This is a genomic window from Micromonospora sp. LOL_023 (assembly GCF_048060115.1).
Lineage (GTDB): Bacteria > Actinomycetota > Actinomycetes > Mycobacteriales > Micromonosporaceae > Micromonospora_E.
The window spans coordinates 1-114,683 of the sequence record NZ_JBHMIM010000011.1; the positions used below are offsets into that span (position 1 = coordinate 1).

Here is a 114,683-nt window from a genome sequence, read left to right on the forward strand (position 1 = left end):
TACACGGCGTACCGGCTGGAGACGCTTCAACGGTACGACGTGTCATACGAGCAGGATGAGTTCACTCGGTTCTTGGCGGGCGAGAGCCGCGGCGAGTTTCCCGGGATCGCTACCTGGTGCGACACCGTGCGGGCAGCGGTGTCTGCCGGCAAGCGGATGCACCGCGTCCATGTTGTCACCGAGCCACTGTCCGACTACGTCCGGTTCGAATGCGGCTGGGCCTACGAACACACGGTCGAGGCGGGCGAGGACGTCCGCCTCATCGTGGTCTCCGGCAACAGCTGGCCGGCAGCGCTGCCGCACTACGACTACTGGCTGTTCGACTCCTCGCAGCTCGTAGCGATGTACTACGACGAGCAAGTACGGTTCGTCTCCGGCGAGCTGATCAGCGATCCGGCCAACATCTGGCGTGATGCCGCCGTCTCGGCGTCGGTGCCACACCGGACCTACGCAGCCCGCCTCCAACCCAGCTCCCCATAGACCCGCAGCTCGCTGCGGTTACCCGGACTGGGCAGACGAGCCTGCCCAGTCCGGGGCTGGCCGAGCCTTCGGGACCCGCTGCCGGGTGTCGGGTCAGTGGTGGTGCTTGGCCAGCTCGACGAACGAGCGCCAGGCGGACGGGCCGAAGGTCAGCATCGGGCCGCTGCGGTCCTTGGTGTCCCTGCCAAGCACCCGGCCGGGCAGGTTGTCGGCCACCTCGACGCAGGAGCCGGCTTCGGAGTAGGTGCTGGTGCGCCAACTGGGTGCACTGCTCACTGGATCATCCTCTCGGCCGATCGGTGCCAACCCGAGCTGGCCACGCCTCCGGATCAGCCATCGACGGTTCTCCTGGACCCAACGACCGACATCCGACTTCAGCCACACGGAACCCGTCGCGAGACGGGTGTCAGGCTTCGAACTTGCCGGTCTTGATGTCCTGGACGAAGGCGGTCCACTGGGCAGGGGTGAACGACAGGACCGGCCCGGCCTGGTCCTTGCTGTCGCGCACCTGGGCAGCCGGGTCGGCGTACCGGGCCTCTACGCAGGCACCGTTGCCGCCGCTGCGGCTGCTCGTGCGCCACTGGTTGTCGAGGGCCTTCATGATGTCTCCCTATCCCGGAGCTTCTTGATCATTTCGGTCGATGCTGTGGGTGACAGGGCAGATGCTCGCAGGTTGCTGAACACCCTGGCGCACCTCTGCACATCGTCACCCTCAGCGTAGAGGTCTCCGGTCAGCCCTTCGATGTAGACCACTCCTGGTCCCTCGTCGAAGCTGAGGATGTGGAAGCTCGACAGCATCGAGGCGTATGCGCCCTCTCGGAACGGGATGACCTGAATGACCACGTTCCAACGCTTCTGGGCTTCGAGCAGCGCTGCCAGCTGATTGGTCATGATCTCCGGCCCGCCGATCTGGCGGTGCAGCACTGCTTCGTCGATGACCGCGACCAGGCGAAGTTTCTCCTCGGTGAGCAGCTTCTGTCGCTCCATCCGGACCGCGACCCGTTCCTCGATGGCCTGCGGCGTGGGCTGCGATGCGTCGGCGGCGGTGATCGCACGGGTGTAGTCGACGGTCTGGAGCAGACCGGGCACCACGAGTGTCTCGAAGTTCTGGATCGTCGACGCGGCGGACTCCAGCCCGATGTACTGCCGGTACGAGTTCGGCAGGTCTCCGTACTTCGCCCACCAGCCGCGCTGCTTCCCTGTCCGCGCCATCGACAGCAGCGTCTCGCGCAGTTCGGTGTCGGTAATGCCGTACAGGTCCAGTAGGGCGTTCAGCGCCGGACCCTTCAGCCCGACCCTGCCCTGCTCGATCCGACGCAGGGTGCTCGCTGAGACTTCGATGGTGTCAGCTGCCTTCTCGGTGGTCACGTTGGCTTGCTCGCGTACCCGGCGGAGCTGCACGCCGAGCTGGAACCGCACGAAGGTCGGGCTCGTCATGCCCACATTGTGCTCCTGACACCTCCTCTTAGGCCATCCACACCCCGGGGGTATCAGATGGTGCTTTGGCATTGACGGAGCTAATCTGCGCGCGCAAAATGGCTCCATGAGCCATACCACGCAGATGCGAGGGGGCGAACATGTCTCAGCACGTCACCTACGAGGCGTACGTAGTCGCAGTAGCGATGACCCTGGCCAGGCGGCACCGGCCAGCGTGGTCCTGGAGCCGGTGGCGACAGGTTTGCCGGTGCGGGTCGGTCCTGCCCTGCCAGGCAAGACATCGGATCCCGATCAACCGGGGGCACTGGCCGGAGGAGATCCGGTGAGCACACACACTCCGATCCGTCCCCACTGGATGTGCGCCAGCTGCGGGTTCCCGTGGCCCTGCGACGCACGCCGCCAGGAACTCCTTGCCGAGTACGCCGACGCGCCGGTGTCGCTGTCGGTCTACATGGCCACCTGCCTGATCAACGCCATGACCGACCTGCCGCTTCACAGGTCCGGATACCTGTACTGGCGGTTCATGGGGTGGTGGCGCTGATGCTGGCTCTGACTGGGCCGCGCACTCCGCGCTGCGGCCACGCGGATCAGACACAAACAGAGAGGTTGTGCCGATGATGGAACTCGGAGCGGTATTCGGGGCGGCGCTGCTCGGCTTCTGCGCCGGGCTGTGGTCGTTCAAGGTCAAGTCACGGTGGTGTCCGGAGTGCGGGCGTCCGACGTGGCCGATGCAACAACGTGGTGAATAGCCGGCTCATCGCAACACCGGAGCCGAAGCCGGGGGACGTGGTTGGACTGGCGCTCCGACCGGTCGACCGCGTCCAAGCGGCTGCGACGACTGCAACGCGATTGGCGGCAACAGCAGCAGTCGACGGAACCTCACCGCCGACTCGACGGCAACCGGGGACACCACTGGTCGGCCGAGGCCACCACGACGCTCCCGACGATGCGCCCCCTGATGACGTACGGGCAGTCAGTCGGCTACCGAGTCCTCCTGCACGGCCAGACGTGACCGGCCGGCCAGAAGGCCAAGCCGAAGCCGCCAAGATCAGTTGATGTAAATACGGACGACACGCCGGGAGAAGACCGTATTCACATCAACTGATCATGGGATCGGCGTCAGCTGCCCGGCCGGAGCGCCGGAGCGCCGGTAAACGACGCGGCGGTCAGGTGGCCGGTGCGTCGAGTGGGGTGAGCCGGCCGAGGAAGTCGCCGAACGACCAGCCCATGCTGGTGGTGACCACCTGCCGCTCCCGCCAGGCGATCGCATCCGGCGTACCCGGGCCGGCCAGCACATCCTTCGGCAGGAAGCCGACGCTGCCCGGTTGGGGATCCGCCAGCCGCACCAGCAGCAGACCCTCCATCGGCATCGCGATCACCAGGAAGTCCGTCGACAACTTTCCGACCCGCCATTCCCGCTCCGCGGCCAGCAGGTCGAACGCCGGATACTCCGGATGCACCCCCAACAGCGGACGCCCCGGGAACAGCGTGAACGGTGCGCCCGGCACCCACTGCGGCTCCACCGGCTGCATGCCGTTCGTCTGGGACAGCCACTGCCGGTAGTCCCCCGGCAGCGGGCGGCCCAACGCCTGCTCCAGCGCCTGCAACTGCGCCTCGTCGAGCTGACCGAACGGCTGTAGCTGCGCCGGCCGCCAGCCCGTCACCGCCGTCGACTCGTCCACCACCGGCGGCGCCTCACCCGGTGCCAGCCGCCGCACCGTGACCCGCCACCGACCGGCGTTCTCGAAGTGCGCCCCGGCGAAGTACCAGTTCTCGGCACCGATCGGAAAGGTCTCGCCCAGCCGCAACAGGTGCGTCGTCGAATCGGCAGATCCGGGAAAAGCCACCACAACCTGCGCGGTTACCGGCCGACGCGGGTTCGCCCCCCCTGCACCGAGGCTGAACGTGCCCATGTTCACCTGCGTGTTGTTCCGGACCACCAGTACATCGGGGTGCGACGGCACGATTCTGCCCCTTCCCGTCGAGAAATCAGCCACCGAGCATCTCATGCAGCATCGGCTCGGCCGGCAACTCGAAGCCCAACTCGCTGCGGGCCACCTGCTCCGCCTCCGCCCGGCTCACCGGCCAGCGTCCCACGCCGACAGCAGGTGACGGGACCGTGCCGACCCCGAGCACCGCAGAACTGTCACCCCAGGCTATCGAGCGTGGCCCGTCCGGTCCCACCTCGACGGCCAGCAACTGGACCAGCTCACCGGCCGTACCCCGATCCGCGTAGTAGACGAAGTACACGCCGCCCCGGTCGATCACCGTACGGCCCGGCCCTGCAACGGCCGACGTACTGGCCGCCACGCCCGCCGACGCGCCGACGCGGGTTACCGCAGGCACCGGCACCGGCACACGGTCCAGATGGGCATAGCCGTCACTCATCAGGTCGAGAAACGCCCGCACCGGCATTGGCTGCGGATGGCCATGATTCCACGGGTTGCGCAGCCATACGTGCCCATCCTGGGCCGCCACCACCTCGTACGCGTGTCCGGCATACAGGCCGTACGGCGGCGTTCCGTTCGGCAGATGCTGGTAGCGGTGCGGCGGCAAGGTGCTGGCGATCACCGGATTGCCCTGTGCCAGCAGCCGGGTCAGCGTCGCCTCGACCGTAGGCTCGCTGCCGGGGTCGGTGGGGAGCCGGCCGGTGCGGGCCGGCTCGCCGGTGAGCTGGGTCAGCAGCTCCGCCCACAGGTCGGGGGTGCTGCCGGGGTCCATCCGGGCATAGCCACGGGGTGCGGCCCGGTGCGGGTCGGGCTGCCCCTGCCAGCTCTGCCACTGCTGCTGCCAGCGGACCTGCCGGGACTCGGTCCAGGTCCGGTCGACCGCCGCCAGCGCCTTCTCCAGCATGCTCGCCCAGGCCGCTCCCATTTGCGACTGGTCAGCGTAGGCGGCCTGCCCCGGCATCATGGCGTGCACCGGGACGTCCGGGGTCACGGTGATCCGCAACCGTCGGCCGGTCGCAGTGGTGTGGCCGCCGGGGAGGCTGCTCTCGTGCAGCAGAACGTCCACGGTGCCGTCCGGGTTCGGCTGCAACAGCGCACCGATCGTCTGCGGGCTGTGCCCGGCGGCCGCGCCGATCGAGGCGAGCATGCCGCAGTCGCCAAGTGTTCCCTGCGCAACCTGCTCCCGGCTGGGCAGCCCATTCCACAGCGGCGCTGCGGTGCCCGAGTTCAGATCCACCGGGCGGCCGTACTCCGGTGCCGCCTCCCCGGAACCGGAATCCGGCTCGGGCAGGGTGGGGCGGTCGGCGTACCCGTGGATCTCGGTCGGACCGACGACGGACGGTGCCGCTTCCAGAGCAGACTCAGCCGATGCGGGCTCGACCGGCGCGCTCGGTGCCAGGTTGAGGATCGACCGGGTGAGCGCGTCCGAGACCAGCACCATCGTGCGGGTCTGCGCCAGGTAGTGGAAGCTGTGGCTGCCGAGCAGCTGTGTGATCGCCGGGCTCGACCCGTACGTCGCGGTGATCGTCGCATGTGCCCGGCGGACGTCCTCGGCGAGCAACGCCCGGCGGCCGGCGTCAGTCGCCAGGTCGAAACCAGGGTGTACGCCGCCCACCTCGACCTGCGGTGAGTCCGCCAGGATGTACGGGCCGATGTCGACCTGGCCGGTCAGGTCGACGTACACGCCGTCGCGGGCGACCCGGGCGGCCAGCGCCGGATCGGCGGCCTGCAGCTGGGCGATCTGGTCGGCGCGTAGCCCGATCACCTGGCCGGCGGAGGCCGGCAACGTCGGCAGGCTCCGCTGGCCGTGTTCGGCGTCGACCGCCAACTGCTGCAGGTGCTCGGCGAGCTGCGGCGCGAACGGCACGTGCCCGTCGTGGACGAGGCGGTCCCAGTAGTCGCGCTGCTGGGCCCGCTGCGGCTCGGTCAGTGTCGCCGGATCGGCGCCGAGGATCGCCAGCACCGTCTGCGGGTCGAGTGCCGGGGTGGTCAGCCGCAGCAGCAGGTTCGCCAGGTCCGACGGCAGCGCCGCCCACCGGCCGTACGACTCGGGGGTGCCGGCGGTGAGGCCGAGCTGGTCGGCCAGTACGCCGATCTCGGCGCGCAGCGCCAGCCGAGTCCCCGGGTCGGCGGCGGTGTAGTGGCCCGCCAGCTCCCGAATCCGGGTCAGCCGAGGGTCGGCCGATGCCTCCCCGGTAGGGGTCGGTGGCGTCGATACGCTGCGGTCATGTCCGACGCCAGCGACGCCCGGCCCGCCGTCAGCGACGCCCTGTACGCCGCCATCCTCGCCGACCCCGACGACCTGGGCCTGCGGCTGCGCTACGCCGACGCCGTCGAGCCCACCGACCCCGACCACGCCGAGCTCATCCGGCTGCAGATCGAGCCGGTGAACGCTCCTCGGCTGATCCGGCTGGAACGCCGGGTGGGTCCGCGCATCGCCGCCCCGGTCGCCGGTTTCGTCGCCGCCTGGCGGGTCAACCTCGGCTTCGTCGACTCGGTGACGATGAGCGGCAGCGCCTTCGTCGAGCATGGCGAACGTGTCCTGAGCCGGGCTCCCGTACGCCATCTGGTCCTGACCGACGTCGCCGGTCACCTCCCGGCGATCGCGGCCAGCGGTCTGCTCGACCGGCTCGTCGGATTGGACCTCGGGCACAACCCGATCGGCGACGACGGGCTGTCCGTGCTGCTCGGGGCCGCTGCGCTGCCCCGCCTGCGGTGGCTCGGACTGGCGGGTTGCGGCATCGGCCCGGTCGGGGCCGAACGGCTCGCCGCTACCAGCGCCCTGCCGAATCTGCGCTATGTCGACTTCCGCGACAATCTGGTCGCGGTCACCGCCTTCCCCGTCGGCGAGGACATCGACGGATCGCCCGTCCACGTCGAGCTGCCCGAGTTCGGCAGAAGCCTCGTCGACCGCTACGGTCCGCTGCCCTGGCTGAGCCTGGACTGGGGGGAGCGTTGGCTCGGCGTCGGGTACGACGAAGTGTGACGCGGCGCGGTTGGCCTCGGCGATGCGCTGGGCGTGGAATCGGATGCTCGGCAGGATCCCTGCGGAGTCGGCCGGCAGCGCGGCCGCTTGGCGGCCCAGCGCCCGGTTGACCTCGTCCGCTCCGGCTGTCACCCGCTGCAGGGCGCTGCGGCTGACACTGGCCGCGCCGAGGACCCGCAGGTTGCCGGAGCTGTCTTGCAAGCCGACGATGTCGTCGGGAACGCCGGGCACGGCCTGGGGTCCGGTGAGCCCGCTCAACTCGACCGAGGAGACGAGACTGCCCACGCCACCCGGGTATTCGGGGGCCTGGCCGATGGAGAGGACCACCCGGTCGTACTCCTGCCGGGTGCCGTCGCTGAAGTCGACCAGGAACGATCCGTCCACGGTGTGCCGGGCGGACACGATCTCGCGCAGCGACTGGCTGATCCGGCCGTCGGTGGCGGCCACGTCGTACGCACCCACGTCGGGCAGGGTGTTGCGGCGGTTGTAGCCGCCGGAGAAGCTGCGCTGAAATTGCAGCTCGGTGTCCCGGGCCGGGTCGCCGGTGCGGTCGGCCGGCGGCAGCCCGACCGCGCGGGCCGACCAGTCGATCGTCGCCGCCGGTGACGCGGCGGCCTGCTCGATGTCCCAGGCCCCGGAGGCACCCGCGCCGAACACCAGCACCCGGTCACCCGGCTGGTACGCGTCGGCGATGTTCTGCCCACCGAAGTCTACGTGCGGCCGCTCCGGCCGAGGTTCGCTGAACCGGCCGTCGGCGTCGAACCCGAGCCGCGGCGCGACATCGCCGGGCAGTGCCGCCGGGTCCACGGCCCGCCCGTCCGGTGCGTACACCTGGCCGGTCGCCGGGTCGACCGCGTAGCCGCTGGCCGGATCCGCCAGCAGCGGATCGGTGAGCCGGCCGGCGGTGTCGGCCAGCAACGGCGAGTCATTCTCCGTGCCGCCGAGCACCGCACGGACCTGGGCGGGCAGCGCTGCCGGGTCGACGATTGCGCCGGTCGGGTCCCGGAACACCGGCACCGGACCGGACCGGTCGACCCGGTAGCCAGTCGCCGGGTCGACGTACCGGCCGGTTGTCGACGCCGGCGCGGCCGGCACCCTCGCCGGGCCCGGACCGGCGGCGATGTCCACGGTGGCCGTGTAGAAGCCGCGGTCGCCGATGGTCACCTGGTAGTTCGCGCCAGCCGGCCATTCGGTGGCGTCGCCAGCGTCCGTCGGGCGGGGGGTGATCGCGGTCGCGGTGCCCTGGTAGCTGGGCATCCCGGTGTACGCGCGGGCCGCCCCGACCGCCGCCGCGAAGTCACTGGAGAGCGCGAACTGGGTTCCTTCGTCGGCCAGGTCCGCCGGCTGGAACGGCAACCCGGGAATCTCCAGCTCACTCGGCACCTGCCCCATCAGCAGCTGCTGCCGGTCCGCCCACGGGTCGTGGCCCTGCGACACCGCCAGCACCGGCGGCAACCCGATCCCGGTGTCCGGCGGCGCGTCGAGGGTGGCGAAGTCGGCGGTCGCCGCCCAGCCGCCACCGATGACCAGCCGGTCGAAGACATGCCGCGGGTCGGCGTCGAGTGCCGCGTCCACCCGGTCGGTCAACGCCAGGTCAGCCTGGTCGCGCAGCGCCGTCGCCTGCGCAGCCCAGCCGCGGGCCGCCGCCCGTACATCGGCCTGCACCACCCGGATCTGGTCGGCCAGACCGGGTGCGTCCCGGGCGACGGCGAGCAGTCCGGCCAGGTCCGCGAAGGCCGGCCCCAACTGGGTACGGATGGCGGCGAACCGGGCGTCGGTGGCGGCCAGCCCGACCAGCGGTACGTTCGGCACCAGGCTGTGCACCCGATGCCCCGGGTACGGCTCCAGCAGTCCACTGGAGATCAGCAGACCGACCGCGTCAGCGCGCAACCGGGCCACTTCGGCCGGGTCGGCGTGCCGGCCGGTGCCCGCCTGTGCCAGCTGATCGGCGACGGTACGCAGCTCGGCCAGCCGACCCAGGTCCCGCGCGGTCAGGTGCCGCTGCCCGTCGCCTTGCGGCCGGGCACCTTCGGCGAGTGCGGTCGTCGCGTCGGTACGCAGCCCGTCGGCGCGTTCCTGGGCAATCGCGTCGACTTCAGCGAGCGCGGCGGCGACCGCCCGCCGGACATGGTCGGCGGACGCCTGCTCGGACACCCGTACGGTGGCACCGTCGGCGTGCAGCGCGATGGTGGCGACCGGGGCGATGGTCACCCCGGGTGGCAGCGGACCGATGGTGACGGCGACAGTGACCGGCCCGGTTGCGGTGTCCAGGGTGACGATCCCGGTTTCCGGGTCGGCGACAGCGCCGTCGGGCAGCAGCCCGGATTCGAGCGCGTCGCGTACCGCCGCCGCGACGGCGACCGGGTCGGCGTCGTGCAACGCGCCACCGAACGTGGTGCCGGCGGCCGCGCTGTACAGGTCCGCCCTGGCGGCTAGCGGCCCGGCTCCGTCGGGTCCTTCCGGTCCGTCGGGTCCGTCGGGTCCGTCGGGTCCGGCGGCGTGCTCGGGTCGGTGGGCTCCGTCGGCGGCCACACCTGGCGGCCGGTTATCCGGCCCGACTGCCGCGCCGTCGCGTACTCCTGCATGATCACCATTGGCGGCATGCTCCGGTGCGCGGTCACCACCCCGTTGTGGTCGATCACCCAGTTCCCCTTGCCCAGGCCCATCCCCCGGGTCCGTTCCGTCTCGGAGAGGATCTCCCTCGCCACCCAGCCGAACTCGAACTCGTGCAGCGCCATCCGATTCGGCGTCCCGACCAGCCGCTGGATCAGCTCCTGCGCTTCGTCCCGAGTCACTGCGGATCCCCCCACCTGCCGCTGCCGGCGCGTCCATCGACCACAGCGTGTGCGTGGCCGCCAGGTACCCGGCAGGCGGCTGCGACGCCGTCCCGCCGTACTGCGGATCCCACCACACCGGCCCGTCGGCACCGTACGGGTAGACGATCAAGAAGGCGTGCGAGCCGGCGGCCCGGACGTTTCCGGCTGCGTCGAGGTTGAGCTGGCCGGCGTGCTGATCGAAGCTGAGCCAGTCGGCGACGACCAGGGCGGCGCTGCCCGGACCGGCCGCCGCCACCCGCTCCTGCAACTGTGCGTACTGCTCGGCGACCGCCGCCGCCCGGTCCGCCGGTGCCCCCGGCAGCTCCGTCGCCGGGCCGACCCATTCGCCGCCGAGCCACTCCTCGGCTCGGCCCACCCCGTCGGACTCGCCGGTCAGCCGATCAATGGAGCCGTCCGGCAACACATCCGACCACCTCGGCAACGACACCATCGGCCGACCAAGGAAACTCGACAAACCCGCCAACGAACAATCCATACAATTGTTACCCCGACCAGACCGCGCCGGACCACCATCATTCACCAACCCACCAAACGGATGCGACGACGGATCCGCACCCACCACAAAACCATCACCCGACCACAACACCGACTCAAGATCCGCCTGAAAACCCACATCCTCCAACGGCGCCAGATTCAACGGACCAACCGGACGCGACCCCGACAACCCACCGCCACCAACAACAGCAGACCCAACTACTCCGGATCCGACTCCGTCACCGGCCACACCTGCCGACCCGAAATCCGACCCAGGCGACGCTCCGTCGAGTAGCGGCCGATCGTCACCGGTACGGGCAGACTCCCGTGCACCGTCACCGTCCCGTCCCGGTCGATGATGTAGCTCCCCAGGCCGATCTGCATCCCCGTGCCGCGCTGCTGTGGACTCAGCGTCTCCTGCGCCAGCCAGCCGAACTCGAACTCGTGCAGCGCCATCGGATTCGGCGTGCCGACCAGCCGTTGGATCAGTTCCTGCGCTTCGTCCCGGGTCACTGCTGGTCCCTCCACCTGCCACTGTCGGCGCGTCCATCGACCACAACGTGTGGGTGCCGGCGACGAGGTGCGCCGGCGGGGTCGACCACGTCTGGCCGTCCTGCGGATCCCACCACACCGGCCCGTCCGCACCGTACGGGTACACGATCAGGAACGCGTGCGAGCCGTCAGCCAGGGCGTTGCCGTCGGCGTCGAGCTGCAGTCGCCCGGTCGACTCGTCCACGCTCAGCCAGTCGGCGACCACCAGCGCGGCGCTGCCCGGACCGGCCGCCGCCACACGCTCCTGCAGTTGTGCGTACTGCCGGGCGACCGCCACCGACCGCTTCTGCGGCGACCCGGGCATGTTCGCCGGCGGCGCGACCCATTCGCCGCCGAGCCACTCCTCGGCCCGGTCGACGCCAGCCACCTCGCCGGTCTGTCGGTCGATGGAGCCGTCCGGCAACACATCCGACCACCTCGGCAACGACACCATCGGCCGACCAAGGAAACTCGACAAACCCGCCAACGAACAATCCATACAATTGTTACCCCGACCAGACCGCGCCGGACCACCATCATTCACCAACCCACCAAACGGATGCGACGACGGATCCGCACCCACCACAAAACCATCACCCGACCACAACACCGACTCAAGATCCGCCTGAAAACCCACATCCTCCAGCGGCGCCAAATTCAACGGACCAACCGGACGCGAGCCGGCCAGCGGCGCATCGCCGCCCGCCACGGGTACGGCCCGGTCGGCTACTCCGGTGGCGGGCCCGGCTCCGGCCACACCTGCCGACCCGAGATCCGGCCCTGCCGACGCTCCGCCGCGTACTCCTCGACCACCACCGTCGCCGGCAGGCTCGGCTGGGCGGTCACCACGCCCGTCAGGTCCACGATGAAGCTCCCCTGACCCATGTGCATCCCGGCTTGCCGTTCCTGGGTCGACAACTCCTCCCGGACCAGCCAGCCGAACTCGAACGGATACATCTCGATCGGGTTCCTGCTGCCCAGCAGTCTGCTGATCAGTGCTCTGGCCTCGTCCGCGGTCATCGACGACCCCTCCCTGCTCCGGCAATGTCGACGACTCACCTGCGGCATTCGCCGACGCCAGGGTTGTTGACCCGGTGTCGCGGCCCTCACCGGACACCGGCCGGGTGCCGGTCAGGTCGGGCTGGCCTCCTGGCAGATCCGGGTCAACTCCGTCTCGCTCGGCAACGGGACCGTCGTGAAGTGATGCGTCACCGACTCCGCCGTCATCCTGTCGACCCCGCGGAAGTTGTTGCGTTCCTGGTTGACGAACAACACCGCGATGGCCACGTCCGGTTGGCAACTCCACTTGGCCGTCGGACGGTCCCAGATCACCGCTTTGGTCGGACCCGGGTCGTTCGCCAGCGCGATCACGTTCGCTGGGTTGTCCGACGGTCGCGTCGGGTGGTACAGCAGATAGTACTGGAACATCATGTCTGCCATTGCCGTCCATCCAGGAGTCCGGCCCAAGTCCAGGCACGTCAGTGTAGTCGAGTCCGCGGAAGGCAAGTACATCGCCGAAAGTACGTTGCGTTGCCGAGAGCCACTCACCGTACCGCTGCCGAACAGTGTTGCCTGATCCTGATGAGGTACTCGAATCGACCCTGTCCAGCCATCGTGCGAGCCCGTTGAACCGTGCCTCGCCGAAGCGATCAGCGAGAACGTCGAGGCCGCCTGGCAACTCGGCTGTCAACCCAGCCGACCTGTTCAGAGCGAGGATATCAAGGAAGGCATGCACGCGATCAACCGGATGCGAGTCGCCGTCCCGCAACACCTCATAGAATTCGTGCGTATGCTTGCCCACTCTCCAACTTGCCTCAGTTGGAAACTGAATTTCGTACAACCGTCCTTCGGGAGAACGGAGAGTGGCATTCAGGCCGAAAAACCGGTTGCCGGGGTGCCAGAAGATCTTTCCTGACACCACTAGGTGATGCACCTCTTGGAGCCCGTTGAGGATTTGATCCACGGTGGACCCGTAGGCTGGCCCACCGGGACTGCGCACCGAAAAACGTACGACGTCGTTGATAGCGGCCAGCGCTCCGGCCACGTCATCGCCAACTGGGCGGTATTCCGTCACGAATTTTCGGGCCAGTGACTCCGGTTCCTTGACTCGGTTTTCTGCCCCAAGCAGAGCGGGCGAGTCGGCACCGGAAGTTCCGGGCTGTGCCCGCATCCTGGAAATGACTTGTTCTACGGCTCCCTGGATTGCCAACGCGGCGGCCTGCGCAGCCGCTACTCCCCGATACAACTCCTGCTTCTCGGTCTCGGACAGCCTGTCGAGGTACTCCGTCGTTTCTGTGGCAGCGTCGGCTAGATGCTCGCCCTCTGCTGGCAGATCCGGGTCAGCTCCGCCTCGCTCGGCAGCGGCACCGTCGTGAAGTGATGCGTCACCGACTCCGCCGTCGCCCGGTCCACTGCCCGTACGCTGTGGCGCTCCGGGTCGGCGTACAGGATCGACGCCGCCACGTCCGGTCGGAAGCCCCACCTCGACGTCGGACGGTCCCAGATCACCGCCTGGGTCGGCCCGGCGCCGGCCGCCACCGCTATCACGTTGACCGGCGGCTGGGTCTGGTCGTCCGTCCGATACAGCAGGTGGTAGCGGAAAATCAGGGTTGGCATCTGTGCTTCCTATCGCATCGGGATCGAATCCGGGCAGGTCGGATAGGTCCAATCCTCGCGCAGCCAGCTCCTGCCGGAAGCTGCGACTCGGGTCGGCGGCCAGCCAGTCGACGTAGTCCTGTCGCAGGCCGGCCTGGTCCTGCTTGCCGATCCACTTGGCGAAGCTGGTGCCCTTCGGCGGGCCGTACCGCTCGGTCAGTGCCGGCATGCCACCAGGCATCCGGCCGGCGATGTCGTGCGCCTTGTTGACCGCGAGGATGTCGAGGAGAGCGTGCATCCGGTCGGCCGGGGTCGCCGCCGGGTCCCGCATCACCTCGTACGGCCCGTGGGTCTGCTTGCCGATCGCCCAGCTGGTGGCGGTGGGGAACTGCACCTCGAACGTGCGGCCCGTCGGTGAGACGAGGGTGCAGTTCAGCCCGAAGAACCGGTTGCCGGAGTGCCAGAAGCTCTTCACGTCGGTGACCTGGTGGCCGCTGGCGACCAGGGCGTCGAGCATGCCGGTCACCGCCGGCCCGTACGCGTCGGTCTCCGGTGCCCGTACGGAGAACCGCACCGTGTCGTTGGTTTCGGCCAGCGCCTCCGGGAGGGTGTACCCCTTCGGCTCGAACTCGGTGCTGAACTTGCGGGCCAGCGACTCGGCGCCCTTGACCCGGTATTCGCTGCCCAACGGCGTCAGGGCAGCTGCGCCGGCCAGCCCGAGGTCGGCGTTGAGCTGGTCGCCGATCGTCTCCAGCTCGGCCAGGATGGCGTCGGCGTCGACCTGGGCGGCCTGCAACTCGGCGAGCAGCGCGGCCCGGTCCGACTCGGTAAACGCGTCCAGGTACGCCGGCCCGGAATCGGTCGGCCCAGTCGGATCGACCGGACCGGCAGGCTCGGCGGGTCGGGTGGCGGTGTCCGGGCTGGCCGGCACCGGATTGCCGGCGGCGTCCAGGACGATCGACCAGACGCCGTCGACCTCGCTGTCGTAGATGGGCGCGGTGTCGGAGACGGTACGGCTCTGCGCGTCGATCCAGATGATCCGGCCGTTGTGGTTGACCGCGTTCCAGGTGTGCGCTCCGCCACCGACCGCCGCGGTCCAGCTCGTGATGATCAACGCGGCGGAGCCGTGGCCGGCCCGCAGCAGCTGGTCGGCGACCGCCTCCAGCCCGGCTGGCCCCCGCCCGTTGGGCTCGAAGCCTGCGCCCAACCACTGCTCCTGTCGCCGGGTACTGCCCGGCTCGGCGGGCACCGACGCGTCGACCGACGCCGCCACCTGCGGGTCGCCGTACCAGGTGGCGAGGACGGACAGGCCGACGTCGGCGCAGTTGGTGGCGCGGCCCGGGTTCGCCGGGCCACCGTCGTTGACCAGCTCCGGCCACCGGCCATCGCGCGGGTCCGGGTGTACTTCCGGACGGCCGTCCGATCCGATCGGTACGGCGTCGGTCAGCGCCTGCTGATCGGCGGGATCAGGCGGGATCAGGCCCTGCCCGTCGCCGGTGGGTCTGGTGTCCGGCAGTGGTCGCCCGTCGCCCAGCGCACCGGATTCGGGGGGTGCGACCGGGCCGGGCAGCCGATCGGTGTCCACCACCGGGGTGACGCCGAGTTTGTCGAGCATCGGCCCACACGAACGGCACGGCGGCCGGTAGTCGCCGCGCTCGTACACCACGTCGATGTCGAGCGCCCGGCGGAACTGGTGGGTCACGATCCGCGCCCCGGCCAGCTCCGATCGGGCGTACGTCTCGAAGTCACCGGGAGCGCCGGAGTCCCGCCACTGCTGCTCCAACTGGTAGAGCACGTCGGAGACCAGGGCGACCTCGGCGCAGTGGCCATGCCCGCTACCGGTGCGGCTGACTTCCTGCGCCACCTGCGCCAGCACGGTGTCGACCAGCGGATGCGGGGTCGGCCTGGTCGCCGGGTCGGTGCTCTGGTCGGCGGTCATGCTGGTGTGGGTGGTGAGCTGCCCGCTGCTGGTCATCAGCGCGCCGACCACCCCGGGCCGCTTGCCCATCGAGATGCGCTCGCCGGGCGTGATCTGCTGCTGCTGTCGGGTGACGGCGTCCTGTACGGCGTCGACCAGTGCACGGGACGCGGCGATGAGCGCCTGGTCGGCGTCGGGCCCGGTGGGGTCGCCGTCGAACCCGACCGGCGCCAGCTGCCAGCTGTGTGTTCCGGTCCCGGTGCGTCCGGCCGATCGTTGCAGGGTGTCCGGGTCGACCTGGCTGCCGGCCCCCGGCTGGCCCGGCGTGGACTGGCCCGGCGTGGACTGGCCCGGCGTGGACTGGCCCGGCGTCGAGTTCGCCGGTCGGCCTGGTTCGCCGCTGCTTGTTGCTGGCGGCGCGGCGGGTGGCGGGCCGAGTGAGATGGAGCCGGCGGACGGCCCGGACAGCGTTCCCGGCGGTCGGGCCGGTGTCGTCGCTGATGTGTTGGCCGGTGCTGCGGCGGGCGTGGTGGCTCGTGCTGCGGCGGGCGTGGTGCTGCCGCTCGGCTGGGTACCGCTGATCGAGGCTTGCGCCCCGGTCGAGGCGGTGGCCCCGGTCGACGCGGTACCCGCAGGTGCGGTCGCTGACGATGCGGTCGCAGCCGGCGGCGTTGTCGCTGGCGCTGGGGCGGTGGCTGGCGAGGCAGCGGGGGTCGCCGCCGGGCCGACGGTGGTCGCCGCCGCAGGTTGACCGGTCGCGGCCGGGCCGGGTGCCGCGACAACGGTCTCCGGCTGCGCTGTCCCGGGTCGGGTGTCCTGGCTGGCGGAATCCAGCACCGGTGGACTCGGGGCAGGGCTGTCGACACCTGGATCGGCAGCCGGGGCGTCGACCACCGGGGCGGTAACCGCCATGCCGGCCGGGGCGGGATCGGCTGGGGCGGCATCGGCTGGGGCGGCATCTGCGACCACCGGTGGCGGCCCGGCAGGGTCCGCTGGCGCGTCGACGCCCGGTACCACGTCTGCCACGGTCGGCCCGGGAACGGCCGGTGGGGCCGACGCCGAGTCGTTGGGGTCGCCTGCCACCACCGCATCCGACCGGGTGACCGGCGGCGCGACGGCGGTGGCCGAGTCCGGCGGCGCGGCTGCCAGGGAGATGGAGCCCGCTCCGGTGTCCGGCACCGCCGTGGGTGGCGGTGCGGCGGACGTCGCCGGTGCTGACGTGGCCGGGTCGCCATGGGTGGTGGTAGTCCCGTTGGCGGCCGTTCCGGTGGCGCCGTCGGTGTCCGCACCGGTGCCGGTGGTGCTGACGTCTGTGTCGAGCGCGCTCAGATCGATCCCACCGGCATCGACGCTGGGTAGCGCCGCGGTGCCGGCGAGATCCGCCCCGTTCGGCAGTGTGCCGGTCGGCGGCGCGACCCCGCCCAGCCGGTTCGCCAGGTTGGCGGCCGCTGCACCGGTGGAGGATGCCGCCATCGTCGCGCCGCCGCGCCCGGCGCCGCTGGTGAACCCGCCGAGCACGCCCGCCCAGCCGGGGTTGGACCACTGCTGGGCGACGGCCAGGTTGGCGGCGACGCTGGCCGCTGGCGAGACGACGGCGTTCTGCATGCCGGCGGCCACGGACCGCCCGCCCCAGCGGACCACCCCACCGCCGCGGAAGTTCAGCGCTGGTGGGCGGAACGACACCGGAACCCGAGGGGCGATCGTGTTACGCAGCAGCCGGTTGCCGCCGAAGCCGAGCATCCCGCCGAAGGCCCCGCCGACGCCGGAGGTCAGCGTCCGCTGGCCGTCCCACTCACGTCGGTTGCCCTGTGCCATCTGGAACGCCTGCGCACCGACGTCGATGATCAGTTCTTCGCCGATCTCCTCGGCCAACTCGATGCCGAGCTGGGTGCCGAGCCGCCGAACCCCGATTCGCTGTACCTGGGTGGTGGCCAGCCGCGCCGAGCTGCGCAACGCGACCCGCATCCCGGCCCGGGTGACCATCTGCCGGCCGAGTTGCGCAAGTAGCCGGCGGAAGGCGACCATCACCGCTTGCCGGCCAGCGGCGAGAATGCCGGGGATCGCACCGGCCGACACGCCGCCGAGCCAGGCCATCAGCAGCGCCACGAAGACCGCGATCACGGTGATGCCGACCGCGATCAGGATGGTCAGTTTGGCGTACTCGATCTCGGTCGCGGCGGCGTCGCAGCCGCTGGCGAACGCGTCGGTCGCTTCCTGCAGCACCGGCAGCCCGGTGTTCGGGCCGATGCCCACCTGCCGCCAGAAGTTCGCGAACTCGCCGCCGGCGTCGCCGCCCCAGCTCTCGATGATCCGCAGCGCCGCCGGATCGGCGTCGGCGAGGGCAGTCCGGACGGCCTCGCCGAGTTCGCGCCAGGCGCTGGCGAGCTCGCGCATCTGGTCCTCGTCGCCGACAGGCCAGGCCTCACCGGCGCTGGCCCAGGTGATCGCGTCCCAGACCCACCCGTACTCCCCGAACCACTCCCTGGGGTTGATGATCGCCACGCCGTGGGTCCTCCGAGCGCCGCCGGGCCAGCAGGGTTACTTGCCGCCGAAGCTGCTGGAGACATCGTCGTCGTCGGCGACGGTGCCGTCGACGGAGGAGACGATCCGCACCCCGACGTCGGAGACCGCCTCGACGAGTTCGTCGCCGGCGTCGAGGGTCACCTTCGCCGGTGCCTCGTCGCCACCTTCCAGGTAGTGCTCGTTGAAGGCCCGACCGGCCTCGTCGTCCCCCCAGGGTCTGCCGTCGTTCATCGCGCGGATCGTGCCGGTGATCCGGTTCCAGTCACCGGCGAGCTTCTCGGCTGCGGCCCCCAGCGCGCTGCCCGCCGGGCGGGCAGCATCCGGGTTGAGGAAGGTCTGCTGCGGATCGGTCATTTGCGGTCTCCTCCCGGCAGGTCGACGTCGAGCTGGCGGAACAGTCCGTCCAGGTCGAAGTCCATGTGCGCCTGGAACTGCGCGTCGGGCACGAGTGGCCGGCAGATCCGCTCCACCTCGGCCATCGCCTGGTCGGTGGCGACCCGGATCGTCTCGGTGATGGTGGTGGACAGTTTCGACGCGTTCGGCTGCCGGTAGACGCGCGGATCGAGCTCCACCTTGGTCACCTGCCCGCGCGGGCCGACGGTGACGGTGACGAGCCCGTCGTCCGAGGTCACGGTGGCGGACACGGCACGTAGTTGCTGCTGTAGCTCACCGACCCCGGAACGCATCCGGTCGAACTGCGCCATCAACTCGTCGGCTCGGGCTCGCAGGCCCTGCAGGTCCATGGTGCCCTCCCCGTCACCGCGCCAGCCGGGCACCAGGGCACCGCCCCGGCGAGGCATGTCCTGACGATACTGAATGTGTGCCAACCACACGAGACCTGTCGCCGGCTCGGCCGCTCGGTAGGATTCCACCACCACTGGGGACGTCGGGAGGTCAGCAGATGCGGTCTGCGTCCTGGTCGGCCCGGCTGGTGACGATCGCCGCGGCGGCCGTGCTGCCCGCTGTGGTGGTGGCGTCGCCGGGCTGGGCGGCACCTGGCAGCTGCCGCAGCCCGGCCGAACCCGGCCAGGTCGTCTCGCAGCTGTCGTGGCATCAGCGGTGGCTGGCGCCGGAGCGGATCTGGCCGGTCACCGACGGATCCGGGGTGCGGGTCGCGGTCATCGACTCGGGAGTCGACGACGACCACCCACAGCTGTCGGCGCGGGTGACCGACGGCACCGACGTCCTCGGCCTCGAAGACGACGGCAATGTGGACTGCGCCTCGCACGGAACTGCGGTGGCCGGTGTCATCGCCGCCACCGCACGTGACGGAGTCGGCTTCCACGGCATCGCGCCCGGCGTGACGATCGTGCCGATCCGGGTCGTCGAGCAGCTCCAGGCACAGGACGGCGGTGCCACCTCGGCGGGCGACCGGCTCGCCGAGGCGATCGACTTCGCGATCGCCGCTGACGCCGACGTGATCAACATGTCGGTGACGATGTACGACCCGGACGAGGCGGTACGGGCGGCGGTCGAGCGGGCCAGGAACGCCGACGTGGTCCTGGTGGCGGCCGCCGGCAACGAACACCAACGCGGCGAGCGTCCTGATCCCACGCCGTATCCGGCGGCCTTCGACGGGGTGATCGGCGTCGGTGCGATCGACGAGTACGGCATCCGGTTGCCGGATTCGCAGGTCGGCGAGTACGTCGACCTGGTGGCGCCGGGCGGTGCGGTAATCGTGGCGTCCCGGGTCTCCGGGCACCGGGTGGTCAGCGGCACGAGCTACGCGACGCCGGTGGTGAGCGCGGCTGCGGCGCTGCTGCGTGCCGCTGAGCCGCAACTCTCCGCCGCCGAGGTGGCCCGCCGGTTGATCGCCACCGCCGATCCGGCCGCCGGTGGCCGGTCGAGCGGATACGGCCAGGGGGTGGTGAACCCGTACCGGGCGGTGACGGAGGCGTTGTCCGATGGCGAGCCGGTGGCGGCGCAGGCGTTGCCGGCGCTGGTGACCGATCCGGTGTTGGCGGCGCGGACGGCCAGGTGGCAGCGGCTCGGGCGGGTCGCGGTCGGGGCGGTGGCCGGCATGGCGCTGGTCGCGGCGGCCATCGCGGCGACGATGGTGGCCGTGCCGCGTGGTCGACGGCGGCGCTGGCGGCCGACCCGCTCGACCGACGGCACCGGCACCTACTCGGGCACGACGTCGGGTGACACATCGACCTGGGCGGATCCGCAGGAGACCTACTTCGTGGTGCCCGGGCCGGCGCGGCGGTGACCGCAGCCGGCGGTGGATCGACACAGTGACGGCCCGGCGCGGCGGTGACCGCGACCGCTGCCCGATGGCCGGTCGCGGTCACCTGCCGGATCGTTCACCCCTGGATCACTCGAACTTGGCGCGGTTGGCGGCCTCCCGGGCCTGCATCCGCAGGGCGGCTTCCCGCAGGGCACCCTCGATCCGGGTGAGCAGGCCTTTGAGGTCGTCGGCGGCCGACTCCCACTCGGCCTGCCGCGCCAGGTACGCGGTCTGTGCGGAGCCTTCCCAGCTCGCGACCAGCGGCTGAATTCCGGTCTTGAGACCATCGAGCTCGCTCATCATGTTCTTGGCCGCTGAGCCACAGTTGTCGGCGGCGCCATTCAACGCGGCGAAGTCGTAACGAATATCCATCTTGTTTCCCCCGGTCAGAGCTTGAGCGCCGCGGTGATCTGGCCAGCGGTGGCCCCCGCCGAATCCATCTCCGACTTGATCTCCTCGTCGCTGACTTCGTAATCCTTACCGGCCGAGCCGACCGCTTCGGCAATCGACCGCAGCGCCAGGTTCAACCGCGCCATGTCCTCGTCGAACGACTGGCGCACCTGCTGGAACGAGCCGGCACCGATGCCCTTCCACTGGTCGTAGAGGGGCGCGAGTTGATCCATCAGCCGGTTCAGGTTTCCGGTCAGTCGATCCGCGACGGCATCGACGTCCTTCTCGGTCTGAACCATCAGTCCGGTATTGGTGTTCATCCCGGTCATGGCGGCTTGTCACCCCGTCCTCTGTTGCGATGCCCACATCCGTGGACGGCCGCATGGCGCGCGTAGCCGCACCATCTGTCAATGAAACGGTAGATGCTCCTGTCCAGTGGCGCCAGAGCATGCCGGCAAACCGACTCTCCCCCGACAACCACCCGATGATCCACAGTAGTTGCTCAGGCCGGTGACCTGGCGGCCGCCGGATCCAGGGCCGGGCCACTCGGTAGCCGTACCACCAGACTCGCGGGCAGCCGCACCGGCTCCACCTGCTGGTAGCCGAGCATCGCGGCGACGGCCCGGTCCGCGAGCGGATAGCGGATCCCCAGGTCGGTGACCAGGTTCAGGGTGCCGGCCGGGGCATCCGGGCTGGGCATCGACTCGACCAGCGCACCGTAGCCCGGCTCGATGACCACCTGGTCGGCCAGGGGGACCCCGTCGGCGGTGCGCGCCGGGGTGACGATCGCTTCGGTGACCGGATCCGTGCGCGCGTCCAGCAGCACCTGCGGCTCGTGACTGCCGGGCTGGTAGCCGGCGCACACGCTCTGCTGGCCGTCGACGAGCCGGACGATCTCCGGCCGCTGCTCCGGGGCCTGCACGCGGCCCTGCTGCGGCGTTTCCGCGCGGGGGGCACCGACCACGGTGGCGGCGTCGACCGGCAGCGCCTGTGGACGGTCGCCGTCGTACGCGGCCCGCGTGCGGGGATCAGCCATCAGCACCTCGGTCTGCAACGCGGTCAGCGCGACCAGGTGGTCCCGTTCCGCCAGGTAGTACTGCCGCGCGCCGGCCTGGTTCTCGACGACGTAGATCCGGCCGGTCACCGCGTCGGGCAGCGCGCTCGACGGCCCACCGCGGCCGGCGACGCCGCGGGTGCCGATCGTTTCGCCGGCCGGCAGCGCGTTGAGCCAGGCACCGCCGACCAGCACCACCGGCTCGGCGCGCAATGTCAGTCCTTCCAGGACAATTTCTTCGTCGACGAGCTCGTGCCGCTGGTCGCGCCAGACGAGGTGCAGCCGGTCGGTGTCGGCATCGCGGACCAGCAGGGCACCGTCGCCGGCAGCCCGGCCACCGACCGGCGGTCGGCCCACCGTCAGCACCGTCGTGCTGACCAGCGCCCCGGACTGGTCCCGGACCGCATGGGAGCACAATGTCCAGGCGCCGTCGAGGATCCGCTTCGCCTCGGGCAGGGCGTCCGGGGCATCCGGGATGCCGATCCGCCCGGCCCGGGCCGTGCCCACCAGCGAGTTGCGGGACACGCTGGTGATCGGCACGAAGGCTTCCATCGCGAGCAACGCCGACGAGTAGTTGACCACCGGGTGGAGTTGGCCGTCGCGGTAGACGTACCGGGCGCCGGTCTCCTTCTCCAGAATCACTGATTTGCCGTTGCGCCAACCGGTCGAACCACCGGGGACGACGAAGCCGAACACCCCGACGGCGGCGAGGCAGAGCACCGCGACCATGATCCCGCCGAGTCCGGCACCGCCGAGCCGCCGAAACGGGGCTACCGCCGGATCCGGGTCGCCGGCCAGCAACGCGGACGTCATCCGCTGCACGAAGAACTGGTACGACTGGACCTGGTCGCGCCGCGACGGCATGTCCGGCAACCTCCTACCTGCCCGGTGCCGCGTGACTACCCCGCGCGGCGTGCTGCCTACCATAGGCAACGGCCGCGACAACGTACCGTGTGGTCCGGCCCCGACACCCGGAAGGATCATCGATGATCGGCCGCGACGAGGCCCGCACGCTGGCTGAGGGTTGGGCCGCCGCCCACGGCGGCGGCCCGGACCCGCAGATCGGCCTGCACGAGTTCGATCAGGGGTACGTCGCATGGCTGGTCCCGTCCGACCCGGGTGCGGATTCCGCTGCCGCCGGACCGCCGGGCAGCAGCGGAACACCACGCATCGTGATCGACCGGGAATCCGGCGAGGTCAGCGAATGGCCGCCGCTGCCGGTCCCGGTCGTCGCCCAGCGGTACGCGACGGAGCGGGCCGCCGACCGCCGGTTCCCACCGGACGTACGGCATGTCCTGGAGACCGCAGGCTGGTTCCCCGGCCGGGACGTCAGCGCCATGGTCGACAACTGGTCGACGCGCTGGGCCGACGAACTCTCCGGCCTGGTCATGTCGGCGGCCGCGCGGGCCGCCCTGGTGGAATTCGGCGGCCTGACGTTTCCGCAGTTCGGCGCGGACGGCACCGCCGACGCCGGCTTCCCCACCTTCATCCACCCGGTACGCAGCGGTCTGGTCACCGAAGAGGCCCGGGTGTTCATCGACGAGCACGACCACCAGGTCTTCCCGTTCGGCGGCAACTCCGACGGCCCGTCCGAGTTGGTGGTCGACGCCGAGGGCCGGTTCGTCATGCTGCACTGGGCGGGATACCGATTCATCGACGCCGGCGTCGATGAAACGCTGATCCGACTCATCCGGGGCGGGCCGTTCCCGCCGCTGCGCCCCGACAAGTGGTGACCTCGCACAGGTAGGTCACCACGGCAACCGGGATCGACAGCCTCAGCCGTTGATGGCCCGCATGAACCCGTACAGCCCCAGCACCGAGCAGGCCACCGGCACCACCGCCAACTGCAGCACGACGTCCAGCCCGTCGCCGAGCCGGGCCAGCCGGGGCGACGGCGGGCGTCGGCTGTAGACCATGCCGGCCGCGACGACCGACGCGGCCACCAGCAGCAGCACCGGCAGCATCGCCAGCCGGGAGCCGACGGCCAGATCCCCGGCACCGACCAACGTCAACAGGGCCACCCCGGCCAGCCCTACCACCAGCAGCGGCAGCCGGTGCCGAACCGTCGGCACCAGCCGGGCCCGGAGCAGGAAGCCGCCGGTTACCACGGCGACCAGCAGCAACGCACCGACCGACCCCGCGAAGGTGAGCAGTGTCGACCCGGCCGCCGCCGTCACCGCAGTGCCGAACATCAGCCCGGTCAGTACCTCGTCGGCACGCGCAGTCGCCTGGTAGATCACCGTCCGGTCCGGTTGCGGTTCGTCGCGGACCAGATCCTCCGGCGTGCGCGGCAGCGCCGGCATCGGTAGCTTGCCGGCCCGCACCGCGAGCAGCGGCAACGCCGGCAGCAACAGGGTCACGAGGCTCACCACCACGGCGGCGGCCTGCGGCGCGTCCAGCGATCCGAGTGCCAGCAGCGCGCCGAACGCACCGCTGACCCCGACGACGTTCGCCGCAACGAAGATCCGGCTGGCGTCGCCGACGCCCAACATGCCCAGCATGCCGGCGAGGGCCAACGCCGCGCAGCCGACCAGCACATGCGGTGCACCGAAGCTGGTGATCGGCTCCCCGGCGGCCAGCAGCAGAGCGCCGCCGGCGAACGCGTACGGCAGGGCCACGGCCGCCAGCACCGCACCGGCCAACGAGTCCGCCATCGCCCGCGACAACACCACGCCCACCGCGACCAGTACGGCGGCCGTCCCCAGCAGCGCCACGCCGACGAGCAGTCCGGCACCGGTCGCGGTCACCACCGCCACCAGGGCGAGCAGCAGCAGGGCGGCGGCCGCCAGCAGACCGGTCGACCGGGTCGCAGCGGGCGTCCACGGCAGACCTCGCCGCCGGGCGCCGGCCGCCACCGCCTCCATCAGATCGTCGTAGGCGAGTTCCGGCCACTCGGTACGGCGCGGCGACAGGTGCAGCGTCTCGCCGTCGCGGACCTGCTGCGCGGCCAGCGTACGGGTCAGATCCAGGGTCGATCCGTCGGTACGGCGCAGCGACCAGCCGCCGCCGGCCATCCCGTCGGACGGGTTCTCCTCGGCGTGCCGCAGCACTGCGGGGAGCAGGCCGACGATCGGCAGGTGCTCCGGCAGAGCCAGGTCGATCCGCCGAGACGGCGCCACGACAGCGATCCGGGCAAGTCCGGTGCCGGCCTGGGTGACCACTGGTGACTCCTCTTGGCACTCTCCCCATGGCGGCAGCCTGGGGCTGTCCTGACTCGAGAAGGCTACCTACCATGTGCCCGTGCCATCGGCGCCGGTCGCATCGTGGAAGTCCGGGCGTCACGACGACGGGGAGGACGTTTACGTGGGAACGGTGGTGATACGGCGACCGGTACGCCAGCCTGAGCCCGAGTACCCGTCCGGTGAGGTCCTGCTGGACGCGCCGCCCGAGGTCCCGGCACCGACCGGCCGGTCCTGGGGGCAGCTGATGATGCTGCTGCCGATGCTGGCCGGCTCGGTCGCGATGGCGCTGATGTTCGCCGGTCGGGGCGGTTCGACGCTCAGCTACGTCGCCGGCGGGCTGTTCGGGCTCTCCGCGCTCGGCATGCTCGCCGCGCAACTGGGCAACCAGGCCGGCGGGCCGAGCAAACAGGAGATGGCCCAGCGCCGCCGGGAATACCTGGCGCACCTGGCCCGGCAGCGCCGCCGCGTCCTCAGGACGGTCCGCCAGCAGCAGCAGGCCGCGTTCTACCGGCATCCGGATCCGCCGGCGCTGTGGTCGCTGCCGGTCGGGCCGCGGCTGTGGGAGCGCCGCCGGGGAGACCCCGACTTCGCCACCGTACGGGTGGGACTGGGCCGGCAGGAACTGGCGACGCCGCTGGTCCCGCCGCCACCGACGTCGCTGGAGAAGCTGGAGCCGATGTGCGCGCTGGCGCTGCGTCGGTTCCTGATCACCTATGCCACCGTGCCGGACATGCCCGTCGACATGGCTTTGCGCGGCTTCGCCCGGGTACACCTGCGCGGCGACGTCGACCGGGCCCGGGCCCTGGTACGGGCGGTGATCGCGCAGGCCACCGCCTTCCACGCCCCGGACGACCTGCTGCTGGCCGTGTGTGTCGCCCCGGCCCGCCGCGAGCAGTGGGAGTGGACCAAGTGGTTGCCGCACGCCCTGCACCCGACCAGGACCGACGCGGCGGGTGCGGTGCGGCTGGTCTCCCCCACGGTCACCGGGCTCGAGGCGATGCTCGACGACGTCCTGGCCAACCGGCCCCGCTTCAACCTTTCCGGCGGCGCCTCGGCGGCGTCCGGGCCGCATCTGCTGGTGGTCATCGACGGCGGCGACCCGGCCGGGTCCGACCATCTGATGACCGACGGTGGCGTGGAGGGAGTCACCATCGTCGACCTGTCCGAGCCCCCGCCACGGGTGCTGGACCGGGCCCGACTGGTGCTCGACGTCGACACTGAGGGTGCGATGACCAGCGTCACCCTGGACGGCCCGGCGGACATCGGCGTGGCGGACAGCTGCACGATCGCCGAGGCCGAGTCGCTGGCGATGCAGCTGGCGCCGCTGCGGCTGTCCGCGACGTCGCGCGGCGAGCAGCCGCTCAACGTCGAGCAGGACCTGGCCGACCTGCTCGACCTCGGTGATCCGGCTGAGTTCGACGTCGAACGCGGCTGGGTGCCCCGGCCGAACCGGGACCGGCTGCGGGTACCGCTCGGGCTGACTCCGGACGGCACGCCGGTCGAGCTCGACCTGAAGGAGTCCGCACAGGACGGCATGGGTCCGCACGGCCTGCTGATCGGCGCCACCGGTTCGGGCAAGTCCGAACTGCTGCGTACGTTGGTGCTGGCCCTGGCCGCCACGCACTCGTCGGAGACGTTGAACTTCGTCCTGATCGACTTCAAGGGTGGCGCGACGTTCACCCGGCTGGACAAGTTGCCGCACACCAGTGCGGTGATCACCAACCTCTCCGACGAGCTTCCGCTGGTCGACCGGATGACCGACGCGATCAACGGCGAGCTGGTACGCCGCCAGGAACTGCTGCGGTCCGCCGGCAACTACGCGTCGCAGCGCGACTACGAGAAGGCACGGGCAGCCGGGGCGGCGCTCGACCCGATGCCCGCGCTGCTGATCATCTGTGACGAGTTCTCCGAACTGCTCACCGCGAAACCCGACTTCATCGACATGTTCGTCCAGATCGGACGGGTCGGTCGGTCGTTGAGCGTGCACCTGCTGCTCGCCTCGCAACGACTCGAAGAGGGCCGGCTACGCGGCCTGGACACCCACCTGTCGTACCGGATCGGCCTACGGACCTTCTCCGCGATGGAGAGCCGGGTGGTGCTCGGCGCCACCGACGCGTACGAACTGCCCCGCTCCCCCGGCCACGGCTACCTGCGCTTCGGCACCGAGCCGCTGGTGCGTTTCCGGGCCGCGTACGTCTCCGGCACCTACCGCAGCAAGACCGCCGAGGCGGTCGCCGCCGGCGACGGCGACGACCGGGTCCAGGAATACACCAACCAGTACGTGGCCCCACGCCTGCCGACCGGCCCACGGCAAGCCGCGCCGGAGCCGACCGACGCGGTCGGCGAGAGTCTGCTCGACATCCTGGTCAGCCGGCTCGCCGGCCGGGGCAGGCCAGCCCATCAGGTGTGGCTGCCGCCGCTGGGCGACCCGATGACCCTCGACCAGATGCTGTCCCCACTGACCGCCGACCCGGAACGCGGCATCACCGCCGCGAACCCCGCGCTGCAGGGCGAGCTACGGGCCGCCGTCGGTGTCATCGACAGACCGTTCGAGCAGCGGCGCGACGTGCTCTGGCTGGAACTGGCCGGATCCACCGGGCACACCGTGATCATCGGCGGCCCACAGAGCGGCAAGAGCACCCTGCTCCGTACGGTCGTGTCGGCGCTGACGCTCACCCACACGCCGCGCGAAGTGCAGATCTACTGCCTCGACCTGGGCAGCGGCGCCCTTGCCTCGCTGCGCGACCTACCGCACGTCGGCGGCGTCGCCACCCGGCTCGACGCCGGCCAGGTCCGCCGTACCATCGCCGAACTGCGGCTGCTGATGGTGCAGCGGGAACGCCGGTTCGCCGAACGCGGCATCGACTCGATGGCCACCTACCGGCGGGAACGCCGCCACGGCGGGCACACCGACGACCCGTTCGGCGACGTTTTCCTGGTGATCGACGGCTGGGCCACCGTCCGGGGCGAATTCGAGGACCTGGAGCCGGCGATCAACGACATCGCCAACCGTGGGCTGTCGTTCGGCATCCACCTGATGATCACCGCCGGCCGCTGGATGGACCTGCGCCCGGCCGTACGCGATGTCTTCGGCACCCGGCTGGAGCTGCGCCTCGCCGACGCCACCGACTCCAACCTGGACCGACGCGCCGCGATGAACGTGCCGGAGAAGTCACCCGGTCGGGGCATCACCCCCGATGGGATGCAGTTCCTCGCCGCGCTGCCCCGCGCCGACGGCGAGTCGGACACCGAGACCCTCGCCGACGGCAGTCGGCGGTTCGTCACCGACGTCGCCGCAGCCTGGCAGGGGCCGGGAGCACCACCGATCCGGCTGCTGCCGGCAGTGGTCCCGTACGAGAGCATCCCGGACACCGGGCGGTCCGGCGTACCGATCGGCATCGCCGAGATCGACCTGCAGCCGGTACACCTCGACCTCGGTGCCGACCCGCACTTCATCCTGTTCGGCGACGGCGAGTCCGGCAAGAGCACCTTCCTGCGGGCCCTCGCCCGAGGCATCGTCGACCGCACCGACCTCACCCAGGCCCGGCTGATCGTCGTCGACTACCGGCGCAGCCTGCTCGGCGACGTCGAGACCGAGCATCTGATCGGCTACGGCTCCTCGGCGCAGGTCACCGAAGGCCTCCTCGTCGAAGTGGTCAACGTGATGCGTGACCGGCTACCCCCGGCCGACGTGACACCCGAGCAGTTGCGCGCCCGTAGCTGGTGGAAGGGCCCCGACCTGTACATCCTGGTCGACGACTACGACCTGGTCGCCGGGGGCGGCACCAACCCGCTGCTGCCGCTGCTGGAGTTCCTGCCGCAGGCCCGCGACATCGGGCTGCACCTGGTCGTCGCCCGCCGCAGCGGCGGTGCCAGCCGGGCCCTCTACGAACCGATCCTGATGCGGCTGCGCGAGCTCGGCACCCCTGGCCTGGTCATGTCGGGCAACCGCGACGAAGGAGTCCTACTCGGCAACGTCCGACCCGGACCGCTGCCGCCCGGCCGGGGTTGGCTGGTCACCCGCCGCGAAGGCACCCGATTGGTCCAGTTGTTACATCTACCGTCGCGAACGTGACGGGCGGTTCACATCGGTTGCGCCAACGCGATAGTTTTATCGTGGCTGATGTACGCGGGGAGGACGCATGGCCGACGACTGGCTCGCCAACGAGATCATCGAAGTCGACATCGAGAAACTCGACGACTTCGCCACCTACGTGATGGACGAGTTGCGGCTCAACTTCCAGCCGAGTCTGGAGAGCGGGATCAACCACATGTTGACCATCCCGGTCCCGTTCGGCGGCTCCGGCCTTTCCGAGGGCCGGTACTTCCAGGGGCGGCACGACGAGAACCGCCAGGCCGCTGCCCAGTTGCTCGGCGAAGTAGCGAAGGGCCTCGCCTCGCTTTCGGTGGCCGCGAAGTCGATCTCCGCCGAATACCTCAACGGCGACGCGCTCACTGAAGCGGACAACAAGACGATCCACGAAGCCTTAATGGCTGTGGATGGCCAGGAAACACTCAGCGGGCTATGGCAGGACCCCGGCAACGACGTCGAGGATCCGAGTCTCGCCGTCGAGCCGGAGGGCTCCTCCCCGTACGCGCCCGGGGTCGCCGACACCGGGCTGTCGCTCTACGAGGCCGAAACGGTCGGTGAGGGCGCGGGCGCGTACGACATCGACGGTGATCGTGAGGACATGCACGACGAAAAGCTCGACAGTCCCACAGCTGAGCACTGAGGCACCGCGAGCAGGGCAGCGAGGAGCGGTGATGTCCGAAGACTACTTTGGCTGGCGTCCGATGTCGGTTCCGTATCCGTACGGCAACAGCGACTACGTCACCGTCGACTACTCGGATCCCAACCAGCGCTACGAGCCCACCGTATGGAGCAAGGACACCACCAACATCGAGACGATGTGGGGCTGGATCCAGAACGAGAGCGACGAGCGGGTGCTGGCCGTCGCCGAGATGTGGCGCCGGATCAACGTGCTCCTGGAAAGCACCCGCGGCAACCTCCAGCGGTACGCGACCGCGCTGGCCGCCAAGTGGCAGTCACCGGCCGGTGAGTACTTCATGCAGCGGGTGGGTGCCACGCTCTTCTCGCTCGACGAGTGGCGGGAGGCCGCAGACAGCAACTACCGCGGCCTGGAGCAGTTGGCCTCGACGATCAAGACGGCACAGCAGAACTTCAGACCGCTGTGGGAGCAGTACCTCGTCGAGGCCGCGAACCCGGACGATGGCCTGCAGTGGTCCGACACCTACGACTGGATCCCCGGACTGACCGGCCGGACCCGGCAGGACGTCATGGACGACTACTTCGAGCGGGCCCGGGACATCATCAAGCCGCTCGCCGACACGTACATCGACGTCTACATCAGCCACATCACCCGCGGCACCATGTTCAAGGGCCCAACCGACGCGGCGATTAATCACCCGCAGGACATCCCCACGCCCAGCCCATTCGGGGCGCCGCCGGGAGCGCCGCCTGGTGGCGGCCCCGGGGCACCGCCCGGCGGGCCACGACCCGGCCTCCCCGGCGTGCCGGGTCCCGACGCGCCGGCACCGCCACTTCCCGTCAACGGCCAACCGCCGCCCCGGGTGCCGGACGGGTTGAACCTGGCCGGCGGGGCGGTCACCGCACCGGCTCCGCCGCCGGGTTCCGTCGTGCCGCCGGGCGTCGGTCCGGCACCGGGCCCACCGCCAGCGGTCGTGCCGCCGGGCGCGGGGCCGATCGGACCACGACCGGGCAACCCGGGCACGGCTCGGCCGAACCTGCCGCCGACGCCGGGCGGCAACCGCCCGACCGCAGCTACCCGGCCGCCGGGTCCACCCCGGCCGGCGTTGCCGGGAGCCGGCGCACCGCCGCCGGCGAAGGGCCCGGCCACGCGCGGGGCAGCACCGAAGCCGCCGACGTTGCCCGGCAGCACCAGCCCGACCGGGAGCGGTGCCCGGCCACAAGCTCCGGGCAGCCGGCCACCGCTCGGCCGGGGCACCCCGCCCGACGGCCCGCAGTTGCCGGGCAACACGTCGGGTCGCCCGGCCCGGCAAGCGGGCGGTGCCGGGCGGCCGGCAGCGCCGCCGCCGAGCCTGGGCGGGCAGCGCCCGGCCGCGAAGTCGACGGCCAGCGGCCCACGGCTACCGGGCCCGACCACGCCGGGCGCTACCAGCCGGAGCGCCCCGGTCAAGCCGCAACTACCTGGCCGGGCCGGGCCGGCCAAACCTGGTGGCACCACCGGCAAGGGGCCGGCGCCGACGCTGGGCGGTCAGCGTGGGCAGGCCCCGGCCGGCGGTGGTGCCCGGCAGCACCGCAAGTCCGACGACCAGCAGCAGGGCTGGGCGTACGGCGATGGCGACGGCGAGCTGTGGGAAACCGAGTCGATGGCCGCAGGCACGATCGACACGCCCGTCGAGAAGCCCCCAACGGAGCAGGGCCGAAGCATCGGCCAGCAATGAGCGGTGATACACCCAGCTGGCATGGCACCGGGCGAAGTGTCACCGGGCGTATCATTTGGTCACCCGGCACCACGCTGAGTGACTCTCAAGTCGAGGGGACGACACCGCGATGCGCTCTACTCAGCGTCTGACGGCCCTGGTGGCCGCGATCGCCGTCGGCGGCCTCGGGGCGGTGGCGCTGCCCGGCCCGGCCCACGCCGACGACATCCGGGACCGGTCCTGGCATGTCGGGGCGCTACGGCTGGCCGAGGTGCACCAGATCACCCAGGGCGAGGGGGTCACCGTCGCGGTCGTCGACACCGGAGTCGACGCCAGCCACCCCGACCTGCGGGACAACGTCCTGCCCGGTGCGGATATGTACGACCGCAACAGCAGCGGCCACATCGACCGGCGCAACCACGGCACCGGGATAGCGTCGCTGATCGCCGGCCACGGCCACGGCCCCGATCGCAGTGACGGGGTGCTCGGGGTCGCTCCGAAGGCGAAAATCCTGCCGGTCGCCATCACCAGCCCGAATACCCCCATCATCCCGCCCCGATCGATCGGGACCGGGATCGACTGGGCGGTCGCCAACGGTGCCGACATCATCAACGTCTCGCTCACCGGCTCGTCGGACCCGGCGCTCGAACGGGCCGTGAAGAACGCCCACCAGCGCGGGGTCATCGTCGTCGCGGGCATCGGCAACCGCAGGGACATCCTGATCGGCCAGCCGGCCCGCAGCGATTGGACCATCGCGGTGACCGGCAGCGGCCGCGAACTCGGTGTCGGGCCGGAGTCGATCCGAGCCGAGCAGACGCATCTCGCCGCGCCCGGGGAGGACATCACGCAGGCAGCCGTAGGCGGGGGCTACTACTCCGTCGACGGCGCGAGTTCCGCGACCGCATTGGTGTCGGGGGCGTTTGCGCTGCTCAAGGCCAGGTATCCGGATGAGGACCAGGGTCAGCTGTTCGATCGGATGGTCGGCACCGCGATCGACGCCGGGCCGCCAGGCAAGGATCTGGACTTCGGCTGGGGCATTCTGGACATCCACGCGGCCCTCACCACCGAGCCGGACGACCGGACCAGCCCTCGGCCGACGAAGTCGCCGGACCCGGTCGCCTACCTGCCGCCCGAGCCGGGGTACTCGTTCGGCATGGACGAGCTGATCGGCATGCTGATGTTCTTCGGGATCCTCGGCGTACTGATCACCGGCATCGTGCTGGCGGTCCGTTGGCTACGGCGTCGGTCGAGACGCAGGGCGGCGGCGCTCGGTGGCACCCGGGAGGGCGGGGCGACGGGAGTCGCCGGCTCCGACGCTCTCGTGCCGGCGTCCAACGGTCCGCCGCCATCAGCCGACCGAACTGGGGCCGAGCCGCCGCCGGACGCCGACGACTCGGTCTGGCGACCGCCGCCCCGATGACCACCGAACCGCAACGCCCGCCAGCGGCAGTGGTCGCCGCCGTGTGGCTGATGGTGCCGGCCGCGATCATCTGGCTGGTCGCCGGCCTGGCGTTCATCGTGGTGACCTTCCGGGCCGAGGGTGACGCCAAGTTCCTACTGTGGATCATCGCGGTGGCGATTCTCGGGCTCTGCCTGATGCTGGTCTTCATGACCCTGGCCGGCATGCGGCTCACCTGGGTAGGCGGGGAGGCCGCCCTGCGGACGCCCGCTGGGTTCACTTGCGGCGTGCTGCTGGTCCTGCTGACCGGTCTAGTGCTGTTCGGCAAGGTCGAGTACCACCACACGATGCTGCCGCCGATGGCCGTCGGCGGGCTGGCCGGAGTCGCGTTGATCCTGCTCGAGACTCCGCCCGCCCGCCGCTGGCTGGCACCACGGTGACCGGCCCTCGCCGTCGGGCCCGCCCGACCCGGGTGGCCGCCCCCGTTCACTCGACCGGCGGCGGCTCTGGCTGCGCCGGCCCGTCCTGCGCCGGCAGCCAACGGCGGCGCTCCGCGTCGTAGCGGGCGAGTAGTTCGTCGCGTCCGTCCTGATGAACGATGTGCAGTCCGGCTCCGTCCGGCACGACCAGCGCGTGCTGTTGTGGACCGCCGTCGAGCCAGCTCGACGGCGTGTCCGGGCCGGGCTGCCAGCGGATCACCGGCACCCACTCGTCGCTGGACGAGAATGGTGACTGCGGGCCGAGCAGGCCCAACCGGGCGTACAGCCGTCGTGGGGTGTCTCGGCCCGGGCCGTACCAACGGTCGACCAGGCCGGCGATCCGGTCGTAGCCGTCCGACACGTACGAATGCAGGTACCGGTGCGGAATCAGCACCTGCATCCGCAACGGTGCCTCCGGATCGGGCACGGACAGATCAGACGGGCCCGGATCGGGCGGGGACAGATCAGGCCTAGCCGGATCAGGCGCGTCGCCGGTCGGGCCGCCGGTTCGCAGTTCGTCGAGCCAACCGCTGACACCGCGTACCGCCGATCCGGGCAGGCTGACCGCCATCGGGGTGCCCGGATTGACGGCGAGCTGCCAGCCCGGGTCGGGCCAGTTGGCGAACAGTTGGACACTGGTCGCGGTCGCCGCCACTGTCGCGGTGTCGCCGAGTGCACGACGCATCAACGCCGGTGAGGTGAACACCGGCACCGACGGTTGTCCTTGTTCGTCGGGAAGGCACCACCAGGGGAAATCCGGGTTGCTCAGCCGAGCTGGCTCGGGCGCGCTGTCGCCGGCCGGCGACAGCGGCACGGTGAACTCCGCCCGCAGCAGCGCGGCCATCAGCGCGTCGGCGTCCTCGGCGACGATCGCGGCACGCAGCGCCCCGGCCACCTCCACGGTGGTCCCGCAGCTCGGCAGGTCACGCAGTTCCCCGGCGGGGATGCGGGCGGCCGTCGGTGATCCCGGATCGACCGCGAGGATCCAGCTGTCGTCGGGGATGTTCGCCGCCACCTCGGCCAGTTCCACTGTGACGTACCGCACCGATTCGCCGGGCAGTGCGGTGGCGATGGCCTGCTCGGAGGTGAACGCCAGCACGTGCGTCTGGCCGTCGTGTTGCACGGTCGGCCAGGCGAACGGCGCACCGCCGGCCGCCGTTTCGGCGGACACCGGCAGCAACAGTGGTCCACCGCCGAGCGCCGCCAGCCGGCCCGGACGGTCTGCCCGGCCAGGCCGATCGGCGGCGGTCACCAGCTGCCGTCCTCGCCGACCCGCGATGGACGCAGCCCGAGCAGCAGGGTGCTGATGGCCTGCTCGATCGAGGCGCCGACGTACCAGTCGCCACCGTGGTCCAGCACGAAGACCCGCCGCCGCTCGTCGATGGCGAGGATCCCCGGGCCGGCGGCTTCCACGCCGATCGGGCTCAGCGGTACGCCGAGTACGTCACCGAGAGTGGCAAGGGTGGCGATGGTGTGCACCGCCGGTCGCGGATCGAGGTGCACCGGGCTCGGTGCGACGTCCACCCCTGGCCCGTCCGGTTCGACGCGCAGGCCGCCGAACTCGGCGTACACCTCGATCGCCGGACCGACGACGGCGTGTTGCCGTCCGCCGGGGCCGACCTGTGCGGCGATCCGCAGCGCCCAGTCCCGGCCGCGCTGATCGTCGCGGTCTGACGCCCGCCAGCCCGCCCGCGACAGCATGGCTGCCACCTCGGCAGGGAACCGCTCCTGGCCGGCGGGCCGGCTCATTCGGCCACCTCGACGCCGAACCAGTCGAGCAGCTGCCGGCAGGACCGGCACGGTGCGACGGTCCGGCCGTGCGCGGGGTCGTCCGGTTCCCGGATCAGGGTCAGCCGCAGGCGGGCTCCCCACAGGGCCGCCCTGGCCGCCGCTGGCGACAGGTCCGCAGCGGACGCATCCTGCGCGGCGTACAGCTGGTCGGAGAGCAGGACCGGCTCGGCGCACCAGCCGGCGAAGCGTTCGCGCTGCTGCACCGGGAGTTCGTGCAGCAGGCGGCGGACCAGCGGATGCAGTTCGGGAGCGAGGTCGCCGCGGACCGACGTGTGCGTGTGGACCCGGCCGCCGACGAGCAGGGCCGCCGCTGCCAACGGCAGCATGCGTACCGGCACCACGATTCTCCTTCCGGTGGGGGCGAGCAGGATCTCGAAGCTGAGCCTAGACAATCGGCGTCGATCCGGCGGGATCCCGATCGCCGGTCACGGTGGTTGGTGCGACTGAGATATCGTCGGGATTCCCTTGTCCTGCCGCGTAGGGAGCCGGAGCGATGACGCGCACCCTCTCGGTCTGCCCGGACCAGCCCGGGGCCTATCCATCGATCGGTGACGCGCTCGCCGCAGCCGATGACGACTCGGTGGTCGCGGTCGCCCCGGGCATCTACTACGAGGCGCTGTTCGTCAACGACCGTCGGATCACGGTGGTCGCCGCGCAGGGGGCGGGCACGGTGACGATCGACGCGTCGAGCGGTGCGTACCCGACGGTGTCCGTCGACGGCGGTGTCGTCGAGCTGCGCGACCTGGTGCTGCGCGCGGGCGACGCGCCCGCGGTCGCCGCTTCCCGGACCACTTTGATCATGGGCGGATGTCAGCTGCACGCAGGCTTCGGTGCCGGAGTCACGGTCGGCAGCAGGTCCAGCTTCACCTTGACCCGGTGCACGGTCACCGGTGCGCGGTACGGCCTGGTCGTCGAGGACGCCGACGGCACCGTGGACGGTTGTGAGTTCACCGACATCGGCGAGGACGGGGTCATCGTGCGGATCGGGGCCGCGCCGACGATCCGGGCCACCAGCATCACCGGTTGCGGCAACCGGGGGGTCTACGTCTACCAGTACGGTCGGCCGACACTGGAGACCTGTGAGATCTCGCGGACCGGTGGGGCCGGGGTGGCCGTGGCACACCAGAGTGCGCCGATCTTGCTGCGTTGCCGGATCCGGGACACCCGTGGCCCGGCCGTGTCGTTCGGTCGCGGCTGCCGGGGCAGCGTCGAGCATTGCAGCACCGAGAACACCGCCGAGCCGGCCATTGAGGTGGCCGACGGTGCCGAGCCGACGATCGTCACCGGAACGGCCGGGCGCAACGCGGTGTTCGGTACGGCGGCGGCGCAGACCGGTGGCGGGCAGGACACCGCCCGGGCCGACGGGTTGCTGGCCGAGCTCGACGCGATGGTCGGCCTCGAATCCGTCAAGGACGAGGTTCGGGGGCTGATCGACGAGATCCAGGTGAACGAGTGGCGGCGTGGTGCCGGGTTGCCGGTCAGCGCGGTCAGCCACCATCTGATCTTCGCGGGTGCGCCGGGCACCGGTAAGACGACGGTCGCCCGGATCTACGGCGAGCTGCTGGCCGCGTTGGGGGTGTTGCCGGGTGGCTCGTTCCGTGAGGTCTCCCGGCGGGACCTGGTCGGGCAGTACCTCGGTCATACCGCGGAGAAGACGGCGGACGTGTTCGACCGGGCCCGTGGCGGTGTGTTGTTCATCGACGAGGCGTACACGTTGTCCCGGTCGCTCGGCAGCGGCGGCGGCGACTTCGGCCAGGAGGCGATCGACACGCTGGTCAAGTTGATGGAGGATCACCGCGACGAGATCGCGGTGATCGCCGCCGGCTACACCGGTGAGATGCTGCAGTTCCTGGACGCCAACCCTGGGCTGGCTTCCCGGTTCGCCAAGACGGTGGAGTTCGGCAGCTACTCGCCGCAGCAGCTGGTCGTCATCGTCGAACGGATGGCGGCCAACGACGAGTACCTGCTGGCCGACACCGTGCCCGAGGTGTTGCTCGGCCACTTCGGGCAGATGCGTCGGGACGACAACTTCGGCAACGCCCGCGAGGCGCGCAAGCTCTTCGAAGGAGTGCGCAAGGCCCAGGCGCAGCGGCTGCGCCAGTCCGGTCAGCGGCCCAGCCTGGACGAGCTGCGGACGGTCACCGAAGCCGACGTACGTACGGCGACCGGTCGTTGAGCCATGACAGCTGACCAGCCTGCCTACCCGGATCCGGGGTGGAACGCGCCGACGGCGGCGCCGCACGGACAGCAGCAGTGGGTGCCGCAGCAGCAACGGGGCGCCGCTGTGCCGGACCCGACGGCATCCCGGCCGGTGCCGCCGTCGCCGCCGCCGGTCCTTGGCCGTACCGCTGGTTCGGCGGCTGATCAGACGGTGACCAGCCGGGCGGCGGCGGTGCCGGCGGCGGATCGTGCTGTGGTGGGTACGGCGACCGCCGCAGCCCGGGTTCCGGTTCCGGCCGTGGGCCAGTCGTCGGCGTCAGCTGGCCTCGGGGTGCCGGCGCTCGCGTCGGCCGGGGCGGCGTCCGCTGGCGCCGGCCGGATCCGGCCGCGGCGGTTGCGGCCCAGCACCGGCCCGTTCGCGCTGGGGCAGTTGATCTTCTGGCAGTTGGCGGTGACCGCGCTGCTGGCCGCGTACCAGCGGGGGCCGGTCACCGCGTTGGTGGCCGCGGCGGTGTTGGTGCCGTTGGTCGCGCCGAGCGTCATCCGGGTACGCGGACGCTGGCTGTATCAGTGGTTGGCGGTGTGGCTGCGCTACCGGTTGCGGTCCCGGCGGCTGCCGGTCGGCGGCGGCAACCGGGCGGCGGATCTGCTGCGTTTCGTCGAGGAGTCGGCCTCGGTGGGCACCGTCGAGGTGGGCGGGCGCTCGACGGGGACGATCAGTCACCGTGGCGGTCTCTGCGGCGTGCTGGAGCTCGATCCGGCCGACGGTTCGATGTTCGTCGGGTCCGCGCTGAGCCTGCCGTCGCCGGCGGCGTTGCTGCCGGCCGCCGACCCGGCCACGCCGCCGATGGCGGTGCAGTTGCTGGTCCAGGTGGCGGCGGCGCCGCGGGCGAGCGGTGGGCGAGGGCTGGTGGAGCGCTCCTACCGGGAGCTGACCGGCGGCGAGGTGCCCGCGCACCGGCGCGCCTGGCTGGTGGTGCAGGCGCTGCGTACCCCGGACCAGTACACCGACACCGCGTTGACCCCGGTGCTGGTGTCGGCGATGCGTCGGGTGCAGCGCCAGTTGAAGCAGGAGCGGACGCCAGCCCGGCTACTCGGGCGCGACGAGCTGCTCGCGGCGGTCGGCTATCTCGCGCAGCTGCCCAGCCAGCCCGACGGCGGCAACGTGTACGGGACCGCCAGTGACCGGGTCGCCGCGCAGGAGACCTGGCAGGCGTGGTGGAGCGGCGATGTGCCGCAGGTCTGCCGCCGGCTGCTGCGCTGGCCGGAGCTTCCCTGGCAGCTCGACGACGTGCTGAAGCAGCTGCCGATGGTCAGCTCGGTGGTGTCGGTGGCGGTCACCCGCGAGGTGGCGCATCCGACGCAGGCCGGTCCGCTGGAGGTGACGGTGTCGGCGGCGGTTCGGCTCACCGCTGCTGACGTGGCGGCGCTGGCCAGCGGCGACGAGGCGTTGACCGAAGCGGTACGGGAACGCGGCGGACGCACCGAGCGGATCGACGGCGAGCATTCCCGTGGGCTGGCGGCCACGCTGCCACTCGGAGGGTTCCTGCGTTGACCGATCCGCTGTCGACGTTGCCGGCGTCCGGGTTGCACACCGCCGGCCCGGAGGCGCTCGCCGACGTACGGTTGCGGGCCGGCGGCGATGGGCTGGTCGTCGGGCGCAACCGGCAGGGTGACCCGGTCGCGGTGCGGCTGTTCCGTCCCGAGCCGACCCGGCTGCTGCTGGTCGGCGGGGTGCGCTGTGCGCAGCTGTTCGCGTTGCGGGCGATGGCGCTCGGTGCCCACTTGTTCATCCAGTCGGCCCGCGAGCCGGACTGGCTTGGCTTTCTGCATCAGTGTGGGCTGGGCCGGGAGTCGGCGTCGTTCCTGCCACCGGGCGTCACCCCGCCCGCTCCGCAGTCGCCGGCTCATCCGCAGTTGATGGTGGTGGACACTGGGCCGTCGATGGGGCCGACGCCGGAGGCCGCAGTGCCGTGGCGGGCGACGATGGTGGTCCGCAACGACCTGGGCAGCTGGGATCTGGACACGCTGGTCCGCAGCGACCTGGTGGTGTTTCAACGGTTGACGACGGCCGAGGCCACACTGGCCGCGTCGACGCTCGGGTTCGCCGGTGCGCAGAGCTGGCTGGCCCGGATCCACCCGGAGATGGTCGGGCTGGTCAGCCAGGGTCGGCTGCAGTGGGTGATGCTGCATCCGACGTCGATGGAGTCGACGCTGCTCGGCTCGGTCGGCCGCGGCTGACGCGCCACGACCGACCGAGACCGACCGGCCACCGCATCGCCTCAGCTGGCGCGCAGCTCCGCCAGGGAGGTCGCGCCGCGCAGGAACATCAGTCCGATGGCAACGGTGGCCAGGGCTGCCAGGAGTGCGCCGCCGCCGAGCAGGGCAAGGTCGTCGATGGGCACCGGGACCGCCAAGGTCACGCCGGGGTGTTCGATGACCACGCTGTGCTCGGCCCAATCGGCAGCGGTCCGGCAGGCGTCGGCAGGCTCGCAGTAGGCCGTGTTGCGCGAGCCCGAGAAGACTTCGGTGCCGAGCGCGCGGACCATCGTCACCCCGGCGGTCATCGCGACCAGGATCGCCGGCACCAGCGGGGCGAGGGTCTGGACCAGGATGGACCGGGCGAGCACCCCGCGCGGCACGCCGGTGGCGACGAGTGCGGCGTTGGCTCGGCGTCGCTCGACGATGCTCTCGGCTACCGCGACCGCCAGGCCGGCGGCGGCGATGGCCAGCCCGAGCGCCACCGCGAGATGTACCAGGGCGACCGCGTCGAAGTAGAAGCTGTTGTCGTCGGGGTAGAAGGGTTGTCCGCTCTGCTCGGCGAGAATCCGGTTGACCTGGTCCCAACTGCCGAACATGGTCGCCAGGTATGCGCTGAATCCGGCGGTGCCGGCACCGAAGAGGACGCAGACGAGCAGCGCGGCGAAGGTTCGGGCGCCGTGCCACGGGTCGGCGATCAGTCGTCGGGCGGCGAGCAGCACGGCGGGTCGGCGGGCGAGCCGCAGCAGGACCTGACCGGTGTGGTACGAGATCCAGCCGGTGCCGGTGGCCACTCCGATCGCGGTGGCCAGCGCCGCGGCACCGGCGATGACCGCGACGCTCCAGAGCGGTGTTTCACGGTGGTTGGCCCAGTGCAGTAGCGGCTGGAACAGGAAGGTGACCGCCAGGCCGCCGATGATCAGGAGGCCGGGCCATGGTCCGGGCCGCCCGACCCGCCCTCGGCGGCCGACGCCGAGCGGGGAGATGGTCACCGAGTGCAGCATGACGGCGGCGACCCCGGCGGCCAGCGATGGAATGCCGACCACGATCAGCGCCATCGTCCAGAGCGGCGGCAGCACGTCGGTGGGCAGCCGCAGCAGACCCTGCTCGTCGGGCCGGTGCAGCAGCGACCGGCCGACCAGGTAGCTGCCCAGGCCGGCCACCGAGCCGAGCCAGCTGGCCAGCCCGGTTTCGGTGGCTGCGACGGCCCAGACCTGACCGGGGGTGCCACCGGCCAGCCGGATCGCGGCGAGTCTGCGGTTGCGCGCCGGGGCGCCGAGCCGGGTGCACTGCCCGGCAAGGGCGAGGACCGGGATGGCGAGCAGTAACAGAGCGGTCGCGACACCGGGCCGCAGCCCGGCTTCGGCGATCAGTGCCGGCCCGTACTGCGGGGACCGGTTGTTTCCGCTGCCGGCCACCGTCGGGATCGCGATGACGGTGGCGGCGGCGAGGAAGGTGAGGGTGGCGAGCAGCGCGGCGAACGCGGTGAGGACGATCCGTACGGTGTCGGTGCGGGTGCCGGCGAGGGCGAGCCGCAGCAGGGTGGCCGGGCGGATCACGGCCGGGTCGCCAGGGTAGCGGCCTGACCGAGCCCGGCTGGGTCGATTGCGCCGTCGCGCAGGGTGATCTCCCGGTCGGCGTAGCCGGCGACCCGGGGCTCGTGGGTGATCAGCACGACGGCGGTCTGTTGTTCGCGGGCGAGCCGGACCAGGTGGGTGAGGATCTGCTCGCCGGCGAGGCTGTCCAGCGCTCCGGTGGGTTCGTCGGCGAACAGCACCCGTGGCTCGGTGACCATGGCGCGGGCCATCGCGCACCGCTGCTGCTGGCCGCCGGACATCTCACCGGGAACGGTGTCGGCCTGGTCGGCGACACCGAGCCGGTCCAGCCAGCCCAGTGCCGTGGTCCGTGCTGCTCGCCGCCCCGTGCCGGCGAGTAGCAGCGGAAGCGCGACGTTCTCCGCAGCGGTCAACTCGGCGACGAGTTGGCCGAACTGGAACAGCACGCCGAACTCGGTGCGCCGTAGCACCGCGCGGGCCGACTCGGAGAGCAGGTCGACGCGTTGATCGCGGTAGAGCACCTCGCCGGTGTCCGGACGCAGGATGCCGGCGAGACAGTGCAGCAGGGTGGACTTGCCGCAGCCGCTGGGCCCGGTGATGGCGACGATCTCACCTTCGGCAAGGTCGAGGGTGACCCCGCGCAGCGCCGGGGTGGCGCCGTACGACCGGACCACACTTCGGCCCTGGAGCAGTGGGCTGTTCACTGGCGCACCTCCCGGTGCAGGTCAGCGACGCGCCCTACGGTGGTGTCGAGCCAGCGCAGGTCGGCGTCGAGATGGTTGATGGCGTAGTCGGCGGCGACGATCTCGCCGAGGGTGGCCTCGGCGGCGGTCTTCGCGCGGGTGAGCTCACGGATCCGGGCGGCGTGTGCCGCTCGTTGGGCACCCAGGTAGCGCCGGGCACGGTCCGGGTCGTCGATGAGCAGTGCGACGACCACCTTGGCCAGCAGGGCGCTGGTGACGTGCGGGGCTGGCGGTTCGATGGTGTCGAGCCAGCTGGCGAGGGCGTCGCGGCCGGCGTCGGTGAGGGCGTACGAGGTTCGGTCCGGCCCGCCGGCCCGGTCGCGCTCGGCCTCCTCGACGAGCCCGTCGCGTTGCAACCGGCCGAGAGTGGCATAGACCTGGCCGAAAGCAAGCGGCTTGGCTCGCGGCAGCCGTTGATCGTGGTCACGCTTGAGCTCGTAGCCATGCCGGGCCCCACGGGACAGCAGGCCGAGCAGCACATGGACTGTGGACACCCCGTTACTATTCACTGAGCGAATAGCTCGCGTCAAGCGCATTGGGGAAACATCGCCACCTGGGCGGTATACATCCGGTGTATACACATGAGGTACAGTCACCGGCATGTCCCTTGGTCAGACCTTCCTCGGCCTGCTGGAAGCGGCTCCCCGGCACGGCTACGACCTCAAACGCAGCTACGACGAGCGGTTCGGTCGCAGCAAGCCGCTGCACTACGGGCAGGTCTACTCGACCCTGTCCCGGCTGCTGCGCGACGGGCTGGTCGAGGTCGACGGCGTGGTGCCCGGCGACGGCCCGGAACGCAAGCGGTACGCGATCACCGATGCCGGTGTCACCGACGTCGCCCAGTGGCTGGCCCAGCCGGAAAAGCCGGACGCGTACCTGCAGAACACGCTCTACACGAAGGTGGTGCTGGCGCTGCTCACCGGCCGCCCGGCCGCCGATCTGCTGGACGTGCAGCGCGCCGAGCACCTACGGCTGATGCGGGAGTTGACCCGCCGCAAGACCGGCGGCGACCTGGCCGATCAGCTCATCTGCGACCACGCGCTGTTCCACCTGGAAGCCGACCTGCGCTGGCTGGAGCTCACCGCCGCCCGGCTCGACCAACTCGCCGAGGAGCTCCGGCCATGAGCCCGCTGCTGTACGCCGAGGACCTGCACAAGTCCTTCGGCCCCACGCCGGCGCTGGCCGGTGCGTCGATCCGGATCGAACCCGGCGAGATGGTCGCCATCATGGGTCCGTCCGGTTCCGGCAAGTCGACGCTGCTGCACTGCCTGGCCGGGATCATCCGACCCGACTCGGGGCAGGTCGGCTATCGCGACCAGGTGGTGTCCGGCATGTCCGACGTGGCGCGCAGCGCACTGCGGCGCACCGACTTCGGCTTCGTCTTCCAGTTCGGCCAGTTGGTGCCGGAGCTGACCGCCCTGGAGAACGTCGCCCTGCCGCTGCGGCTCGACCGGACCCGTCGGCGGGCCGCCGAACGACAGGCCGCCGCCTGGCTGGACCGGCTCGAAGTCGGTGACGCCGCCGGCAAACGACCCGGCGAGATGTCCGGCGGGCAGGGGCAGCGGGTCGCGATCGCCCGCGCCCTGGTCGCCGAGCCCTCGGTGATCTTCGCCGACGAGCCGACCGGCGCGCTCGACTCACTCAACGGCGAACGGGTGATGCAGCTGCTGACCACCGCCGCCCGGGACACCGGGGCAGCCATGGTGCTGGTCACCCACGAGCCACGGGTCGCCGCGTACGCCGACCGGGAGGTGGTGGTCCGCGACGGCCACACCCGCGACCTGACGGTGGCGGCCCGTTGACCGGGCGCGGAGCCGGCGCGGCCGGCCGGATCGCCCGGGCGATCCACGATCTCGGCTACGGGGCGCGACTCGCCTTCGTCGGTGGCCGCGACGGCTGGATCCGGACGCTGTCCACCGCGGTCGGCGTCGGCATCGGAGTCGCGATGCTGCTGCTCGCCGCGTCGGTGCCGGGTGCCCTCGCGGCCCGCGAGGAACGCGGCGGTGCCCGAGCTGGGGAGTACGCCCAGGACAGCACCAGTGACGCGCTGCTGAGCGCCCAATCCGACACGATCTTCCGAACCCAGGGGGTCTGGGGCCGTACCGTCGCGCCTGAAGGGCCGCAGGCACCGGTGCCGCCCGGGGTGGCAGCGCTGCCCGGCCCCGGCGAAGCGGTCGTGTCACCGGCGCTGGCCGAGCTGCTGGCCGGCCCGGACGGCGCCCTGCTGGCGCCCAGGATCGGCGAGCGGATCGTCGGCCAGATCGGCCCGGAGGGTCTGACCGGCCCCGCCGAGCTGGCCTTCTACCGGGGCAGCGACGACCTGGACCCGGAGCTGAGCAACCGGGTCACCGCGTTCGGCGGCGAGGGCTCGAACGAACCGCTCCACCCGGTCCTCACCCTGCTCGTCGTGATCATCTTCGTGGTGCTGCTGCTGCCGATCGTCGTCTTCCTCGGCGCGGCGGTCCGGTTCGGCGGTGCCGCCCGGGACCGCCGGTTGGCGGCGCTGCGGCTGGCCGGCGCCGATCACCGGATGATCGGCCGGTTCGCCGCCGGCGAGACACTCACCGGCGCGCTGCTCGGGCTGGCCGTCGGTGCCGCACTGTTCCTGATCGGCCGGCAGGTCACCCCGCTGGTGCAGGTCTCGGACCTCAGCGTCTTCGCCGCCGACGTGCGCCCGCCCGCCGTACTGGTCGCGTTGGCCGTCGTCGCCGCACCGCTGGCCGCCGTCGTGGTCGGCCTGATCGCGCTGCGCGGCGTCGTCGCCGAACCCCTCGGGGTGGTACGCCGGGCCACGCCCCGCCGCCGGCGGCCCTGGTGGCGCCTGGTGGTGCCACTGGCCGGGCTGGCTCTGCTCTATCCGCTGCTGCGCGGCGGGATCTCCAGTTTCGACGTGCTGTCCAGGTACCAGGTCGCCGCCGGGGCGGTGCTGATGCTGATCGGGGTGGTGACGCTGCTGCCGTGGCTGATCGAGACGACCGTACGCCGGATGCGCGGTGGGTCGGTCGCCTGGCAGTTGGCGGTCCGCCGGCTGCAGGTCGACAGCGCCGGCAACGCCCGGTTGGTCTCCGGGGTCGCGGTAGCGGTGGCCGGCACGATAGCGCTGCAGGGCCTGTTCACCGGCATCGAGGACGACTTCACCCGGGACACCGGCGCGGATCCGACCCGGGCCAGTCATTCCCTCTACATCGGATCACCTACCGGCGACACGGCGGACACGCTGCTGGCCCAGGTCGCCGAGGTGCCCGGGGTCGAATCGGTCCGTGGACTTCGTACCGCCGGTGTCACCGCCGGGTCGGGCGACGCCCAGGTGTGGGATCACCTGACCATCGCCGACTGCGTGGTGCTCGCCAGCCTGATCGCCGCGACCGGCTGCGTCGACGGTGACGTGTTCCTCGTCGTGCCGCCCGATACCGCCGTCCGCGCCTGGACCGCACCACCGGCGCCTGTGGCGGCGACGGCCCGGCCCGGCGACCAGCTGCAGGTCGGCGAGAACCAGTACGAGTGGACGCTCCCGCCCACCGTCCGCCCCGGCGAGTCACGCCTCGACCCATGGGGCGGCCGGCGGTACGGCCTCTTCGCCACTACAGGCACGCTCGACACCGCCGTACTCGGACCGAGCGGGATCGAGGCCTATCTGACCATCGACCCGGCCGTGCCGGACGCGGTCGAACGGGTCCGCAACATCGCGGCCACGGCCAGCGTCGACGGGCGCGTCTCCGCCCTGACGACGAACGAGCAGGCCCGGGAGTTCGTCAACATCCGGCGCGGGCTGACCGTCGGCATCGTCGTCACCCTGCTGCTGATCGGTGCCAGCCTGCTGGTCAACACGCTGGAGCAGTTGCGGGAGCGACGCCGGTTGCTCGCGATGCTGGCCGCCTTCGGCACCCCCCGGCGAATCCTCGGCTGGGCGGTGCTCTGGCAGCAACTGGTGCCGGTGCTGATCGGCACGGTCCTGGCGGTCGCCGCCGGGCTCGGCCTGGGCGCGGTACTGCTCGGCATGGTCGGGCGCAGCCTGGTGTTCGCCTGGTGGAGCGTGGCCGGCGCGACTGCGCTCGGTGCCGGGGCGGCGATCGGAGTCACCGTCGCCAGCCTGCCGGTGCTGTGGCGGCTCATGCGCGCCGACGGGCTGCGTACCGAATGAGGGGTTTCAGACCCCGGACGGGAAGGTCTCCGGCTCCCGCACGTCGACCTGCGGGGTACGCAGCGGGCGCACCCCGCGGCTGCGATCGAACCAGCAGAACGCGTCGTAGCGCTCGCCGAGCACCGTCGGCACGTAGTTGCCGCGCCGTTCCCGCTGCGGCCGGTAGACGACGCCGATCGCCCGGTGGTCCAGTTCGTCGGTGAGCAGGTGCGGTCCGTCGCCGTCGGTCGGGAAGACGAGCAACGCCTCGGCCGGGGCGGCGGCGGAGAGTTCCGCTTCCAGCGACCCCGGCCGGGCCGGCGGTACGGGCATCAGCCGCATCGGCGCGCCCCACGACTCCCCGGCGACCACGGTGCCCTGGTAGGTACCGAAGCCGACCAGCACCACCTGGTCCCGCCCGTACCGCTCCCGGGCCAGTTGCCCGATGTTGACCTCGCCCTGGTCGGCCATGTCGGTGGCCCGGGCGTCCCCGACGTGGGTGTTGTGCGCCCAGACGACAGCCTTGGCGGTCGGCCCGTAGTGCTGCAGCAGCCGGTCCAGCGTGTCGTCCATGTGCCGGTCGCGGACGTTCCAGGAGAGCCGACCACCGGCGACCAGGGCCCGGTAGTAGCGTTCCGCGCCGGCCACCACCTCGGCGTTCTGCCAGGCGTTGAAGCTGCCGCCGCCGTCGGCGGCGGCCTCGTGCCGCAGCCGGACCAGTAGCTCGATCACCTCGGCCTCGCAGCCGGCCGGCACCAGCCGCAGCGCCGAGGCGTAGTCCTGCGGGTCTTCACCGTACGGTTCGAAGCAGCGGTACGCGGCGAGCGCCGCCGGCACCTGATCGGGTCGGTGTTCCCGCAGGTGGACGAGGATCTCCCGGAGTGACTCCCACAGTGAGTAGACGTCGAGGCCGTGGAAGCCGACCCGGGCGGACCCGCCGACCTGGTCGTTGTGTCGGCGCAGCCAACGGCAGAAGTCGGCGACCTCGTCGTTGGCCCACATCCAGGTCGGCCAACGTTCGAAGGTGGTCAGCGCGTCGCGCGGGTCCGACGGCGCGTCGGGTCGCCCCCGGACGCTGCGGTCGACCCGGTCGCAGTCGGGCCAGTCCCCTTCGACGGCGACGAACGAAAAGCCGTGTTCGCTGACCAGCCGGCGGGTGATCGCGGCCCGCCAGCCGTAGAACTCATGGGTGCCGTGGCTGGCCTCGCCGAGCATCACCACCCGCGCGTCGCCGACCCGCTCGATCAGCGGGTCGAGGTCGTCGGCGCCGGTCAGCGGTTGCGCCAGCGCGGCGATGTCAGCGGCATGTCCGACCACCAGGCGCGGGTACCCGGCGGGTACCGGGACAAACCGAGGCTGCTGCGGTTCGACACCGCTGTGGCGGGTGATACTGGCGGGTTCGGGATAGGCTGCCTGAGCATGGAGGAGCAATCGCCCCCGGCTGAGCCGGGCCGCAGCGGTACGGCGCGCAGTAGCAGTGGCTCGCGCGGCGGTGGTTCACGGGCTGGCGCACCCAGGGCCAAGCCCACCCCGCCGGCGGCCATCGCCCCGGTGCTGTTCCAGCCGCCGGCGGTCGGGCCGGATCAGCCGGTTGCCGGGCCACCCGCGAAAATGGCCGAACCACCGGCCAAGAAGACACCCGCGAACATGGCCGAACCACCGGCCAAGAAGACACCCGCCAGGAAGGCGGCGGCGAAGAAGGCTGTGGCGAAGCGATCGCCGGCCAAGAAGGCCGCGCCGGCCGCACCGGATAGGAAGGCTGAGCCGGCGAAGAAGGCTGAGCCGGTGGCTCCGGTCCCGGAGCCAAAGCCGGTGCCGCGTCCGGTCGAGGTGCCGCGCCAGACGTTGCGCCACCTGGTGACGCATGCCGCGTACGCCCCGGAGTTGTTGGCTCTCGCCGCCGTCGACCGGATCGGGCCGGCGGCGCGGGACTGGGCAGCCAGGCTGCGCGATGACTACCCGACGGCCAGCGACGACGCCCTGGCCCGGTTGGCGGCCCGCCGGTTCACCCGGATCGCCGGGGCCGGGGCGGTGGCGTCCACCGTTGCCGGGCTGCTCGCGCCGGCTCTGGAGTTGGCGGCGGTCGGCTGGGCGCAGGCGGCGCTCACCCTGCACGTGTCGGCCGCGTACCAGCACGATCCGACCGATCGACGGCGGGCGGCGGAGCTGCTGGTGCTGACCGGGGTCCATCCGGACGTCGAGGCGGCCCGGGTCGCGGTCGACGCGGCAGCGGACGATGCGCGGCGCCCGGCGGACGACGACGGTGACCCGGTGCTCCGGTTCGCCGGTGGCGCGCAGCGGGTGGTGATGGCGGTGGCCGGGACATCCCGGGACGACGGGTGGAGTCTGCTGCGGCTGCCGGCCCGGCTGCTGCCGGGGGCACGGGCGCTGGTCGCCTACGGTGCGGACACGCTGCTGTTGGAGCGGCTCGCCGCGCGGGCGACCGCGCACTACCGACCCGTCACAACCAGCTGAACCACTCTCGGGGCAGCAGCGCGTATCCGACGAAGGCGAAAACGTCCAGCAGCGTGTGGGCGATGATCAACGGCATCACCCGACGGGTCCGCAGGAAGAACAGCGACAGCACCACGCCCATGATCACGTTGCCGACGAACGCACCGAAGCCCTGGTAGAGGTGGTAGGTGCCGCGCAGCAGGCAGCTGGTAGCGACGACCACACCGACCTGCCAGCCGAGCTGCCGTAGCCGGGTCATCAGGTAGCCGACCACGATCACCTCCTCCAGGATGGCGTTCTGCGCGGCGGCCAGGATCAGCACCGGGATCGTCCACCACAGCTCCGGCAGCGCGGCCGGCACCAGACTGGCGTTGACGCCGAGCATCGCCGCCGCCCAGAACAGTCCGATGCCCGGCAGTCCGATCGCGGCGGCCAGGGCGGCTCCCCATGCCACGTCGCGCAGCGGCGACCGCGCGTCCAGGCCGAGGCGGGCGCGGGCGTCGGCGCGGTCCCGGTTGAGCAGGTGGATCGCCAGCAGCACCGGGACCAGGGCGAAGAGGATTCCGAGCAGTTGGTACGTCAGGTCCAGCCACGGCCGGGCCGACTGGGACGCGTTCATGGTGGCGGTCTGCTGGCCCAGGGGCCGGTCGGCGGTGAGCCGGGCTGTGATCGTGACCAGTGCGTAGATGGCCGACTGACCGAGCGACACGCCCAGGACCAGCAGCACCTCCGAGCGCAACACCCGGGGAGCCAGCGGGGTGGTCGGGTCGGCGGGCCGTCCACTCACCGGTGGTGTCGCCGCGAGATCAGCTGTCACCGGACCACTGTGCCCCAGCGGGTACGGCACGGCAATGTCGCACATTCAGTACGTCACGACACTACGAGGAGTGTTCACCCTGAGACGTAGCGGTACGACGGCGGTGGCGACACGTTGACGGGGAAGGGCCGATGAGCAATCTCGCACAACTGTTGAAGGAGAGCTGGGTCCTCATCGAGGAGGAACGCGACGAGGTCGCTGGCTACTTCTACGCCCGGCTGTTCTACGACGATCCGGCCCTGCGCCAGCTCTTCCCGGTGCAGATGGAAACCCAGCGGCATTGCCTGGTCGAGGCGATCGTCACCGCCGTCGGCTCGATCGACGACCCGGAACAGTTCACCGGCTACCTGCAGGCTCTGGGCCGGGCCCACCGCAAGTTCCAGGTGCAACCTGCACACTATGCGTCGTTCGGGGCGGCCCTGCTGGAAGCCCTGCGTACCGTCGCAGCCGACCGGTGGACCATCGAGTACGAGCAGGCCTGGAGCAACGCCCTCGAACTGCTCACCGGCGATCTGATCCAGGGGGCGCAGAACGACCCGAATCCCGCCTTCTGGCACGCCGAGGTACTCAGCCACGAACGACGCGGCACCGACATCGCGGTGTTGACCTGCCGGCCGCTGCAGCATCCGCTGGAATACCAGGCCGGGCAGTACGTGAGTGTCGAAGCACCCCGGTACCAGCCGCGGTTGTGGCGGACCTACTCGATCGCCAACGCGCCCCGGGCGGACAACGTCCTGGAATTCCACGTCCGCGCCGCCGGAGCCGGCTGGGTGTCCAGCGCCCTGGTACGCCGGGTGCGCCCCGGCGACCTGCTGCGGGTCGCCGCGCCGATGGGGACCATGGTGCTGGACCGCGACTCGCCCCGGGACATCGTCTGCCTGGCCGGCGGCGTAGGGCTCGCCCCCGTCAAGGCACTCGTCGACGAACTGACCCGCTTCAACCGCAGCCGCTGGGTACACGTCTACTTCGGCGGGCGTACTCGCGACGACCTGTACGACCTGGCCGAGTTGAACCGGCTGGCCGCCGCGTACCCCTGGCTCAACGTGGTCCCGTGCTGCGCCGACGACCCGACCTGGTCGGGTGAGCATGGTGAGGTGCCGCAGGTGCTCGCCCGCTACGGCCCGTGGCACGAACACGACTTCTTCGTCTCCGGCTCGGCCAGCGTGGTCCGGGCCAGCCTGCGTACGCTGGCCGAGCTCGACATCCCGGCGGACCGCATCCGGTACGACAGCTTCGGCGAGGTGTAGGGCGGCCGATTCAGCGAGGTGCGGGCCCGGTCCCGGGTTTCAGTACGCCCAGGGTTGTCCGCTGCCCCGGTACTCCTCGACCGGCACCAGACTCGACCCGGGCGGCATCCGGTCCACGTACAGCCGGCCTTCCAGGTGGTCGATCTCGTGCGAGACGAGCCGGGCCATCGCCCGGTCGAACGTCGTGATCACCCGGCTGCCGTCCAACCGGGCGTGCTCGACGTCGATCCGCAACGGACGCGGCACCAGGCCACGCACGTCGAAGTAGGACAGGCAGCCTTCGTACTGTTCGTCGGTGTCCAGCGCGCTGTCGACCACCCGCGGGTTGAGCAGGACCAGCGGCTCGGCGCCGGGCTCCGGTGCACGGACCACCGTGGCGGCCCACGGCAACCCGATCTGCGGCGCGGCGAGTCCCACCCCCTTGCTGAAGGGGTGCAGTTCGTCGAGCCGGGCGAGCATGGCCCGCAGCCGGGCGGCGGTGTCCAGGGCGACCGACTCGTCGGCCGGCAACTCGAACGGCTGCGCGGGCTGCCGGAGCATCTCGGCCCCCCGCTGGACGATCCCGATCGCCCGCATCCGTTCACTTGTCCGGCTCTCCGGCCGGGTCTCGGTGGCGTCGGCCGGCTCGGTCGGGCTGGGTGCCGCGGAGCGGAAGCGCCACTCCAGCCGGTAGCGGGCGTTGAGCAGCGGGGCATCGGTCGACCACTCGAAGACCGTCCGGCCGTCGGCCTGGTGGCGGCGAAGCGGGGTGCGTAGCGGCGCGTCCTCCGCCGACAGCGAGGTCTCGACGCCCCACAGCTGTGGATCGAGGGCGTCCGGGAAATCCAGCCGTACGGCCAACTGCCGGGTGGGTAGCCGGACGGCACGCTGGAACCAGTGGCCCCATTTTTCCTGCCCGACCCGGTACGTGTACTCGATCGTGGCCCGTTGGCCGGGGTACAGCGGGAAGCGCCCCTCGGAGTTCTCGAAGAGCACCCAGACCTCTTTGAACGCGTCCCGGTCGTGCTTCTTGCGCCACTGCATCGACTCACGGTGCTGGGCCGACTCGCAGAACGCCTGCAGGTCGAGCTCCGCGAAGGTGAGGGGGTGGTCGCGGTGATGCCGGTTCGACCGGTCCGGATCGTCGGGGTAGCGGTCGACGGCGACCCGGACCAGGTAGCGGGTCACCGGTTCGTTTCCGGCGTTGTACAGCGCCCGGCGGATCGTGCAGTGGTAGAAGCCGTCCTGGTAGGTCAGGGCGGCGACCTCCTGCTCGACGATGAGTCCGGTGCCGGGCGGCATCCACTGTTCGGGGACCGGTGGGTCCCGCAAGGGTGTGGGGGTGCGGCTGTGCCGAAGCTCGTCGTACTCCTGGTAGCGCTGCCAGATGGCGCCGCCGGCACCGAGCACCGCTTCGGCTCGGCGGGCGAAGTCCTCGGTCGGGCGGTGCCGGCGGCCTTCGACGTGGCTGATGTAGGACGGGTCGAAACCCATCCGGGCCGCCAGCTGCTTCTTGGTCATCGCCCGGTCGATGCGCCACTGGGCAAGCTCGGCCGCGAAGACGTCTGCGGCACGGTCGATGGACGAGCTGGTCATCGCATGGCGTCCCCTCAGGCCGGATCCTCAGTCTGCTTTCCGACTCGTACACCCGGGTCAAGACTGGCGCGTTGCCGACAAAAATCTTGACAAGGCAGCGGCGGCGACTACATGTGACTCAGAGAAGACACTCAGTCGCGGCACCCACCGGTACCAACTATGCGTGATCGCTACCGACACCGCGTGCTGCCACAACCAGTGTCCCGTCGTCAAAGTGAAGTCGAGTCACTACCGACGGCCACGGAGTGTCACATCCTTCAGCCGGCATTCTTGCGGAAGTCTGGTTAGGCTAGCCTTAGACAGCTAGGGTGAGGCGAGAGCGTCGGTGGGAAGGATCGAAAGGTGACAGCGATGAGGCAGGGGCAGCACAGCCGGGTCGACCACCGGCAGGCCGCCGTCACCGCATTCACCACATCTCCGCACGAAAGTCACGTATCGTGACGGCCGTCATCGATCCTCGCGCCCGGGCCGCAGCCCCGCTCGCGCCGATCAGCGCCACCTTGCGCGTCGCCTTCGGCACCGACGACCTGCCCGGCCTGCACCCTGGTTTGCTCGTCGACAACGAGATCGGCTGGATCCCGGCCACCGGCCTGATCGACGGCGTCCACCTGCCCCGGCTGCTCGACGCTGCCGCCCAGCGTTGGCAGGCGAAGCGCCACGCGGCCGCCGCCCTCGCCTGGAAGGCGTACAGCTACTGGGTGGCGCTGCCGGTCGCACTCGGCTGGGCGTCCGCCCGACGGGTGCCACTGATGCGCGCCGACGACGTACTGCTGCGGATGGACGACACCGGGCCGCTGGTCGATGTCGGGCTGCGCATCGGGACCCGGGTCGCCGTGCTGCCGGGCGACCCGCTCGCGGTCGCCGGGCTACCCGAGGTGCTGGTCGTGCCGGACGAGGACGCGATGCTGCGGGCGCTGCGCGAATCGCTGCTCGACCAACACATGACTCCGCTGCTGGACAAGATCCACGACCGGGCCAAGCTCGGTCCGCGTACGCTGCTCGGGTCGCTCTCCTCCGGTATCGCCTACGCGGTGCTGCAGGCGGCGGACGCCCTGCCCGGGTCGTCGGCCGAGACGATCGACACTCTGCTCGACGCGTTGGACATCGGGGACCTGATCGAGTTGGTGCCGGGCCCGGACGGGGCGCTCACCGTGCAGCGCCGGACCTGCTGTCTGGCATTCACGCTGCCGGACCCGAAGGTCTGCCCCGGCTGCTGCATCCGCCCCTGAGCGCCCGCACCCGCCTCGTCCGCGCCCTGCGCGTGGGCCCCGCCGCACAGCGCCGGATCAGCCCACGTTCTGATAGGTCGCCGTCAGGGTCGCCCGCGCGAGCGTGTGGAAGGTCAGGTTGAAACCGACGTACGCCGGTGTCGCGTCCGGCCCGAGGTCGAGCTCCTCGACGTCGATCGCGTGTACGGCGAAGATGTAACGGTGCGGCCGGTCACCCGCCGGCGGCGCGCAGCCGTCGTAACGGGCGTTCCCGAAATCATTGCGTACGCTGAACGCGCCAGCTGCCGCCGTGCCCGGCTCGGCCCCGACGCCTCGGGCCAGCTCGGTCACCGAGACGGGCAGGTCGACCAGCAGCCAGTGCCAGAATCCGCAGCCGGTCGGGGCGTCCGGGTCGTAGCAGGTGACCACGAACCCCTTGGTCTGCGGCGGAAAGCCCGACCAGGACAGCTGCGGCGAGAGGTTCTCCCCGCCGGCTCCGGTGAAGATGTGCGTCTTGCCGATCGGCTCACCGTCGACGACGTCCGTGCTGGTGAGCGTGAACGAGTCGACCGGCGGAAGCAGGTCGTACGGGCTGGGTGCGACAGGTCGGTCCAGGTTCATGCCTAGCATCCTGCCGCACCTGGCACCGGTACGCAGCCGCAGCGCACCGGTGCCAGGTGGATTCCCGTCAGGACCGGCCGGCGCCGGCGCCGGCGGACACCAACTGGGCATCGCGCTCGGCGGCCAACCGCAGCCGCAGCTGCTCACCCTCAATATCCACATTGGGCAGGACCCGGCGCAGGAAGCTGGGCAGCCACCAGCCGGCGTCGCCGAGCAGCGACATCACCGCCGACACGATCGTCATCCGGACCACGAACGCGTCGATCAGTACCCCGATCGCCAGCGCGAAGCCCATCGACTTGATCACCGGGTCGTCGAGCAGCACGAACCCACCGAAGACCGCGCTCATGATCAACGCGGCGGCGGTGACCACCCGGGCCCCGTGCCCCATCCCGTTGATCGTTGCCTGGGTGGCGGTGTCACCGTGCACGAAGTCCTCCCGCATCCGGGACACCAGGAACACCTCGTAGTCCATGGCCAGGCCGAACAGGATGCCGATCAGCAGGATCGGCAGGAAGCTCACCAACGGACCGGCGCTGTCCAGACCGACCAGGCCGGACAGCCAGCCCCACTGGAACACCGCGACCGTGATGCCGAACGTCGCGCCGACGGTGAGCAGGAAGCCGGCGGCGGCCTTGACCGGCACCAGGATCGACCGGAACACCAGCATCAGCAGCAGGATCGACAGTCCGACCACCAGCAGCAGGTAGATGGGCAGCGCGTCGGAAAGCTTGTCGGACACGTCGATACCGACGGCGGTGGCGCCGGTCAACGACACCTCGGCCGGGCCGTCGTCGTTGCCCGGCGCCAACCCGAGTACGGCGATCTCGCTACGGATCCGTTCGACCAGATCCTCGGTTTCCACGTCGGTCGGGCCGGTCGACGGCACGACCGCCAGGATCGCGGTACGGCCGTCTTGGCTGGGCTGCGGTGGAGTCACCACCAGCACCCCGTCCACGCCCTGCACGACGCCGGTCACCTGGGCGGCGGCCGCGGTGGTGTCCTCGGCCGAGTCAGCGGAGACCACCATCAGCAGCCGGCCGTTGAAGCCCGGCCCGAAGCCGGCCGTGGTCAGGTCGGCGGCGGTCCGCTCGCTGCTGCCGACCGGCGCGGTGCTGGCGTCGGGCAGTGCGATCCGCATGTCGGCGGCAGGTACCGCCAGGGCACCGAGACCGACCACACCGACCAGGATCACCGGGATCCGCAACTTCACCAGCAGGCGGGCCCAGCGGAAGCCGAAGGACTCCTTCTCCACACCGTTGGTGGCCGGCTCGGCCGACTCGACGGTCTGCTGCGCGGCGCGCTTGCCGCGCGGCAGCACCCGGCGGCCGGCGTAGCCGAGCAGCGCCGGCTGCAGCGTGATCGCGACCAGGACGGCGACGCTCACCGTGCCGGCGGCGGCGAGACCCATCACGGTCAGGAACGGGATTCCGACGATCGAAAGCCCGGCGAGCGCGATGACGACGGTGACACCGGCGAACACGACGGCGGAGCCGGCGGTGCCGACCGCCCGGGCGGCGGCCTCCTCCGGCTCGAACCCTTCGAGCAGGTTCTGCCGGTGTCGGGAGGTGATGAACAGCGAGTAGTCGATACCGACGGCAAGACCGAGCATCAGCGCCAACACCGGAGCGGTGGAGGTGAGGCTGACGACGCTGCTCAGCGCGAACAGGCCGGCCATGCCGGCGCCGACGCCGATCAGCGCGTTCAGCATCGTCATCCCGGCCGCGACCAGCGAACCGAACGTGACGATCAGGACGACCAGGGCGATCGCGACGCCGATCGCCTCCTGCGAACCGACGTGCGGTTCGGTGTTCATCACCTCGCCGCCGTGGGCCACCTGGTAGCCGGCGTCGCGGGCCGGGGCGCCGACCGCCTCGTACGCCTCGCGCTGCTCAGCGGTCACCTCGTCGCCCTGCTCGGCGAACTGGACAGTGACCAGTGCGTACCGCCCGTCCTGGGATACCGATCCGGTCTGGAACGGGTCGAGGGCACCGACGACGCCGGGCAGTTCGTTCGCCTCCACGACCACCGCGAGTACGGCGGACTGGCCTTCGGCGGTGGTGAGCTGCTCGCCTTCGGGTGCGGCGATCACGATCGTGCCGCTGGCACCGCTGGCCTGCGGGAACTGCTCCTGCAGCAGGTCCAGCGCCTCCTGGGATTCGGTGCCGGGGATACTGAAATTGCTGGCGGTCGGCCCGCGGAGGGCGAGCGCGGCCGAGCCGAGCGCCACCAGGGCGATCAGCCAGATCGCGACGACCAGGTGTCGCTTACGGAAGGCGGTCCGGCCGAGCCGGTAGAGCAGGGTGGCCATGCGGCATCCTCTGAGGTGTCGGGCGTGACGGATCTGATCAGTGGTGGACGTCCTGCGGGCCGCCGAGTGTCCGGTCGATGATCCGGGCCAGCATCGGGCCGAGTTCGCCGTCAGGGAGCTCGAGATGCTTGGAGCTGGCGGCAGAGATCCCGGCCAGCACCACCAGGGCGGAGAACCGGCTCTCCAGGCCGGTGGAGCGGCCGGAGAGAGCATCGAGGAGCCGGTCGATCATCTGCTCCAGGTCGCAGAAGGCGGGTTGGTGCAACAGCTGCGGGATCTCGGCGTACAGCACCGCGATCTGCCGCTGGTAGCGCAGGCAGAGGTCGATGAAACCGTCGATCGCGGCACGCCGGGCGGTCTCGTCGTCGAGTCCGCTCAGCCGCTGGTCGAGCTCGACCAGACTGGCGACCGCCGGCTTCATCAGGGCGGCCAGGATCGCGTCCTTGCCGTCGAAGTGGTAGAGCAGCGACGCCTTGGCACAACCCACCTCGGCGGCGATGTCCTGCAGCGAGGTGCCGCGGAAGCCGACCACGGCGAACCGCTGAGCCGCCACATCGAGGATCTGCTCGCGCAGCTCTGCCCGACCGCTGCCACTGCGGCTGGTCTGCGTCATCCCGGTCACCTCCCGAGCACCCGGCCACGTCCCGTGGACCCCGTCCCGCGACCAAGAATGCCGGAGCACTCGCCGAACCCCTGACCGATCGGTCAGAACGTGAAGCAACTCACAGTAACCGACTGGTCCTGGTCCTACGCCGGCAAGCGGAAACCCGGTAGGTACCGATGCTGATCACGCTGGCAATCACCGTCCAGCACCGGGCCGGACACTCCGAACAGGACTTGATGAGCATGGCCTTGACCACAGCCATCACAATCGCAGTATCCGTGGCAGTAGACAGGAGACGGTCATGATTCTGCCGGACTGGATGCGTGACCCGCCCGAGCCGAAACTCTCCTGGCGACGGCAGCTGACCTACCGGGCGCTCCGCCTGCCCGGCGCACCTGCGCTGCGGCGGCTGCTCTGGCGCTGGGAGACTCGGCGCCGGATGCACCAACGGTTCCCGATCCTGACCGCGCTGCTGGCCATCCCGCTCGCCTTCGTCACGATCATGGTCATGATCTCAGTCGTCTACTGGTTGTATTCGAACGCCTGACGACGCCGCCGACTACTTCTCGCAGGCGACGCCGTCCCCGTCGCGGTCCAGGTCGTAGATGTCCGAACCGACCACGTACACCGGTCCCCGCACGTACGCCGGTCCGTTGCCGCTGCCGCCCGCGCAGTCCACGTCGCTCGCGATCGGCACGCAGGCCCCGGTGTAGTTGGGGTCACACAGCTGGACCACCTTCGTGCCGACCAGCACCACCTTGGCCACCGGCTGCTTGGTGACCTGCTCGGACACGAGTCGCTTGCCGGTCTGCACGCCGTCGGTCAAGGTCACCTGGTAGGTGAGCTTCTTGACCCCGGCGACCCCGCTGGTCTGCACCTTCGTACTGCCCTTCGCCAGGGTGGCGTCGTTGACCCGCTTCTCCTGGAACGGAATCTGCTGGGTCTCGGTGACCGTCTTCGTCTCCACCTTCGGCTGGCGTACCGCCGGCGGAGTCGGCGAGGGGGGCGGCGACGGTGCAGGCGACGCTGACAGGGTAGGGCTCGGGGTGCCGGCACCGTCCGGCGCGGTGGTGCCGGTCCGCGACGAGACCCTGCCCTCGCCGGTACGCCCGGTCGAGCCTACGGCGTCGATCGCTGCCGACGTGGGCTCCGGGGCCGGGGCGAAGGCACCGAACGCCGCGAGCCCGCCGCAGCAGAGCAGCACGGACATCAGCAGTACGCTGCCGAGAACGGCGGCGACCTTCTTTCCAGGGCTGAAGCCGGCACCGCCGTCCGCAGTGGTAGTCGGCGGCAGCTGGTTTGGGTGGTACGACGGCTTGGTCACCGACGAAGTGTGCCGCCAGGAATCGATCTACAGCAGCGGTCGAAGGTAGACACCTCGCCGCGACCGGTCGTTTCACTCCAACTGATCATCCAAAGCGGTCAGCCGATGCGGCCGGCCCGGCTCGGACAGATCGTCATGCCCAACTTACTAGACTACCGGCATGGTTGCCTCCGTCGTGTTCGGCATCGCCCTCTACCTCGCCGGGATGGCGCTGCTCTATCTGGTGATCCGGCTCGCCGTACGGCATGCGATCGAGGATGCCGACTACCGGCGGCGGATGACCACGCCGCCGCCGGGCTGACCTCACAGCGGCGCGGGGTCACCCCAATCGAGCCCGGTACGCGGTAGCCAAGCAGTTGACCGTAGGTCAGCAGCGGACGCTGCGTCGGGCAGACGCGTCGGTGTGCAGCCGGAGGGGATACACCGGCGACCGGTTGAACCGGCCGTAGTAGTTCATCCAGCCGGCCACGATCGGATGGTCCATTCGTAGCGTCGAAGCGACCGTCGGGAACTCCCGCTCCAGCACGACTTCCTCCGTCGTTTGTGGCACACCCAAGATCAATGTGAGCAGGAAATACCCTAAAGTCGCGCCGTAGCGTATCTGGCGCTCACATTGATCTTTTCTCCGCCGGCGCAGCGCAGCCGGACCGGCTGGCCACCCGTTCTGCCTCGTCTGGGCGGCCTGACCAGGAGAAATGATCACGACAGACTGATGTACCGCTGTCACCACCGGGCCATGGCCCAGCATCGCCGACGCCAACATCCACTGGTCGAGGAGGAAGCCATGCCTTCGGCTGCACCGGGTCGTCACCGGCCGGCTGCCAGGTCCAGGGCGATATCGACGATCATGTCCTCCTGGCCACCGACCAGGCCGCGCCGGCCCACCTCGACCAGGATCTCGCGGGTGTCGACCCCGTGGGCGGCCGCGGCCCGCTCGGCGTGCCGGAGGAAGCTTGAGTACACGCCCGCGTAGCCGAGGCTGAGGGTCTCCCGGTCGACGCGGACCGGCCGGTCCTGCAGTGGCCGGACCAGGTCGTCGGCGGCGTCCATCAGTGCGAACAGGTCGCAGCCGGAGGCCCACCCGGTGAGTTCGGCCACCGCCACGAACGCCTCGATCGGGCAGTTGCCGGCGCCGGCACCCTGACCGGCCAACGACGCGTCCACCCGTACGGCGCCCTCCTCCACCGCGACAACAGAGTTCGCCACACCGAGACCGAGGTTGTGATGGGCGTGGATGCCGATGCCGGTACGCGGGTCGAGCACGTCCCGGTACGCCCGGATCCGGTCCCGCACTCCGGTCATCGTGAGCCGACCGCCCGAGTCGGTGACATAGACGCAGTGTGCGCCGTACGACTCCATCAGCCGAGCCTGCGCCGCGAGTTCGGCGGGCTCCGCCAGGTGCGACATCATCAGGAACCCGGCCACATCCATGCCGAGTTCCCGGGCGGCCTCGATGTGCTGTGCGGCGATGTCGGCCTCGGTGCAGTGGGTGGCGATTCGAACGGAGGCGACCCCAAGCTCCCGGGCGCGGCGCAGATCGTCGACGGTGCCGATGCCGGGCAGCAGCAGGGTGGTGAGCCGGGCCCGCCGGACCACCTCCGCGACCTCGGCTATCCACTCCAGGTCGGTGTGTGCGCCGGGGCCGTAGGTGAGGCTGCCACCGGCGAGGCCGTCGCCGTGTGACACCTCGATCGCGTCCACCCCGGCCGCGTCCAGGGCGGCCGCGATGGTCCGGACCTGCGCCAGACTGTACTGGTGGCGGATCGCATGCATGCCATCCCGTAGCGTCACGTCCTGGATGTAGAGCCGATCGGTCATGCCGCCCCTCCCGTCCGAACCAGACACTCACCGACCCGTAGCGCGGCCGACGTCATGATGTCGAGATTGCCGGCGTACGCGGGCAGGTAGTGCGCGGCACCCTCGACCTCCAGAAACACGGAGACCTGCCAGGCCAGGTTCCTCGCCGATGGCGCCAGTTGGGCGCGCGGGTCGCCAGCCCTGATTCGGTCGAACTGGACCCGCTGTTTGAGCCGGTAGCCGGGTACGTAGGTAGCCACCCGAGCGACCATCTCGGTAACCGCGGCCTCCACTAGCGGCGGGTCGCAGTCGTCGACCAGACAAAGCACCGTGTCCCGCATCAGCAGCGGCGGCTCGGCTGGATTCAGGACGATGATCGCCTTGCCCCGGTCCGCGCCACCGACCTGCTCGATCGCCCGGGCCGTGGTCTCGGTGAACTCGTCGATGTTCGCCCGGGTGCCGGGACCGGCCGACCGGGAGGCGATCGAGGCGACGATCTCGGCATAACGCACCGGGGCGACACTGCCGACCGCCGCGACGACCGGGATCGTCGCCTGGCCGCCGCAGGTGACCATGTTCAGGTTCGGTGCCGCCAGGTTGGCGTCGAGGTTGACAGAGGGCACGACGTACGGACCGATCGCGGCGGGCGTGAGGTCGACCATGCGTACTCCGGTGTGCCGCAGCGCGGCGGCGTTGTCGCGGTGTGCCCGGGCCGAGGTGGCGTCAAAGACGACCTCGATCTCGTCGAAGTCGTCCCGGGCCAGCAGCCCTCTCACCCCGTCCGAAGTGACCGGGACACCGAGCCGGCGGGCCCGGGCCAGTCCGTCGGAGTCGGGGTCGATGCCGACCAGGACACCCATTCGCAGCACGGCCGACTGCCGCAGTATTTTGATCATCAGGTCGGTGCCGATGTTGCCCGAACCGATCACCGCCGCCTTCGCGGCCGGCCGGTCGTCGGACCTGCCGGCGGTGGACGTGAGCGCCTCAGCCATGGGTGTGGACCTCCTCGGCGGACCCGATCGAGACAGTCACCGAACCGACCGCGGAAATGGTGGCGGCGACCTCGTCGCCGGCGGCGACCGGGACCATGGGACCGAGCGCCCCGCTGAGGACGATTTCTCCGGCCCGGAGCGGTTCGCCGTAGGTCAGGGCCGCATTCGCCAACCACCGCAGGGCGTTGAGCGGATCGTCCAGACAGTCCGCGCCGGACCCGCTGGCGACCTGCGTTCCGTTGCGATGCATGGTCATCGTCACCGCCGCCAGATCCAAGTCGCAGATGTCGACCCGATCCGGGCCGAGCACGAACAGCCCGGCCGATGCGTTGTCGGCGACGGTGTCCGCGATCGAGATGTCCCAGCCGGCGATCCGGCTGTCGCATATCTCCAGCGCGGCGACCGCGTACTCGACAGCGTCCCGGGCCTGCTCGACGTCGGCCGTCACGGCGTCGAGGTCACGGCCGAGCACGAAGGCCACCTCGGCCTCGATCCGGGGCTGCAGCAGCCGGCCCGGATCGACCCGACCAGCGGACGGGACCAGGGCGTCGTCGAGGAGCGTGCCGAGATCCGGCTGATGCACTCCGAGTTGCCGTCGCACTGCCGACGAGGTCAGTCCGACCTTGCGCCCGATCCGGTGGCGACCGAGCTCGCAGGCGTGCCGGGTGTTCGCCGCCTGCACCGCGTAGGCGGCATCGACATCGTCCGGTCCGAGCAGGTCGCGCACGGGCTGGCAGGGAAGGCGTTCGTATGCCGCACGACGCAACCGGGCTGCGGCCCGGTCGCGAAGGTGGGGTGGGTGCTGCGACACGACAGGACTCCTCGCGGATGTGGGAGGCCGGCGCCGAGGCCGGACGACAGGTCCGATGGTGGTCATGGGGTCACCCGGGCAGGGTCCGCACGAGGTAGGCCCAGGCGTCGGCGAGTTGGCGGGGGCCGTAGCAGCGGTCCCGCTTGGCACGCGCCTCCGCGTCGTCCGACCAGGTGAACTCGGCGCCGGTGGCCATGGCGGCGAGCTGCATCCGGCAGGCCTTCTCCAGGAACACCGCCGTCAGCACCGCGGTCGGGACATCGACCCCCACGGTGACCAGCCCGTGATGGCGCAGCAGGAGGGCGTTGCGGTCACCTAGCGCCTCGGCCACCGCCGCCCCCTGCTCCGGGGTTCGGATCAGGTCGCCGGTGGTGGTGAACCGGGCGATGTCTGGTGGACTGAACAGGGTGCCTTCGTGTGCCAGCGGGCGTAGCGGGTGGCCGGTGGCGGCGAAGGTGACGGCCGCCTCGCCGTGGCTGTGCACCACAGCGTTCACATCAGACCGTCGGGACAGGATCTCGGTGTGGATCGGATACTCGAGGTGCCGCCGGCCCGCAGCCCGCGACCCCGCTTGCGGAAGCGGCAGCACGGTTCCGGCGGAGTCGAGCAGGAGCACCCCGTCCGCGTCGACCTCCTCGAAGCCGTACCCGGCCGCCTTCATCCAGATCCCGGCGCCGGTCGGGTCGCGCAGGGACAGGTGACCCCACACCAGATCCGAATGACCGTTGGCGGCGAGCACCCGGCAGCCCTGGGCGACCTGTTCCGCCGGTGCCGCGACGGGCCGCGTCACGGCCGGGCCAGAAAGTCACCGACGACCCGGTTGAACGCCGCCGGCTGTTCGAACATCGGCCAGTGACCGGCGGCCTCGATCAGGGCGAACGACCCGGCCGGCAGGAGCTTGCTGGCCCGTTCCCCGACCGTGGCGGGCGTGGTCGGATTGTGCTCGCTCCAGAGCACCAGGGTCTCGTGCGGGATCTGTCGCAGGTCGGCTTCGCGTAGCAGGTAGCGCCGGTTCTCCTCACCGGGCTGCTCGGCGATCAGCTTCGCCATCGCCTCCTGGCTCCCGGGCAACGTGTAGTACCGGTACCTTGTCTGCACCAGTTCGTCGGTGACGGTCGACGGGTCGTGCATCAGCCACTCCAGCCGCTTCCGCACGCTGTCCAGCGTCGGAGCCTGGGCGGCACGCCGGGTCACGTCGCCGACCCGCTGGTGCACCCGCTCGCTTTCCCGGCGGCTCTCCTCGTCGTCGAGCAGCAGGCCGGCGCCGGTGACGGAGACCACCCGGCCCACCCGGTCCGGGTGGTGCAGCGCCGCCCACATCGCGACCCATCCCCCGAGTGACTGACCGACCAGGTGTGCCCGGGGCGCGCCGATCGCGTCGAGGAACCGCAGCAGGTGGTCCACGAAGACCGGCGTGTGGTACGTGACATCGGTGGGTCGTGCGGTGAGCCCGTGCCCCAGGCAGTCGATCGCGTACACCCGAAGGCCGCGCTCCGCCAACGGCAGCACGTTGCGGATGAAGCCCTCGGCGTGCCCGGTCAGGCCGCCCATCATGATGACCGGCTCACCATCACCGGCTTCGATCGATCGGGTACGCCAGCCGCCCGCGTCCCGGAACCGCACCTCCGCGCCGAGCGCGTCAAGCCAGAATGTCATCGTTCTCCTCAAGGAATTTCTCGATCTCGGGATTTACCAGGTCCGGACGTTCGTAGTGCGGCCACTGCCGGGTGCCGGGCACGGTTCGCAACCGGGCCCGGGGAAGCGCGGCGACGGCCGCGCGCAGCACGGTGGTCGGGAGATGGCCGGACTCGCCGTGCACCAGTAGCACCGGTGACGCGACGTTGGTCAGCTGCTCGGGGGTGAGCAGCCAACGACTGTTGTCGGCGCGGCGGACGGACTGGTGGACCGCCCGCGCGGCGTCGGGAGCGTAGAGCCGGCGCCGGACCTCGACGAGTTCGTCGGTGACCAGGTCGGGGTCGGCCAACAGGCCGGTCAGCCGGGTCCGGACGTTGTCTCCGCTCGCCTCGGCGAAGGCCCGACCGCCGCGCTCGTACGCCGCGCGTACCCTCGGGTCGTCGAGCCGTTCCTGCTCGGACTGCAGCCCAGCCGGTTCGACCAGGACCAGCCGGTCGACCCGCTCCGGTCGGGTGATCGCGAGCAGGGCCGCTACCCAGCCGCCGAGTGACTGTCCCACCAGGTCGACACGGGGCAGCCGGAGCGCGTCGAGCAGGTCCACGACGTGGCCGAGCAGCCGGTCGACGGAGTACTCGCCGGGCGGTGCGGCGGTCAGTCCGTGGCCGATCAGGTCGGCCGCGATCACCCGGCGGCGCCGGGACAGCGCCGGCAGGGTGCGCGACCAGGTCTCCAGGTGCCCGCCCCGACCGTGCAGGAGAAGCACCGGCGGGCCGTCGCCCTGGGTCACTGTTCGGGTGCGCACACCGCCTGCGTCGACCCAGCGCACCTCGGCGCCGAGCAGTTCGGTCCAGAGCGTCATCACGGCCGGCGCCTCACCGGTCGAGGTGCGCGTGCAGGAAGTCGAACGTGAGCCGGTCGGTTTCCTGGGCCGCCTTGGAGTGGTAGTTCGGATGGGTGTCGTCGTGATACGCGTGCCCGGCGTCCGGATGCAGGTGCAGCTCGGTGGACTGGCCGCTGCGGGCCAACGCCTGCTTGAGTTGGCGGACCTCGTCGAGCGGGATGAACTGGTCCGCCTGCCCGTAGTGGGCCTGAACCGGGCAGCGGACCGACTCGGCGGCCTCGATCCGGGAGCGTGGTCGCCCGGTCGGGGAGTACTCCGGTGGCAGCACCGGCAGGCCGTAGAGCGGCACGACGCACCGCAGCCGGTCCGTCCGGGTCGCCCAGACCAGTACCGTCCCGCCGCCGAGGCAGAAGCCGACGGCAGCGGCCCGAGAGGTGTCCACGTCGCCGCGCCCGGCGAGGTAGTCGAGCGCAGCCTCGAAGTCGGGTACGGCCTGCTCGTCGGTCGCCGCCAGGAACGCCTTGGCACGTCGCTCCTCCACAGTGGTGTAGTCCTGTGGGGGTCGGCCACCGACGCGGCTGAACATGTTCACGGTCAGGCAGGCGAATCCTTGCGCCGCGTAGCGGCGGGTGACGTCCTGCCGGTGCTCGGTGACGCCGAGGTTCTCGTGCGCCATCAGCACGACGGGAGGGAGCCGGTCGGCGCGCGGTTCGGGCAGGGCCAGGTAGCCCTGGATCTGGTCGGTCCCGCTGGGAAAGGTGACCCAACCGGGTGTCTCGTTGGGGCTCACAGGTGTTCCCATCCTTCCGGTTCGATCGCGGTTGCCACCGGACGCCGTTCGCCCGGGGACGCGGAGGTGAGTTGTTGCCGGACCAGTTGCCCGGTCCGGTCGAGTTGGCGGCGCATGAACCGGGACGCGGGACCGATGACGGCGAGCGCCCCCGCGACCCGGCCGTCGACCGTCACCGGTACGGCGACCCCGGCCACGCCGACCAGATACTCGCCGGACTCGATCGCGTAGCCCCGGGCGCGGCTCACCTCGACCTCGGCGCAGAGCTCCTGATGGTCGACGATCGCCCGTGGGGTGCGCCGGGTCAGTCGTAGCCGGGGCACGATCTCGGCGACCCGCTCGGGTGGCAGCCCGGACAGAGCCGCCTTGCCGATGCATCCACCGCCGAGCACCGAGCGCCGACCAACTGGGGAGGACACGGCCAGCGGGTGGGCCGCCTGACGCTTGCCTGTGATGATCAACGTGCAGTCCGACCAGTCAACCTCGGCCGTCAGGACGGTCTCGCCGGTGATCCGAGCCAACTCGTCGGCCGCCGGCTGGGTCAGGTGGGTCAGGGCGGAGCTCTCCGAGACCTGGTTGCCCAGTTCGAGCAACCGGATGCCGAGCAGGTACGCCCCGTCCGGGTCCTGCCGGAGGAAGCCCCGTTCGACAAGCGTGACCGCGATCCGGTGGGCGCTCGGGCGCGGCAGCCCGGCGGCCTCCGCAAGCTGGGACAGGTGCAACCTCGGGTGGGCGGTACTGAACGCGGTCAGGATGTCCAGCGCCCGCGCCACCGAGCGCACGCCCCGCCGACGGTCCGAGTCATCATCGAGGTCGATCATCAGAAGCCTTCCGTCACCGGGCTTGGGCTACAGGCAGTACTGCGGAGCCTGATCCACGTTGCTCTTGGTGATGAGCTGGTCGGGGATCTGTTGCACCTTGGGGGCAGCCGGGCCGGACCCGCCGTTCTCGGCGTCGAGCAGGGACACCACTGCATCGATGGCCATCTCGCCGATCAGGCGCGGCGGCTGGCTGATCGTCGCGGAGATCTGGCCGTCGCGGATCGCCGCAAGGCCGTCGTCGGTGCCGTTGATCGTGACGATCTTGATGTCGTCGCGGTTGGCGGCTCGGAGCGCGGAGAGCGCGCCGAACGCCATGTCCTCGTTGTGGACGAAGAGGTACTTGATGCCGGGGTTGCCCTGCAGCAGGTTCTCCGCGACCTCCTGCGCCTTGGCCCGCTGCCACAGCGCCGGCTGCTCGAAGACCACCTGCTGACCGTCTCCGAGAGCTGCCTTGAACCCCTTGTTCATCAGGTCGGCCGAGGCGCCGGGGGCGCCGCCGATGATCGCGATCTCTGCCGGTTCCTGGCCGCCGTCCTCGGCCACCCACTGACCGAGCAGGGTGCCGGCGTGTTCCACGTCGGTGGTGGCCGCGCCGAGAATCTTGTTGGGATCGACAGCCGCCACGGAGGTCAGGAAGATCGGGACGTCGGCGCGGTTGGCCCGGTCGACATCGCCCTGCTGAGCATCGATGTTGACGGTCTGCACGATGATCGCGTCGACCTGCTTGATGATCATGTCTTCCACGTTGGAGATCTCTTTGGCGGGATCACCGGCGGAGTTGACGACCAGCAGTTCCACGCCCATTGCCTCGGCCTGCGCCCGTACCGACTTCTCCAGGCAAGTGTGGAACTGGATGGTATTGCCGTTCACGAAGCCGATCCGGTATCCCTCCTGGCCACCGGAGTCGACGGTTGCGTCGTCGCTACCGCAGCCGGCCGAGGCCGACACCGTCAGGGCGGCGACGGCAACCCCGATGAAGAATCTGTTCTTTCTTGTCATAGCGGTCAACCTCTCAAAGACGGACCAGTGTGGTCGTACGGGAAAACGGTCTACGGCCGGGCAACGGCACCAGATCAGCCGCTGTGCCGGCGACGTACCTGATTGGCGACAGCCGCGACGAGCAGCACGGCGCCGACGGAGACCTGCTGGTAGTAGGAGTCGATCTGGAGAAGATTCAGCGCGTTGGCTACCACCCCGAGCAGGATCACGCCGAGGACGGTGCCGATGATCGTGCCGCTGCCACCGGCCAGCGCCGTTCCACCGATCACCACGGCGGCGACCACGGTCAGTTCCAGGTGCAACCCGGCGGTGCCCGGGCTGGCCGCTCCCAGCCTGGCCAGCAGCATCGTGCCGCCGATGGCGGCGAGCGCTCCGTTGAGTCCGTAGAGGGCCAGCTTCACACCGGTCACCGGGACGCCGGACAGCCGTGCGGCGGCCTCGTTCCCACCGATCGCGAACGCGTGCCGGCCGATCGTGGTGTAGCGCATCACCAATCCCACCCCGACGCAGACCGCGAGCGCGATCAGCGACAACACCGGAATGCCCACCACGTCACCGAAGCCGAGGCCGGACAGGTTCTGCCCGATCGAGATGCTCTGCCCACGGATGACCAGGAGCGCGACGCCCTCCAACGCTGTCGCGGTGCCGAGCGTGACCACGAACGGCGCTACTCCCGAGGCGGTGATGATCGCGCCGTTGAGCAGGCCGACGGTGATGCCCACACCGACCGTGAGCGCCACTGCCGTCAGCTCTGACACGCCGGCCTCGAGAAGCCGGGCGAGCACCCCGGCACTGACTCCGGCGAGACTGGCCAGGGAGAAGTCGATACCGCCGGCCGTCATCAGCAGGGTGAGGCTCGCGGCGAGCACGGCCACCACGGAGATCTGCCGGATGACATTCAGCAGGTTCGGCCCCGTCAGGAAGGCGTCCGACTGGGTCGCGGTGAAGATCGCCAGAACGATCAGCAGGCCGATCAGGCCGGCATGGTGGGTCAACCCGCCCGGCACCGCGAGCCGGGTCCGCTTGTTGAGCGCCGACGTTGTCATGCTGCTGTCCCTCCGGCCGTCATGGTCACCAGTTCGTCCCTGCTGGTCTGCGCCACGGTGCGCTCGGCCACTACCGCGCCGCCCCGGATCACCACCACCCGATCCGCCAGCCGCAGCACCTCGTCGACGTCGGAGGAGGTCAGCAGGAGCGCTGTTCCATCTGCGGCCAGACCCTCTACCAGTTCGTGGATCTCGGCCTTGGCCGCGACGTCGACCCCGTTCGTCGGTTCTTCCAGCAGACAGACCCGCCCGCCCGTCGGCAGCCACTTGGCCAGGAGAACCTTCTGCTGGTTGCCGCCGGAGAGTGCCCGGACCGGCGGGTCGGCGGCGATGCTGACGACCCGGTAGCGGTCGCGGGCCTCGGCGGCCATGGCGTGCAGCGCCGGCCAGCGCACGAACGGCCGGCCCGACAGCGCCCGGGTGGCCAGCGTGACGTTTTCGTCCACGGAGAGCTCGGGAATCAGGCCCAGGGCGAGCCGGTCCCCGGTGACGCACCGGATGCCGTGCCGCAGCGCGTCACGTACGCTGCCCGGCCGTACCGGCCGGCCGTCCACCAGGATGCTCCCGGTGCGCGGGCGACGGGTGCCTGAGAGCAGGCCGAATAGCTGGGACTGGCCATCGCCGGCTGGACCGAGTACGCCGACCACCTCCCCGGCGCGGACCTGAAGGTTGAGTTCACGCAGCCTGTCGCCGGTGCCGATTCCGACCAGGTCCAGCACCACCGGCCCGGGCTCGACGGCCGGCCGGCGTTGGCCGATGTCGGCCTTGCCGCCGGTCATCGAGGTCACCAGGTCAGAAACGGTGGTGCCCTCGGCCGGCACGGTGGTGACCCGGCGGCCGTCGCGCAGCACGGTTATCGAGTCGGCGAGGGCAAGCACCTCGTCCAGGTGATGCGAGACGTAGACGATGCCGACTCCCCGCTGGCTGAGGGTGCGGACCAGCTCGTGGACATGGGCAGCGTCGCCGCCACCGAGGGCGGCGGTCGGCTCGTCGAGGATCAGCACCCTGCCGCCGGCGTGCACCTCCCGGGCGATCTCCACCAGCACCTGTTGGGCCGCAGGGAGCGTCCGGACCGGGGCGGTGACATCGATCCGTACCCCGATGTCGTCAAGTGCCGCGCGGGCCGACCGCCGAATCTCGTCCCAGCGCACCCACGGGCCTCGACGCGGCAGCCGGCCGAGCAACAGGTTCTCGGCGACGGAAAGCGACGGAACCAGGGACCGGCGCTGGTGCACGGTGGTGATGCCGATCTGCCGGGCCCGTCGTGGAGTGAGTGGGCCGGCCGGTTCGCCCGCCACGGACAGGGTCCCCGTATCCGGCGTCAGCGACGCGGAAATGATCTCCACGAGAGTCGACTTGCCGGCGCCATTCATCCCCAGCAGGGCGTGGACCTCGCCAGCGTGCAGATCCAGATCTATGTCGATCAGAGCGCGAGCGCCCCCGAAGGACTTGCTCACGCCACGCAGCGACAGCAGCGGGGCGGTCACGGCGTGTCCCGGGGCGGGTACATCTCGGCGTGCGGGACGCCGAGCATCACCATCAGGTTCCGCAGCGCCACCGGATTCATCCCCTGGGCCAGCAGCTTCCAGGAGTCCCGGTCGCGCACCGCGCGGGCCTCCTCCTCGTCGAGCGCGTAGCCGTCGAGAAGGCCGTCCCGAACCCGGGCCAGCAGACCGGACTCGTGTTCCAGGTCCCAGGCCAGCCGGTTGAGTTCCACGAGGCTCATCGCACGAACTCCATGATCCCGGCGCCGATCGCCCACTCGGCCATCGGCGCGTACGCCAGCAGCGTTCCCGGCGCGGGCTCCCCCGCACCAGCGGTCGCGCCCGCGGCCACCAGCCAGGTCCGGATCTCCAGTGCCCCATTGCCGGCCTTTTCCAGGATCTCCTCGTCTGACAGTGCGAGGATCGGCTCCAAACGACCGTCCCGCAGGCACGACACGAAGTCCCGGTCGAACTCCTCGTTGATCTCACCGAACCGAGGTAGGCCGACCCAGTGCGAGATGCCGCCGGTGCCCAGTACCCCGACCCTGGTGTCGGCGGGCAACGTCGCGACGGCCGCACCGATCGCCCTGCCCAACTCCAGGCAACGCCGCAGCGACGGCAGCGGCGGCGTGTTGCAGTTGAGGAAGAGCGGAACGACTCCGGCGCGCGCCGCGTTCGGAAGCTTGGTCAACGGCACCGTGAAGCTGTGGTCCAGCCGCATGGTGTGCGAGCGGGCGGAGTCGAAGCCGCGCTCCACCAACCCGGCCAACAGCGCCTGGGCGACCCCGGGCGCGCCCGGGAAGGTGCCGTCCGGAGTGCCGAACTCGCCCCAACCCTCGTACCGGTCGGCCAGGCCGAGGCAGTACGTCGGGTAGTTGTCGAGCCCGAAGGTCTCGTAGTGGTCGGTGCCTACCACGATCATCGCTGTCAGGTCGGCCCGACCAATGGCCTCGTCCATCCGCTGCCACGCATCGTGCAGTGCCCGCGACCGGTCGGCGCCTCCCAACGGGTTCTTGATGATCGCGCCGACGTGCGAGGTCGCCGCCGCGTACGCCACGGTCCCCATCAGCGCACCACCGCCGAGGCCGGCGCGCGATCGGCGAAGGTCATGTCGGTGGCGAGGTCGGCGTCGCGCCGGCTCACGTCGGTGGCGTGCAGCAGTCCGCAACCGGGGCAGGCGTACTGCCGGATCTCCAACTCCTCGGCGAGCCGGGTGGCCGGGCTGAACTGGTGCACGTCGGTACTCACCAGGCAGGCTGCCCGGCGACGCCACGACTGGCCCAGCGGAGCCAGCACGGTGCCGCAGTGGCAGGCGACGTAGCGCGCCCCGTCGACCTCGATCCGCTCCAACCGGTCACCGATCGGACCCAGCCGCCGCCGGCCGTCGGCGGCGGGTTGTGCCGGCAACGCCTCAGCCGCCGGCCAGGCCCGGCGCTCGGCACGCAGCCGGCTCCGGTGGTCTGCGGTCGCCGCTGCGTCGAGTTCGCCGTCCGCGTCGAGCACCGCACCGTAGAGTCGGACGGCTGCCTCCGGGCTGACAGCCCTTTGCCGGAGGTCCACCCGCAGTGCCTCGATCGGGCGCTCCAGCGGGTCTCCCCAACCACCGCCGGCCTGATGGGTATAGCTGAGCGTCGATGCCGCGCCGAGCCGGAACTTCCCGGCCCGGCCCCGCATCGGCGGCCGATCACCGGTGAGCGTCTCCGGGTCCGGAATCTCCCCACCGGCCAGTCGCTCCGGCAGGTCGCTATCGCGGACCAGGCGCCGACCGTTCGGGCCGGACGGGTAGCCGCCGAACAGCCCGGTGGAGTTCGGTGCCAACCAGCCGTGCCCGGAGCAGACGGCGCTGACGTCGTCGCTGCCGTGCACGGCGTAGTGTGCCCCGATGCTCTGCCCGCCGCGGTGCCGGCCGGCCCCACCGGAGTCGGTCACCAAGCCCCGCCACAGGTACAGCAACGGCATGTCCAACTCCACGGTCTCGGCGTTGGCGATCCGTTGCCGCTCGATGTTGTGCTGCCCCTGGGTCCAGACCCCGTCCCGATGTGCGTACGCGCCGCCACCGGTGGCGAGACAGTCGAGGATCACGTGGGTGAAGTGCTCGCCGTGCGAGTTGGTGCCGGTCAGCACGAACTGGTCGGGTCCACCGGCCGGCGCGGCCTGAGCCTCGCCGATCAGATCGTCGGAGCAGGCCGCCAGCCGGGACAGGCACTCCACCGCTGTCATCTCCACCAGCCAGGCGGCCTCGAGCACGCCACCGCTCACCGGCGCAGGTCGGCGGGCGTTGATGATCAGCCCTTCCGGCGCGTGCACCTCGACCGGATGGAACAACCCCTCGTTCCAGGGCGAGTCGAAGGCCAGGGTCGGCAGCAACGCCGCGGCGACTCCAGCCATCAGGCCGGATCGGGTGCAGTTGATGTACCCGGTTGCCTGGGGTGACGAGCCGGAATAGTCGAAGTGCAGCTGATCGCCCTGCTTGGTGAGCACCAGGTCCACGTCGTAGACCGCGTCGACCTCGCTGGCCGCAAGCCCGCCGTCGTTGTCCAGGTAGGCCCGGGACCGGACGGTGGCGTCCGGCAGTTCACGGAGCCGGTTGCGCAGCCGGGTCTCGGAGAGCTCGATCAGGCCTGACATGACCTTGCGGACCGTCGCGGCGCCGTACCGGTCGGCCAGTTCGGTCATCGCCCGTACGGCGGTGTGGTTGGCTGCGACAAGGCCGCGAAGGTCCAGGTTCGCGGTGCTCGCCATCCGGGTGTGTGCCAGGACGATGTTCCACACGTCGGTGCGGGTCCGGCCACCGTCGATCAGCTTCGTCGGCGGAAGCTGCAGCCCTTCCTGGAACGACTCGGTCGCCGCAGAGCAGAACCCACCGGGTTGCATGGCGCCCACGTCGACCATGTGGCACATCGCGCCACTCCAGGCCAGCAACTCACCTTCGTAGAAGATCGGGGCGACGATGCCGAGGTCGGGAGCGTGGACGGCACCCTTCCACGGGTCGTTCACGATGAACATGTCGCCGGCCGCGATGCCGGGATCGTCGCCGCAGTCGGCGATCACGTGCCGAGTGATCGCGGCCATCGACGCGGAGTGCAGCAGAATGGTGCGGCCCATCGCGGCTACCGAGCCGTCCGGCAGGTAGAGCCCGACGTTGTAGTCGCTCGCCTCGGTGACGTGGGGCGAGCCGGAGATGGCGGACAGGACGGCGCCCTGTTCGTCGGTGATGGCCAGCAGCCGGTGCCGGATCACCTCGAAGGTGACAGGGTCCACGTCCCGGCCGGCGGTGGAGTGGCCAGCGGGTCCGGTGGAGCTGACGGTGGTCATGAATCCTCCCGAGCGGTGATCACCAGGTTGGCGTCGTCGTCTACATCGGCCTGTTGGCGAGGGCCGACGACCACGGTGGTGCCGGCGAATTCCAGGACTGCCGGGCCGGGCAGCGAGAGGCCCGGCCCGACCGACTCGCCGCGGTAGACGGTGGCCGGCACCAGCCCGGTCTCCGGAAAATGCACCGAACGCTGTCCGAGCACCGCCGCGGCGAGCGTTCCGCGCCGTTGCGGCGCCGCGGCGGCCAGCTCGGTCACCCGGACCCGCCCCTCCACCCGCAGGGTGAGCAGCTCAAGCCCGGCGCTGCGCAACGCGGTGCCCGCGCCGTAGATTCGTTCGTAACTGGCCAGGAAGTCCTCGACCAGGTGCCGAGCCATCTGCCCGTCGAGCGGGCCTGCCGGCACGACCACCGGAAGTTCCTGGGTCTGCCGGCGGAACTTGAGGTAGACGATGCGCGTGAAGGTGGCTCGCGGATCGCGGTCGAGGTCGGCGTGGCAGCGGTCGATGAGTGTCGCGAAGGTTGCCGCGATGCGGTCGCTGTCCAGATGGGCCGCCGGGTCATCGGCGCCGGGCGGCGTACGCTGCGGGTCGGTGGTCTGCACCGCCCGGTAACGATCGGAGATGACCGTCCCGAACGCGGAGTGGACCGTCGCCGTCGGGGGCACCACCAGAGTGCCGATGCCGGCGGCCTCGGCATACGCGTAGGCGTGGGTCGGGCCGGCACCACCGTAGGCGTAGATCACGAAGTCGCGCGGGTCATGGCCCTGCTCGACGGTGACCTTGCGCAGGAGGTCTGCCATCTGGTTGTCGGCGACCTGCCGGATGCCGGCGGCGGCATCGGTCACCGACATGCCCAGCGGCTCCGCGACGTGCCGGCGGATGGCCTCCTCCGCGGCGGGGCGGTCCAGCTTCATCCGGCCGCCAAGGAAGTGGTCTGGGTCGATGATCCCAAGCACCACGTCGGCATCGGTGACGGTGGGCCGCTCGCCGCCCCGGCCGTAGCATGCGGGGCCGGGCACCGACCCGGCGCTCTCCGGACCGACGACCAGTGCACCCACCTCGTCCACCCACGCGATCGAACCGCCGCCCGCGCCGATCGCCTGGACCTTGATCCGAGGCAGTGCCAGGTGATAGTTGCCCACCTCGCTGATTCGCTCCACCAACGGTTCGCCGTTGACAATGAGGCCGACGTCAAAGCTCGTCCCGCCCATGTCGCTGGTGATCACATTGCGGTGACCGAGCCGGCGGGCGAGCGCCACGGAGGCGAGCACTCCACCGGCCGGGCCGGAGGTGAGCATCGACGCGGCTCGGGCGGCCGCGTCGCCGGCCCGCATCACGCCGCCGCCCGAGTCCATGATTGACAACTCGCCGGTGAAGCCGGCCTGCCGCAGCCGCGTCTCCAGCAGGTTCACGTAGTCCCGAATCACCGGACCGAGGTAAGAGTTGATCACCGTGGTGGCGGTCCGCTCGTACTCGCCGATCACCGGGGCCACCTGGTGCGACAACGTCACGTACGCCGTCGGCCACTCCTGCTTGATCAACTCGGCCAGCGCGCGTTCGTGCGCCGGGTTGACGAACGACCAGAGCAGGCTGACCGCCAATGCCCCGACCTCGGTGTCGCCATCGCGCATCTCGACCAGAGCCGCGCGAACCGCAGCCAGGTCGAGCGACACCACCTCGCGGCCCGCCGAGTCGATCCGTTCGGTGACCTCGACGATGCTGGCCCGGGGCACGATCGGCTCCGGGTTCCGACGGCGACTGTAGTGCCCGGTCGCCGCGCCGAGCCCGACCCAGGAGGTCATGCTTCGCTGGATCAACAGCGTGTCCGCGAAGCCGCGCGTGGTCAGCAACGCGGTCGGCGCGCCCTTGCGTTCGATGAGCGCATTGGTCGCTGCCGTAGTGCCGTGGGCGAAGTGGTCGATACGCCGGGTGAACTCCAGCAGATCAAGGCCGTACGCCTCGGCCGCCAGCTCCAGTGCGGCGAGCACGCCGCCGGACCTGTCGGGAAGCGTCGTCGGTGACTTGAACAGCCGGGGCGGCGCGCCGTCCTCAAGCACGACGAGATCGGTGAAGGTGCCACCGATGTCCGTGCCGACGAAGAAACGCCGATCGTGCGCCGTTTGCATCACCGTGACCCCCTGGTGCGACCTGTGTTACATGAAATGTTGGCGAAACATACGTCGCGGCTGTCGGGGCAGCTCAACGCCCCGTTCCGCCAGGCGGACTCGGTGCGCGTGATTGGTCCGATCGGCCGAGTGGTCCATCCGACGAATCGGCAATCACGTCCGCGCCGGCACTCGACCACTCGACTATGGACAGGCGATCGGTCGGCCGGAGCCGTCGGGTCGGCCGATCAGTACGGTTCGCGCCGTGACCGTGCCGCCCGCCCCACCCTGCTGGAAATCCGCCCGCCCCGATGTCGAACCCACCCGACCTCGCCGGCCGGCGTCGCCACGGTCGCGGTCCGGCTCCAGGTGACCGCCGCCGCCGCTCTGCTGGTTCCGCTGACCGTTGCGGCTACGCCGAGTCCGATCCGGTCTCCGATCAGCTTTTTCGCGGTCGGCGGCCCGGCCGGCGTGCCTGCCCTCGCGCTGATCGTCGCGGTGCTGGTACTGCCGGCACCCCCGGCGTCCCGCCGGCTCTTCGTGGGTGCCGGGCCGGTCGCGATGCCAACCCGAGCACCGATGCCGCCGGCCGGCCGGACCTACTCGGGTCTGCCGGTCCACCCCGGTGGCTGCTGGCCTTGGCCCGCCCACCAGCGCCTGACCTTGCGGACCCACCCGTCCCGCCGGCCAGGGACCGCCGAGACGACTCTCAGTAGTTGCATGGCAACCCGATCGTATACAGTTTCGCCCCGGTACGGGCACTTGTTACCGTCTTCGGCCAGTGCCGGTGGGGGAAACCCGAGCACCACTCATCGTCACACCTGTTGGCCGGCATTCGCGCTGGCCAGGGACGTTTCTGCTCGTTGGAGCGGAGGGCGTGGGATTCGAACCCACGAAGAGGATCTCTCCCCTTACCGGTTTTCAAGACCAGCGCCATCGGCCACTAGGCGAGCCCTCCCGGTGCGACGGAGCCGGGAACGGCCGGCACCCGCGCCGCATGCGCCCTAGTGTGCCACGAGCACGAAACGGCCGCCTGAGCCCATGGTTTACGCGGCGGTAGCCGCCGCGGACCCGTTGACCGGGCGGCGGGCGTCCAGAAGCGGTAAGACTGATCCCATGCATGCGATCACTGTCCCGCAGCCCGGTGGCCCCGACGCCCTGGTCTGGGCCGAGGTGCCCGACCCGACCCCGTGCCCCAATGAGGTGATCGTCGACGTCGCGGCCACTGCGGTGAACCGGGCCGACCTGCTGCAACGGCAGGGCCGCTATCCGCCGCCGCCGGGTGCCCCGCCGTACCTCGGATTGGAATGTTCGGGGGTGATCAGCGAGGTCGGCGCGGAGGTCTCCCACCACCGGGTCGGCGACCAGGTCTGCGCGCTGCTGGCAGGCGGCGGGTACGCCGAGCGGGTCGCGGTGCCGGCCGGTCAGCTGCTGCCGGTGCCGGCCGGGTTGAGCCTGGTCGACGCGGCCGCACTGCCCGAGGTGGCCTGCACGGTCTGGTCGAACGTGGTCAAGCTGGCCGGGCTGCGGGCCGGCGAGTCGCTGCTGGTGCACGGCGGTGGCAGTGGGATCGGCACGTTCGCTGTCCAGCTCGGGGCGGCGCTCGGTGCGGTGGTGCTGACCACCGCCCGGGCGGCCAAACACGAGCAGCTACGGGCGTTGGGTGCCCACCACACGATCGACTACACGGCGGAGGATTTCGTCGCCCGCGCCCGGAAGCTGACCGGCGACGGCGACGGCGGGGTGGACGTCATCCTGGACATCATCGGCGCCGGCTACCTGGAGCGCAACGTCGAGACGCTGGCCACCGGCGGCCGATTGGTGATCATCGGGCTGCAGGGCGGGCGCAAGGCCGAGTTGAACCTCGGCGCGCTGCTGGCCAAGCGCGGCACGATCTTCGCGACCGCGCTACGGTCGCGGCCGATCGCGGAGAAGGCGGAGATCGTCCGGCGGGTGCACGACCAGGTCTGGCCGTTGGTGGCCTCGGGGGCGATCCGGCCGGTGATCGACCGCCGGCTGCCGCTGTCCCAGGCCGCGCGGGCGCACCGAGTCGTCGAGGGCAGCGACCACCTGGGCAAGGTGCTCCTGGTCGCCGGGGAGGAGTCAGCCCTGAGCTGACTCAGGGCTGACTCAGGGCTGGCTCTCGCCGTCGAGCAGGATGCGCGGGCCGGGGCCACGGTCGGCGAGCCGGTCCGCCGGGTTGTACAGCGTGCAGCTCTGCAGGGACAGGCAGCCGCAGCCGATGCAGCCGGTCAGGTTGTCCCGGAGCCGGTGCAGCAGCGCGATCCGCTCGTCGAGCCGGGTCCGCCAGCGGCGGGACAGCCGTGCCCAGTCGGCCTTGTTCGGTGTACGCGAGGCCGGCAACTCGTCCAGCGCCGCCTTGATCTCCTCCAGCGGCACCCCGATCTGCTGGGCGATCCGGATGAAGGCGACCCGGCGCAGTTCGCTGCGCTCGTAGCGGCGCTGGTTGCCGCCGGTGCGGTCAGCCCGAATCAGCCCGAGCTGCTCGTAGTAGCGCAGCGCGGACGGCGCCACCCCGCAGCGCACGGACAGTTCGCCGATGGTCAATGCCTTCTGCATCACACCGCCCTTGAATTAAAGCCTACTTGAGGTTGCAGGGTAGTGGCATGACGACATCGGTAGCGAATCCGATCGCCCCGACGGGCCCACCGCCGGTCACCGGGTACGCGGCGCTGACACCGCTGCTGCGTCGGGTGACCGGCGACGAGAAGCACGAACCGAGCTCCAACTCGACACTGGACGTGCTCTGGGTCCTCTATGACCAGATTCTGCGGATCAGCCCGCAGACTGTCGACGCCGCCGACCGGGACCGGTTCCTGTTGTCCAAGGGGCACGGGCCGGCGGCCTTCTACGCCGTACTCGCCGCGAAGGGGTTCATCCCCGAAGCCTGGCTCGACGACCTGGCCGGGCCGGACAGCCCGCTCGGGCACCACCCGGACCGGCTGCTGGTGCCCGGGGTGGAGATCGGATCCGGCTCGCTCGGGCACGGGCTCGGCCTCGGCGTCGGCATGCTGCTCGGCCTGCGCGCCCAGGGCCTGACGCCGGGCTCCGGAAGTCCGGCGGGTGCCCGGGTGTACGTCCTGGTCGGCGATGCCGAACTCGACGAAGGCGCCAACCACGAGGCGATCGCGTACGCCGGCAGCCGGCCCCTGGCGGATCTGACCGTGGTGGTGGTCGACAACGACTCGGCCACTCACGGCTGGCCCGGCGGGCTGGCCAGCCGGTTCACCGTCAACGGCTGGACCGCCGCCACCGTCGACGGGCGTGATCACGACGCGTTGGTGACCGCGCTGACCGGGCACGACGGTACCCGCCCGCACGTGGTGGTCGCCCGGATGCCGGCCAAGTACGCCGCACGCGGATCGGAGGACCGCGATGCGTGAGGCGTTCGCCCGGGCCACCACCGGGCTGCTGGAGACCGATCCGCGTACCGCGTTGGTGCTAGCCGACATCTCGTTCGAACTGTTCGCCCCGGCCGCCCGGCGGCACCCGGACCGGGTGCTCAACGTCGGCATCCGGGAGCAGCTGATGATCGGCGTGACCGGCGGGCTGGCGCTGACCGGGCTACGCCCGATCGCCCACTCGTACGCCCCGTTCCTCGTCGATCGGGCGTACGAACAGATCAAGCTCGACCTCGACCATCAGGGTGTCGGCGCGGTGCTGGTCGCAATCGGTGGCTCGTACGACGCGTCGGCCGAGGGCCGCACCCACATGTCTCCCGGTGACGTCGCGCTGCTCGACACCATCGGATCGTGGACGGTGCGAGTCCCCGGGCACGCCGGCGAGGTCGGACCGTTGTTGCGGACGGCGGCGGCCAGCGACGATCCGGTCTACCTGCGGCTGAGTGCCCGCGCCAACAGCGGCGAGCACGGTGACGGGGTGTCGGGCCGGTTGGTGACGGTGCGTCGGGGCAGCGGGGGAGCCCCGGTCGTCGTCGCGGTCGGCCCGATGCTCGACCCGGTGCTGACGGCGGTCGCCGGGCTGGACGTGACGGTGGCGTACACGAACACGCCACGGCCGTTGGACGTGGCCGGTCTGCGGATGCTCACCGATCAGGTGACGCCGGTGGTGGTGCTGGTCGAGCCGTACCTTGCCGGCACGTCCAGCCAGCTGGTCGGCGAGGCACTGGCGGACCGACCGTACCGATTGCTCGCGTTGGGGGTCGGCCGGGATGAACTGCACCGGTACGGCGGACCGGCGGATCACGATCGGTGGCACGGACTGGACGCGGTCGGCCTGCGCCGCTCGATCGGCCGCTTCCTCACCCGGTGAGCACGACTCCAAGATCCCGACGATCTTGCGATTATCGACGGACTATTCGGACAAATGTTCTCGATAACTGCAAGATCGCGGGGGTGGGACGGGGGTGGGGGTGGGGGTGGGTCAGGAGGAGGCTGGCGGGCCCTCCCGGCGACGGGCGCGCTCCCGGCCGAGAATCCACAGCGCCTCCACCCCGTCCTTCCAGGTGATCTTCTTGCCTTCCTCCCGGCCGCGCGCGCGGTAGGAGATCGGCACCTCGTACGGGCGGATCCGACGGCGCAGCAGCTTACCGGTGACCTCTGCCTCCATGCCGAACCCCCGCGACTTCACGTCGAGCGAGCGGTACAACGACAGAGGCAGCAGTTTGAAACAGGTCTCCAGATCACCGATGTAGGAATTGAACATCACGTTCGCCGCCGTGGTGACCGCCTTGTTGCCCATCACGTACCAGAAACTGTAGGCGCTGTGGCTGCCAAAGGTGCGGTTGCCGTAGACCACGGTGGCCCGGCCGTCGAGCACCGGCTCCAGCAACTTCGGGATGTCCTGCGGATCGTACTCAAGATCGGCGTCGAGAATCACGATGTAGTCACCCTCGGCGGAATCGACCGCGGTGCGGATCGCCGCGCCCTTCCCCGCGTTGCGCGGATGAGTGATCACCCTCAGCCGTGCGTCGTCGACCCGCCCCAGGATCTCACCGGTGCCGTCCCGGCTGCCGTCATCGACGACGACCAGCTCGATCTCGCACGGGTAGTCCACGGCGAGGGCCTGCTTGAGGGCGTCCCCGACGCGTTCTTCCTCGTTGTAGACCGGCATGAGGATCGAGAGCTTCACGATCAGTCTCCGAACGCAAGTAACGGCAGTCGCCCCAGAGTAGCCTGGCCAGTTCCAGATCGTACGACCGGCGACACGCCTGGTGTCGTGGCCACCAGGCCGGTCAGCACTGCCAGCGGGCAATGTGCGTCGGCGGTGCGGGCGGCGGACCGCCCGACAATGGTGTGTACTTCCCGCCATGCCAGCCGGCTGGATCATCGCTCTCGTCGCCCCGCCACTGCTGTTTCTACTGGCCGCCTGTCTCGCCTGGCCAACTGGCAGCACGTCCGCAGCTCAGATCGTCGCTGCCGGCCGGCGGACAGTGGTGCTGGCCGCGCTGACAACCGGTGGGTTCGCCGTGGTAACGGTGGAGTCGCTCGGCGCGGCCGAGGCGCTGACCAGTCGGGCGTTCGCCGTTTCCTGGCTGACCGCACCGGTCGTGCTCGCCGCCGCGGCGGCTCGACGGTGGCGGTGGACGGTGCCGACGTCCCGGCCGCGTGTCACCGTGGCACTGTGCGCGTTGGCCGCCGGGTCGTGGCGGTGGGTCGGCCGGGCGTGGACATCGGCCGGCCGAGGCGAACGTCTGCTCGCCGGCACGATCGGCGCGATGCTGTCGATCGAGCTGATCGTGGCGTTGCTCGCCGAACCGAACAACGTCGACTCGCAGACCTACCATCTGCCCAAGGTCGAGCACTGGGCGGCTCAGGGCACTCTGGAGTTCTGGCCGACCGCCATCCACCGCCAGGTGACCATTCCGCCGGGAGCCGAGTACCTGCTGCTGCACCTGCGGCTACTGACCGGCGGCGACGCGCTGCACAACCTGGTGCAGTGGCTCGCCGGCGTCGGCTGTCTGTTGATCGTGACCCGGATCGTCGCGCAACTCGGGGGCGCGCGCCGGGCACAGCTGATCGCCGCCTTCGCGGTCGCCACCACCCCCATGGTGGTGCTCCAGGCGACCAGCACCCAGACGGACCTGGTAGTGGCGGCCTGGACCGGCTGTGTGGCCACGCTCGCGCTGGACGGACTGCGTCGACCGGCGACCATCGGTGCGGTGCTGGCGCTCGGTACCGCGACCGGACTGACGGCGGTCACCAAGACGAGCGGACTGCTTGGGGCCGGCCCCATGCTGGTGCTCTGGGGACTGGGCCAGTTGCGCCTGTCGGGTTGGCCGCGTCGGCCGGGCGCGGTGCTACGGACCGGGGCCGCCTCGCTGGCGATCCTGGCGGTGGCCGGGGTCTTCGTAGGCCCGTTCCTGGCCCGGGTGGCGGACGAGTTCGGCCATCCACTCGGCCCACCCCGGCTGCGGGAGTCGATCCCGATGCAGCGCCACGATCCCGCCGCTGTCCTGGTCAACGGCCTCCGGATCGGCCATACCGCGCTGGACACGCCATTCGCGCCACTACGCGCCGGTGCCGCGACGGCGATCGTGGCGGTCGCCGAGGCGGTCGGCGTCGATCCGCAGGATCCCGAGATCACCTTTCACCGCACCGAGTTCCCGGTGCCGGCGTGGTATCCCGACGAGGACCGGGTCGCTTTCCCACTCGCCGGTGGACTGGCGTTGGTCGCCGGGGTTCTCGCGCTCTGCCGGCCACGGCTGGTCGCTCCGCTGTCTTCCGGGACGGCCCGGGCGTACGCGGTGACGGCGGCAACCGCACTGGTGCTCTACTTCGCCACGATCAAGTGGCAACCGTGGGGCAACCGGCTACTGCTGTTCTGCCTGATCCTGGCCAGCCCGCTGATCGGACTCTGGCTCGATTCGATGTTGCGGCGCCGGACCGACCACCGGCGGCGCGACGAGTCACCGGACGACCGGCACCAGGCGCGTCGCCGCCGGTCGGTGGCGGTCACCGTCGCGGCGACGGTGCTGGCGACGTCGGCGCTGTCCGGGGTGCTCGCCGTCTCCTACGGTTTTCCACGCCGGCTGGTCGGTGCCGGCTCGGTGTTCAGCACCGACCCGTGGGAGACGCGGTTCCTGCGTCGGCCCGACTGGGCGGCGGACTTTCGCTGGGCCGCGAGCGAGGTACGGCGGGCCGACGTACAGCGGGTGGGCCTGGTGCAGCAGAACATCACCTGGGAGTATCCGTTGTGGCTACTGCTGCCCGATCACGAGATCGTGGCGCTGCAGTCGGTGTTGCCGGATCGAGCACCGGCTGCCCCTGAATCGGTCGACATCATCGTGTGCCTCGGGGACCGGGACGACTGCACGGAGTTGACGCCGGTCGGCTGGACCCTGGAGTTCCGTGGCTACCTCGGGGTGGCGAGTCCCCCGGCCTGGGTCGGACCGGCGACGACCGCCACGGCGAGGAACGACTTACACCGGGAGTGACCGCGGGCGGTAATCTGCCCCCATGGGCGACAAGGATGATCAGCCGGGACCGAGGAGGCGTCGGCCACCGATCTGCCAGAAGTGTCTCGGTGCCGGAAAGGCCTTCACCTTCGCCCTGATCGGCGGCCGCACCCGGGAGGTCTGGCTCAAGTGCTCGGCGTGCTCCGGTTCGATCCAGTCACCGGTCGCCGGCCCGTGACGCCGAGGTCCGTCACCCAGTGGCCGGTCGCCGGCCCGTGACGCCGAGGTCCGTCACCCGGTCGCGCCTGAGGTCTGTGCTCCAGTGGGCAGGTCAGGCTGCGGCGCTGCGGGCGTCCACCGGGCGGGCCAGGAACGCGTAGCTGAACAACGCTTCGACGTGGCTGGCCCGGTCCGGATCACCGATCTTGATCAGGAAACGCTCCCGGATCCCGTCGATCGCGGTCACCGCGAGTTCGACGATCCCGGCGCGGGGATCGGTGGTCCAGGTGACGTGATCAAGGTGCCGTAGCTCGCTGTTGAGGTGCAGTCGCAGGCGCCGCCACAGGATGGTCTCCTGGGTAACCACCAGGCGGCGTTTGGTGAGAAGCAGCAGGTAGTCACCCTGCATTGGCTGGTCAGGGCGTTGGCACCGGGCGACGAGGACGGTGCGTTCGTTGGGGGAGACACAGCGCCGGAGCACCGGCATGTGTCGGCTGGTTGTCGCTATCGGCACGGCGGTCTCCGCCGCTGCCGGCAGGAACGTACGGGAGAAGACGTCCATGTCGTGTTAACGACACGTCAACCCTCCATGACTCGGGGTAGTCGTGAAATTTCAACTACAGAATTTCCACGACGGTGGCGTTGGCCATCCCGCCGCCCTCGCACATCGTCTGCAACCCGTACCGGATGCCGTTGGACCGCATGTGGTGCAGCATCGTCGTCATGATGCGGGCGCCGCTGGCACCGAGCGGATGGCCGAGTGCGATCGCACCGCCGCGCGGATTCAACCGGGCCGGATCGGCACCGGTCTCGGCCAGCCAGGCCAAAGGTACGGGCGCGAACGCCTCGTTGACCTCGTACACCCCGATGTCGTCCAAGCTCAACCCGGCACGCCGCAGCGCCTTGGCGGTCGCCGGAATCGGCGCGGTCAGCATCATCACCGGGTCGTCCCCGACGACCACCGCGGTGTGCACCCGGGCAAGCGGTCGTACGCCGTGCGCCTGGGCCCACTCGGAGGTGGTGACGGCCAGCGCCGCCGCCCCGTCGGAGATCTGCGAAGCCGACCCGGCGGTCACCACACCGTCGGTGCGGAACGGGGTCGCCAACTCGCCGAGCTTCGCCAGCGACGTCTCCCGGCGGATCCCTTCGTCGGCACCGAACTTGTCGCTGCCGGTCACCGGAACCGGGGCGATCTCGGCGTCGAACTCGCCGGCGTCCTGGGCCGTTGCCGCCCGCTGGTGGCTGGTCAACGCGAACTCGTCGAGCACGCCACGCGACAGGCCCCACCGGGCGGCGATCAGCTCGGCGCCGACACCCTGGTTGAACGGCACCGGCTCATCCGGGTCGGTACCGTCGACCCCACGGTAACGTTCCCGGACCTGCTCGCCGAAGGGGCGGCCGTCGCCGGTGCTGGCGCCCATCGGCACCCGGGTCATCGACTCGACGCCGCCGGCCACCACCAGGTCGGCCTGCCCGGAGATGACCGACGCGGCGGCGAAGTGCAGCGCCTGCTGGCTGGATCCGCACTGCCGGTCGATCGTGGTCCCGGGCACCGACTCCGGCCATCCGGCCGCGAGGACGGCGCTGCGGCCGATGTTCCAGCTCTGGTCACCGACCTGGAAGACACAGCCCCAGACGACGTCGTCGACGCCTGCCGGGTCGAGGCCGGTCCGTTCGGCGAGCGCACGCAGCACGTGGCTGGACAACTCGACCGGATGCACCGATGCCAGCGTGCCCTTGCGCCGGCCGATCGGGGTCCGGACCGCTCCGACGATGACCGCGTCCCTCATGCCTACTCCCCGGTAACTTGGTTTTCTGAATCCTACGCCGAGGCCCGTGCCGCTGGCATCCTTGGGCGGTGCGCGCCGAACCGGACGACCGACGACACCCTGACCGACGGCCGGAGCCCGACCCACGGTCAGACTCCGGTCCGCCGCCCGCCGACCTCAGCTGGCGGGTCCCCCTGAAGCTGCCGGTGGCGAAGATCATCGGAGCTGCGACGGTCCTGGCGGCAGGTCTGCTACTCGCCGACGGCGACCAGGTCCGACTGGCGCTCGCCGTCCTTGCCGCCGCGAGCATGACCGGATGGGCGCTGCGCGACCTGCTCGTGCCGGTGCGGATCACCGCCGGACCGGACGGAATCACGGTCGTCGCCGGGTTCGCCGGTCGCCGCCGACTCGGCTGGGGACAGATCGAGGCGATCACCGTCGACCGGCGCGGTCACCGGGGCGTACGCACCGAACTGTTGGAGATCGACGCCGGCGAGTCGCTGCACCTGCTCGGTCGGGGCGAACTCGGCACGGACCCGGCGGAGGTGGCCGCCGCGCTGCGCGCCCTACACTCGTGCAGCGAGGAGGTGAGCCACCCCCGGCGCTCGCGCGACGACCCGTGACAGGCACCTTGCGCTCGCGCAGCGGCCCCCGATCAGGTCGCGTTGGTCAGCGCTATCCGGGCGACCGTGAGCAGGACCAGGAACAACAGCACCCCGCCGGTGCCGACTGCCTGCACCACCGTGCGGTTGGTCCGGGGGGCGTAGGCCAGGATCACCCCGACCAACGCGCCGGTGATCAGCCCACCGAGGTGCCCGGCGATCGACAGACTGGACACGGTGAAGGTCAGCACCAGGTTGATCACCAGGATGCCGATGACCGCCGAGGTGTCCCGCTTCAGTCGGCGCAACACGATGAAGAAGCCGGCGAACAGGCCGAACACGGCGGTGGACGCGCCGGCGGACAAGGCCCCCGGATCGACCAGGTAGGCCGCCACGTTGCCACCGAACCCGGCGACCAGGTACAGCGCCAGGAACCGGGCCGGCCCGAGCACCGACTCCAGGTTGCGGCCGAGCACCCACAACGCCCACATGTTGAACGCCAGGTGCAGCAGGCCGTAGTGGATGAACATCGCGGTGATCAGGCGGTAGACGCCGCCACCGTCGATGCCGACGAAGACGTCGCCGTACATCGGCAGCGCACCGAGCAGGACGTCGCCGTTCGAGCGCACCGTGACGTCCGGGCCGATCACGCCGCCGAAGGCGTGCAGGGTCCCGGCGGCCGAGAACAGGCCGGCACCGAGCAGCGAACCACCACCGGAGATCGCCAGACCGATCAGCGCGAACACCGCGTTGATGCCGATCAGCGCCTTGGTGACGTAACCCTGCTGGCCGGCGGCACTGCCGCCGAAGGCAGTGCGCGCCGACCGCTGGGTCCGCCGCCCCTCGGCGACGCACTCCGGGCACTGGTGCCCGACTGCGGCTTCCTGCATGCAGTCGGGACAGATCGGCCGCTCACATCGGGCGCACCGGACCCAGGTCTCCCGGGACGTGTGCCGGTAGCAGACCGGCACCGCCGGGGCTGGATCACTCATCGTGCCACCTCACTGCGCCGATCTCGGCGGTCGGTCCGAGTACTTGACCGCCAAGATTACCCGGCGCGGACCCCGACCGCCGCCTCAAGATCCACTAGCCGCACGCGACGACGGTGGTGGGACGACGGGCCGAGGATCCGACCGAGTTTCAGCTAGCCCGTTCGATCTCGACGCGGCTGATCACCACGTCGCTCAACGGACGGTCCGCCGGGTTGGTCGGCGTGGTCGCGATCGAGTCGACGACCTTCGCCGAGTCCTGGTCCGCGACCTGGCCGAAGATGGTGTGCCGGTTGTTCAGGTGCGGCGTGGGGCCGACCGTGATGAAGAACTGCGAACCGTTGGTGCCCGGTCCGGCGTTCGCCATCGCCAGCAGGTACGGCCGGTCGAAGCGCAGCTCCGGGTGGAACTCGTCGGCGAACGTGAAACCCGGGCCACCCCGACCGGTTCCGGTCGGGTCACCCATCTGAACCATGAAACCGCTGATCACGCGGTGCGAGATGGTGCCGTCGTAGTACGGACCGCTGCCCGGCTGACCGGTGCGCGGGTCGGTGTACTCGCGGGTCCCCTCCGCGAGCTCGACGAAGTTGCGGACCGTCTTCGGTGCGTGGTTGGCGAACAGCTCCAACCGGATCGGTCCGTGATTGGTGTGCAGGGTGGCGTAGACAGCCTCAGCCACGGGTACTCCTCAGTTGTTGGTCAGTTCCATGCGGATCCTCCCATGTGCCCGATCCGGTCACACGGAGGCACCCGAAGGTGGAGGATGACGGCGTAACGACGGCACAGGAGGTAGGCCACGGTGTTGAGGATCTCCAGGCGCGCCAGGCGACGGGAACTCGTCCGAACGGAACTCGGCGAGGGTCTAGATCATTTCATGCAGGCAGCGACGCATGCGGCCGGGGGCGTGGGGGCCACCGTCGGGCCTCGACTGCACGCCGCACGCGAGGCGGTGGCCCCCACGGCCGACCGGATGCGTGACTCCGCGTCACAGGGCGTGACGTGGACCATGGCCACGCTGGCACCCATCGCGGTGGCGGCCGCCGACGGCGCCCGCCAGGCCGGCCGGGCAACCAGGAAGGCGAAGGCGAAGAACATGAAGACAGCGAAACGAACCGGCCTCAAGGCGATGGCCGCGTCGAAGGCCACCGGCAGGACCGGGGCCAAGAAGGGCAGGTCGATGGGGAGCAGGCTCACCCCGGCCGGACGCAAGAGCGACGACCGCCGCCGTTGGCCGGTCGTCGTCGGGGTGCTCGCGGTCGGTGCGGCGATCGGCACCATCGCGGTACGCCGTCGACGTGCCGCCCAGTGGGAGGAGTACGACCCGGGACAGGCACTGGACTCGATGCAGGCCGCGACCAACGCGAGCCACGAGTCCGGCGCGCCGAAGTCGACCACCGGCGGCAAGCCGCACGGCGACCCGGTCGCCCCGATGGACAGCGATCCGGCCGCCGCGGCCCGCAACGGAGGACGCTCCTGACAGCACCGGCGCAGCAGTCGTCCCGCAGTGTCGGATCGCCGTGGCAGGTTCCTGCCACGGCGATCCGACGTCTCAGAGCCAGCCGTTGCGCCGGAACGAGCGGTAGAGCACCAGCGAGATACCGAGCATCAACGCGAGCACGATCGGATATCCGAACTTCCACCCGGTCTCCGGCATGAACTCGAAGTTCATGCCGTAGATGCCGGCCAGCGCGGTCCACACCGCCGCGATCGCCGCCCACGCCGCGATCTTGCGCATGTCGTTGTTCTGCGCCACCGTCACCTGCGCCAGTCGCGCCTGCAGAATCGAGTTGAGCAGGTCATCGTAGGCGTTGACCTGCTCGACCACCCGGCTCAGGTGGTCCTGCACGTCGCGGAAGTAACGGCGGATCTCCGCCGGGACGTCCTCGTTGATCTCGGCGGTGAGCGTCATCATCGGTCGCTGCAACGGTGCGACGGTGCGTTTGAACTCCACCAGTTCCCGCTTCAGCTGGTAGATCTCGTGCACCTTGTCGCTGGCCTCCGGGGAGAACACATCCGCTTCGACGGTGTTCAGATCGGTCTCGACCCGGTCGACCACCTCCAGGTAGAGGTCCACCACCCGGTCGGTCACCGCGTACGCCACCGCCCACGGCCCCTGCGTCATCAGGTCCCGGTTGCGCTCCAGGTCGGCCCGGACCGGGGCCAGCCGGCAGGCGTCGCCATGCCGGACGCTGATCACGAAACCCTGCCCGATGAACAGCATCACCTGGCCGGTCTCCACCACGTCCGAGTCACTGGTCAGTTTCTCGTGGTCCACGTACCGGGCGGTGCGCAGCACCAGGAAGTTGACCGCACCGAACTGCTCCAACTTCGGCCGCTGCTCCGCTTTGACCGCGTCCTCCACGGCCAGTTCGTGCAGCCCGTACGTGTCGGCGATGCCGGCCATCTCGGCCAGGCTCGGCTCGTGCAACCCCAACCAGACGAACGCGTTGGTCTCCCGCCGGGCCGTGGCCAACGCCTCCGGATGCTGCCAGGAACCCGGCTGCCGCACGCCGTCGACGTAGAGGGCGCAGTCGACGATCCCACTGCGCTCCTCGACCGGCGGCGGCTCAGCCACCGGCGTGCCGTCGGTGGAGTTGAGCATCCGGCTGACCGCGCGCACCGGCGCCGTCCAGGCCCGCGACAGCGCCCGGCTGCTACCGCCGTCCGGCCACCGCTGCTGCGCACGATCCTGATCCGCCACCCGCCCGTCTCCCTCCCGGCAACCGCGCCCCGCAACCGCCCAGAACAGGAAACCACCACACGACAAGCCACCGGCGCCAGTTCGCCCAGCGCCGGGAGCGTGGTCGGCAACGCCGGCCGGCTACGCCTCGCGTACCTCGTCGACCGCTGCGGCCAACCGGCGTACGCCTTCGTCGATCTGATCCACCGTCACCGCCGAGTAGGCCAGCCGCAGTGCGTGCTCGCCGCCGTCGAGCAGGAAGTCACTTCCCTTGACCACGGCGACGCCGCGCTGTGCGGCCGCCGGGACCAGGGCGTCGACCGACACGTCGTCGGGCAGATCCACCCAGAGGAAGTAGCCGCCGTCCGGCTCGGTGAACCGTACGCCCGGGATGTGCTTGCGCAGCGACTCGGCCAGTACCTGGGCGCGCTCGGCCAACGCGGTGCGCACCGTGGCGATCGACCGGTCCAGGTCACCGGAGACGCAGAACTGGTGCACGATCGCCTGCGCCACCATGCCCGGTGAGATGTACAGGTTGGTGGCCCGCCCGGCGATCTGCTTGATCAACCCGGCCTCGCCGACCAGGTAGCCGACCCGTACCCCGGGGCAGACGGTCTTGGTGAAGCTGGAGGCGTGCACCACGACCCCGTTGGTGTCCAGCGAGAGCATCGACGGCAGTGCCTCGCCCCGGAACCGGATGTCGGCGTACGGGTCGTCTTCGAAGATGGTGAAGCCGAACTCGACTGCCAGCTCCAGCAACGCCTGCCGCTTCGCCGACGACAGGGTCACCCCGGCCGGGTTCTGGTAGTTGGGGATGACGTGCGCCAGCCGCGGCCGGACCCCGGACTCCAGCAACTTGCGCAGCTCGTCGACGTCCAACCCGTCCGGTTGGATCGTCACCGGGTGCACCTGCGCGCCGAGTTGGCGCAGATTCAGCAACGTACGGTCGTAGGTCGGCCGCTCCACGACCACCGCGGCGCCGGGCTCGACCAGGTGGTCGAAGAGGAACGCGTCGGCCTGCAGCGAGCCGTTGGTGACCAGGACCTGCTCCGGTTTGACCCCGTGCTTGTCGGCGATCCAGCGGCGCAGCGGGAGGTAACCGACGGACGTACCGTAGGCGGTCACCCCGGCCGGGTCGGCGTCGAAGGCACGGCCGGCGGCCGCCTTGAGACCGTCGATGTCGACGATGTCCAGCGACGGTGCCCCACGGGCGAAGGAGATCAACTGCTCGGCGCTCATGGGTGCCAGCGTACGACTTGCTCCGCCGGTTCCCGCCGGCTGGTGTGGCAGCCCACGGTGGCCAAACCCCCCGGACGGGCACGGTCCGGACATCGCACCGGGATCCGATCCGGTCCACACAAGCTTGTCCTGGTTCTTCCCCAGGACCGCTCGCTACTGTCACAGGCGTGTCCGTCCCACCCCCCGGCTGCGACGCGCCCAGCGACCCGCTGCGGTGCGTCGGCGCGCTGGTCGTCGACGACGACGGACGGATCTTCTTTCAGCTCCGGTCGCCGCACCGGCGGCTCTTCCCGAACACCTGGGACATCGCCGGCGGCCACGTCGAACCGGGCGAAACCCTGATCGAAGCCCTGCACCGCGAGGTACACGAAGAAACCGGATGGACCGTCTCCCACGTGCTCACCGAGGTCGGCGAGTACACCTACGTCGGCGACGACGGCATCGCCCGGGTGGAAACCGACTACCTGGTACGGGTGGACGGTGATCTGGCCCGCCCACAGTTGGAAGCCGGCAAACACACCGAGTTCCGTTGGCTCACCCCGGCCGACCTCGACGTGCTGGACGAATCGCGGGACGTCAACGACGGGTTGATCCGCCAGATCGCCGAAGACGGCTTCGCCGTGCTGCGCGCCCTGGGCCTGTGAGCGCCGGCCGGTGAGCGCCACTGACCAACTGTGGCTGCCTGGCAATCGGTGTGCCGCGTTGACCGCCCCGGCCGTCGACCGGGTGTACCGCGCCGCGGCGGCGGCGGCCGCCGCCGCCAGCACCGAACTGCAGCAGCGGTACGGCGGACCGGCCGCCGTCGGCTTCCTGGTCGACCTGCGCACCCGGCTGGCCGCCCCCGGCGGGCTGGTCGACGCCGCCGGCTTCGCCGCGGTCACCCGCTACCACGATCCAGCGAGTTGCCAGCGGGTGCTCGACAAACAGGTCGCGTACGGCATGGTGGTGCGCCACCCGGACGGCACGCTGCGGGCCACCGAACGCGGTGCTGCCTTTCTCACCGACCTGTACGCGCTGCACGCCGAGGTCACGGCGCGAGTCTGGGGTGCCGAGCACGCCAGTCGGCTGGCCCGGCTGGTCGAGCTCACCGGTCGACTGCTGGCCGCCGCCTGCACCGGCCAAGCGGCGGTCGACCTGGCGGGTGCCGGCCCGGGGGGTGACGCGGCGGAGGAGGTCGGCGCCTTCGGTGCCGTCGCCCCGCCGTACGAGCCGGAAGGCACCCCGGTCGGTGTGCTGCTGCTCAACCGGCTCGGCGTGCTGCGCTACCACCGGGCCGACGCGCACGCCGCCGCCTGGACTGCCGCCGGGCACACCGCCCGCAGCATCGTCGACCTGCCGCCCGGCCCGGCCCGGCTGGCGATCGAGCAGGAGACCGACCGACGGGCAGCCGGTCCGTACGAGGGCCTGGACCCGGAGCAGCGGGTCATGCTGCTCGCCGACCTGGCCGCGCTTCCCGGTTGAACCGCTATCCTCCACCGGTACTGACACCCCATCCCCCTCAACAGGAGGACCGCCCGATGATCGGTCTCGTGCTCGCCGCCGGAGCGGGACGGCGGCTAAGGCCGTACACAGACACCCTGCCCAAGGCGCTGGTGCCGGTGGACGGGGAGACCACCATCCTGGACATCGGGCTGCGCAACCTCGCCGCCGCCGGACTCCCCGACGTCGTCGTGGTGGTCGGCTACGCCGCCGACGCGGTGCGCAGCCGGCAGGCCGATCTGGAGGCCCGCCACGGTGTCCGGCTGACCCTGGTGCACAACGACCGCGCCGAGGAGTGGAACAACGCGTACTCGCTGTGGCTGGCCCGGGAACACTTTGCCGCCGGCGCGCTACTGGTCAACGGCGACACCGTGCACCCGGTCAGCGTCGAGCAGACGCTGCTCGACGGCCGCGGGCCGGGCGTCCTGCTCGCCGTTGACGCGGTGAAGAAGCTCGCCGACGAGGAGATGAAGGTCGTCTTCGACGACGCCGGTCAGCTGACCCGGATCACCAAGCTGATGGATCCGGGCGACGCGCACGGCGAGTACATCGGTGCCACCCTGATCGAGGCGTCCGCCGCCGCCGGGCTGGCCGAGGCGTTGGAAGCCGTCTGGCAGCGCGACCCCAACCTCTACTACGAGGACGGCTACCAGGAGTACGCCGACCGTGGCGGCGAGGTACGTGGCGCCCCGATCGGCGACGTCTCCTGGGTCGAGGTCGACAACCACGACGACCTGACCAGGGCACGGGACATCGCATGCCACTACTAGCCCGTACCGTCCACACTCCGCTCGCCATCGACGTACGCCGCGGCGCGGTCGCCGGCCTGGGCGCGTTGCTCGCCGACCGGCGGATCTCCGGCGGCGGCGAGGTCGCTGTCGTCGTCGGGCCCGGCCAGGGTGAGCGGATCGCCGAGCTGATCGCCCCCGGGCTGGGCCGCGCCGACGTGTTCACCGTCGCCGGCGGCACCCTGGACGGCGCCCACGAGCTGGGCGAGAAGCTGCGGCAGCGCTCCTACGACGCGGTGGTCGGCATCGGTGGCGGCAAGACCATCGACACCGCCAAGTACGCCGCGTCCCGGTACGCGATCCCGATGGTGAGCGTGGCGACCAGTCTGGCCAACGACGGGATCGCCTCCCCGGTGGCGTCGCTGGACCACGACGGCGGGCGCGGCTCGTACGGCGTACACATCCCGCTGGCGATCGTGGTCGACCTGGACTTCGTCGAGGCCGGTCCGGACCGGCAGACCATGGCCGGCATCGGCGACGCGCTGAGCAACATCAGCGCGGTCGCCGACTGGGAGCTGGCGCACACGGTACGCGGTGAACCGATCGACGGGCTCGCCGTGACGCTGGCCCGGACCGGGGCGGAGGCGCTGGTCAACCATCCGGGTGGGCTCGGCGACGACATGTTCCTGACCACGCTCGCCGAGGCGCTGATCCTGGGTGGGATCGCGATGGCGGTGTGCGGGTCGAGCCGGCCGGCCAGCGGCGGCTGCCACGAGATCTCGCACGCCCTCGACCTGCTGCACCCGGGCACCGGATCGCACGGTGAACAGGTCGGGCTCGGCGCGCTGTTCTGCACCTACCTGCGCGGCGACCAGCCACGGTTCGCACAGTTGGCGGCGGCGCTGCGCCGGCACGGCCTGCCGGTACGTCCCGCCGATCTGGGGCTCACCGACGACGACTTCGTCGCCGCCGTGGTGCACGCCCCGCACACCCGACCGGACCGCTTCACCATCCTGGAACACCTCCGCCTCGATGCGGATGCCATCCGGGGGCGGCTGGCAGAATACCTCGATGCCCTCAGCGTCACCTCAAGGTGAACAACAAGTTGCCATGCCCGTCCTGAGAGACTTCTATCAGGCGAACAGAGGGGGCGGGCTGTTCAGCGAGGCGGTCAGCCAGCGGCTGGGCGCGGTGTTCGCCTACGCCGGTGCCCGGCGACGGCTGGCACCGACCGTACTGACCGTGGCGAACCTGCTGCTCGGGCTGGCCGCGTCGGTCGCGGTGATCGCGTCCGCCGACGCGGTGGCCGACGGGTCCGTCCCGGCCTGGCTGATCGGGCTGGTCGCGCTGGTCGGTTGGCAGGTGGCGTACGCGCTGGACTGCGCCGACGGACAGTTGGCCCGGGTGACCGGGCAGACCAGCCCAGCCGGGGCCCGGGTGGACGTGCTCTGCGACGTGGCCGCCCAGATCGCGCTGGTGACGGCGCTGTCGGCGGTGGCGGTGGCGCAGCTGCCGGAGACCCCGATCTGGCTGGTCGCGGCGTTCGCCGGCACCTGGATGGTGAACCTGGTGACCTCGGTGATGCAGTCCGGCCCGAACGCGGCCAGCATGGTCACCTCGACGTCGCTGCCCGTACGGCTGGCGAAGTTGATCCGCGACTACGGGGCGGTGATCCTCGTCGCCGGGATCGTGCTGATCCTCGCCCCTGCGCTGACGGTCTGGCTGATCGCCGCGTTCACCGTGGTCAACGGCGGCTTCCTGCTGGCCAGCGTCGTCTTCTCGGCCCGCTCCGCCCTGCGCTGACGCCGTCAGCGACTCTTCGTGACCGCGTCGTAGATGGCGAGGTGCTGCTTCATCACCACATCGGGGTGGAAGGTGGTCTCGTAGCGGGTGCGGGCGACGCCGGCGAGCGCGGCGGCACCGTCGCGGGCGAGAGGCAGCGCGGCGGCCAGGGCGGCGGTCTCCGGCGGCACCACCCAGCCGGCCGGGCCGGCAACCCCGGCGGCGTCGGCGCCTACCAGGTACGGGATGCCGCCGAGCGCGGTGCCGAGCACCGGCCGCCCGCTGGCCAGCGCTTCGATCACCACGGTCGGCAGGACGTCGTGCCAGGTGGAGACGGCCAGCACCACGGCGGTGGCGCGCAGCGCGTCGCGTACCCCCGTTCTGTCCAGCGGGCCGAGGAAGTCGATGTCCGCGCGGCCGGCGGCGGCGGTCTCGACCAGCGGTCGCAGTTCGCCGTCGCCGCCGACGCGCAGGGTGCCGAGTGCCCCGTCGGGGTGCCGCCGCCAGGCGTCGAGCAGTAGGCCGATGCCCTTCTCCGGGGTGAGCCGGCCGAGAAAGAGGAATCCGTCGCCGAGCGGGGCGGGCGGGCCGGGGTCCTCGATGGCGTTCGGCTTGACCACGATCCGTTCGTCGGGGATGCCGTACTCGCGCAGGTGCTCGGCGACGGCGGAGGTGAGCGCGATGAACCGGTCCACCGAGCGCCAGGTGGGCCGGTGCAGGGCCAGGGTCGCGGCCATCACCGCGCTCTGCGCGCGGGAGCCCCGGTAGCAGCGGTGCACCACGCCGGGCAGGCCGATCGCCCGGCCCCGGCAGTCGGTGCAGATCCGGCCGTCGCGGAAGTACAGCCCGGACGAGCAGACCTGCCGGTAGTTGTGCACGGTGTGCACCACCGGCACCCCGTGCCGGTGCGCGGTGCGGATCGCCCAGGGCGAGATCAACGGGTACGGGTTGTGCAGGTGCAGGACGTCCGGCCGGTGCTCGGCGAGCAGCCGGTCCAGGTCACGTTGGGCGTCCGGGGCGTAGCTGGGTGAGATCGGCAGCAGCGCCTTGCCGGTCGCCGGTAGCGCCGGGATGTCGTCGGAGCTGCGCAGGAACGGCACGACGTCGACCCCGGCGGCGGCCAGTTGGTCGATCTCGCTGTCGACGATGACGTTCTCGCCGGACGGCTGGGCCTGCCGGTATCGGTTGTGCGCCACGACGACTCTCACCGGTCGACCCTCCTGTTCCACGTCGACAGACGCTACCGTTTGGGACGTGCCCGAGTTGCCGGAGGTGCAGGCGCTCGCGGCCTACCTGCGGGAGCGCGCGGTCGGCCGCCGGGTGGAGCGCGTCGAGGTGTGCGCGATCAACGCGCTGAAGACCTACGATCCGCCCCCGTCGGCACTGGCCGGGTCGGTGGTCACCGCGACCGGTCGGCACGGCAAGTTCCTTGACGTCACGCTGGACGCCGCAGGGGTGACCGGCGGCGAGGTCCACCTGGTCACGCACCTGGCCCGGGCCGGCTGGCTGCACTACCGCGAGTCGTTTCCGTCGGCGGCGCCGCTGAAGCCGGGCAAGGGCCCGATCGCGTTGCGGGTCCGTCTGGACGATGGCTCCGGCTTCGACCTGACCGAGGCCGGTACGCAGAAGAAGCTGGCCGTCTACCTGGTGACCGAGCCGGGGCAGGTGCCAGGGGTGGCTCGACTGGGCCCGGATGTGCTCGCGGTGGACCGGGACACCTTCGCGCGACGGTTGCGGAGTCGACGCGGGCAGGTCAAGGGAGTGTTGACCGAGCAGGAGGTGTTGGCGGGGGTCGGCAACGCGTACTCCGACGAGATCCTGCACACCGCCCGGCTGTCGCCGTTCGCGTCGACCAACCGCCTCACCGACGACCAGTTGGCGGTGCTGCACGACGCGACGCGTCAGGTGTTGACCGCCGCCGTGGAACGGTCGGTGGGTCAGCGGGCCGCGGAGTTGAAGGGCGAGAAGCGTTCTGGACTACGGGTACATGGCCGCACCGGTCTACCTTGTCCTGTTTGTGGGGATCATGTGAAAGATGTCTCTTTTGCAGATTCCAGCCTGCAGTATTGCCCCACTTGCCAGACCCGCGGCCGGCCACTCGCTGACCGACGGTTGTCCCGTCTTGTGCGTTAGGTGACAAAATCCGGCTTGTGTCGCTGATCGTCCCGCGCCAGATCGGTGTACACCAGATCGGGGACTTCCCCGGCGAGATTCCATCGGTATAGTGGCCCGGTCCCAATGCTTCAACGCCATCGGGTTCGCCAGTCCCCGCCATTCGGACAGGGGGCGTAAAGTCTTTCGGGTTACCGTCCGTGTGCGGTCACCGTGGGAGACTGAGCTGGTGGGCGAGCCGAGCCTTCACGGAGAGTGGGCGGCACGTGTCACGCGGGAGGACGTGGGTGAGGTGACGACAAGCCTCCAACGCCCGGTAACCAATACCAGCCGGAGCAGCAGGTTGCGCCACGTCGACAGCTTCGAGATCCAACCACCCGCACCGCCGCCGACCAACGGCGTACCCCGGTCGGCGTGGACCCGGGCAAGTCGGCGCGTGTCGGGCTGGCACCGCCCGTACACCGCGATTCTGCTTGTCCTGGACTTCACCGCGGCGGTGCTGGCCAGCTACGTCTCGATCTCGCTGTTCGAGAAGGCCACCTCCGGCTTCTCCGACGCCGACAAGGACGCCACCTGGTTCCACACGGTGACCTACCTGCTGCTGCCGTTGGGCTGGCTGGTGGTGCTCTGGGGCACCGGCTCCTACGACCGGCGCTACCTCGGCCTGGGCACCGACGAGTTCAAGCGGGCGATCCGGGCCGGGGTCACGGTCGCGGCCAGCGTCTCCTTCCTCGCCTTCGCCACCAAGACCGACCTGTCCCGGCTCTCGGTGGCCACCGCGCTGGCCGGCGCGCTGGCGTGCATCCTGCTGTTCCGGTTCCTCGCCCGGTACGCCCTGCACATACTGCGGCGACGGGTCGGGCAGGCCGCCCACCGGATGGTGCTGATCGGCACCCTGCCGGAGACGCTCGAGGTCTTCACCGCGGTGACCCGCAGCCCGTCCGCCGGCCTGGTCCCGGTCGCCATCCACCTCACCGACGGCTACGCCGCCGCCCGTGGAATCGACACCCCGGTGCCGGTGTACGCCGGACGCAACGTGCTGGCGCTGGTCCGCGAGGTCGGCGCGGACACCATCGCGGTCTGCGGCTCGGCCAGTTCGGAGCCGGGTGAGCTGCGCCGACTCGCCTGGCAGCTGGAAGGCAGCGGGATCGACCTGGTGGTCGCTCCGCAACTGACCGACATCGCCGGTCCCCGGGTGCACATCCGCCCGATCGAGGGCCTGCCACTGCTGCACGTCGAGGAACCCACCCTCTCCGGGTTGGGCTGGCTGGCCAAGAACCTGTTGGACCGGGTGGCCGCCGGCCTCGGGCTGATCGCCCTGGCACCGCTGTTCCTCGCGGTGGCGATCGCGATCCGGATCTCCGACCGGGGGCCGGTGTTCTTCCAGCAGCCCCGGGTCGGGCACGAGGGCAAGGTGTTCCGGGTCTGGAAGTTCCGGACCATGTACGTGGACGCCGAGGAGCGACTCGCCTCCCTGGTCGACCAGAACGAGACCGACGGCATGCTCTTCAAGATCCGCAACGATCCGCGGGTCTTCCCGGTGGGACGGTTCCTGCGGGCCAGCTCGATCGACGAGCTTCCTCAGCTGATCAACGTGCTCCGGGGGGAGATGTCGTTGGTCGGGCCACGACCGTTGCCCGCCGACGACGGCGACTTCCTCGGCGACGTCCGACGCCGGCTGCTCGTCCGGCCGGGGATGACCGGCCTGTGGCAGGTGTCCGGGCGGTCCGACCTGTCCTGGGACGAAGCGGTCCGGCTCGACCTGTACTACGTCGACAACTGGTCGCTGACCTACGACCTGAGCATCCTCTGGCGCACCATCGGGGTGGTACTCGCCCGCAAGGGTGCCTACTGACCGGTCCTCGCAACGCGTCACCCGACAGTCCGCCGGAAGCCGGTAGCCGACCGTTGGCCGACTGGGGTTCGCCGTCCGCTTGGCAGCACCGCCGACAGAGGGACAGGATTCGTCCGTGGGGGCAAACCTATCCGCACCGCTGGCGGTTGTGGCCCTGGTGACCGCATTGGCCGTCGCGGTGTACGCGGTCGTGCGGCTCCGGGCCCGCCGGGGGATCGCCACTGCCACCCAACGCGCCACGTACCAGGTCCTGCACACCGCCGGCCTGGCCGCCGAACCGCTGCGCAACGGGTTGGACCCGGCGGGCGCGGCCAAGGCGGTGCGGCACCTGCGGGCGCTGGTCGGTGCTCCCGGCGCGGCCCTGATCGGTGCCGTGGCCGGGACGACCGACGGCGGCGAGGTACTCGCGTTCGACGGTCGCGGCGGCCACCACGGCGAGCAGTTCACCGCGGCGGCCACGCGGGCCTTCGACGCCGGCCGGTCGGTCGTGCTGACCGCCCGGGACCTGCCGTGCGACCGCCCGGACTGCCTGGTCCGAGGGGCCGTTGTGGCACCGCTCACCGGCCCGGACGGGTCCGCCACCGTGGCGTTGGTCGCCGTGGTGGACGACGATCCCGCCCCGGGAATGGTGCAGGCGACGTTGGAGACCGCGCGATGGGCCGGCAGCCAACTCGCGCTGGCCGAGCTGGATTCGTCGCGGGAACGACTCGCCCGCGCGGAGGTACGCGCGTTGCGCGCCCAAATCAGCCCGCACTTCATCTACAACGCGCTGACCGCGATCGCCTCGTTCGTCCGCACCGATCCGGAACGGGCCCGGGATCTCATTCTCGAGTTCGCCGAGTTCACCCGCTACTCGTTCCGGGCGCACGGCGAGTTCACCACCCTCGCCGAGGAGCTGCGCTCGATCGACCGTTACCTCACCATCGAACGCGCCCGCTTCGGCGACCGGCTCCAGGTGCGGTTGCAGATCGCACCCGAGGTACTGCCGGTCCACCTGCCTTTCCTCTGCCTGCAACCACTGGTGGAGAACGCCGTCCGGCACGGGCTGTCCCGCAAGCCCGGCCTCGGTACGGTCAGTATCGAGGCGCGCGACGCCGGAACCGAGTGTCACATCACCGTCGAGGACGACGGCGTGGGCATGGACCCCGCAGTGCTCACCGGCGGTGCCGGGACCGACCCGGATCTCCGGGGTGCCGACCCGGTGGACGACGCTGGTCAGCACGTCGGCCTGTCGAACGTCGACGAGCGGCTGCGATCGGTCTTCGGAGATCAGTTCGGTCTGGTGGTGGAGACGGCGATGGGAGCGGGTACGAAGGTGAGCATGCGGGTGCCGAAGTTCCATCCCGACGCACGGCCGGGGGCGGCCGGGCGCTGGGAGGTCGTGTCGTGACCCCGTTCCTGCGGGCGCTCGCGGTCGACGACGAGCCACCGGCCCTCGACGAACTCGCCTACCTGCTGCGGGCCGACCCCCGGGTGGCCCTGCTGCACACGGCCGCCGACGCCACCGAGGCGCTGCGGGTGCTGCGGGACACCGACGTCGACGCGGTCTTCCTCGACATCCGGATGCCGGGGTTGGACGGCATGGAGCTGGCGCGGGTGTTGCGCAGGTTCGCCCGGCCGCCGGCGATCGTCTTCGTCACCGCCTACGACGACGCCGCGGTGGACGCCTTCGACCTCGGGGTCACCGACTACGTCCGCAAACCGGTCCGGGCCGAACGGCTGGCCGAATCGGTCCGTCGGGTGCTGACCGCCCGGGTCGTACCGGCGCACCCCGCCGCGATGGCCCGCAACGAGGAGGATCCGGCGATCCCCGTCGAACTGGCCGGGACCACCCGGATGCTGCCCCGCTCCGCGGTGCGTTGGGTGGAAGCTCAGGGTGACTACGCCCGCCTGCACACCGCGGACGGCTCCCACCTGGTCCGGGTTCCGCTGGCCACGTTGGGCGAGCGGTGGGCGAACGCCGGCTTCGTCCGCATCCACCGGTCGTTCCTGGTCCAGCTCCGGTTGATCACCGAGCTACGGCTGGCCAACTCCGGCTACGTCGTGGTGATCGACGGCACCGAACTTCCGGTCTCCCGCCGACACACCCGCGAGCTCAAGGACAAACTGGTCCGGGCGGCCAAACACGACTGGAGCCGGTGAAGCCGGTCAGGCCGCGCGCCGGCGGCGCAGGGTGGCGACCGCCGAGCCGGCGAGGGTGAGCAGGCACTCCGAGAGCTGGCCGTCGGCCAGCGCGGCACCGAACAACGCCTCACCGGTCGAGGCGTCCGAGTTGGCGTACGCGCTGAGGAACCGGGCCACCCACCGCGCGTCGTAGCGCGCCTCGTCGATCCCGGGGAAGTCCAGCGTCCACCCACCGACCGGCGCGTCGTCGCCGACCATCGTGGCGGCCAGGCACCACGCGACGTCGTAGGCGCCAGCGACGCCGTCGCGGTCCACCACCGCGTCGAAGGCACCCGCCACGCCATCGCTGTCCCCGGCCAGCGCGGAGCGCAGGATCTCCGCGGCGTCGGTGAACGACTCGTCGGCTCCATCACGTCGGTCGGTCATGAGCGGAAGGGTATGCGGCATGGTCAAGCAGTGACCAACGAACGCGTCCAACGGGACGAATCCGGCACCGCGCTCGGCGAAGTACCGTCGACATCGCGTTTGAGCCGCCAAGACGCTAAGGTGCGCTGCGGACCTTCGGCCGATGGAGGACGTCCCATGCTCGTGTCACGCGGTTACCGCCCCGCCGCCCTTACGGTCTGCGCAGCGTTGCTGGCCACCGTCGCCGGCTGCGGTGGCGGGACGTCGACCAACGACGTCGAGACCCTCGTCGACTCCGTTCGGCTGTACGGCACCGATGGCAACATGAGCAACTCGTTCGCTGCGGAGTTCCCGGAGCAGACGAAGCTGCTGTCCGGGATGAAGGGCACCAGCCCGCTCACACCGCTGTCGGACGACTTCGTGGCGCGCCTGCGCACCGTCGATTCTCAGCTCAACGACTTTCTCTACGCCGGTGAGGCGTACGACGCGGTGGTGATCAGTGCGCTGGCCGCGCAACTGGCCGGCAGCGCCGAACCGGCGAAGATCGCCGCGCAGATCAACGGAGTGACCACCGGCGGCGAACAGTGCGACACCGTCGAACTCTGTCTGGAGTTGGCGCAGGACGGCACGGACATCGAGTACCGGGGGGTGTCGCTCAAGCGGGGCGGCTTCACCGACGCCGGTGAGCCCTCGACCGCCAGCTACGCGACGCTGCACTTCGACGAGAACGGCCGGATCAACAACGGAAAGACGGAGTTCCTCGGCGCTGGCGACGAATCCACGACCACGACGGTCGCCCCGCCTCCGGCGACCGCGCAGAACGAGTTCGACCGCAACGACGGCCCGCTCAAGCTGGGTGGGCTGCTGCCGATCACCGGCGACCTCGCACTGGCGTACCCGCCGTTGGCGGCCGGTACGGAGCTCGCGGTGCGCGAGGTCAACGAGGCCGGTGGCGTGCTGGGTGACCCGGTCGAGTGGCTCGACGGCGACGACGGCACCGATCCCGAGGTAGCCCGGGCCACGGTGGCCGGGCACATCGACGATGGCGTACACGTCATCATCGGGGCCGGTGCCTCCGGCGTTTCCCGCGCGGTGCTGCCGGACGTCGCCGCCGCCGGGCTGATCCTCTTCTCGCCGTGCAACACCGACGCCGGGTTGAGCACCATCGACGACTCCGGGCTGTACTTCCGTACCGCCCCGTCCGACCTGCTGCAGGGTCGGGCGCTGGCCGACGTCATCATGCGCGACGGTCCGCAGCGGGTCGCCGTCGTCGCCCGCAAGGATTCCTACGGCGAGGGCCTGCAGGAGAACGTCCGGGCCGAGCTGACCCGGGCCGGGATCTCGCCGGACCGGCTCAAGTTGCTCACCTACGAGCCGCCGGACGGCGCGGACGCGCCACCGGTCGACTTCACCGGCGGCGCCGAGGAGATCAAGTCCTTCGGTGCCGACGCAATCCTGATCATCGGGTTCGGCGAGTCGGCGCAGGTGATCAAAGCTCTGTCGGCGGCTGGGCTACCGGTAGCCCAGTAGACGCCGGTCGGTCCGGTCGGGTGGCACTTTCTCGGGATCACGCAGCGGTCGCCGCTGCGTACCGTTGGCCTCGTCACCAGCCAGGACGATCTGCGGAAGAGGCGGCAGGATGAGCGAGTACGTTGACCCGGCACTCAGCGACGAGGCGGTCGAGGCGGAGCAGGGTCTGGGCGGCAGTGACGACCCGGGTCACGACGACGCCGGCCACGAGCCGTATGGTGCCAGCCCGTACACGATCGTCCAGCACAACCTCGACGGGTCCACCGACATGGTCGTCGACCGCGACGGCGACGGGGTTGCCGATCTGGTCATGCATGACGCGGACAGCGACGGCATCGCCGAGATCGCTCTGGTCGACAACACCGGCGACGGCCGGCTGGACACCATGCTGCGGGACTTCGACGGCGACGGGCAGGTCGACGAGATCCGCGCGGACACCGACGCCGACGGCCGGATCGACGTCGTCTCCGCCGACACCGACGGTGACGGACTGATCGACCACGTCGCCGCCGACACCAACTACGACGGCCAGTTCGACACCTGGACCCGAGACACCAACTTCGACGGCCGTGCCGACGAGATGCGGGTCGACCTGACCGGGGACGGGGTCGCCGACCAGGTACTGCGGGACACCGACCACGACGGCGTGCCGGACTCGGTGACCTACCTGAACCCGGAGATCAACCCGTACGCCGCCAGGTGAGCCCCGCTCGGGTCGCGGCCAGCCGGATGGCACCCTACTGTCGACATCCGCAGCTGTTGTGACATCGCGACGAAAGGACCAGCCATGACCGAGGCTCAGGAAACCGTGGAGACCCGCGGTGACGATCGCGTCGACCTGCTCAAGGCCGACACCAACAACGACGGGAAGACCGACGTGTGGGTGGTCGACACCGACGGCGACGGCAAGGCTGACATGTACCAGTTCGACACCGACGGCGACGGCAAGGTCGACATCACGATGGTCGATCTCGACGAGGACGGCACGCCGGACGAGGTCGTCGACGGCGACGGGGGCCACCCGCCGACCAGTTGAACCGATCGGGATGTGGTGCGGACGGCTCGGCGGACCACCCGCCGGGCCGTTCTGCGTCGTCTGCCACCGCGCCGGTGCCGCTGCGGGCGTGACCCGCCGGGTGAGTTCGGGCAAAGTTCAGGGGCGGGACCCCGAACGAGCCGGGAATCACCGCCCCCAGGTAGCCGATGTCAGCCCATCTGGAGAGATGGCCAGTCAGTCACCCTGGCGCTGCTGGGGAATCTGGCCCTGTAGTAGGGCACGTACTTCCGACTCCCGGTAACGACGGTGGCCGCCCAACGTCCGGATGGCGCTGAGTTTGCCGGCCTTCGCCCACCTGGTGACGGTCTTCGGGTCGACTCGGAACATCGACGCCACCTCGGCCGGCGTTAGCAGCGGCTCTGGTTCGTGCGTACGCGATGCCATCAGTCACTCCTCCACAGTGCTATAGACATCGGCCGGGGTCCCGCCGGCCGACGCGTCTCCCATGGTCCGGCTAGTCCCCGATGTCCGACATGGGCCGAACGGCCGAACGTCCTTGGATGGACGGATGAGCAATGACCGATTTTTATCCATTTTTTGTGTCAGAACATACCATAATCGGACTCGTGATCACCGGTCGTGAACGCCTGATTACGAATGCCCCTCATGATAGGCCTAGCAAAATAGGGTTCTGATCACTAAATGTCGGCTTCCGGGGAGGGTCAGGTGACTAATTGCAGCGTTCCAGTAGCTGTACGGTGCGCCACCGGGCGACGAGCTTTTCGTACGTCTCGCCAGCCGCTTCAGCGTCGCCGCGGGAGAGCGCGGCCAGCCCGGCGGCGACCAGCCCGGGAGAATCGTCGGCCTCCAGCGCTTCGTCCGGCAGCAGCCGCACCAGTCCGCCGTAGTCCAACTCGACCACCGAACGCGGATGGAACTCCTCGAGCCAACGGGCGCTCTCCTCCACCGCCTCGGTGATCGGCGCGTCCCCCACCGACTTGCGCAACACCGTCAGGCCACGGGACGCCCGACGGCGGGCCTTCGAAATCTCCGTACGGTAACGCAGCGCCCGTCGTGGCGCGGACGCCACCAGTTCGCGCTCGGCAAGGTCGACGAAGACGAACCACCGCAACGGCACCCCCCACGTCGAGGCCTGCTCGTGCACTCGCGGAACGCCGTGCTCCAGCACCCGGGCTCCGCTGCGCCAATCGTCGATCACGGCCCTGGCCTGCCCGGCCAGGATCGGCGGCACGAAGGCATCGGCGAGGATCGACGGCACACCGTCGCGGGCGCTCAACGCGGCCTCCGCCACCCGTACCCGCAGGTTCCAGGGGCAGATCAGCAACGTGTCGTCCGACTCCAGCACATACGCCTCGTCCGGCAGATCCGGCAGCCGCGTCCAGCCCGCGCCCAGCCCTTCGATCACGGCGGTACGCTGCCGACCCGGGCCCTCCAACGGGCCGACCGCCCGACCCTCACGCACGTACCGGCGCCAGTAGACCTGTCGCTCGTGGTCGAACGCGGCCAGCGGCTCATAGACCCGCAGGTATGAAGCGAAGGAAGCGAAGAGGGACGGCACGGCGCGATCCTCCCACGAAAACGCACAGCATCGCCCCTGCCGGCCGGCAAAGAGCCGCTCGGGCACCGGCTGGGCGCCGGCACCGCCGATCGATACTAGGCTCGTTCGCGCGGGCCCACCCGCCCGCCGCAACCGGCCGACACCTCACAAGGGTGCCCCACCCGCCTCAGGAGCAGACATGGGCGTCTTCGCCAACCCCGGCCCCGGCACCACCGGACACGAACAGGTCGTCTTCTGCCAGGACCAACCGACCGGGCTGAGGGCCATCATCGCCATCTACTCGACCGCGCTCGGCCCGGCGCTGGGCGGCACCCGGTTCTACCCGTACGCCACCGAGGCGGATGCCCTGCACGACGTGCTGGAGCTGTCCCGGGGCATGGCCTACAAGAACGCGATGGCCGGGCTCGACCTCGGCGGCGGCAAGGCGGTCATCTGGGGAGATCCGGACCAGCTGAAGTCCGAGGCACTGCTGCGCGCGTACGGACGATTCGTCGAGTCCCTCGGCGGGCGCTACTACACCGCCTGCGACGTCGGCACCTACGTGCCGGACATGGACATCGTGGCACGGGAGACCCGTTTCGCCACCGGACGCAGCCGGGAGTCCGGTGGCGCCGGCGACTCCTCGGTCCTCACCGCGTGGGGCGTCCTCCAGGGGATGCGCGCCGCCGCCGAACATCGGTGGGGTTCGCCGAGTCTCACCGGCCGACGGATCGGCATCGCCGGGCTGGGCAAGGTCGGCCGCTACCTGACCGGGCACCTGGTCGACGACGGCGCCGCAGTGGTCGCCACCGACGTCAGCCAGCGGGCCGTGGACTGGGCACGCCGCACCTACCCACAGGTGGATCTGGTCGCCGACACCGACACCCTGATCCGCAGCGACATCGACGTCTACGCGCCCTGCGCGCTCGGCGGCGCGCTCGACGACGAGACGGTGCCGGCGCTGCGGGCGGCGATCGTCGCGGGCGCGGCCAACAACCAGCTCGCCCATCCCGGTGTCGAGAAGCTGATTGCCGAACGGGGCATCCTCTACGCACCGGACTACGTGGTCAACGCCGGCGGGGTGATCCAGGTCGCCGACGAGGTCACCGGGGCGGCGATGCCCTCGGCCAGCGGTCGGTACGGGTTCGACTTCGATCGGGCCAAGGCCCGGGCCACCCGCATCTACCAGACCACCCAGGAGATTCTGCGCGCCGCCGATGCCGAAGGCGTGCCGCCGTCCGTCGCGGCGGACCGGCTCGCCGAGCGCCGGATGGCCGGCATCGGCCGGCTGCGCGCCATCCACCTCCGCTGACCGGCGGCACACCGTCACCGCCGGTGATCCGCACCCGACGGAGCAGTCACGAGTGGCGGCAAGCCGGGTCCTTACCCCGGCTGCCGCCGGCCGCCGGAGCGAGTCCGACGACGCGCGGGAGCGACCCGATGCAACCCGAGGTGCCGAACCTGGGTCTGCCCATGTACCGTAAGAGCCACGAGAGATGCCTGACGTCATCGGGGCCCGCCTTCGGGCTGCCCCGAATTCTGTGCGAGGGGGTCGAGCCATGGGGCGCGGCCGTGCTAAGGCCAAGCAGACAAAGGTGGCAAGGGAGTTGAAATATCACTCCCCGAACACCGACCTAACCGCCTTGCAGCGGGAGCTCGCCGGCAGCGGCAAGTCGGATCGTGACTTCGACGACGAGTACGATCCGTACCTCGCCGACGATGACAAGGACGACAAAGCCGACGACGACCGGGGTAACTGGACGCCCTCTTCGTCCCGCTGAGGGGTCCGACTGACACAGAAGCACGCAGTCACCCTGCGTGCTTGCTCATGTCGGAGGACACCATCCCAGCACGTCGGATGCGCAGGAACACTGCCGATCCGGTGGTGCGCGGCCCCATCAGGGTGCGCACCACCGGACGTTTCCGCTGCCCGTCAGCGGGGTCGGTTGTTCCAGTTGTAGAAGGTCGGGATGTTCTCAAAGTGATTCCAGGCGCAGACCGCACCGCTGGCGCCGGTCACCTCGGCCCGGCTGTGCCGGGCACGCTGTGCCTCTTCGAGCAGGATCGCCAGCCCTTCCCGGGCGGCGTACACCCGATCGGTGACCTGGTCGACGTCGGCTGCGGCCGAGCTGGCTCCAGCCGCCCTGGTGGCGAAGGCGCCGCCGTGGGGGGCGGCCAGGTCGGACTCGGGGACGACCTGCTCAGGCTGCGGGCGGCGGCTCGTCTCGGGCATGGGCCAACACTCCCTCCAGTAGGTGAATCTTGCTGTTGCGGCAGTGGTTGGTCTCGGTACCATCAAAACGCCCGTGTTCGAAGTAACGGTTGGCAGCGTGGCCGCCTCCACAGAAGCGAAAATACGGGCACTCCCGACGACATGCCTCCACCCCCGCCGCGAACTCGGTGATCCAGTCAGCCCGCCCAGGGGTGGTGAGCAGCTCGGCCAGCCCGGTGGTCAGCACGTTGCCGCTGGTGAAATCCCCGTACCGGGGGTCGGAAAAGCCAGCCAGCTCCGGTGAGAGCAGCACCACCGACCCGTCGTATCCGATGGTCGGCATCGGATCCAGTTGCCGGGGCAACACCTCGTCGGCGGTGCCGTCGAGCACGGCGGCCGCGTACCGCAGCGTCCACTCCACCTCGCGCAGATGGATGCGGGGCGCCTGCCGCCAGGCACCGAGCAGTTCGGCCCAGAAGCCCGCGACGGCCTCGGGCGACCACCGGTTGGGCCGCAGGTTCACTCCCTCGGTCTCCTCGATGTTGATCCCGAGCACGTCGCAGCCGAGGTCCAGAAAGAATTCGTACAACTCGGTCGCCAGGCCCGGGCGGGGGTCGCTGACGACACACAACGCCGAGAACGTGATGTCGTGACGCCGTAGCGCGTCGATGCCCCGCATGATCTGGTCGTACGCCGGACGACCACCGCGACCGTGTCGTTCGCCATTGCGGTGCCGTGCGCCGTCGACGCTGACGCTGACCCGCATCCGATGCTCGGCAAAGAATTCGCACCAGGCGTCATCGATCAACGTGGCGTTGGTCTGCACATGATGCTCCACCGCGGCGCTGAACGGACCCAGCAGGGCGCCGAGCCGTTCCCGACCGACCGCCAACGGCTCACCACCGTGCCAGACCACCGAGAACCGGCGCGTCGCCGCCCAGGGGTTGACCGAGCCGGCGACGGCGGCGGCGACCGCCACCGACATCTGCCGGTCGGCCGCCCGCAACGGCAGGTAGCAGTAACTGCAGTCAAGGTTGCACAGCGTCGTGGGCTGCATGACCACGAAGCTGGGGACGGTGGCGATGCCACGCATGCCCTGCGGGACCGGCCGGGGCGACCCGGTTCGGCCCCGCCGGGTTTCCTGCCCGCTCATCCCGTCTCCTACCTGTCACGGATGTCGTTTCAGGCTAGGGGTCGGTTCGACCGAGGTGAAGCGTCGCACAGGCGGGACCGCATCGGACGACGACGGCGATGGAAGATGTGAACCACGGAACGCGGCGTCAGCCTCGGGTGTGGTGGCCGACCATCTGTACCGTGCCGGTGCCCTCGATGATGTCGCCGGCCTGCCAGGCCTCGATACCGCGGCCGGTGAGGCAGGCCAGGGCGCGATCGGCGTCCTGGGCGGAGACGATCGCGAACATGCCGACGCCCATGTTGAAGGTCGACTCCATCTCGCCGTCCTCGATCCGCCCCTTGGCCTGTACCAGGTCGAAGATCGGCTGCGGTTTCCAGGTGGCCCGGTTGACCAGGGCGTCGACGTTGTCCGGAAGGATCCGGACGAGGTTGCCGGGAATCCCGCCGCCGGTGACGTGGGAGAATGCCCGGACCTCGCACTCCTCGATCAGCTTCAGACAGTCCTGGGCGTAGATCTTGGTCGGCGTCAGCAGCTCCTCGCCGAGGGTCCGCTGCCCGCCGAAGTCGTCGACCACCGAGTCCAGCCGCATCCGTCCAGCGCCGAGCAGCACGTGCCGGACCAGCGAGTAGCCGTTGGAGTGCAGCCCGGACGACCGCATCGCGATCACCACGTCGCCGACCTCGACGCGGTCCCGGCCGAGGATCTCGCTCTCCTCGACCACGCCGACGCCGGTCGCCGACACGTCGTACTCATCCGGTCGCAACACCCCGGGGTGCTCCGCGGTCTCGCCGCCGAGCAGCGCGCACCCGGCGTACCGGCAGCCGTCCGAGATGCCGGCGCCGATCTCGGCGACCTTGTCCGGCAGCACCTCGCCGCAGGCGATGTAGTCGAGCAGGAACAACGGCTCCGCACCGCAGGCAACCAGGTCGTCGACGACCATCGCGACCAGGTCGATCCCGACGGTGTCGTGGATGTCCATCTGCTGGGCGATGACCAGCTTGGTGCCCACGCCGTCGGTCGACGAGGCGAGGATCGGGTTGCGGTACTTCTGCACGTCGAGTCGGAACAGTCCGGCGAAGCCGCCGATGTCACCCATGACCTCGGGTCGGCTGGTCTTGCGCACCTTCGACTTGAGCAGCTCGACAGCGCGTTCCCCCGCGTGGATCGACACACCGGCGTCCGCGTACGTCACCGTACGTTTGCGGCCACCTCGACCGGAACTGGCCGTCCACGGCTGCCGGGTGGCCGTGCGGGCGTCGGAGTCGTCGGCGTTCGGACCGACATCCGCGCTACCGCGCTCAGTCACGTGCGTCACGATTCTCCCCTTTGTGCTTCTCGCGGTATGAGCCGCGTCGGGTAGCTGTCGAGCATCGCTCGACTCGGGCTGCCGGTCGGGACGGCCGGGGCCGGTCCCGGCCGGCTACGGGCGGTGCAGTGCCTCAACGCCGCCGGGGCTGACAGCGAACGGTTGAGCACCCTGGCCGGTCCGGTCGCCGCCGGCCTGGTAGTCCTGCTCTGCGGTGTCCCCCAACTTGCCGACCCCGCCGGCGACCCGGCGGTCCACACCTTCGAGCACGTGCTTGCCGATCAGGTTGCCGGCCGGCAACTCGATCGGATACTCCCCATCGAAACATGCCCGACACAATCGTGTCTTCGGCTGCTCGGTTGCTGCTATCAGACCGGCAAGCGACACGTAACCCAGAGTATCCGCACCGATCGAGCGCCGGATACCCTCCGTATCAAGGCCGTTTGCCAGCAGCTCAGCTCGGGTGGCGAAGTCGATGCCGTAGAAACACGGCCAGCTGACCGGCGGCGAGGAGATGCGGACATGGACCTCGAGCGCTCCCGCCTCGCGCAGCATCCGCACGATCGCCCGCTGCGTGTTGCCGCGCACGATCGAGTCGTCGACCACGACCAGCCGTCTGCCCCGCACGTTCTCCCGCAGCGGGTTGAGCTTCAACCGGATGCCGAGTTGGCGCAGCGTCTGCGACGGCTGGATGAACGTCCGACCGACGTACGAGTTCTTCAGCAGACCGGCGCCGTAGGTGATGCCGGACTCCTCGGCGTAGCCGATCGCGGCCGGGGTGCCGGACTCCGGCACCGGGATCACCAGATCGGCCTCGACCGGGTGCTCCTTGGCCAGCCGTCGGCCGATCTGCACCCGCGCGCCATGCACGTTGCGACCGGCGATGGTGGTGTCCGGGCGGGCGATGTAGACATACTCGAACAGGCAGCCCTTGGGGTCCGGCGGCGCGAACCGGGCCGAGCGCAACCCGTGCTCGTCGATGGCGATCAGCTCGCCCGGCTCCACCTCGCGCACGACGGTCGCGCCGACGATGTCCAGCGCGGCGGTCTCGCTGGCCACCACCCAGCCGCGCTCCAGCCTGCCCAGCACCAACGGCCGTACGCCGTGCGGGTCGCGGGCCGCGTACAGGGTGGTCTCGTCCATGAACACGAAGCTGAACGCGCCGCGCAGGGTCGGCAGCACCTCCAGCGCCGCGGCCTCCACCGATACGTCCGGACGGCTGGCCAGCAGGCTGGTCACCAGCGACGTGTCCGAGGTCGATCCGTCGGTGGGCATTCCCCGCTCGGCGACCTCCCGGGCCAACTGCGCTGTGTTGACCAGGTTGCCGTTGTGCGCCAACGCGATCGTTGTCCCGGCACTGGTCGCCTTGATCGTCGGCTGGGCATTTTCCCAGGTAGAGCCACCGGTGGTGGAGTAGCGCGCGTGGCCGATGGCCAGATGCCCGCGCAGGCTCGCCAGGGTCGGCTCGTCGAAGACCTGCGCCACCAGGCCCAGATCCTTGTAGACCACGATCCCGGATCCGTCACTGACGGCGATCCCGGCAGCCTCCTGACCACGGTGCTGTAGTGCGTAAAGACCGAAGTAGCTGAGCTTGGCGACCTCTTCGCCCGGAGCCCACACACCGAAGACGCCACAGGCGTCCTGCGGACCTGGTCGCTCGGGATCAAGATCATGACTCAACCGGCCGTCGCCTCGGGGCACCTGCCGCTCCCTCGTAACTGGTCTGCTTTGACGCCTGGCCTGCACGCTTCGGTGCGGGCTGTCACCGGACTACCGTCGCGCAACAGTGTACGCGAGCTTCCAGTTGGCCCAGAGTGCTCCGAATAGCCCGACACCGGCCGGGTGACTGGCCGATCACAACTGACAAAAGAAGCATGTCTGTTCAGATTGGTAGATACGTTGAAATGTCGGATCTCGGCCCGCTAACGGTGACACGACCGCTATGTACGGCCGATGACCACTCAAGGTGCCCGGTCGCCAGTAGCACCCAGGTCACCGGATCCGTCTCCACAACATTCGATGGCGTCCCACGGGTGTGTCGTGGCCCGGCTACACACTGAATTGCACCGTAAGGTGGGACACGCACCTCCACCGATCGGCCCGGTGCCCGATCGGCCAGGCCGGCCAACAGCACCCGGACCGCCTCGCGTAGCTGCACACGCGGCGGTGTGGCACCTGCCGCGAGGGCGTCACACACCGCGACGACCACAGCGGACTTACTGTGCAGAGAGGACATATGAGGACGATACGACTAGGTCGGAATCCACTTCCTACCGCCCCTGGGTCGCGCTGATCCGTCTCGGCAAGGCATAGTTGCCGACGGTGTACTCGTCACGGGTGGCCCCTGCCCGAATCCTGGTGCGGGGAAGGATCAAACCGGAAGGCGGTGGACGTGACAACGCACCTACGAGCCTGGCTTTCGCGGGCCGGTGTTGTCGCAGCGGTGGCTGCCGTCGCGCTGGTCACCCTCCCCGTCGCGCCAGCTCAGGCCGCGGCCCCCCAGGTGACGATCCGTAGTCTCTCCAACGGCACCCTCAACTCCGGCGAGGCGGCCACCCTCGAGTTCGAGGTGACCAACACCAACACCGGAGAAGACGCGCAGACCACCTTCAACATCCGGGTGACGACGAACATCGGTGAGCTGCGCTGCGAGGGCTCGTGCGACTTCACCGACACCATCGACGCCGAAGACGGGAAGAAGCAGTTCTCGGTCCGACTGGTCGCCGGTCAGGTTGCCACGAACCAGACCCGCAGCGGCCGGGTCGAGATCCGCGCCGAGGTCGCTGGCGAGTCCGGCACCGCGCAGCGGGACATCTCGATTCGTGGGCCGCAGGAGGCACCGCGGGTCAAAGAGGTCGCCGGCAAGGTCACCGACGTCTCCACCGGCGAACCCATCGAAGGCGCCGTGGTCGCGATGAGCGACTCACAGAACAACGCCTACGACACGACCACCAACGCCAACGGCAACTACCGGTTCACCTCGTCGAACAACCGGCCGATCGCCCCCGGCGAGATCCTGGTCGGTGCGGTCGCCGACGGCTACGACGGCAGTGATCCCAAGCGCGTCACCGCCGCCGCCGGCCAGTCGATCACCGTCGACCGGATCACCCTCAAGTCGAACGTCGCACCGACGCCATCGCCGACACCAACACCAGAGGCGAGCGCGGAAGCCTCCGTCGAGCCGACTCCGAGCGCTCCGGCCACCAGCACCCCGGCGGTCGAGACCCAGAATCTGGCAAGCGAGAGTTCCGGCAACGGCATGGGCTCCTGGCTGCTGATCATCATGGGTGGCCTGTTGGTTGCCCTCGGTGTCGGCGCGATCGTCCTGCTGTTGGTCCGGCGCAGGGACAACGCCGAGGACGAGGCGGATCCGTCGGACGACGATCCGGGCGGCGGTCGGGCCTCGGTCCCCGGCAGCCAGGGCGTCTATCACGGCGCGGACGACGCGACCCGGGTCGCCATGCCGACGATGCCGGACGGCCCCGTCTCGGACGCCACGATGATCACTCCCCGGCCGTCCCTGTCGGACGCGCCGACGATGCTGCACAACATGGCACCGATCAAGGACGAGTTCGCCGACCCGTACGGCGCGCTGCCGCAGGCGCCGAGCCCGCCCGGCGGAGGCGACCAACGATACGGGGGCGAACAGCGGCCAGGCTGGGGCGGACCGCCAAGCCAACCGATGTACGGCGGCGCAGGCGCGGCCGATGCCACCAGTGTGTACGGTGCGGTCCCCGGCCCGGATGCTCCGGGCCCGGCCAGCGGCGGCGGGTATGGCGGCGCGACCGGGTCGGCCCGGCCCGGCGAGTACGGCAACACCTCGCCGTACGGCAACGCCCCGGCCTCCGGAGGCCCGTACGGCAACGCCCCTTCGTCTGGTGCAGCCGGCCCGTACGGCAACGCCCCTTCGTCTGGTGCAGCCGGCCCGTACGGCAACGCCCCGGCCTCCGGAGGCCCGTACGGCAGTTCCTCGGCACCAGGTCAGTACGGTGCGCCGGCTGGCCGACCGGCGGCAGACGACCCCGGGGACTACCGGGGCGGGCGCGGGTACGGCGGCGATTCCGGCACAGCTGGCTACGCTGGCGGCGGCTACGGCAGTGACCGCTACGATGAGCCCACCGGGCGCTACGAGCCGGAAAGCTACGGTCGCACCACCGGGTCCGCGTTTGATTCAGGTGCCTACGGAGGCCACGACTCGGGCCGGGTGGACCCGCCGGCCCCGCCCCGCGGTCCGGAGCCTCCGCAGGCCGGATACCGGGGCGGCGCTCCAGCCGGCGGCTACGGCGGCCAGGAGAGCGGTGGCTACGGGAACGCCGGTTTCGGCGGTAGTCCTGCGGACAGCTACGGCGACAGTCGGGCACCGGCCGGCGGAAGCTACCCCGACAGCGGCTATGGCGGCGACCGAGGTGCCGAGTACGGCTCCGATCCGGGATACCGAGGTGGCTACCCCGGCGGGGCAGGTGGGTACGGCCCGCCGGCTGGCGCCGGCTATGACGAGGCTGGTGGCGGCTACCCGTCGGCTGCCGGTGGCGGCTACCCGTCGGCTGCCGGTGGTGGCTACCCAGACCCGGCCGCTGGTGGCGGCTACCCGTCGGCTGCCGGTGGCGGGTACGACGACCGTCGGGTTCCGGACCAGCGGGGTGGCTACGGGCAGCCCGCATACGGGCAGCAGCCATATGACCAGCAGCCTTACAACCAGCAGCCGTACGGCGAGCAGCCACCCGGTGACTCCTCACGGCATGGCGGTCCTGCCACGCCGCCCGCCGGTCGGGGCGGGGAACGGCGTTCGCTGGACTGGCTCGACGACTGAGCGAGCCACACACCCACAGCTAAGCAGAGCGGTGGGCCGCGACCTGAAAAGGTCCTGGCCCACCGCTCTGCTTCGTATATCAGCCGCGTCGAAATCGGCGCGGAAGCGGAAACCGCGAGACGATCAGTCCGTCGACTTCGCCGTGGCGGAGCCGTCCGTCTTCGGGTCCGCTGCCGTCGGGTCGTCCGCGATCGCAGCCGGACGGTCGACCGGTTGGGCTGCCTCATCGTCATCGGTGGCCGCCCCAGCGCCCTCGTCGTCCGAGTCCGCTGCGACCTCGCCCACCGGCTTGCCGTCGTCCGGCTCGCCATCGTCCGGCTCCGTGACCGCTCCGTCCGCCTCTTCGAGGGAGTCGGCGACCGCGTCGGACTCGGTGACCGCGTCGGTCTCGGCATTGTCCGGGTCGACGTCGATGGTCGCCGGTGCGTCGTCCGCAACGCCGGCCGGGCTGTCCACCGCAGCCGAGTCGCTGGGGGTGCCAGCGGCGTCCGGATCCTGCGGGTCGACGGGCACGTTGCCCTGCCCGACGCCGCTGAACAGTGCCGGCAGCGTGCCGGTGTACGCGGCGCGCAACTCGTCGAGACCAACGGTGAACTGGTCCCGAACCTCCAGCAGTCGGGCCCCGGGGTCGGTGACGCCGATCATCGTCCACGGAAGGTCATGCTCGACGCACAGCGCGGCGAACGCTTTCTCCCGGCCACGCGGCACCGCGACGACAGCCCGCCCGGTCGACTCGCTGAACAGGAAGACGAACGGCATCGAGCCATCGGTGAACTCGGGCGGGAGCGCGATCCGGGCACCGATCCCACGCCGCAGGCATGCCTCGACCAGGCCCTGCGCCAGACCGCCGTCGGAGAGGTCGTGCGCCGAGTTGATGTGGCCGACCCGGGCGGCCTCGGCGAGAACAGTCGCCAGCACTCGCTCCCGGGCCAGGTCGACCTTGGGCGGCGTACCACCGAGGTGTTGGTGGGTGACCCAGGCCCACTCGGAACCGGACAGCTCCAGATTCGTCTCGCCGAGCAGCATGATCAGGTCACCGTCGGCGTGGGCCGGCGGCAGGAATCCCATCGGTACGCGCTGCGCCACGTCGTCGAGGACACCGAGCACGCCCACCACCGGAGTGGGGTGGATGGCGGCGGCCCCGGTCTGGTTGTAGAAGCTGACGTTGCCACCGGTCACCGGGATACCCAGCTCGGCGCAACCGTCGGCGAGACCGCGGACCGCTTCGGCGAACTGCCACATGACGCTCGGGTCCTCCGGCGAGCCGAAGTTGAGGCAGTTGGTGACCGCGACCGGGCGGGCGCCGGACATGGCGACGTTGCGGTACGACTCGGCGAGGGCGAGCTTGGCACCCTGGTACGGATCGAGCCGGGCGTAGCGGCCGTTGCCGTCGACGGACAGCGCGACACCCAGGCCGGTCTGGTCGTCGATCCGGATGACCCCGGCATCCTCGGGTTGGGC

At 70.6% G+C, this 114,683-nt stretch carries 100 protein-coding genes, 1 tRNA gene and 1 pseudogene (1 of these 102 running past the window's edge); 43 read left to right on the plus strand and 59 right to left on the minus strand.

The annotated features are described in order from the left end of the window. The coding region (locus ACFHVL_RS08100) for a DUF6879 family protein (protein ID WP_416626635.1) at positions 1 to 480 on the plus strand (480 nt) is incomplete at its 5' end. A gap of 93 nt (positions 481 to 573) precedes the next feature. Here ACFHVL_RS08100 and ACFHVL_RS08105 read toward each other — a convergent pair. The 3 genes from ACFHVL_RS08105 to ACFHVL_RS08115 form a co-directional block, all read right to left on the minus strand. Beyond that, positions 574 to 756 carry a DUF397 domain-containing protein gene (locus ACFHVL_RS08105; RefSeq protein WP_416626636.1) on the minus strand — a complete coding sequence of 61 codons (183 nt, stop codon included), beginning with the start codon at positions 754 to 756 and terminating at the stop codon, positions 574 to 576. Between the two features lie 130 nt (positions 757 to 886). After that, positions 887 to 1,081: a DUF397 domain-containing protein gene (locus ACFHVL_RS08110; RefSeq protein ID WP_416626638.1), complete on the minus strand. Its 195-nt coding sequence runs from the start codon at positions 1,079 to 1,081 to the stop codon at positions 887 to 889. Then, positions 1,078 to 1,917: a helix-turn-helix domain-containing protein gene (locus ACFHVL_RS08115; protein WP_416626640.1), complete on the minus strand. Its 840-nt coding sequence runs from the start codon at positions 1,915 to 1,917 to the stop codon at positions 1,078 to 1,080. Before ACFHVL_RS08115 ends, ACFHVL_RS08110 begins: the two co-directional genes overlap by 4 nt. A 322-nt stretch (positions 1,918 to 2,239) precedes the next feature. Between ACFHVL_RS08115 and ACFHVL_RS08120 the strand changes: the two genes are divergently transcribed. Next, positions 2,240 to 2,458, plus strand: a complete 219-nt coding sequence (locus ACFHVL_RS08120) for a hypothetical protein (RefSeq protein WP_416626641.1) — start codon at positions 2,240 to 2,242, stop codon at positions 2,456 to 2,458. 625 nt (positions 2,459 to 3,083) lie between these two features. On the opposite strand, the gene ACFHVL_RS08125 is transcribed toward ACFHVL_RS08120, so the two are convergent. Continuing rightward, complete coding sequence (locus ACFHVL_RS08125; RefSeq protein ID WP_416626643.1) at positions 3,084 to 3,926, minus strand: DUF6406 domain-containing protein; 843 nt, start codon at positions 3,924 to 3,926, stop codon at positions 3,084 to 3,086. Positions 3,927 to 6,093: 2,167 nt separating this feature from the next. Here ACFHVL_RS08125 and ACFHVL_RS08130 point away from each other — a divergent pair. Further along, positions 6,094 to 6,852: a TIGR02996 domain-containing protein gene (locus ACFHVL_RS08130; RefSeq protein WP_416626796.1), complete on the plus strand. Its 759-nt coding sequence runs from the start codon at positions 6,094 to 6,096 to the stop codon at positions 6,850 to 6,852. Positions 6,853 to 9,753: 2,901 nt separating this feature from the next. Here ACFHVL_RS08130 and ACFHVL_RS08135 read toward each other — a convergent pair. The 3 genes and pseudogenes from ACFHVL_RS08135 to ACFHVL_RS08145 form a co-directional block, all read right to left on the minus strand. Further along, positions 9,754 to 17,601: pseudogene (locus ACFHVL_RS08135) on the minus strand (toxin glutamine deamidase domain-containing protein); the annotation flags it as partial. 144 nt (positions 17,602 to 17,745) lie between these two features. Then, on the minus strand, positions 17,746 to 18,084 hold the full coding sequence (locus ACFHVL_RS08140; protein WP_416626644.1) for a hypothetical protein: 339 nt from the start codon (positions 18,082 to 18,084) through the stop codon (positions 17,746 to 17,748). Beyond that, the gene (locus ACFHVL_RS08145) at positions 18,081 to 18,473 is read right to left on the minus strand and encodes a YbaB/EbfC family nucleoid-associated protein (RefSeq protein WP_416626798.1); all 393 of its coding nucleotides are present in this window, start codon (positions 18,471 to 18,473) and stop codon (positions 18,081 to 18,083) included. Before ACFHVL_RS08145 ends, ACFHVL_RS08140 begins: the two co-directional genes overlap by 4 nt. Positions 18,474 to 18,631: 158 nt before the next feature. On the opposite strand from ACFHVL_RS08145, the gene mycP reads away from it, so the two are divergent. Next, positions 18,632 to 19,939: a type VII secretion-associated serine protease mycosin gene (mycP, locus tag ACFHVL_RS08150; protein ID WP_416626645.1), complete on the plus strand. Its 1,308-nt coding sequence runs from the start codon at positions 18,632 to 18,634 to the stop codon at positions 19,937 to 19,939. A gap of 105 nt (positions 19,940 to 20,044) precedes the next feature. Here the strand turns inward: mycP and ACFHVL_RS08155 are convergent, their stop codons facing one another. The 3 genes from ACFHVL_RS08155 to eccB form a co-directional block, all read right to left on the minus strand. Next, entirely contained in the window at positions 20,045 to 20,329 is a 285-nt protein-coding gene (locus ACFHVL_RS08155) for a WXG100 family type VII secretion target (protein ID WP_326550385.1), read from the minus strand. 14 nt (positions 20,330 to 20,343) lie between these two features. After that, the gene (locus ACFHVL_RS08160) at positions 20,344 to 20,667 is read right to left on the minus strand and encodes a WXG100 family type VII secretion target (RefSeq protein WP_416626647.1); all 324 of its coding nucleotides are present in this window, start codon (positions 20,665 to 20,667) and stop codon (positions 20,344 to 20,346) included. A gap of 182 nt (positions 20,668 to 20,849) precedes the next feature. Continuing rightward, a complete protein-coding gene (gene eccB / locus ACFHVL_RS08165; protein WP_416626648.1) occupies positions 20,850 to 22,265 on the minus strand; it encodes a type VII secretion protein EccB in 1,416 nt (471 codons plus the stop codon). A gap of 122 nt (positions 22,266 to 22,387) precedes the next feature. Between eccB and ACFHVL_RS08170 the strand changes: the two genes are divergently transcribed. Further along, positions 22,388 to 23,134, plus strand: a complete 747-nt coding sequence (locus tag ACFHVL_RS08170; protein ID WP_416626649.1) for an SUKH-3 domain-containing protein — start codon at positions 22,388 to 22,390, stop codon at positions 23,132 to 23,134. Between the two features lie 42 nt (positions 23,135 to 23,176). Here ACFHVL_RS08170 and eccD read toward each other — a convergent pair whose 3' ends face one another. After that, on the minus strand, positions 23,177 to 24,562 hold the full coding sequence (gene eccD / locus ACFHVL_RS08175; RefSeq protein ID WP_416626650.1) for a type VII secretion integral membrane protein EccD: 1,386 nt from the start codon (positions 24,560 to 24,562) through the stop codon (positions 23,177 to 23,179). A 142-nt stretch (positions 24,563 to 24,704) separates the two neighbouring features. Here eccD and eccCa point away from each other — a divergent pair, with 142 nt between their 5' ends. The 5 genes from eccCa to ACFHVL_RS08200 all read left to right on the plus strand — a co-directional run bounded on the left by eccCa (position 24,705) and on the right by ACFHVL_RS08200 (position 32,848). Then, positions 24,705 to 28,658: a type VII secretion protein EccCa gene (gene eccCa / locus ACFHVL_RS08180; protein WP_416626800.1), complete on the plus strand. Its 3,954-nt coding sequence runs from the start codon at positions 24,705 to 24,707 to the stop codon at positions 28,656 to 28,658. 67 nt (positions 28,659 to 28,725) lie between these two features. Further along, complete coding sequence (locus ACFHVL_RS08185; protein WP_416626651.1) at positions 28,726 to 29,316, plus strand: hypothetical protein; 591 nt, start codon at positions 28,726 to 28,728, stop codon at positions 29,314 to 29,316. Positions 29,317 to 29,347: 31 nt separating this feature from the next. Then, on the plus strand, positions 29,348 to 31,030 hold the full coding sequence (locus tag ACFHVL_RS08190; RefSeq protein WP_416626652.1) for a hypothetical protein: 1,683 nt from the start codon (positions 29,348 to 29,350) through the stop codon (positions 31,028 to 31,030). Between the two features lie 109 nt (positions 31,031 to 31,139). Beyond that, on the plus strand, positions 31,140 to 32,429 hold the full coding sequence (locus ACFHVL_RS08195; RefSeq protein WP_416626654.1) for a S8 family serine peptidase: 1,290 nt from the start codon (positions 31,140 to 31,142) through the stop codon (positions 32,427 to 32,429). Then, a complete protein-coding gene (locus tag ACFHVL_RS08200) occupies positions 32,426 to 32,848 on the plus strand; it encodes a hypothetical protein (protein WP_416626655.1) in 423 nt (140 codons plus the stop codon). Before ACFHVL_RS08195 ends, ACFHVL_RS08200 begins: the two co-directional genes overlap by 4 nt. 46 nt (positions 32,849 to 32,894) lie before the next feature. Here ACFHVL_RS08200 and ACFHVL_RS08205 read toward each other — a convergent pair whose 3' ends face one another. From ACFHVL_RS08205 to ACFHVL_RS08215, 3 genes are read right to left on the minus strand one after another with little or no spacing between them, the layout of a single operon-like run. Then, complete coding sequence (locus ACFHVL_RS08205) at positions 32,895 to 34,139, minus strand: SseB family protein (protein ID WP_416626656.1); 1,245 nt, start codon at positions 34,137 to 34,139, stop codon at positions 32,895 to 32,897. After that, entirely contained in the window at positions 34,136 to 34,636 is a 501-nt protein-coding gene (locus ACFHVL_RS08210) for an SUKH-3 domain-containing protein (RefSeq protein WP_416626658.1), read from the minus strand. The genes ACFHVL_RS08205 and ACFHVL_RS08210 overlap by 4 nt, the downstream gene beginning before the upstream one ends. After that, on the minus strand, positions 34,633 to 35,070 hold the full coding sequence (locus ACFHVL_RS08215) for a YwqJ-related putative deaminase (protein WP_416626660.1): 438 nt from the start codon (positions 35,068 to 35,070) through the stop codon (positions 34,633 to 34,635). Before ACFHVL_RS08215 ends, ACFHVL_RS08210 begins: the two co-directional genes overlap by 4 nt. A gap of 101 nt (positions 35,071 to 35,171) precedes the next feature. Between ACFHVL_RS08215 and ACFHVL_RS08220 the strand changes: the two genes are divergently transcribed. The 3 genes from ACFHVL_RS08220 to ACFHVL_RS08230 are packed head-to-tail and all read left to right on the plus strand — an operon-like array spanning position 35,172 to position 39,079. Next, entirely contained in the window at positions 35,172 to 36,854 is a 1,683-nt protein-coding gene (locus tag ACFHVL_RS08220) for a right-handed parallel beta-helix repeat-containing protein (protein ID WP_416626662.1), read from the plus strand. 3 nt (positions 36,855 to 36,857) lie between these two features. Beyond that, on the plus strand, positions 36,858 to 38,393 hold the full coding sequence (eccE, locus tag ACFHVL_RS08225) for a type VII secretion protein EccE (RefSeq protein ID WP_416626664.1): 1,536 nt from the start codon (positions 36,858 to 36,860) through the stop codon (positions 38,391 to 38,393). Further along, entirely contained in the window at positions 38,390 to 39,079 is a 690-nt protein-coding gene (locus ACFHVL_RS08230; protein ID WP_416626666.1) for a hypothetical protein, read from the plus strand. The genes eccE and ACFHVL_RS08230 overlap by 4 nt, the downstream gene beginning before the upstream one ends. Before the next feature lie 41 nt (positions 39,080 to 39,120). On the opposite strand, the gene ACFHVL_RS08235 is transcribed toward ACFHVL_RS08230, so the two are convergent. The 3 genes from ACFHVL_RS08235 to ACFHVL_RS08245 are packed head-to-tail and all read right to left on the minus strand — an operon-like array spanning position 39,121 to position 41,890. Further along, complete coding sequence (locus ACFHVL_RS08235; protein WP_416626668.1) at positions 39,121 to 40,656, minus strand: FtsX-like permease family protein; 1,536 nt, start codon at positions 40,654 to 40,656, stop codon at positions 39,121 to 39,123. Continuing rightward, positions 40,653 to 41,357 carry an ABC transporter ATP-binding protein gene (locus tag ACFHVL_RS08240; protein WP_416626670.1) on the minus strand — a complete coding sequence of 235 codons (705 nt, stop codon included), beginning with the start codon at positions 41,355 to 41,357 and terminating at the stop codon, positions 40,653 to 40,655. The genes ACFHVL_RS08235 and ACFHVL_RS08240 overlap by 4 nt, the downstream gene beginning before the upstream one ends. Further along, positions 41,354 to 41,890, minus strand: coding sequence for a PadR family transcriptional regulator (locus ACFHVL_RS08245; RefSeq protein WP_416626671.1), 537 nt, complete (start codon positions 41,888 to 41,890; stop codon positions 41,354 to 41,356). Before ACFHVL_RS08245 ends, ACFHVL_RS08240 begins: the two co-directional genes overlap by 4 nt. Before the next feature lie 106 nt (positions 41,891 to 41,996). Here ACFHVL_RS08245 and ACFHVL_RS08250 point away from each other — a divergent pair, with 106 nt between their 5' ends. The 3 genes from ACFHVL_RS08250 to ACFHVL_RS08260 are packed head-to-tail and all read left to right on the plus strand — an operon-like array spanning position 41,997 to position 45,537. Beyond that, positions 41,997 to 42,521 carry a PadR family transcriptional regulator gene (locus tag ACFHVL_RS08250; RefSeq protein WP_416626672.1) on the plus strand — a complete coding sequence of 175 codons (525 nt, stop codon included), beginning with the start codon at positions 41,997 to 41,999 and terminating at the stop codon, positions 42,519 to 42,521. Further along, positions 42,518 to 43,198, plus strand: coding sequence for an ABC transporter ATP-binding protein (locus ACFHVL_RS08255; RefSeq protein ID WP_416626674.1), 681 nt, complete (start codon positions 42,518 to 42,520; stop codon positions 43,196 to 43,198). Before ACFHVL_RS08250 ends, ACFHVL_RS08255 begins: the two co-directional genes overlap by 4 nt. After that, a complete protein-coding gene (locus tag ACFHVL_RS08260) occupies positions 43,195 to 45,537 on the plus strand; it encodes an FtsX-like permease family protein (RefSeq protein ID WP_416626676.1) in 2,343 nt (780 codons plus the stop codon). The genes ACFHVL_RS08255 and ACFHVL_RS08260 overlap by 4 nt, the downstream gene beginning before the upstream one ends. 6 nt (positions 45,538 to 45,543) lie before the next feature. Here the strand turns inward: ACFHVL_RS08260 and ACFHVL_RS08265 are convergent, their stop codons facing one another. Next, positions 45,544 to 46,833 (minus strand): erythromycin esterase family protein, encoded by a 1,290-nt coding sequence (locus ACFHVL_RS08265; RefSeq protein ID WP_416626678.1) that lies wholly within the window; start codon positions 46,831 to 46,833, stop codon positions 45,544 to 45,546. Between the two features lie 102 nt (positions 46,834 to 46,935). Here ACFHVL_RS08265 and ACFHVL_RS08270 point away from each other — a divergent pair, with 102 nt between their 5' ends. Continuing rightward, a complete protein-coding gene (locus tag ACFHVL_RS08270; protein WP_416626679.1) occupies positions 46,936 to 47,991 on the plus strand; it encodes a hypothetical protein in 1,056 nt (351 codons plus the stop codon). Here the strand turns inward: ACFHVL_RS08270 and ACFHVL_RS08275 are convergent. Next, positions 47,978 to 48,724, minus strand: coding sequence for a CPBP family intramembrane glutamic endopeptidase (locus ACFHVL_RS08275; protein ID WP_416626801.1), 747 nt, complete (start codon positions 48,722 to 48,724; stop codon positions 47,978 to 47,980). The two genes, ACFHVL_RS08270 and ACFHVL_RS08275, sit on opposite strands and share 14 nt — an antisense overlap. A gap of 194 nt (positions 48,725 to 48,918) precedes the next feature. Here ACFHVL_RS08275 and ACFHVL_RS08280 point away from each other — a divergent pair, with 194 nt between their 5' ends. Continuing rightward, complete coding sequence (locus ACFHVL_RS08280; RefSeq protein ID WP_416626681.1) at positions 48,919 to 50,034, plus strand: globin domain-containing protein; 1,116 nt, start codon at positions 48,919 to 48,921, stop codon at positions 50,032 to 50,034. 39 nt (positions 50,035 to 50,073) lie between these two features. Here ACFHVL_RS08280 and ACFHVL_RS08285 read toward each other — a convergent pair whose 3' ends face one another. After that, positions 50,074 to 51,609, minus strand: a complete 1,536-nt coding sequence (locus ACFHVL_RS08285; protein WP_416626683.1) for a peptide deformylase — start codon at positions 51,607 to 51,609, stop codon at positions 50,074 to 50,076. 437 nt (positions 51,610 to 52,046) lie between these two features. On the opposite strand from ACFHVL_RS08285, the gene ACFHVL_RS08290 reads away from it, so the two are divergent. Continuing rightward, positions 52,047 to 52,838: a hypothetical protein gene (locus tag ACFHVL_RS08290; protein ID WP_416626684.1), complete on the plus strand. Its 792-nt coding sequence runs from the start codon at positions 52,047 to 52,049 to the stop codon at positions 52,836 to 52,838. A gap of 57 nt (positions 52,839 to 52,895) precedes the next feature. Here the strand turns inward: ACFHVL_RS08290 and ACFHVL_RS08295 are convergent, their stop codons facing one another. From ACFHVL_RS08295 to ACFHVL_RS08305, 3 genes are all read right to left on the minus strand, one after another. Further along, positions 52,896 to 53,438 (minus strand): YbhB/YbcL family Raf kinase inhibitor-like protein, encoded by a 543-nt coding sequence (locus ACFHVL_RS08295; protein ID WP_416626686.1) that lies wholly within the window; start codon positions 53,436 to 53,438, stop codon positions 52,896 to 52,898. Between the two features lie 67 nt (positions 53,439 to 53,505). Continuing rightward, positions 53,506 to 55,749: an MMPL family transporter gene (locus ACFHVL_RS08300; RefSeq protein ID WP_416626687.1), complete on the minus strand. Its 2,244-nt coding sequence runs from the start codon at positions 55,747 to 55,749 to the stop codon at positions 53,506 to 53,508. Positions 55,750 to 55,786: 37 nt separating this feature from the next. Further along, positions 55,787 to 56,362: a TetR/AcrR family transcriptional regulator gene (locus ACFHVL_RS08305; RefSeq protein ID WP_416626688.1), complete on the minus strand. Its 576-nt coding sequence runs from the start codon at positions 56,360 to 56,362 to the stop codon at positions 55,787 to 55,789. Between the two features lie 292 nt (positions 56,363 to 56,654). Here ACFHVL_RS08305 and ACFHVL_RS08310 point away from each other — a divergent pair, with 292 nt between their 5' ends. Continuing rightward, entirely contained in the window at positions 56,655 to 56,900 is a 246-nt protein-coding gene (locus ACFHVL_RS08310) for a hypothetical protein (RefSeq protein ID WP_416626689.1), read from the plus strand. A gap of 12 nt (positions 56,901 to 56,912) precedes the next feature. On the opposite strand, the gene ACFHVL_RS08315 is transcribed toward ACFHVL_RS08310, so the two are convergent. Continuing rightward, a complete protein-coding gene (locus ACFHVL_RS08315) occupies positions 56,913 to 57,677 on the minus strand; it encodes a G5 domain-containing protein (protein ID WP_416626690.1) in 765 nt (254 codons plus the stop codon). A gap of 160 nt (positions 57,678 to 57,837) precedes the next feature. Here ACFHVL_RS08315 and ACFHVL_RS08320 point away from each other — a divergent pair, with 160 nt between their 5' ends. Next, positions 57,838 to 57,978 carry a hypothetical protein gene (locus ACFHVL_RS08320; protein ID WP_416626691.1) on the plus strand — a complete coding sequence of 47 codons (141 nt, stop codon included), beginning with the start codon at positions 57,838 to 57,840 and terminating at the stop codon, positions 57,976 to 57,978. A gap of 66 nt (positions 57,979 to 58,044) precedes the next feature. Here ACFHVL_RS08320 and ACFHVL_RS08325 read toward each other — a convergent pair whose 3' ends face one another. From ACFHVL_RS08325 to ACFHVL_RS08405, 17 genes are all read right to left on the minus strand, one after another. After that, on the minus strand, positions 58,045 to 58,203 hold the full coding sequence (locus ACFHVL_RS08325) for a hypothetical protein (protein ID WP_416626692.1): 159 nt from the start codon (positions 58,201 to 58,203) through the stop codon (positions 58,045 to 58,047). A gap of 281 nt (positions 58,204 to 58,484) precedes the next feature. Beyond that, complete coding sequence (gene dmpG / locus ACFHVL_RS08330) at positions 58,485 to 59,495, minus strand: 4-hydroxy-2-oxovalerate aldolase (protein WP_416626693.1); 1,011 nt, start codon at positions 59,493 to 59,495, stop codon at positions 58,485 to 58,487. Next, positions 59,492 to 60,466, minus strand: coding sequence for an acetaldehyde dehydrogenase (acetylating) (locus ACFHVL_RS08335; protein WP_416626695.1), 975 nt, complete (start codon positions 60,464 to 60,466; stop codon positions 59,492 to 59,494). Before ACFHVL_RS08335 ends, dmpG begins: the two co-directional genes overlap by 4 nt. Next, complete coding sequence (locus tag ACFHVL_RS08340) at positions 60,459 to 61,277, minus strand: 2-keto-4-pentenoate hydratase (protein ID WP_416626697.1); 819 nt, start codon at positions 61,275 to 61,277, stop codon at positions 60,459 to 60,461. Before ACFHVL_RS08340 ends, ACFHVL_RS08335 begins: the two co-directional genes overlap by 8 nt. A gap of 70 nt (positions 61,278 to 61,347) precedes the next feature. Continuing rightward, a complete protein-coding gene (locus ACFHVL_RS08345; protein WP_416626698.1) occupies positions 61,348 to 62,067 on the minus strand; it encodes a class II aldolase/adducin family protein in 720 nt (239 codons plus the stop codon). Continuing rightward, the gene (locus ACFHVL_RS08350; RefSeq protein ID WP_416553958.1) at positions 62,064 to 62,933 is read right to left on the minus strand and encodes an alpha/beta fold hydrolase; all 870 of its coding nucleotides are present in this window, start codon (positions 62,931 to 62,933) and stop codon (positions 62,064 to 62,066) included. The genes ACFHVL_RS08345 and ACFHVL_RS08350 overlap by 4 nt, the downstream gene beginning before the upstream one ends. Beyond that, entirely contained in the window at positions 62,917 to 63,771 is an 855-nt protein-coding gene (locus tag ACFHVL_RS08355; protein ID WP_416626700.1) for an alpha/beta fold hydrolase, read from the minus strand. The genes ACFHVL_RS08350 and ACFHVL_RS08355 overlap by 17 nt, the downstream gene beginning before the upstream one ends. 13 nt (positions 63,772 to 63,784) lie before the next feature. Further along, complete coding sequence (locus ACFHVL_RS08360) at positions 63,785 to 64,543, minus strand: dienelactone hydrolase family protein (protein ID WP_416626702.1); 759 nt, start codon at positions 64,541 to 64,543, stop codon at positions 63,785 to 63,787. Further along, positions 64,540 to 65,364: an IclR family transcriptional regulator gene (locus ACFHVL_RS08365; RefSeq protein WP_416626704.1), complete on the minus strand. Its 825-nt coding sequence runs from the start codon at positions 65,362 to 65,364 to the stop codon at positions 64,540 to 64,542. Before ACFHVL_RS08365 ends, ACFHVL_RS08360 begins: the two co-directional genes overlap by 4 nt. 27 nt (positions 65,365 to 65,391) lie before the next feature. Beyond that, positions 65,392 to 66,363 (minus strand): sugar ABC transporter substrate-binding protein, encoded by a 972-nt coding sequence (locus ACFHVL_RS08370; RefSeq protein ID WP_416626706.1) that lies wholly within the window; start codon positions 66,361 to 66,363, stop codon positions 65,392 to 65,394. 74 nt (positions 66,364 to 66,437) lie between these two features. Beyond that, on the minus strand, positions 66,438 to 67,409 hold the full coding sequence (locus ACFHVL_RS08375; RefSeq protein ID WP_416626707.1) for an ABC transporter permease: 972 nt from the start codon (positions 67,407 to 67,409) through the stop codon (positions 66,438 to 66,440). Beyond that, positions 67,406 to 68,896 carry a sugar ABC transporter ATP-binding protein gene (locus tag ACFHVL_RS08380; RefSeq protein ID WP_416626709.1) on the minus strand — a complete coding sequence of 497 codons (1,491 nt, stop codon included), beginning with the start codon at positions 68,894 to 68,896 and terminating at the stop codon, positions 67,406 to 67,408. Before ACFHVL_RS08380 ends, ACFHVL_RS08375 begins: the two co-directional genes overlap by 4 nt. Next, entirely contained in the window at positions 68,893 to 69,135 is a 243-nt protein-coding gene (locus tag ACFHVL_RS08385) for a hypothetical protein (protein ID WP_416568066.1), read from the minus strand. Before ACFHVL_RS08385 ends, ACFHVL_RS08380 begins: the two co-directional genes overlap by 4 nt. After that, the gene (locus tag ACFHVL_RS08390) at positions 69,132 to 69,959 is read right to left on the minus strand and encodes a hypothetical protein (RefSeq protein WP_416626711.1); all 828 of its coding nucleotides are present in this window, start codon (positions 69,957 to 69,959) and stop codon (positions 69,132 to 69,134) included. Before ACFHVL_RS08390 ends, ACFHVL_RS08385 begins: the two co-directional genes overlap by 4 nt. After that, positions 69,959 to 72,208, minus strand: coding sequence for a hydantoinase B/oxoprolinase family protein (locus ACFHVL_RS08395; RefSeq protein WP_416626712.1), 2,250 nt, complete (start codon positions 72,206 to 72,208; stop codon positions 69,959 to 69,961). Before ACFHVL_RS08395 ends, ACFHVL_RS08390 begins: the two co-directional genes overlap by 1 nt. Continuing rightward, positions 72,205 to 74,334, minus strand: a complete 2,130-nt coding sequence (locus ACFHVL_RS08400) for a hydantoinase/oxoprolinase family protein (RefSeq protein WP_416626803.1) — start codon at positions 74,332 to 74,334, stop codon at positions 72,205 to 72,207. The genes ACFHVL_RS08395 and ACFHVL_RS08400 overlap by 4 nt, the downstream gene beginning before the upstream one ends. Positions 74,335 to 75,182: 848 nt before the next feature. After that, positions 75,183 to 75,271, minus strand: a tRNA-Ser gene (locus ACFHVL_RS08405). Positions 75,272 to 75,429: 158 nt separating this feature from the next. Between ACFHVL_RS08405 and ACFHVL_RS08410 the strand changes: the two genes are divergently transcribed. Beyond that, positions 75,430 to 76,431, plus strand: coding sequence for an NAD(P)H-quinone oxidoreductase (locus ACFHVL_RS08410; RefSeq protein WP_416626714.1), 1,002 nt, complete (start codon positions 75,430 to 75,432; stop codon positions 76,429 to 76,431). Between the two features lie 12 nt (positions 76,432 to 76,443). On the opposite strand, the gene soxR is transcribed toward ACFHVL_RS08410, so the two are convergent. Further along, on the minus strand, positions 76,444 to 76,893 hold the full coding sequence (gene soxR / locus ACFHVL_RS08415; RefSeq protein WP_326550444.1) for a redox-sensitive transcriptional activator SoxR: 450 nt from the start codon (positions 76,891 to 76,893) through the stop codon (positions 76,444 to 76,446). Positions 76,894 to 76,940: 47 nt separating this feature from the next. Between soxR and ACFHVL_RS08420 the strand changes: the two genes are divergently transcribed. Then, entirely contained in the window at positions 76,941 to 77,717 is a 777-nt protein-coding gene (locus ACFHVL_RS08420) for a transketolase (RefSeq protein ID WP_416626717.1), read from the plus strand. Further along, positions 77,710 to 78,606, plus strand: a complete 897-nt coding sequence (locus ACFHVL_RS08425; RefSeq protein ID WP_416626719.1) for a transketolase family protein — start codon at positions 77,710 to 77,712, stop codon at positions 78,604 to 78,606. The genes ACFHVL_RS08420 and ACFHVL_RS08425 overlap by 8 nt, the downstream gene beginning before the upstream one ends. 111 nt (positions 78,607 to 78,717) lie before the next feature. On the opposite strand, the gene ACFHVL_RS08430 is transcribed toward ACFHVL_RS08425, so the two are convergent. Then, positions 78,718 to 79,425 (minus strand): glycosyltransferase family 2 protein, encoded by a 708-nt coding sequence (locus ACFHVL_RS08430; protein WP_416626720.1) that lies wholly within the window; start codon positions 79,423 to 79,425, stop codon positions 78,718 to 78,720. Positions 79,426 to 79,603: 178 nt separating this feature from the next. Here ACFHVL_RS08430 and ACFHVL_RS08435 point away from each other — a divergent pair, with 178 nt between their 5' ends. After that, positions 79,604 to 81,730 carry a hypothetical protein gene (locus ACFHVL_RS08435; protein ID WP_416626722.1) on the plus strand — a complete coding sequence of 709 codons (2,127 nt, stop codon included), beginning with the start codon at positions 79,604 to 79,606 and terminating at the stop codon, positions 81,728 to 81,730. Positions 81,731 to 81,752: 22 nt separating this feature from the next. Then, positions 81,753 to 81,929 (plus strand): hypothetical protein, encoded by a 177-nt coding sequence (locus ACFHVL_RS08440; protein WP_416626724.1) that lies wholly within the window; start codon positions 81,753 to 81,755, stop codon positions 81,927 to 81,929. Positions 81,930 to 82,022: 93 nt separating this feature from the next. On the opposite strand, the gene ACFHVL_RS08445 is transcribed toward ACFHVL_RS08440, so the two are convergent. Together ACFHVL_RS08445 and ACFHVL_RS08450 are read right to left on the minus strand one after the other, a co-directional pair. Next, entirely contained in the window at positions 82,023 to 82,472 is a 450-nt protein-coding gene (locus ACFHVL_RS08445; protein WP_326550449.1) for a hypothetical protein, read from the minus strand. Positions 82,473 to 82,527: 55 nt separating this feature from the next. Continuing rightward, positions 82,528 to 83,700, minus strand: a complete 1,173-nt coding sequence (locus ACFHVL_RS08450; protein WP_416626726.1) for a thiolase family protein — start codon at positions 83,698 to 83,700, stop codon at positions 82,528 to 82,530. A 173-nt stretch (positions 83,701 to 83,873) separates the two neighbouring features. Between ACFHVL_RS08450 and ACFHVL_RS08455 the strand changes: the two genes are divergently transcribed. Next, complete coding sequence (locus tag ACFHVL_RS08455; protein WP_416626805.1) at positions 83,874 to 84,302, plus strand: PH domain-containing protein; 429 nt, start codon at positions 83,874 to 83,876, stop codon at positions 84,300 to 84,302. Positions 84,303 to 84,334: 32 nt separating this feature from the next. Here the strand turns inward: ACFHVL_RS08455 and ACFHVL_RS08460 are convergent, their stop codons facing one another. Together ACFHVL_RS08460 and ACFHVL_RS08465 are read right to left on the minus strand one after the other, a co-directional pair. Continuing rightward, on the minus strand, positions 84,335 to 85,273 hold the full coding sequence (locus ACFHVL_RS08460) for a rhomboid family intramembrane serine protease (RefSeq protein WP_416626727.1): 939 nt from the start codon (positions 85,271 to 85,273) through the stop codon (positions 84,335 to 84,337). A 148-nt stretch (positions 85,274 to 85,421) separates the two neighbouring features. Continuing rightward, complete coding sequence (locus ACFHVL_RS08465) at positions 85,422 to 85,949, minus strand: peptidylprolyl isomerase (RefSeq protein WP_416626728.1); 528 nt, start codon at positions 85,947 to 85,949, stop codon at positions 85,422 to 85,424. Between the two features lie 291 nt (positions 85,950 to 86,240). Between ACFHVL_RS08465 and ACFHVL_RS08470 the strand changes: the two genes are divergently transcribed. Next, positions 86,241 to 86,747, plus strand: a complete 507-nt coding sequence (locus tag ACFHVL_RS08470; protein ID WP_416626730.1) for a hypothetical protein — start codon at positions 86,241 to 86,243, stop codon at positions 86,745 to 86,747. Between the two features lie 72 nt (positions 86,748 to 86,819). Here the strand turns inward: ACFHVL_RS08470 and corA are convergent, their stop codons facing one another. Both corA and ACFHVL_RS08480 read right to left on the minus strand, forming a co-directional pair. After that, on the minus strand, positions 86,820 to 87,971 hold the full coding sequence (corA, locus tag ACFHVL_RS08475) for a magnesium/cobalt transporter CorA (RefSeq protein ID WP_416626732.1): 1,152 nt from the start codon (positions 87,969 to 87,971) through the stop codon (positions 86,820 to 86,822). A 120-nt stretch (positions 87,972 to 88,091) separates the two neighbouring features. Beyond that, entirely contained in the window at positions 88,092 to 89,189 is a 1,098-nt protein-coding gene (locus tag ACFHVL_RS08480) for a PLP-dependent aminotransferase family protein (protein ID WP_416626733.1), read from the minus strand. A gap of 167 nt (positions 89,190 to 89,356) precedes the next feature. Between ACFHVL_RS08480 and ACFHVL_RS08485 the strand changes: the two genes are divergently transcribed. From ACFHVL_RS08485 to ACFHVL_RS08505, 5 genes are read left to right on the plus strand one after another with little or no spacing between them, the layout of a single operon-like run. Then, positions 89,357 to 89,833 carry an NUDIX domain-containing protein gene (locus ACFHVL_RS08485; RefSeq protein ID WP_416626735.1) on the plus strand — a complete coding sequence of 159 codons (477 nt, stop codon included), beginning with the start codon at positions 89,357 to 89,359 and terminating at the stop codon, positions 89,831 to 89,833. A gap of 10 nt (positions 89,834 to 89,843) precedes the next feature. Then, positions 89,844 to 90,650 (plus strand): hypothetical protein, encoded by an 807-nt coding sequence (locus tag ACFHVL_RS08490; RefSeq protein WP_416626737.1) that lies wholly within the window; start codon positions 89,844 to 89,846, stop codon positions 90,648 to 90,650. A 56-nt stretch (positions 90,651 to 90,706) separates the two neighbouring features. Continuing rightward, positions 90,707 to 91,438: a sugar phosphate nucleotidyltransferase gene (locus ACFHVL_RS08495; RefSeq protein WP_416626738.1), complete on the plus strand. Its 732-nt coding sequence runs from the start codon at positions 90,707 to 90,709 to the stop codon at positions 91,436 to 91,438. Then, entirely contained in the window at positions 91,426 to 92,493 is a 1,068-nt protein-coding gene (locus tag ACFHVL_RS08500) for an iron-containing alcohol dehydrogenase family protein (protein WP_416626740.1), read from the plus strand. The genes ACFHVL_RS08495 and ACFHVL_RS08500 overlap by 13 nt, the downstream gene beginning before the upstream one ends. Next, complete coding sequence (locus ACFHVL_RS08505) at positions 92,468 to 93,199, plus strand: CDP-alcohol phosphatidyltransferase family protein (protein WP_416626741.1); 732 nt, start codon at positions 92,468 to 92,470, stop codon at positions 93,197 to 93,199. The genes ACFHVL_RS08500 and ACFHVL_RS08505 overlap by 26 nt, the downstream gene beginning before the upstream one ends. 5 nt (positions 93,200 to 93,204) lie before the next feature. Here the strand turns inward: ACFHVL_RS08505 and ACFHVL_RS08510 are convergent, their stop codons facing one another. Then, positions 93,205 to 94,386, minus strand: a complete 1,182-nt coding sequence (locus tag ACFHVL_RS08510) for a glycosyltransferase family 4 protein (RefSeq protein WP_416626743.1) — start codon at positions 94,384 to 94,386, stop codon at positions 93,205 to 93,207. A 46-nt stretch (positions 94,387 to 94,432) separates the two neighbouring features. Here ACFHVL_RS08510 and ACFHVL_RS08515 point away from each other — a divergent pair, with 46 nt between their 5' ends. From ACFHVL_RS08515 to ACFHVL_RS08530, 4 genes are all read left to right on the plus strand, one after another. Next, positions 94,433 to 95,311: an Fpg/Nei family DNA glycosylase gene (locus ACFHVL_RS08515; RefSeq protein ID WP_416626745.1), complete on the plus strand. Its 879-nt coding sequence runs from the start codon at positions 94,433 to 94,435 to the stop codon at positions 95,309 to 95,311. 322 nt (positions 95,312 to 95,633) lie between these two features. Then, positions 95,634 to 97,145: a sugar transferase gene (locus tag ACFHVL_RS08520; protein ID WP_416626746.1), complete on the plus strand. Its 1,512-nt coding sequence runs from the start codon at positions 95,634 to 95,636 to the stop codon at positions 97,143 to 97,145. A 115-nt stretch (positions 97,146 to 97,260) separates the two neighbouring features. Further along, entirely contained in the window at positions 97,261 to 98,535 is a 1,275-nt protein-coding gene (locus tag ACFHVL_RS08525; protein WP_416626748.1) for a sensor histidine kinase, read from the plus strand. Beyond that, positions 98,532 to 99,287: a LytR/AlgR family response regulator transcription factor gene (locus ACFHVL_RS08530; protein WP_416626749.1), complete on the plus strand. Its 756-nt coding sequence runs from the start codon at positions 98,532 to 98,534 to the stop codon at positions 99,285 to 99,287. The genes ACFHVL_RS08525 and ACFHVL_RS08530 overlap by 4 nt, the downstream gene beginning before the upstream one ends. 6 nt (positions 99,288 to 99,293) lie before the next feature. Here ACFHVL_RS08530 and ACFHVL_RS08535 read toward each other — a convergent pair whose 3' ends face one another. Continuing rightward, positions 99,294 to 99,695 carry a hypothetical protein gene (locus ACFHVL_RS08535; protein ID WP_416626750.1) on the minus strand — a complete coding sequence of 134 codons (402 nt, stop codon included), beginning with the start codon at positions 99,693 to 99,695 and terminating at the stop codon, positions 99,294 to 99,296. 156 nt (positions 99,696 to 99,851) lie between these two features. On the opposite strand from ACFHVL_RS08535, the gene ACFHVL_RS08540 reads away from it, so the two are divergent. From ACFHVL_RS08540 to ACFHVL_RS08550, 3 genes are all read left to right on the plus strand, one after another. Beyond that, entirely contained in the window at positions 99,852 to 101,204 is a 1,353-nt protein-coding gene (locus tag ACFHVL_RS08540) for an ABC transporter substrate-binding protein (protein WP_416626751.1), read from the plus strand. A gap of 109 nt (positions 101,205 to 101,313) precedes the next feature. After that, positions 101,314 to 101,907, plus strand: a complete 594-nt coding sequence (locus tag ACFHVL_RS08545; protein WP_416626753.1) for a hypothetical protein — start codon at positions 101,314 to 101,316, stop codon at positions 101,905 to 101,907. A gap of 84 nt (positions 101,908 to 101,991) precedes the next feature. Then, positions 101,992 to 102,240, plus strand: coding sequence for a hypothetical protein (locus tag ACFHVL_RS08550; RefSeq protein WP_416626754.1), 249 nt, complete (start codon positions 101,992 to 101,994; stop codon positions 102,238 to 102,240). Positions 102,241 to 102,435: 195 nt separating this feature from the next. On the opposite strand, the gene ACFHVL_RS08555 is transcribed toward ACFHVL_RS08550, so the two are convergent. Continuing rightward, a complete protein-coding gene (locus tag ACFHVL_RS08555; protein ID WP_007073996.1) occupies positions 102,436 to 102,645 on the minus strand; it encodes a BldC family transcriptional regulator in 210 nt (69 codons plus the stop codon). 286 nt (positions 102,646 to 102,931) lie between these two features. Continuing rightward, entirely contained in the window at positions 102,932 to 103,780 is an 849-nt protein-coding gene (locus ACFHVL_RS08560) for a hypothetical protein (RefSeq protein ID WP_416626756.1), read from the minus strand. A gap of 178 nt (positions 103,781 to 103,958) precedes the next feature. Here ACFHVL_RS08560 and ACFHVL_RS08565 point away from each other — a divergent pair, with 178 nt between their 5' ends. Further along, on the plus strand, positions 103,959 to 105,071 hold the full coding sequence (locus ACFHVL_RS08565) for a Glu/Leu/Phe/Val family dehydrogenase (protein ID WP_416626757.1): 1,113 nt from the start codon (positions 103,959 to 103,961) through the stop codon (positions 105,069 to 105,071). Positions 105,072 to 105,318: 247 nt separating this feature from the next. Further along, complete coding sequence (locus ACFHVL_RS08570; protein ID WP_326550471.1) at positions 105,319 to 105,540, plus strand: DUF3073 domain-containing protein; 222 nt, start codon at positions 105,319 to 105,321, stop codon at positions 105,538 to 105,540. 152 nt (positions 105,541 to 105,692) lie between these two features. Here ACFHVL_RS08570 and amcA read toward each other — a convergent pair whose 3' ends face one another. The 5 genes from amcA to ACFHVL_RS08595 form a co-directional block, all read right to left on the minus strand. Continuing rightward, on the minus strand, positions 105,693 to 105,851 hold the full coding sequence (amcA, locus tag ACFHVL_RS08575; protein WP_416626807.1) for a multiple cyclophane-containing RiPP AmcA: 159 nt from the start codon (positions 105,849 to 105,851) through the stop codon (positions 105,693 to 105,695). A 109-nt stretch (positions 105,852 to 105,960) separates the two neighbouring features. Further along, the gene (amcB, locus tag ACFHVL_RS08580; RefSeq protein ID WP_416626809.1) at positions 105,961 to 107,064 is read right to left on the minus strand and encodes a cyclophane-forming radical SAM peptide maturase AmcB; all 1,104 of its coding nucleotides are present in this window, start codon (positions 107,062 to 107,064) and stop codon (positions 105,961 to 105,963) included. A gap of 187 nt (positions 107,065 to 107,251) precedes the next feature. Continuing rightward, the gene (gene purM, locus ACFHVL_RS08585; protein ID WP_416626759.1) at positions 107,252 to 108,421 is read right to left on the minus strand and encodes a phosphoribosylformylglycinamidine cyclo-ligase; all 1,170 of its coding nucleotides are present in this window, start codon (positions 108,419 to 108,421) and stop codon (positions 107,252 to 107,254) included. Positions 108,422 to 108,526: 105 nt separating this feature from the next. Next, a complete protein-coding gene (gene purF / locus ACFHVL_RS08590) occupies positions 108,527 to 110,113 on the minus strand; it encodes an amidophosphoribosyltransferase (protein ID WP_416626761.1) in 1,587 nt (528 codons plus the stop codon). A gap of 181 nt (positions 110,114 to 110,294) precedes the next feature. Next, positions 110,295 to 110,648, minus strand: coding sequence for a sterol carrier family protein (locus ACFHVL_RS08595; protein ID WP_416626763.1), 354 nt, complete (start codon positions 110,646 to 110,648; stop codon positions 110,295 to 110,297). A 207-nt stretch (positions 110,649 to 110,855) separates the two neighbouring features. Between ACFHVL_RS08595 and ACFHVL_RS08600 the strand changes: the two genes are divergently transcribed. Further along, the gene (locus ACFHVL_RS08600; protein WP_416626764.1) at positions 110,856 to 113,222 is read left to right on the plus strand and encodes a carboxypeptidase regulatory-like domain-containing protein; all 2,367 of its coding nucleotides are present in this window, start codon (positions 110,856 to 110,858) and stop codon (positions 113,220 to 113,222) included. Between the two features lie 123 nt (positions 113,223 to 113,345). Here the strand turns inward: ACFHVL_RS08600 and purL are convergent, their stop codons facing one another. Beyond that, positions 113,346 to 114,683: the end of a phosphoribosylformylglycinamidine synthase subunit PurL gene (gene purL, locus ACFHVL_RS08605; protein ID WP_416626766.1), read on the minus strand. The gene runs 1,443 nt beyond the window's last position; 1,338 of the gene's 2,781 nt are visible here — the last part of the coding sequence; its start codon lies beyond the right edge, outside the window; it ends in the stop codon at positions 113,346 to 113,348.

Coding starts and splice junctions, on each gene's coding strand:
- ACFHVL_RS08110 (WP_416626638.1), bottom strand. CDS start 1,081: ATGAAGGCCCTCGACAACCAGTGGCGCACGAGCAGCCGCAGCGGCGGC.
- ACFHVL_RS08115 (WP_416626640.1), bottom strand. CDS start 1,917: ATGACGAGCCCGACCTTCGTGCGGTTCCAGCTCGGCGTGCAGCTCCGC.
- ACFHVL_RS08125 (WP_416626643.1), bottom strand. CDS start 3,926: ATGAGATGCTCGGTGGCTGATTTCTCGACGGGAAGGGGCAGAATCGTG.
- ACFHVL_RS08130 (WP_416626796.1), top strand. CDS start 6,094: ATGTCCGACGCCAGCGACGCCCGGCCCGCCGTCAGCGACGCCCTGTAC.
- ACFHVL_RS08140 (WP_416626644.1), bottom strand. CDS start 18,084: ATGACCGATCCGCAGCAGACCTTCCTCAACCCGGATGCTGCCCGCCCG.
- ACFHVL_RS08145 (WP_416626798.1), bottom strand. CDS start 18,473: ATGGACCTGCAGGGCCTGCGAGCCCGAGCCGACGAGTTGATGGCGCAG.
- mycP (WP_416626645.1), top strand. CDS start 18,632: ATGCGGTCTGCGTCCTGGTCGGCCCGGCTGGTGACGATCGCCGCGGCG.
- ACFHVL_RS08155 (WP_326550385.1), bottom strand. CDS start 20,329: ATGGATATTCGTTACGACTTCGCCGCGTTGAATGGCGCCGCCGACAAC.
- ACFHVL_RS08160 (WP_416626647.1), bottom strand. CDS start 20,667: ATGAACACCAATACCGGACTGATGGTTCAGACCGAGAAGGACGTCGAT.
- eccB (WP_416626648.1), bottom strand. CDS start 22,265: ATGCCGTCGCGGCGCGACCAGGTCCAGTCGTACCAGTTCTTCGTGCAG.
- ACFHVL_RS08170 (WP_416626649.1), top strand. CDS start 22,388: ATGATCGGCCGCGACGAGGCCCGCACGCTGGCTGAGGGTTGGGCCGCC.
- ACFHVL_RS08185 (WP_416626651.1), top strand. CDS start 28,726: ATGGCCGACGACTGGCTCGCCAACGAGATCATCGAAGTCGACATCGAG.
- ACFHVL_RS08190 (WP_416626652.1), top strand. CDS start 29,348: ATGTCCGAAGACTACTTTGGCTGGCGTCCGATGTCGGTTCCGTATCCG.
- ACFHVL_RS08195 (WP_416626654.1), top strand. CDS start 31,140: ATGCGCTCTACTCAGCGTCTGACGGCCCTGGTGGCCGCGATCGCCGTC.
- ACFHVL_RS08200 (WP_416626655.1), top strand. CDS start 32,426: ATGACCACCGAACCGCAACGCCCGCCAGCGGCAGTGGTCGCCGCCGTG.
- ACFHVL_RS08210 (WP_416626658.1), bottom strand. CDS start 34,636: ATGAGCCGGCCCGCCGGCCAGGAGCGGTTCCCTGCCGAGGTGGCAGCC.
- ACFHVL_RS08220 (WP_416626662.1), top strand. CDS start 35,172: ATGACGCGCACCCTCTCGGTCTGCCCGGACCAGCCCGGGGCCTATCCA.
- eccE (WP_416626664.1), top strand. CDS start 36,858: ATGACAGCTGACCAGCCTGCCTACCCGGATCCGGGGTGGAACGCGCCG.
- ACFHVL_RS08250 (WP_416626672.1), top strand. CDS start 41,997: ATGTCCCTTGGTCAGACCTTCCTCGGCCTGCTGGAAGCGGCTCCCCGG.
- ACFHVL_RS08255 (WP_416626674.1), top strand. CDS start 42,518: ATGAGCCCGCTGCTGTACGCCGAGGACCTGCACAAGTCCTTCGGCCCC.
- ACFHVL_RS08270 (WP_416626679.1), top strand. CDS start 46,936: ATGGAGGAGCAATCGCCCCCGGCTGAGCCGGGCCGCAGCGGTACGGCG.
- ACFHVL_RS08280 (WP_416626681.1), top strand. CDS start 48,919: ATGAGCAATCTCGCACAACTGTTGAAGGAGAGCTGGGTCCTCATCGAG.
- ACFHVL_RS08285 (WP_416626683.1), bottom strand. CDS start 51,609: ATGACCAGCTCGTCCATCGACCGTGCCGCAGACGTCTTCGCGGCCGAG.
- ACFHVL_RS08295 (WP_416626686.1), bottom strand. CDS start 53,438: ATGAACCTGGACCGACCTGTCGCACCCAGCCCGTACGACCTGCTTCCG.
- ACFHVL_RS08300 (WP_416626687.1), bottom strand. CDS start 55,749: ATGGCCACCCTGCTCTACCGGCTCGGCCGGACCGCCTTCCGTAAGCGA.
- ACFHVL_RS08305 (WP_416626688.1), bottom strand. CDS start 56,362: ATGACGCAGACCAGCCGCAGTGGCAGCGGTCGGGCAGAGCTGCGCGAG.
- ACFHVL_RS08310 (WP_416626689.1), top strand. CDS start 56,655: ATGATTCTGCCGGACTGGATGCGTGACCCGCCCGAGCCGAAACTCTCC.
- ACFHVL_RS08320 (WP_416626691.1), top strand. CDS start 57,838: ATGGTTGCCTCCGTCGTGTTCGGCATCGCCCTCTACCTCGCCGGGATG.
- dmpG (WP_416626693.1), bottom strand. CDS start 59,495: ATGACCGATCGGCTCTACATCCAGGACGTGACGCTACGGGATGGCATG.
- ACFHVL_RS08335 (WP_416626695.1), bottom strand. CDS start 60,466: ATGGCTGAGGCGCTCACGTCCACCGCCGGCAGGTCCGACGACCGGCCG.
- ACFHVL_RS08350 (WP_416553958.1), bottom strand. CDS start 62,933: ATGACATTCTGGCTTGACGCGCTCGGCGCGGAGGTGCGGTTCCGGGAC.
- ACFHVL_RS08355 (WP_416626700.1), bottom strand. CDS start 63,771: ATGACGCTCTGGACCGAACTGCTCGGCGCCGAGGTGCGCTGGGTCGAC.
- ACFHVL_RS08365 (WP_416626704.1), bottom strand. CDS start 65,364: ATGATCGACCTCGATGATGACTCGGACCGTCGGCGGGGCGTGCGCTCG.
- ACFHVL_RS08370 (WP_416626706.1), bottom strand. CDS start 66,363: ATGACAAGAAAGAACAGATTCTTCATCGGGGTTGCCGTCGCCGCCCTG.
- ACFHVL_RS08375 (WP_416626707.1), bottom strand. CDS start 67,409: ATGACAACGTCGGCGCTCAACAAGCGGACCCGGCTCGCGGTGCCGGGC.
- ACFHVL_RS08385 (WP_416568066.1), bottom strand. CDS start 69,135: ATGAGCCTCGTGGAACTCAACCGGCTGGCCTGGGACCTGGAACACGAG.
- ACFHVL_RS08390 (WP_416626711.1), bottom strand. CDS start 69,959: ATGGGGACCGTGGCGTACGCGGCGGCGACCTCGCACGTCGGCGCGATC.
- ACFHVL_RS08395 (WP_416626712.1), bottom strand. CDS start 72,208: ATGACCACCGTCAGCTCCACCGGACCCGCTGGCCACTCCACCGCCGGC.
- ACFHVL_RS08400 (WP_416626803.1), bottom strand. CDS start 74,334: ATGCAAACGGCGCACGATCGGCGTTTCTTCGTCGGCACGGACATCGGT.
- ACFHVL_RS08410 (WP_416626714.1), top strand. CDS start 75,430: ATGCATGCGATCACTGTCCCGCAGCCCGGTGGCCCCGACGCCCTGGTC.
- soxR (WP_326550444.1), bottom strand. CDS start 76,893: ATGCAGAAGGCATTGACCATCGGCGAACTGTCCGTGCGCTGCGGGGTG.
- ACFHVL_RS08420 (WP_416626717.1), top strand. CDS start 76,941: ATGACGACATCGGTAGCGAATCCGATCGCCCCGACGGGCCCACCGCCG.
- ACFHVL_RS08425 (WP_416626719.1), top strand. CDS start 77,710: ATGCGTGAGGCGTTCGCCCGGGCCACCACCGGGCTGCTGGAGACCGAT.
- ACFHVL_RS08435 (WP_416626722.1), top strand. CDS start 79,604: ATGCCAGCCGGCTGGATCATCGCTCTCGTCGCCCCGCCACTGCTGTTT.
- ACFHVL_RS08440 (WP_416626724.1), top strand. CDS start 81,753: ATGGGCGACAAGGATGATCAGCCGGGACCGAGGAGGCGTCGGCCACCG.
- ACFHVL_RS08445 (WP_326550449.1), bottom strand. CDS start 82,472: ATGGACGTCTTCTCCCGTACGTTCCTGCCGGCAGCGGCGGAGACCGCC.
- ACFHVL_RS08450 (WP_416626726.1), bottom strand. CDS start 83,700: ATGAGGGACGCGGTCATCGTCGGAGCGGTCCGGACCCCGATCGGCCGG.
- ACFHVL_RS08460 (WP_416626727.1), bottom strand. CDS start 85,273: ATGAGTGATCCAGCCCCGGCGGTGCCGGTCTGCTACCGGCACACGTCC.
- ACFHVL_RS08470 (WP_416626730.1), top strand. CDS start 86,241: ATGCGTGACTCCGCGTCACAGGGCGTGACGTGGACCATGGCCACGCTG.
- ACFHVL_RS08480 (WP_416626733.1), bottom strand. CDS start 89,189: ATGAGCGCCGAGCAGTTGATCTCCTTCGCCCGTGGGGCACCGTCGCTG.
- ACFHVL_RS08495 (WP_416626738.1), top strand. CDS start 90,707: ATGATCGGTCTCGTGCTCGCCGCCGGAGCGGGACGGCGGCTAAGGCCG.
- ACFHVL_RS08500 (WP_416626740.1), top strand. CDS start 91,426: ATGCCACTACTAGCCCGTACCGTCCACACTCCGCTCGCCATCGACGTA.
- ACFHVL_RS08505 (WP_416626741.1), top strand. CDS start 92,468: ATGCCCTCAGCGTCACCTCAAGGTGAACAACAAGTTGCCATGCCCGTC.
- ACFHVL_RS08535 (WP_416626750.1), bottom strand. CDS start 99,695: ATGACCGACCGACGTGATGGAGCCGACGAGTCGTTCACCGACGCCGCG.
- ACFHVL_RS08540 (WP_416626751.1), top strand. CDS start 99,852: ATGCTCGTGTCACGCGGTTACCGCCCCGCCGCCCTTACGGTCTGCGCA.
- ACFHVL_RS08545 (WP_416626753.1), top strand. CDS start 101,314: ATGAGCGAGTACGTTGACCCGGCACTCAGCGACGAGGCGGTCGAGGCG.
- ACFHVL_RS08550 (WP_416626754.1), top strand. CDS start 101,992: ATGACCGAGGCTCAGGAAACCGTGGAGACCCGCGGTGACGATCGCGTC.
- ACFHVL_RS08555 (WP_007073996.1), bottom strand. CDS start 102,645: ATGGCATCGCGTACGCACGAACCAGAGCCGCTGCTAACGCCGGCCGAG.
- ACFHVL_RS08565 (WP_416626757.1), top strand. CDS start 103,959: ATGGGCGTCTTCGCCAACCCCGGCCCCGGCACCACCGGACACGAACAG.
- ACFHVL_RS08570 (WP_326550471.1), top strand. CDS start 105,319: ATGGGGCGCGGCCGTGCTAAGGCCAAGCAGACAAAGGTGGCAAGGGAG.
- amcB (WP_416626809.1), bottom strand. CDS start 107,064: ATGCGTGGCATCGCCACCGTCCCCAGCTTCGTGGTCATGCAGCCCACG.
- ACFHVL_RS08595 (WP_416626763.1), bottom strand. CDS start 110,648: ATGTCCTCTCTGCACAGTAAGTCCGCTGTGGTCGTCGCGGTGTGTGAC.